Genomic DNA, 115,343 nt, shown 5'->3' on the forward strand with positions numbered 1-115,343 from the left:
TCCGGTGGCGATAGCGAGAAGGTCACACCCGTTCCCATACCGAACACGGAAGTTAAGCTTCTCAGCGCCGATGGTAGTTAGGGGCTGTCCCCTTGTGAGAGTAGGACGTTGCCGGGCAAGATAAAAGAGCACATCATTTATGTGCTCTTTTTTGTCATGCTATAATGAATTCGTTTATTTAAATGGACAAATAACATCTATACAATCTAAACATAATATAAATTTAATGAACGAACCTATATTTCATACGTTTGAGATTTAGAAAAAAAGGGGAAAATTAATAATACTACTTCGTTGCAACATTTCACACAAATCATGTATAATTTATGTCAAATATAGTCAAAGTCAGATAGGGGGAGGCCGGGTGAAAAATATATCAGATATTATTGAAAAATATCTTAAAGAAGTCTTGGAACTTAGCGAAAGGGAAATTGTTGAAATTAAGCGGAGCGAGATCGCTGATAAATTTCAATGTGTCCCATCTCAAATAAATTACGTCATAAATACTCGGTTTACAGTTGAAAAAGGCTATGCTGTCGAAAGCAAACGTGGCGGTGGTGGTTATATAAGAATCACCAAAGTGCAAGCATATGATTATGTTGATTTAATTAATCAATTGATTAGGATTGTACGTGATCGTATTTCACAAAATAGTGCTGAAAATATTATAAACAGATTAGTTGAAGAAGAGATTATTACTACTCGAGAAGCGAAGATTATGTTAAGTGTCATTGATCGTTCAGTTCTTTACTTAGAGTTACCCTATAGGGATGAGTTAAGAGCAAGGATGCTTGTTGCGATGCTAAATACATTGAAATATAAGTAGGTTGTAAAGTATGGAGGGGTGAAACAGATGATATGCCAAGAATGTAATCAGAGACCTGCGACTCTACATTTTACAAAAATTATGAATGGCGAAAAGGCTGAGTTCCATTTATGTGAAAAATGTGCCCAAGAACATGGGGATATGTTTATGTTAAATAATGGATCTGGGTTTTCTATTAATAATCTATTGAGCGGATTATTTAATATAGATACAAGTTATGCAAATAACCAAGCTCAGTTAAATAAACAAACGCAGGTAGTACAGTGTGAGCAATGCTCGATGACCTTTCCTCAATTTGTTAAAGTCGGGAAATTCGGATGTGCCCACTGTTATGATTCTTTCCGAGCACAGTTAAAGCCAATTATTAAAAGGCTTCATAGTGGTAATTGGAATCATAACGGAAAAATCCCTACAAGAATGGGTGGAGATATCCATTTAAAAAAGCAAATTGAGGATTTAAAAATAAACTTGAAAGAACTTATAACTAAAGAGGAGTTTGAGAAAGCAGCAGAGACAAGAGATGCAATACGTGAATTGGAAAAAGAAATGAAAAACCATCTAGAGGGAGGGGAATGAACTTGTCTTTAGAAAGGTTTATCAATCAGGCTGTCAGCTCTTGGATGAGTGCAGAAGGTCCTGATTCTGATATCGTACTTAGTTCTAGAATTCGTTTAGCTCGCAATATTAAACAGGTTAATTTTCCAACCATCTTTTCTCATGATGAAGCTAAACGTGTGATAGATATCATTAAAGCAAGAATGGAAAAATCGACTTTTGATACTTATGGTGACTTTTCGTTATTGCAAATGGATGATTTACAACCATTGCAAAAAAGGGTGCTGATGGAAAAACATTTGATTAGTCCTCATTTAGCAGAAAACGCTAGTCATGGTGCCTGCCTACTTACTGAAAATGAAGAGGTTAGCATTATGTTGAATGAAGAAGATCATATACGTATACAGTGTTTATTTCCAGGCTTCCAATTATCAGAAGCATTAGAAGTTGCAAACCAAATTGATGATTGGTTAGAAACTGAGATTGATTATGCATATGATGAACAGGTAGGGTATTTAACTAGTTGCCCAACAAATGTGGGCACAGGTCTCAGAGCATCTGTCATGATGCATTTACCAGGATTAGTATTAACTCATCAAATGAATAGAATCATTCCAGCAATTAACCAACTTGGATTAGTTGTTAGAGGAATTTATGGAGAAGGTAGCGAAGCATTAGGTAATATCTTTCAAGTTTCTAACCAAATCACATTAGGGAAATCAGAAGAAGATATTGCTGAGGATTTAAAAAGTGTTGTGGAGCAATTAATTTCGCAGGAAAGGTCAGCAAGAGAAGCATTAGCGAAAACCTCTAACATACAATTAGAAGATAGAGTCTTCAGATCCTATGGTATTTTATCTAATAGCCGAATCATTGAATCAAAAGAAGCGGCTAGATGTTTATCGGATGTTCGCCTTGGAATAGACATGGACTATATACAAGGCATATCAAAAAATATATTAAATGAATTAATGGTTTTAACACAACCAGGATTTTTACAGCAATATGCTGGAGGCCCATTACGACCGTTTGAACGGGATATTCGTAGAGCTTCTCTTATTCGAGAAAGATTAAAAATGGAAGATCAAGAGTTGGGAGGATGATGATAGATGATGTTTGGACGTTTTACTGAGAGAGCACAAAAAGTATTAGCATTAGCACAGGAAGAAGCCATTCGCTTAGGACATAACAATATTGGGACTGAGCATATACTTCTAGGGTTAGTAAGTGAAGGTGAAGGAATTGCCGCTAAAGCACTTTATGCCTTAGGTCTGGGTTCAGAAAAAATTCAAACGGAAGTTGAAAATCTAATAGGTAGAGGGCAAGAGGCCTCCCAAACACCGCATTATACACCAAGAGCAAAAAAAGTAATTGAACTATCAATGGATGAAGCAAGAAAATTGGGCCATTCCTATGTGGGAACTGAGCACATTTTACTTGGTTTAATTAGAGAAGGTGAGGGTGTAGCTGCAAGAGTACTTAATAACCTTGGCGTAAGTTTAAATAAGGCAAGACAGCAAGTACTACAATTACTTGGTAGTAGCGAGTCTAACGGGCATCAAGGCAGCTCTTCAGCCAATGCAAATACACCAACATTAGATGGTTTAGCGAGAGATCTAACTGCCATTGCACGTGAAGGAAGCTTAGATCCAGTTATTGGCCGTAGTAAAGAGATTCAACGTGTAATTGAAGTATTAAGCAGAAGAACAAAAAATAACCCAGTATTAATTGGAGAACCTGGTGTGGGTAAAACTGCGATAGCAGAAGGCCTTGCACAACAGATCATAAATAATGAAGTGCCGGAAACGCTACGTGATAAACGTGTAATGACTTTAGATATGGGTACGGTAGTTGCAGGTACAAAATACCGAGGAGAATTTGAGGATCGCTTGAAGAAAGTGATGGACGAAATTCGTCAGGCGGGCAACATTATTTTGTTCATCGATGAATTGCATACATTAATTGGTGCTGGTGGAGCAGAAGGTGCAATTGATGCATCAAATATTTTAAAGCCATCACTTGCGCGTGGAGAGCTACAATGTATTGGAGCGACGACGCTAGATGAGTATCGCAAATATATTGAGAAGGATGCAGCGCTTGAGCGTAGGTTCCAACCAATTACGGTTGATGAGCCTACTGCAGATGAGTCCGTACAAATTTTAAAAGGACTACGTGACCGTTATGAAGCCCATCACCGGGTGACAATTACGGATCAAGCCATTGATGCGGCAGTTAAGTTATCAGATCGTTATATCTCTGATCGTTTCTTACCAGATAAAGCAATTGATTTAATTGATGAAGCAGGTTCAAAAGTTCGCCTACGTTCTTATACAACGCCTCCGAATCTCAAGGAGTTAGAAGTTAAATTAGAAGATGTAAGAAAAGAAAAGGATGCAGCTGTTCAAAGTCAAGAGTTTGAGAAAGCAGCATCTTTAAGAGACAATGAACAAAGATTAAGAGAAAAGTTAGAAGAAACTAAGAAAACGTGGAAAGAAAAGCAAGGGAAAGAAAATACTGAAGTGACTGTAGAGGATATTGCCAATGTCGTTTCTAACTGGACAGGAATTCCAGTTACGAAATTGGCACAAACTGAGACCGAAAAACTATTGAATTTAGAAGAAATCTTACATTCTCGCGTAATTGGCCAAGAGGAAGCAGTAAAGGCGATCTCTAAAGCAGTTAGACGGGCAAGAGCGGGTCTTAAAGATCCGAAGAGACCAATTGGTTCTTTCGTTTTCCTAGGTCCAACAGGTGTGGGTAAGACAGAACTTGCTCGGGCCTTAGCTGAAGCGATGTTCGGTGATGAGGAAGCGATGATTCGCATCGATATGTCTGAGTATATGGAGAAACATTCCACATCTAGATTAGTTGGTTCACCTCCAGGCTATGTTGGATTTGAAGAAGGAGGCCAATTAACTGAGAAAGTACGTAGAAAACCGTATTCAGTTGTCTTATTAGATGAAATTGAGAAAGCCCATCCGGATGTATTTAACATTCTTCTGCAAGTATTGGAAGATGGACGGTTAACAGATTCTAAAGGACGTACAGTCGATTTCCGAAACACGGTGCTCATCATGACGTCAAATGTTGGTGCAGAAGCACTTAAGCGTAATAAATATGTAGGCTTCAATATTCAAGATGATGAACATGATTACAAAGATATGAAAGGAAAGGTTATGGAGGAATTGAAAAAGGCCTTCAGACCTGAATTCTTAAACCGTATCGATGAGATTATTGTCTTCCATGCATTAGAAAGAAAGCATCTGCAAGAGATTGTTACACTCATGTCCGATGCCTTAACGAACCGTTTAAAAGAACAGGATATTACATTATCCCTATCTGAATCTGCTAAGGTAAAAATATCAGAAGAAGGCTACGATCCAGAGTATGGTGCACGGCCGCTTAGAAGAGCGATCCAAAAGCATATTGAAGATCGCTTATCTGAGGAATTATTAAGAGGAAAAGTGCTTACTGGTCAAGAGGTAGTAATCGATGTTGAGGATGGCGAATTTGTCGTAAAAACAGCCGAACCAACTGGCACAGCACAAAAATAATTAGATGTTAGAGAGAAGGTACACGCTAATCAATAGTGTGTACCTTTTTTGATAACAACAAATTTTCTTCCAATTATATGTTAACCTTTGAATACAAACGATTCCATTGATATAGTAAGAAATATAAATGTGTTGTACGAAAGAGAAGGAGAATGAAGATTGGCGAAAAGAAAATCAAAATTCATATGTCAAGAATGTGGTTATGAATCGGCAAAGTGGATGGGGAAGTGTCCCGGATGTGGTGTATGGAATAAAATGACGGAAGAAATTGAGAAACCTGCTAATTCGAGAAGAGGGGCGTTTGCACATACACAAGAGACAACGATTAGAGCAAAAGCGACTCCGATTCCAAAAATTGAAACAGTCAATGAGCCACGTATTTATACGGAAATGAAGGAGTTAAATCGAGTCCTTGGTGGTGGGGTTGTCAGAGGATCTCTCGTTTTAATAGGTGGAGATCCTGGGATTGGAAAATCAACACTACTGTTGCAAGTTTCTTCCCAATTATCTAATAAACAGCATTCTGTACTTTATATTTCTGGAGAAGAGTCGATAAGACAAACGAAGCTACGAGCTGACAGATTAAATATTTCATCAGAACATCTACTTGTTTATGCAGAGACAAGTTTAGAAGAGATTAGTCAAACGATTGATGAGGTGAAGCCGGAGTTTGTTATCATTGACTCCATTCAAACTATTTATCACCCGGAAGTGACCTCGGCTCCTGGTAGTGTTTCGCAGGTAAGAGAGTGTACGGCTGAGCTTATGAGAATCGGGAAAACGAAAGGGATTGCGATCTTTATTGTTGGACATGTAACGAAAGAAGGGTCGATCGCCGGCCCTAGGTTGCTTGAACATATGGTGGATACGGTGCTTTATTTTGAAGGGGAAAGGCATCACACGTATCGAATTTTAAGAGCAGTCAAAAACCGATTTGGTTCTACGAATGAAATGGGTATTTTTGAAATGAAAGAATTAGGTTTAGAAGAAGTGGCAAACCCTTCAGAGATTTTTTTAGAAGAACGATCACAAGGAGCAGCGGGTTCAACTGTTGTGGCTTCAATGGAAGGAACTCGGCCCGTTCTTGTAGAAATACAAGCATTAATATCCCCTACGAGTTTTGGTAATCCAAGAAGAATGGCAACAGGGATTGATCATAACCGTGTGCCGCTATTAATGGCGGTATTGGAGAAACGGGTCGGTATGTTGTTACAAAATCAAGATGCGTATTTGAAGGTTGCTGGAGGGGTAAAACTAGATGAGCCAGCAATTGATTTGGCGGTTGCAGTCAGTATCGCATCAAGCTTTCGAGATAAGCCAACAAGAGCAACAGATTGCATTATCGGTGAGGTGGGCCTTACTGGAGAAATAAGAAGAGTTTCAAGAATTGAACAGCGAGTCCAGGAGGCTGCGAAACTAGGATTTGAGAGAATTATTTTACCAGCGAATAATTTGAGCGGCTGGACAGGTCCTAAAAATGTTCAATTGATTGGCGTTCACTCGGTTAGTGAAGCACTTGAAGCTGCATTAGGAGGGTAAGCATATGGATTCAAAGAAACAAAGTGAAATTACAATCAGCGAATTATTGAAATTTTTAGCACCAGGGACACCCCTACGTGCAGGTATAGATAATGTATTAAGAGCAAACACGGGTGGATTAATTGTTCTTTGTTCTAAGGAGCAGATTGCCAGTTTAGTGGATGGGGGCTTCCAAATTAATTGCCCTTTTTCTCCAAACTATTTATATGAGCTAGCTAAGATGGATGGGGCGATTATTCTCAATCAAGAAGGAAATAAAATTCTTATTGCCAACGCCCAACTCGCACCAGATTCGAGTATTCCTTCCTCTGAGACAGGGATGCGACATCGGACAGCAGAGCGGGTGGCGAAACAAACAGGTGCGCTTGTTATTGCTGTTTCACAACGCCGTAATGTCATTACTTTATATAAAGGGGCTTCTCGTTATTCACTAAAGGATATTGGCGTTATATTAACAAAGGCTAATGTGGCAGTCACAACATTAGAGAAATATAAAGTTGTTCTTGAGCAAAGTATATCTAATTTAGGTATTCTCGAATTTGAAGAACAGGTGACCTATAATGATGTGTTAAATGTTATGCATAATATAGAAATGCTGTTAAGAATTAAAAATGAGTTACTAACTTATTTAAGCGAGTTAGGGACAGAAGGACGTCTCATTCGTTTACAAATGAATGAGTTATTGATTGAAATGGAAAGAGAATCAGAATTCGTTATTATGGATTATGCTAATGACCGTGATATTAGGGCAAAGGAAGCGCTTCAAAAGCTTCAAGAGTTATCAAAAGGTGAGACTTTAGAAGACTCAGTTATCATGAAATTGCTAGGCTTTCATGGCTATATTCATACCGAAGAAGTCATTCATCCTAGAGGGATTCGTGTGCTGCATAAGGTGCCGCGATTACCACCTATTATTATTGATAACCTCGTTGATCGCTTTGAGGAACTGAGGTATATAGCGGCAGCTTCTATTGAAGAATTAGATGAGGTAGAAGGTATAGGAGAGGTACGGGCTAGGAAGATTGATGAAGGCCTCAAGCTTATACAAGACCAATTTTTTTCCGACCGACATTTATAAATACCATTGAACTACTATTCACCTTATGATAGAATAGGTAGTTTATCATTTGACATTCCCTTACTTACGGTGCTAGTCTAAGAGTATTCATAATCGTTTAATCTATCCTTTTATTTAGTTTACTGCAATAATTTTTTGTTTATAATATAAAATTTTCCAATATTGTGCGTTTTTTATTTTTGGAATTTGTTAATAATGAATAAAAGGAGGTGAGGGAATGTTAAAGAGAATTGTACAAGTCTGTTTCCTTATATTTGGGATCACATTAGGAATTTTTGTGATACCAGAATTACTATTTCTAATTAGTTTAGATGACATTCCATTATTAAATAATCCTTATGTTTCCGCCATTTTAGGAGCTATTATTTTCTATCTTTTAACATTTTGGGCGGTTGACCATGTTGTCAATTTCATTAAATGGACAGAAGAATCGATTGTAAAGGTGCCAATTACCGATATTATATTTGGTAGTGTTGGACTGGTGTTTGGTCTTGTTGTTGCGTTTTTACTTGGTTATGGATTGTCGACACTCGAGATACCGGTATTAAATACTGTTGCTCCTATCGTCTTAACACTGTTATTTGGATATTTAGGTTTTCAAGTTGGATTTAAAAAACGAGATGAATTACTCAATCTTTTTACAAACAAAAAGAAAAAGTTAACTGAAGAAGAAGATAGTCAATCTGATGTGAATAAGCTTAAAATATTAGATACAAGTGTTATTATCGATGGTCGAGTAGCTGATATTTGTCAAACAGGATTTTTAGAAGGAACAATCGTTATTCCTCGTTTTGTGTTAGAAGAATTACAGCATATTGCCGATTCATCTGATGTGTTAAAAAGAAATCGTGGCCGCCGCGGTTTAGACATTCTCAATCGTATTCAAAGTGAGCTATCTATAAAGGTAGAAATTTACGAAGGTAATTTTGAAGAAATACAAGAAGTGGATAGTAAGCTAGTGAAATTAGCGAAATTAACTAACGGTGTGGTTGTAACCAATGATTTTAACCTGAATAAGGTATGCGAGCTACAGAAAGTCGCAGTTCTAAATATTAATGATCTGGCGAATGCTGTGAAGCCGGTTGTGCTTCCGGGAGAAGAAATGAAAGTTCAGGTCATTAAGGACGGAAAAGAACAAAATCAAGGGATTGCCTATTTAGACGATGGCACAATGATTGTCGTAGAAGAAGGTAGAAATTATATTGGCAAGCATATTGATGTAGTAGTGACAAGTGTATTGCAAACATCTGCGGGTAGAATGATTTTTGCTAAACCAAAACTTTTAGAAAAAGCATTATAATTATAGTATAGAAGAAGCAGAAGAGGGGGCCGTAAACGGGCTCTTTTCTTCCGCTTTTTATGCTGATTAAGGGAGTTAAAAGAAAATATGGGGTATAGAGTCGTCATCCCTGCAGCGGGGCAAGGGAAGAGAATGGGTGCTTCAAAAAATAAACTGTTGCTAGAACTAAGAGGGGTACCTATTTTTATACATACATTGCGCGTTTTCCAACGAGACTCAGCGTGTGAAGGGATTTATTTAGCTATTAATCCTGCAGAGGAAAAGGAGATACGTGCGTTAATCGCTAAGCATGGGATTGATAAGGTGAAGGCGTATATCGGTGGTGGACAGGAAAGGCAGCATAGCATTAGTCATGTGATTCGTGCGTTAACAGGTGAAGGGATTGTGTTAGTGCATGATGCCGCTCGTCCTTTTGTTGAACAAGAGCATATCGATCAACTTGTATCTCAAGCTCAGTCCAATGATGGCGCCATTTTAGCCGTTCCAGTGAAAGATACGATAAAAAAGGGACGTGATGGATTAGTCGAGGGAACAATTGATCGAACGAGTCTATGGTCTGTGCAAACCCCTCAAGCTTTTAAGCTTAGTATTTTACAAGCGGCATATGAGAAAGCGCAAAAGGACCAATTTGTAGGGACTGATGATGCAAGCTTGGTGGAGAGGGTACATAATAAGATTGCTTTTGTACAAGGGAATTACGATAATATTAAACTAACAACGCCTGAGGACCTATATTTTGCTGAGGCGATTTTAAATAAAAGAGATGACTTTATCTAAAGGAGAAGATAATATGTTTCGCATTGGTCAAGGATTTGATGTACATCAATTAGTTGAAGGGCGACCACTGATTATGGGTGGGGTTACGATTCCATATGAATTAGGATTACTTGGACATTCAGATGCGGATGTTTTATTACATACAGTGTCAGATGCCTGTTTAGGTGCAATTGGTGAAGGTGATATTGGTAAGCACTTCCCTGATACAGACCCAGATTTTAAAGATGCGGATTCAGCTAAACTGATGCAACATGTTTGGCAATTGGTAAAAGAAAAGGGTTATGAGCTTGTGAACGCCGATTGTACTATTATTGCTCAAAAGCCAAAAATGGCTCCTTATATTCCTGCTATAAGAGAAAGAATAGCGGAATTGTTAGAATCAGAAGTAGAGAACATTAACGTGAAAGCCACGACAACGGAAAAACTAGGATTTACAGGTAGAGGCGAAGGAATTGCTGCTCAAGTGGTAGTGTTGTTGAAGAAAAGTGCCTAGTCGGTTATTTACGGACTTTGACAACTTACAGTAGGATGATAAAATAAAGGGTGCTATTCATATTCAATTTTTGATAAAAAGATGGATCGTCAGGTGGCTTATATAGCAATCAGCGGTTTTTCGAAATAGAACCGATTTTGAAGGAGGATCATCATGTCAAGTGATATTCGTGTACGCTATGCACCAAGTCCAACGGGACATTTGCATATTGGTAATGCGCGTACAGCTTTGTTTAATTATTTATTTGCTCGTAGTAAAAATGGTAAATTCATCATTCGTATAGAAGATACAGATAAAAAACGTAATATTGAGGGCGGAGAAGAGAGTCAATTAAAATACTTACAATGGCTTGGTTTAGACTGGGATGAAAGTATTGATAAAGATGGTGGATACGGCCCGTACCGTCAATCAGAAAGAAACGAAATTTACAAAAAGTATTATCAACAGTTACTTGATAGTGGACAAGCTTATAAGTGTTATTGTACTGAAGAAGAGTTAGAAGCTGAACGTGAGGCGCAAATGGCTAAAGGTGAAACGCCGATTTACTCTGGAAAGTGCAGACATTTATCAGACGATGATCGCCAACAACTCGAAGCTGAAGGAAGAAAACCGAGTATTCGTTTTCTTGTCCCACAAGGAAAAGTATATGCATTCAATGATATGGTTAAAGGAGAAGTGTCATTTGAGTCAGATGGCATAGGTGATCATGTAATTGTTAAAAAAGACGGGACACCGACATATAATTTTGCTGTAGCCATAGATGATTATTTAATGAAAATCTCTCATGTATTACGTGGAGATGATCATATTTCAAATACACCCAAACAAATTATGATTTATGAGGCGCTTGGCTTCCAAGTACCTGTATTTGGTCACATGACGCTAATAGTGAATGAAAGTCGTAAAAAATTAAGTAAACGTGATGAGTCAATCATTCAATTCATTGAACAATACGAAGAGCTAGGTTACTTGCCTGAAGCTTTGTTTAACTTTATCGCTTTACTTGGTTGGTCTCCGAGTGGAGAGGAAGAATTATTCTCCAAAGATGAGCTAATTGAAATCTTTGATGAGTCAAGATTATCTAAGTCACCGGCTTTATTCGATATGCAGAAGCTTGCTCATATTAATGCGCAGTACATGAAAAAGTTAGATGGTGACCAGTTACTTGCTTTAACGTTACCTCATTTTAAAAAAGCAGGCAAAGTAGGAGATAATCCTTCTGAGGATGAGTTACAATGGTTAAAGAAATTAGTTGTGTTGCTGCAAGAGAAAATGAGTTATGGTGCGCAAGTCATTGAACTAAGTGAATTATTCTTTGTTCAGGATATCGAAGTTGAATCAGAAGCAAGCGAAGTTTTAGCTGAAGAGCAAGTACCGGAAGTGTTGACTGCTTTCTTACATGAAGTAGAGGCGCTTGAGGTATTTGAAGCTGATCAAATAAAGGCGGCAATGAAGTCAGTACAGAAAGCGACAGGACATAAAGGGAAAAAATTATTTATGCCGATTCGCTCAGCAACAACGGGGCAGACACATGGTCCAGACCTACCGAAAGCAATGGAGTTATTAGGTAGGGAAACTGTAAAAATTCGCCTACAGCGTATTTTAGGTTAACATATCGGTAAAAATATAATATAGTATAGAATATTAACGTATAAATATTTAGAAAATCATTATAGATGCTAAATCATTGAAGAGGAAAAGTAAGAGTAATGACTGTTTATTAGAGAGAACCATCATCGGCTGAAAGTGGTTTAAACCTCTCATTCTCTGAAGTGCCCCTCTGAGTCCTGTTTCGAACCTTTATAGTAGAAATAGGCGGTTACCTTCCCGTTAACGAGGCAGAGTTGGAGCTTTTATTATATGAAAGCTTAAACAGAGTGGAACCGCGTGTAAACGTCTCTGTCTATTTTAGACAGGGGCGTTTTTTATTTATAGATATGTTATTTGTTTTCTGGTGATAAGGACCCACCAAAAGAGAGAATGTAATCACTGTTACTTTTGTTGTTTTTATTATACGAGAAAAATGCTATTTAAAGACTGGAGGGAGAGAGCATGTTTAAAAGAATGAAGGAAGATATAGATGTTGTGTTTGAACAGGATCCTGCCGCAAGAAGTGTTTTTGAAGTAGTGTTAACCTACTCAGGATTACATGCGATTTGGAATCATCGTATTGCACACAGTCTTTATAAAAATAAATTTTTCTTCCTTGCAAGGTTGGTTTCGCAAATTAGTCGTTTTTTTACTGGGATAGAAATTCACCCTGGGGCGAAAATAGGCCGTCGATTTTTTATTGATCACGGGATGGGTGTTGTTATTGGAGAGACATGCGAGATTGGAGATAATGTCACTGTCTATCAAGGTGTAACACTTGGGGGAACAGGGAAAGAAAAAGGCAAAAGACATCCAACGATTAAGGATAATGCTCTTATTGCTACAGGGGCAAAAGTGCTTGGATCCATTACAATTGGGGAAAACTCAAAAATAGGTGCCGGCTCAGTTGTTTTACATGAAGTGCCACCTAATTCAACGGTTGTTGGTATACCTGGTAAGGTAAAAATCCAAGATGGCGTCAAAGTAACGAAAGATTTAAATCATACAGACTTACCAGATCCCATTTCTGATCGCTTTAAAGAGCTAGAAAATGAGTTAGAGCACGTGAAAAAAGAGTTTGAACAACTGAAAGCTGAAAGGAGCCACTCATAATGGCGATTCAATTATATAATACGTTAACAAGAAAAAAAGAGCCGTTTATCCCGTTAGAAGAGGGTAAAGTAAAGATGTATGTTTGTGGACCTACTGTATACAATTATATTCATATAGGAAATGCTCGCCCTGCAATTGTGTTCGATACAGTGAGGAGATATTTGGAGTATCGCGGATATGATGTGAATTTTGTGTCAAATTTCACAGATGTCGATGATAAATTAATCCGCACGGCCAAAGAACTAGGTGAAGAGGTGCCGGAAATTGCGGAGAGATTTATTGAAGCGTATTTTGAAGATGTATCGGCATTAGGCTGCAAAAAAGCAGACACACACCCGAGAGTAACAGAAAATATGGATACGATTATTGATTTTATCCAAGCGCTGATTGATAAAGGTTTTGCCTATGAATCAGAAGGAGATGTGTACTACCATACACGAAAGTTTGAAGAGTATGGCAAGCTTTCTCATCAATCGATTGATGAGTTAAAGTTAGGCAATCGTATTGCTGTTGGTGAGAAGAAGAAAGACGCACTTGATTTCGTCCTTTGGAAAGCGGCGAAGGAAGGTGAAATTAAATGGGATAGTCCTTGGGGGGCGGGTCGCCCAGGGTGGCATATTGAGTGCTCCGCTATGGCTCGTAAATATCTAGGTGACACGATTGATATTCATGCGGGAGGACAAGATTTATCATTTCCTCACCATGAGAATGAAATTGCACAGTCAGAGGCAGTGACAGGTAAAACCTTCGCTCGTTACTGGATGCATAATGGCTATATTAATATTGATAACGAGAAAATGTCTAAATCACTCGGTAATTTCGTCTTGGTACACGATATTATTAAGAAGCACAATCCGCAAGTGTTAAGGTTCTTCATGTTAGCAGTGCATTATCGTAATCAAATTAACTATAATGAAGAATTGCTGGAAAATACAAAAGCGGGTTATGAGCGTATTAAAGCATCGTATGAGAATTTAAAACATCGTAAAGAGGCGAGTAGTGAGTTAACAGAAAATAACCAAGAATGGTTAGAGAAAATTGGTGATTTACAAAAGCAATTCATCACAGATATGGATGATGATTTTAACACGGCAAATGCCATCTCTATTGTATTTGAATTATCAAAACAAGCGAATTATTATTTGATGGAAAAGAATACATCCACTGCTGTAATTGATGCATTTATGACTCAATTCGAGGATTTCTTCGATGTACTTGGACTATCGTTAGAGGATGAGCCAGAACTGCTAGATGAGGAAGTGGATCAATTGATAGCCGATCGGATTCAAGCAAGAAAAGATCGCAATTTCCAATTAGCTGATCAAATTCGTGATCAATTAAAAGAAATGAATATTATTCTTGAGGATACAGCTCAAGGAACAAGATGGAAAAGAGGATAAGAGAGATGCTTTCATACGAAGAAAATCTTAATCCTAAACAATTAAACAGTCTCGCCCTTGCTTATATGGGCGATGCTGTTTATGAACAATACGTACGTCAGGACCTATTACAAAAAGGTAATATAAGGCCACATCAGTTGCATAAGGCAGCAACGAAATATGTATCTGCTAAAGCACAATCAAAAGTGATTCATGCATTTTTGGACGAGGGCGTTTTATCAGAAGAAGAAGAGGCGGTAGTAAGACGGGGGAGAAATGCTAAATCTGGCACCATTCCGAAAAACACCGATGTACAAACTTATCGTTATAGTACTGCGTTCGAAGCATTGATAGGTTTCTTATATTTATCTAAACGAGTAGAGCGGTTAGAAGAGTTAGTAGTAAAAGCATTTAAGTGGACTGAGGATAGGAAGGAGGAGAGCAAGAAATGAGTCATGATTTCATTATTGGTAAAAACGCTGTAATCGAGGCACTTAAGTCAGAGCGTGATATGAATAAAATTATGGTTGCGGAAGGCTCTCAAAAAGGGCAAATGCAGCAAGTGGTTGGAATGGCGAAGGAAGCGGGTGTGCTGGTTCAATTTGTACCGAAAAAGAAATTGGATCAAATGGAGCTAGGGAATCATCAAGGTGTGGTTGCTCAAGTAGCTGCCTATCAATATGCCGAGTTAGATGACCTATTTAAAAAGGCAGAAAACAGTGGACAAGCTCCCTTCTTTCTTCTATTGGATGAGATTGAAGATCCTCATAATCTAGGCTCGATTATGAGAACTGCTGATGCTGTAGGTGCGCATGGGATTATTATTCCAAAAAGGCGTGCGGTTGGTTTAACAGCAACAGTGGCTAAAGCTTCAACGGGAGCGATTGAACATATTCCTGTTGCTCGTGTTACGAACTTAGCAAGAACGATTGATGAATTAAAAGAACGAGGCGTTTGGATTGCGGGTACAGATGCTAGCGGTAAACAGGATTATCGCCAATTGGATGGAGTGATGCCCATCGGATTAGTCATTGGTAGTGAAGGGAAAGGAATGGGAAGACTGATTAGAGATAAATGTGATTTTCTTATCAGCTTACCAATGGCTGGAAAAGTAACATCTTTAAATGCTTCAGTCGCTGCTGCTTTGTTGATGTATGAAGTCTACCGCAAACGCTCTCCGATTGAGCGATAATGATGAATATCCTTCTTGTTGACGGATACAATATCATCGGTGCCTGGCCAGAGCTTCAACTTCTTAAAAATAAGGATTTAGAAGCAGCCAGGGACCTGCTGGTAGAAAAGATGGCTGAATATCAAGGGTATTCCGGTTACCGAGTCATAGTTGTCTTTGATGCCCATTACGTAAAAGGGACAGAAAGAAAATTTAAGAATTATAATGTTGAAGTTATTTTTACACGTACAAACGAAACCGCAGATGAACGTATTGAAAAGCTAGCGATTGTGTTAAATAATATCAAAACACAAATCTATGTAGCTACTTCAGATTTTACAGAGCAGAGAGTCATCTTTGCTCAAGGTGCGTTAAGAAAGTCAGCCCGAGAATTACACAATGAAATGAATCATATCGAAAAACAAATTGACAAAAAAGTAAAGAAAAGCCAGGAAAATAAGCCAGTGTCTAAAATCCCATTAAGTGATGAAATCGTTGAAATTTTCGAAAAATGGCGCAGAGAACGTTAAATGATTGGTTGACGCTGGAAAATACCCTACTGTATAATATTTCTAACCATGCTTGTACGGTCGGAGGGATCAAGATGAGTATCGACTTCAGGACAAAAGCTGAAAAGCATTCTTTATACGTGCAACTCGAAGATGAAGAAGTAATTGAATTAGTGCATAAAGGTGAAAGTGAAGCGCTAGATTATTTGATCCATAAGTATCGAAACTTCGTGCGTGCAAAGGCGAGGTCTTATTTCCTCATTGGCGCCGACAAGGAAGATATTGTGCAGGAGGGAATGATTGGTCTTTATAAGGCCATTCGAGATTTTAAGGAGGACAAGTTGTCTTCCTTCAAAGCATTTGCAGAATTATGTATCACAAGACAAATTATCACTGCAATTAAAACAGCAACAAGACAGAAGCATATCCCATTGAATTCTTATGTATCGCTTGATAAGCCTATTTATGATGAGGAGTCAGATCGTACGTTAATGGATGTCATTTCTGGAGCGAAAGTGATGAACCCAGAAGAGTTAATTATTAATCAGGAAGAGTTTGACCACATCGAAGTAAAAATGTCTGAACTTTTGAGCGATTTGGAAAGAAAGGTGCTTGCCCTTTATTTAGATGGGCAATCATATCAAGAAATATCAGAAGAATTAAATCGTCATGTGAAGTCAATTGATAATGCTTTGCAAAGAGTGAAGAGAAAACTAGAGAGATATTTAGAAATAAGAGAATTCTCTTTATAACTACTATATGTTAATATATTATTTATGGGCATATGAGAACCATTTTCGATTGATAACAGTGGAAGTTTTCCTATTTTTGCTGTTATTGACATGGATTATTGGCCATGGTAGAGTTTTAATGGCATAAATGTCGAAGAGGTGTGAAAAATGCCGAAAAAAGTGATACTAGCTTGTGCCGATTGTGGGACAAGAAATTACACTACCAATAGTAACAAAGGTAATGAGAGATTGGAATTAAAGAAATTTTGCAGTAAATGCAGTGCACATACAGTTCATCGCGAAACAAAATAATAGAGTAAAGAAGAGACAAAAAAGTAATAGAATGGCATTCAGGGGGATGTATTCTTAATCTACGCTTTTTTGTTAAAGGATATATCTCTTTAAAAGTTGGGGGTTAAGAAATGGGACGCATCGTGAAGTTTTTCCGTGAAGTTGGACGTGAGATGAAAAAGGTTAGCTGGCCTACAAAGAAAGAGCTAACGAAATATACGATCACAGTTATTGTCGTTGTTTTATTCTTTACGTTATTCTTTACTGTTGTTGATTTAGGTATTTCTGAATTGATTCGTTTAATTCTTGAATAACCCCTGAGCTTCCATGGTATAATGGATGATAACACAGGAACATTTGCAGGAGCCCGGTAACGGGTTTTTTCATTTGGTCAAGAAAGGCCTAGTCCATTTGCTTAGGATTCGATTGGTTTCGTAATCCGTCAATTTAGACAAACAAGAGATGTCAGTCTTTCAAAAATAAAAATAGATTGCAGGGAGGGAAGGACGTTAAGTCCCCTTTGATATGGAAAAGAATTGGTATGTAGTACATACGTACTCAGGGTATGAGAATAAAGTAAAAGCAAACCTTGAAAAACGTGTGGAATCGATGGGCATGCAGGATAAAATTTTTAGAGTGGTTGTCCCAGAAGAAGAAGAAACAGATTTTAAGAATGGTAAGAAGAAAGTTGTAAAACGGAAGGTGTTCCCAGGTTATGTGTTGGTGGAGATTGTTATGACAGATGACTCTTGGTATGTAGTGCGTAACACACCTGGTGTAACGGGATTTGTTGGTTCAGCGGGTTCTGGCTCCAAACCGACTCCATTGTTGCCTGAAGAAGTGCAGGTCATTCTTAAACGTATGGGTGTTGAAGAAAAACGAATGGATGTAAACTTCGAAGTTGGGGAAACGGTTCAAGTAAACGAAGGTCCATTTGCTAACTTTACTGGTTCTATTGAAGAAATCGATAAAGATAAAGCGAAAATCAAGGTGCTTGTAAATATGTTTGGAAGAGATACTCCGGTTGAATTAGATTTTTCGCAAATCGAAAAAATTTAACGGTCTTTCTCCCTTATATTTAACTAGGGAAAGTTGATTTTTGTATGACTTCGCCGTATCTAGCCATTGTCTTTCGCTTATGAGCTCTCCTATATTTTTGAAAAGAACTTGAAATCGTCTTTGAAAAATGATAATATTTCATAGGTCAGTATGTCTCAGAAGACGAGACCGGACATTGGACATTATTCTTTATGTTAATATAAAGAATTAACAGTTGAGTGGGAGGGGGAAAACCCCTATTACCACATCACGGACTTTAAGGAGGTGTGTCTCGTGGCTAAAAAAGTAATCAAACTTGTTAAATTGCAAATTCCTGCAGGTAAAGCAAATCCAGCACCACCAGTTGGTCCTGCACTAGGTCAAGCCGGTGTTAATATCATGGGATTCTGTAAGGAATTTAATGCACGCACAGCTGAACAAGCTGGTCTAATTATTCCTGTTGAAATCACGGTATTTGAGGACCGTTCATTTACATTTATTACGAAAACTCCACCTGCTGCTGTATTGCTTAAGAAAGCGGCTGGTATTGAGTCTGGTTCTGGTGAACCAAACCGTAATAAAGTAGCAACAGTCAAGCGTGACAAGGTACGCGAGATTGCTGAAACAAAAATGCCTGATCTAAACGCTGCTAGTGTAGAAGCTGCTATGCGTATGGTTGAAGGTACTGCACGCAGCATGGGTATTGTCATCGAAGACTAATACTATTTGCTATGTATGTATGATGATTGTTTCTAAAAAGGTTGCGATGCTGAATTAGGTTCACTCGCAACCTTTATAATGTTCGGACCTTGAGAAATTCTCGAGGGACCGACGTTTTGAGATGAGAGGCAAACGTGCTTTTCGTCGGTGGGAGGTTATTCCGCTAAAACCACATTCAAGGAGGAAATTAAAATGGCTAAAAAAGGTAAGAAGTATGTAGAAGCTGCTAAACTTGTAGATAGCACAAAAGCTTACCCAGTTGCAGAAGCGATTGCTCTTGCAAAGAAAACAAACTTTGCTAAATTTGATGCAACAGTTGAAGTAGCTTTTCGTTTAGGTGTAGATCCTAAGAAAGCTGACCAACAAATTCGTGGAGCTGTCGTGCTTCCGAACGGTACTGGTAAAACTCAACGCGTGCTTGTATTTGCAAAAGGTGAAAAAGCGAAAGAAGCAGAAGCTGCGGGTGCAGACTATGTTGGAGATGCAGAATTCATCAACAAAATCAACCAAGGTTGGTTTGAGTTTGACGTAATCGTTGCTACTCCAGACATGATGGGTGAAGTTGGTAAACTTGGTCGTGTACTTGGACCAAAAGGTTTAATGCCAAACCCTAAAACAGGTACAGTTACATTTGATGTAGAAAAAGCTGTTAATGAAATCAAAGCAGGTAAAGTTGAATACCGTGTAGAAAAAGCTGGTAACATTCACGTGCCTATCGGAAAAGTATCATTTGAAGATGACAAGCTTGTTGAAAACTTCAACACAATCTTCGATACAATGATGAAAGCAAAACCTGCTGCAGCAAAAGGTACTTACATGAAAAACGTTTCTGTAACTACTACTATGGGACCTGGTGTGAAAATCGACCCTTCTACAGCGGCAACAAAATAATTAACCATTATTTGGTTTTTAAATAAAGTTGACATAGCAAAGTCCATTCTGTAGAATGAATCTTGTTATTATCATAACTTAATCATTTATACCGTAGACAGCAGGAGCCGATTGGGGCTTAATAACCTGCCGAGGTAATACGATAGATTTTAATTGCTTGAACGAGCTATTGTATACTTCCTCCATGTCTACCTTTGATATGGAGGTTTTTTAATGAGATGGTGAGTCTCACCTATCTGATTGAACGGTATGAATGCATAATTCAATAGGAGGTGTAAAGATGAGCAGCATTATCGAACAAAAGAAACAAATCGTAGAAGAAATTGCAGACAAATTCAAATCAGCTCAAACAGCAGTTGTTGTTGATTATCGCGGATTAACTGTTTCAGAAGTAACAGAACTTCGTAAACAACTACGTGAAGCGAATGTTGAATTCAAAGTTTACAAAAACTCTATGAGTCGTCGTGCAGCAGAAGCTGCTGAACTTGCAGGCTTAAACGAACATCTTACTGGTCCTAATGCAATTGCATTCAGTACAGAGGATGTTGTCGCACCAGCGAAAATTTTAAACGAGTTTGCTAAAAAGCATGAAGCTCTTGAAATTAAAGCAGGTGTAATTGAAGGTAATATCGCTTCACAAGAAGAAGTGAAAGCTCTTGCTGAACTTCCATCTCGCGAAGGTTTACTTTCTATGCTACTCAGCGTACTTCAAGCTCCAGTTCGCAACCTTGCTCTTGCAACAAAAGCTGTTGCAGATCAAAAAGAAGAACAAGGCGCTTAATTATCGGTTTTAACCAATATAATCTAACAAAAATTAAGGAGGAAATTATATCATGACTAAAGAACAAATCATTGAAGCAGTTAAAAATATGACTGTTTTAGAACTTAACGATCTAGTAAAAGCAATTGAAGAAGAATTCGGAGTAACTGCTGCAGCTCCTGTAGCTGTTGCTGGTGGCGCTGCTGGTGGAGACGCTGCTGCTGAGAAAACAGAATTCGACGTAATTCTTAATTCTGCTGGCGATCAAAAAATTAAAGTTATCAAAGTTGTTCGTGAAATCACAGGTCTTGGCCTTAAAGAAGCGAAAGAAGTTGTTGATAACACTCCTAAAGCTATTAAAGAAGGCGCTTCTAAAGAAGAAGCTGAAGAAATCAAAGCTAAACTTGAAGAAGTTGGAGCTGGCGTAGAAGTTAAGTAATATAGTTTGTTTAAAAGCCCGCTTGTATGAGCGGGCTTTTTTAATATCAGTTATGTGGACTGTTTAGGTAAGTGAATTTAAGGAGAACGTTACAGCAACTAACGAAACGTTTGCTTAATTTACCCTCTACCAAAAAATCCTCGCACATGCAGCTCTAATATCTGGAGGTGACCACTATGTCAGACCATTATTATTCTAAAACGCCTAATGTCGAAAGTAATCCACGTGTTTGGAGTTACAAACTAAAAGACAAAACATTTCAATTTAAAACCGATCATGGTGTATTTTCAAAAAATGAAGTTGACTTTGGATCAAGGTTATTAATAGAGACGTTTATCCCTCCTGAAATATCTGGTGATATATTAGATGTTGGTTGTGGGTACGGCCCAATTGGTTTATCAATGGCGACGATTATGCAAGATCGTCACGTCGTCATGCTCGACGTGAATGAAAGAGCGCTTGAACTAGCACAAACGAACGGCGAGCTAAATGGTATCAACAATATCACTGTAAAAGAAAGTGACAAGTTGACAGTTGTTAAAGACCAACAATTTGCAGCTATTTTAACGAATCCACCAATAAGAGCTGGGAAACAAACTGTTCATAGTATTTTTGAAGAGAGTTTTGAATGTTTATTGCCTGGTGGAGAATTATGGGTAGTCATTCAAAAGAAGCAAGGTGCACCATCTGCTATTGAAAAGCTCTCGGAATTATTTGCTGAAGTAGATACAGTTGTGAAGAAAAAAGGCTATTTTATATTAAGAGCAAAAAAAGATTGACTTGACATTTTCGCTATGTTAGTATTGTAAAATGCCAACATAATATACTACCAATAGGGATAAAAATTTATGCGTTATTGTATAAATTTATCCAGATGTGGGAAGTAATGAAAAGAATAGTCTAATGATGGAAATGTGGTTTTTGCTTGAAAAACCCTTTTTCTTTTTGTCTGATTGAGTTTATGTTTACGGAGGAATCTCGTGTTTTGGGGCTTCCGACGCTCTAGTTTTGGCAAAAATAGAGCGAAATGTGACTCGAGTTTAAGATATGTCAAGCTACCTGGATAATATTTCTCATGTAAAGAGTTTATCTCACTTGTGGGCTGGAATCCACAGGTAAAAAGATAGATTCTATTATTTACATGTGAGATTCACAGGTTGCTTTTCAAATAATAACGCTTGATTTGAGGGGTGAATCAGTTGACAGGTCAACTAGTTCAGTATGGACGACACCGCCAACGTAGAAGTTACGCACGAATCAGTGAAGTTTTAGAATTACCAAATCTAATCGAAATCCAAACCTCTTCTTATCAATGGTTTCTTGATGAGGGTTTAAGAGAGATGTTTCACGACATTTCTCCGATTGAAGACTTTACTGGTAATTTATCGCTTGAATTTATTGATTACAGCCTTGGCGATCCAAAATATTCGGTTGAGGAATCGAAGGAACGAGATGTTACATATTCTGCACCTTTGCGTGTGAAAGTGCGTCTTGTGAACAAAGAAACAGGCGAAGTCAAAGATCAGGATGTCTTTATGGGTGACTTCCCGCTTATGACAGAAACAGGAACATTTGTAATTAATGGCGCAGAACGTGTCATTGTTTCGCAATTGGTGCGTTCTCCGAGCGTATACTTTAGCGGAAAACTCGATAAAAACGGGAAAAAAGGCTTTACTGCCACTGTTATCCCGAACCGCGGCGCTTGGCTTGAGTATGAAACTGATGCCAAAGATGTCGTATACGTTAGAATAGATCGTACGAGGAAGCTACCCGTTACGGTTCTTTTGCGTGCACTAGGGTTCGGATCTGATCAAGAAATCATCGAATTAATTGGTGACAATGAATATATCCGTAATACGCTTGAAAAGGACAACACTGAAGGTACGGACAAAGCATTGCTCGAAATCTATGAGCGTCTTCGTCCTGGTGAACCACCGACTGTTGAGAATGCAAAAAGCTTACTTGTATCAAGATTCTTTGATCCAAAACGCTATGATTTAGCAAATGTTGGACGTTACAAGATTAATAAAAAGCTTCATATAAAAAATAGATTATTTGGCCAAAGATTAGCTGAGAATTTGGTTGATCCTGAAACAGGGGAAATCATTGCTGAAAAAGGTGTTGTACTTGATCGTAGAACACTTGATCGAATTCTTCCTTATCTTGAGAAGAATGTTGGCTTTAAGAAAGTGGACCTTGTCGGCGGCGTTATAGATCAAGAAGTCGATGTCCAATCGATTAAAATTTATGCACCGAATGAAGATGGCGAGAAAGTCATTAATGTAATCGGTAATGCGTATGTAGAAGAAGCTGTGAAGAATATTTCACCGGCTGATATTATTGCTTCTATTAGCTATTTCTTTGATTTATTGCATGGTGTCGGCGATACAGATGATATTGACCACCTTGGTAATAGAAGATTACGTTCTGTTGGTGAGCTATTGCAAAACCAATTCCGTATCGGTTTATCAAGAATGGAGCGTGTAGTTCGTGAGAGAATGTCCATTCAAGACACGAACACAATTACACCACAACAATTAATCAACATTCGTCCTGTTATTGCATCTATTAAAGAATTCTTTGGTAGCTCTCAATTGTCTCAGTTCATGGACCAAACAAATCCATTAGCTGAGTTAACACATAAGCGACGTCTATCAGCCTTAGGACCTGGTGGATTAACACGTGAGCGTGCAGGTTTTGAAGTGCGGGACGTTCACTATTCCCACTATGGTCGTATGTGTCCAATTGAAACGCCAGAGGGACCGAATATCGGATTAATTAACTCTTTATCATCCTTTGCGAAAGTGAATCGTTTCGGATTTATTGAAACACCTTATCGTCGTATTGATCACGAAACAGGTACAGTATCTTCAAGAATCGATTACTTAACAGCTGATGAGGAAGATAATTATGTTGTAGCCCAAGCGAATGCAAGACTAGGTGAAGATGGTTCATTTGTTGACGAGGAAGTTGTTGCTCGTTTTAGAGGGGAAAATACTGTTGTTAAACGTGACCGTGTTGATTACATGGATGTATCACCTAAGCAGGTTGTATCTGCAGCGACTGCATGTATCCCGTTCTTAGAGAATGATGACTCTAACCGTGCCTTAATGGGTGCCAACATGCAACGACAAGCTGTGCCTCTTATGCAGCCAGAAGCACCACGCGTTGGAACAGGAATGGAATATGTTTCTGGTAAAGATTCTGGTGCTGCAGTGATTTGTAAGCACGAAGGTATTGTTGAGCATGTTGAAGCGAAAGAAGTTTGGGTAAGACGTGTGAAAGAAGTAGATGGCCAAGAAGTAAAAGGCGATCTTGATAAATATAGAATGCTTAAGTTCATTCGTTCCAACCAAGGTACATGTTACAACCAAAGACCAATTGTTGCGGTTGGTAACCGTGTAACGAAAGGTGAAATCCTTGCTGACGGACCATCAATGGAACTTGGTGAACTTGCGCTTGGACGTAATGTTCTCGTTGCTTTCATGACATGGGACGGTTATAACTACGAGGATGCGATCATCATGAGTGAGCGCCTTGTAAAAGATGATGTATACACTTCGATTCATATTGAAGAGTATGAGTCAGAGTCTCGTGATACGAAGCTTGGACCTGAAGAAATTACTCGTGACATCCCGAATGTTGGGGAAGATGCCCTACGTAATTTAGATGAGCGCGGTATTATTCGCACAGGTGCTGAAGTGAAAGATGGGGACTTGTTAGTTGGTAAAGTAACGCCTAAAGGTGTAACAGAACTAACTGCAGAGGAAAGACTACTTCATGCTATCTTCGGTGAAAAAGCACGTGAAGTACGTGATACATCCTTGCGTGTACCACATGGTGGAGGCGGTATCGTACTAGATGTCAAAGTCTTCAATCGTGAAGATGGCGATGAACTACCTCCAGGTGTAAACCAACTTGTACGTGTTTATATTGTTCAGAAGCGTAAGATTTCTGAAGGGGACAAAATGGCCGGTCGACATGGTAATAAAGGGGTTATCTCTCGTATTTTACCGGAAGAAGATATGCCGTATTTACCAGATGGCACACCGGTTGATATCATGTTGAACCCATTAGGGGTACCTTCTCGTATGAACATTGGTCAGGTTCTTGAACTACACCTTGGAATGGCGGCAAGATCACTAGGTATTCATGTGGCTTCACCAGTATTTGATGGTGCAAACGAGGAAGATGTTTGGGAAACAATCGAAGAAGCTGGTATGGCTCGTGATGCGAAAACAGTTCTTTATGATGGACGTTCAGGAGAGCCATTTGATAACCGTGTATCTGTTGGTGTCATGTATATGATCAAACTAGCACACATGGTTGATGATAAACTTCACGCTCGTTCTACTGGACCTTACTCACTTGTTACGCAACAACCGCTTGGTGGTAAAGCACAATTCGGTGGACAGCGTTTTGGTGAGATGGAGGTTTGGGCACTTGAAGCCTATGGTGCTGCTTATACACTTCAAGAGATCTTAACAGTTAAATCGGATGATGTCGTTGGACGTGTGAAAACATATGAATCCATCGTTAAGGGTGAAAATGTACCGGAACCTGGTGTCCCTGAATCATTCAAAGTATTAATTAAAGAACTTCAAAGCTTAGGTATGGATGTAAAAATCCTTTCAGGCGATGAAAAAGAGATAGAAATGCGTGATACGGATGATGAAGAGGATATGCAACAGGCTGAATCCTTAACAATCGCTCCAGATACGCAAGAAACAGAAGAAGCAGAAACAGTAGCAACAAAAGAATAAATTTGAACAAGGAGGGCGATCACTGCCCTCCATTCGAGCTAAGTGGAATAGATGACTGGGACCCAAACTTATTGATAAGTTAATGGGAAAAACCTGTAGATCGAAAGGGAGGTAGGCCCCTTGCTAGATGTTAATAATTTCGAGTATATGAAAATAGGTCTCGCTTCACCAGATAAAATCCGCTCATGGTCTCATGGTGAAGTAAAGAAACCTGAAACAATCAATTATCGTACATTAAAACCTGAAAAAGATGGTTTGTTTTGTGAACGTATTTTCGGTCCAACAAAGGACTGGGAGTGTCATTGTGGTAAATACAAACGCGTTCGTTATAAAGGTGTTGTTTGTGATCGTTGTGGTGTTGAAGTTACACGTGCTAAAGTTCGTCGTGAAAGAATGGGGCACATTGAGCTAGCAGCGCCAGTATCACATATTTGGTACTTTAAAGGTATTCCAAGCCGTATGGGTCTTGTTCTTGATATGTCTCCTCGTGCTTTGGAAGAAGTAATTTATTTTGCATCTTATGTTGTAACCGAATCCGGAGATACAGCATTAGAGAAAAAACAATTACTCTCTGAAAAAGAATACCGTGCTTACCGTGAAAAATACGGTAATAAGTTCCAAGCGTCTATGGGTGCGGAGTCAATTAGAAAGTTACTTTCAGATATTGACCTTGATAAAGAAGTAGATACGTTAAAAGAAGAATTAAAAACTGCACAAGGGCAACGTCGTACACGTGCAATTAAACGATTAGAAGTGCTTGAAGCATTCCGTGGTTCAGGAAATGAACCGAGCTGGATGATTCTTGATGTGCTACCAGTTATTCCTCCAGAGCTTCGTCCAATGGTTCAACTAGACGGTGGTCGTTTTGCTACATCAGATTTGAATGATCTTTATCGTCGTGTAATTAACCGTAATAACCGTTTGAAGCGTTTATTAGACCTTGGTGCTCCAAGCATCATCGTTCAAAATGAAAAGCGTATGCTTCAAGAAGCTGTTGACGCTTTAATTGATAACGGTCGTCGTGGACGTCCTGTTACTGGTCCTGGTAATAGACCACTTAAATCACTATCTCATATGTTAAAAGGTAAACAAGGACGTTTCCGTCAAAACTTGCTCGGTAAGCGTGTTGACTACTCTGGCCGTTCTGTTATTGTCGTTGGTCCAAACTTGAAAATGTATCAATGTGGACTACCTAAAGAAATGGCATTGGAGTTATTTAAACCGTTTGTCATGAAAGAGTTAGTTGAAAAGGGCCTAGCACATAACATTAAATCAGCTAAACGTAAAATCGAAAAAGTTCACCCTGAAGTTTGGGATGTACTTGAGAGTGTCATTAAGGAGCATCCGGTATTATTAAACCGTGCCCCTACACTTCATAGATTAGGGATTCAAGCATTTGAACCTACGTTGGTTGAAGGACGTGCCATTCGTTTGCATCCACTTGTTTGTACAGCATATAATGCTGACTTTGATGGTGACCAAATGGCGGTTCACGTACCTTTATCAGCAGAAGCGCAAGCTGAAGCTAGATTGCTTATGTTGGCAGCACAAAACATCCTGAATCCTAAGGATGGTAAACCAGTTGTTACGCCTTCTCAAGATATGGTGTTAGGTAACTATTACTTAACCTTAGAAAGAGAAAATGCTGTTGGTGAAGGAATGGTCTTTAACGACACAAGCGAGGCGTTACTTGCTTACCAAAACGGATATGTTCACTTGCACACTAGAGTAGCTGTCCATGCTGGTTCGTTAAAAAATGAAACATTCACTGAAGAACAAAACAAACAACTATTAATGACAACAGTTGGTAAACTGGTATTCAATGAAATTTTACCGAAAACATTCCCGTATATTAACGAACCAACAAAAGAAAATCTTGAAATTGAAACACCGAAGAAATACTTTATTGATAAAGCTACTGATATTCCTGAAGCGATTCGTACAATGCCAATTGTCGATCCGTTTAAGAAGAAAATTCTTGGAAATATCATTGCTGAAGTATTTAAACGCTTCAAGATTACTGAAACATCAAAAATGCTAGACCGTATGAAGAATTTAGGTTTCAAATATTCAACTAAGGCTGGTATTACCGTTGGTGTGTCAGACATCGTTGTATTAGGTGAAAAAGAAGAAATTCTTCATGAAGCTCAGAATAAAGTTGATAATGTATTAAAACAATTTAGACGTGGTCTTATCACTGAAGAGGAACGTTATGACAGAGTTATCTCTATCTGGAGTGCAGCGAAAGATAATATCCAATCGAAACTAATGAAATCATTGGATAAATCCAACCCAATCTTCATGATGAGTGATTCAGGTGCCCGTGGTAACGCATCTAACTTTACACAGTTAGCTGGTATGCGTGGTCTTATGGCCAACCCGGCTGGTCGTATTATTGAATTACCGATTAAATCAAGTTTCCGTGAAGGATTAACTGTATTAGAGTACTTTATCTCTACTCACGGTGCGCGTAAAGGTCTTGCTGATACAGCCCTTAAAACAGCTGACTCTGGTTACCTTACTCGCCGTCTTGTTGATGTTGCACAGGACGTAATTGTACGTGAAGATGATTGTGGTACAGATCGTGGCTTATTGATTTCTTCCTTGAAGGAAGGAACAGAAGTGATTGAAAGCCTAGAGGAACGTTTAATCGGTCGTCATGTAAGAAAAGCGATTAGACATCCGGAAACAAATGAAATCATTGCACGTGAAAATGAATTGATTACTGAAGATTTATCTGCAGAAATCATCGCTGCAGGCGTTGAAGAAGCATGGATTCGCTCTGCGTTCACATGTAATACTCGCCACGGTGTATGTAAAAAATGTTACGGACGTAACTTGGCTACTGGTCAAGAAGTTGAAGTCGGTGAAGCAGTTGGTATTATTGCCGCACAATCAATTGGTGAACCAGGTACACAGTTAACGATGCGTACATTCCATACAGGTGGGGTTGCAGGAGACGATATTACACAAGGTCTTCCACGTATCCAAGAGATTTTTGAAGCACGTAACCCTAAAGGTCAAGCGGTTATTTCAGAAATCAAAGGTATAGTGGTTGGCATTAATGAAGGTCGCGATCGTCAGCATGAAATCGTTATTCAAGGTGAAGTTGAATCACGCACTTATACTGCACCTTATACTGCGCGCTTAAAAGTAGCAATTAATGATGAAGTGGAACGCGGTCAAGAGCTAACAGAAGGTTCTATCGATCCGAAAGAGTTAATTAAAGTGAGAGATGTTACAGCAGTTCAAGAATACTTGCTACGTGAAGTACAAAAAGTTTATCGTATGCAAGGGGTTGAAATCGGTGATAAACACGTCGAAGTAATGGTACGTCAAATGCTTCGTAAAGTACGTGTTATCGATGCAGCTGAGACAGATGTACTTCCAGGTACATTGCTTGATATCCATCAATTTACTGATGCGAATAGAAAAGCACTTATGGAAGGTAAAATGCCAGCTACTGGACGTCCGGTATTACTTGGTATTACCAAAGCATCTCTTGAAACTGATTCCTTCTTATCCGCTGCCTCATTCCAAGAAACAACTAGAGTTCTTACAGATGCAGCGATTAAAGGAAAACGTGATGAGTTACTCGGCTTGAAAGAAAATGTTATCATTGGTAAACTTGTTCCAGCTGGTACAGGTATGCAACGTTATCGTCAAGCAGAGCCTTATACAAAAGAGACAGTTGAAGAAACAATCACGGTAGAATAATGATAGAAGTAAGGGTGTCGTTCTTTTTAAGAATGGCACCGACCTTCTATATTAAAAAAATATGAATGATTGTTGACATCATTTTCAAATGGTGGTAATATAGCAAAGGTGCTCCTATTACTGGATACTTTGGAGGATGAATTTATGTCTTATGAAAAAGTATTGCAGGCGAAAGAAATTATAGTAGGAACTAAACAAACAGTGAAAGCTCTTAAATCTGGAATTGTATCTGAAGTAGTCATCGCTAGCGATACAAATTTTCAAGTCAAATCTATGATAGAAGAAGCTGCTAAAGATCATAACGTTCCAATCACATATGTTGATTCGATGAAAAAGCTTGGTAAAGCATGTGGGATAGATGTAGGTGCTGCAGCTGTTGCATTAACTATTTAAAAACTGTTTTTGTAGATAGAAATCTGCAAGGACTTTGTTTTTGCCTTTAAATGAACCACCTGGATGTGTGGGCTTACATGAAAAGATGAAGGGAGGAAAAATACATGCCTACTATTAATCAATTAGTACGCAAGCCTCGTAAAACAAAGGAAGAGAAATCAACTTCTCCTGCGTTGAACAAAGGTTATAACAGCTTCAAAAAAGTACAAACGAACATATCTTCACCACAAAAACGCGGTGTATGTACTCGTGTTGGTACAATGACTCCAAAAAAACCAAACTCAGCGTTGCGTAAATATGCACGTGTACGTTTAACTAACGGAATCGAAGTAAATGCTTATATTCCTGGTATTGGTCATAACCTACAAGAGCACAGTGTGGTACTTATCCGTGGCGGTCGTGTAAAAGACTTACCGGGTGTACGTTACCATATCGTTCGTGGTGCACTTGATACTGCTGGTGTTAACAACCGTATGCAAGGTCGTTCTAAATACGGTGCTAAACGTCCTAAAGCAGCTAAGAAATAATTCACAAATAAAAATAACCCTTTCTTGAAAGGAGGAAAAATTACATGCCACGTAAAGGTCCTGTAGCAAAAAGAGACGTATTGCCTGATCCGATTTACAACTCAAAGCTTGTTAGCCGTCTAATCAATAAAATGATGGTAGATGGTAAGAGAGGTAAATCTCAAGCAATTCTATATAATTCATTTGATATCATTAGTGAGCGTACTGGCAAAGAGCCAATGGAAGTATTCGATCAAGCGCTTAAAAACATCATGCCTGTACTTGAAGTAAGAGCACGCCGTGTAGGTGGAGCTAACTACCAAGTACCAGTTGAGGTGCGCCCTGATCGCCGTACAACTCTTGGTCTTCGTTGGTTAGTAAACTACGCTCGCCTTCGCGGTGAGAAAACAATGGAAGAGCGTCTTGCAAACGAAATTCTTGATGCAGCTAACAACACTGGTGCATCAGTGAAGAAACGTGAAGACACTCATAAAATGGCTGAAGCAAACAAAGCATTTGCTCACTATCGCTGGTAAGATTCATTTTTATATTATAAAAACAATTCCCATACTAGGAAGGAGAAAGACACAATGGCAAGAGAGTTCTCCTTAGATAATACGCGTAATATTGGTATCATGGCTCATATTGATGCTGGTAAAACAACAACAACTGAGCGTGTTCTTTATTACACTGGTCGTATCCACAAAATTGGTGAAACACATGAAGGTGCTTCACAAATGGACTGGATGGAGCAAGAGCAAGAACGTGGTATTACAATCACTTCTGCCGCTACTACAGCTCAATGGAAAGGCCACCGTGTTAATATCATTGACACGCCAGGACACGTAGACTTCACAGTTGAAGTTGAACGTTCATTGCGTGTACTTGATGGAGCAGTTGCTGTACTAGATGCTCAATCTGGTGTTGAACCACAGACTGAGACTGTATGGCGTCAAGCGACAACTTACGGCGTACCACGTGTGGTATTCGTAAACAAAATGGATAAAATCGGTGCAGACTTCTTGTACTCTTTAGGTACACTTCATGATCGTCTGCAAGCAAATGCAGCAGCTATCCAATTACCAATTGGTGCTGAAGACGAATTCAAAGGTATCATTGACCTTATCGAAATGAAAGCTACTTTCTACGGTAACGATCTTGGTACTGACATCGAAACACGTGAAATTCCTGAAGAATACATGGATCAAGCTCAAGAGTATCGTGAAAAATTAATCGAAGCTCTAGCAGAACTTGATGAAGAATTAATGGAGAAATATCTTGGTGGAGAAGAAATCTCTAATGAAGAGATTAAAGCTGCAATCCGTCAAGGTACAGTAAACGTTGAATTCTATCCAGTTATTTGTGGATCTGCATTCAAAAACAAAGGTGTTCAAAAAATGCTTGATGCAGTAATCGACTATCTTCCATCTCCATTGGATGTACATGCCATTAAAGGTATCAATCCAGAGACAGAAGAAGAAGTTACTCGTCCATCAAGTGATGAAGAGCCTTTCTCTGCATTAGCATTTAAAGTTATGACTGACCCTTATGTTGGTAAATTAACTTTCTTCCGCGTTTACTCTGGTACGTTAGATTCAGGTTCTTATGTTAAGAACTCTACGAAAGATAAACGTGAACGTGTAGGTCGTATCCTACAAATGCATGCAAACTCTCGTGAAGAGATCTCTACAGTTTATGCAGGGGATATTGCTGCTGCTGTTGGTTTGAAAGATACTTCTACTGGAGATACACTATGTGATGAAAAGAGTCTTGTAATTCTTGAATCTATGGAGTTCCCAGAGCCAGTTATCTCTCTTTCTATCGAACCGAAGTCTAAAGCAGACCAAGATAAGATGACTACAGCACTTCAAAAACTTCAAGAAGAAGATCCAACATTCCGTGCGCATACTGACCAAGAAACTGGTCAAGTAATCATCGCTGGTATGGGTGAGCTTCACCTTGATATCCTTGTAGACCGTATGAAACGTGAATTTAAAGTAGAAGCAAATGTTGGTGCACCACAAGTTGCTTATCGTGAAACTTTCCGTGCATCTGCAAACATCGAAGGTAAATTCGCGCGTCAATCCGGTGGTCGTGGTCAATTTGGTCACGTTTGGATTGAGTTCTCTCCAAATGAAGAAGGTGCAGGATTTGAATTCGTAAACGGCATCGTTGGTGGTGTTGTTCCACGTGAATATATCCCTGCAGTACAATCTGGTCTTGAAGATGCTATGGAGCGTGGTGTATTAGCCGGCTATCCAATGGTTGATATTAAAGCTAGATTATTTGATGGATCATACCATGATGTTGACTCATCTGAAATGGCGTTTAAAATTGCCGCTTCTATGGCACTGAAAAACGCTGCATCAAAATGTAACCCAGTTATCCTTGAACCGGTAATGAAAGTTGAAGTAGTTATTCCGGAAGAGTATATGGGAGACATTATGGGTGATGTTACTTCTCGTCGTGGACGTGTTGAAGGTATGGAAGCACGCGGTAACGCACAAGTAGTTCGTGCTATGGTTCCACTTTCTGAAATGTTTGGTTATGCTACTTCATTGCGTTCTAATACGCAAGGTCGCGGTACATTCTCAATGCACTTTGATCATTATGAAGAAGTTCCAAAATCAATTTCTGAAGAAATCATCAAAAAAAATAAAGGTGAATAATTGATTTTACCTTTTTAATCAAGTATAACTATCATTGTAAGTAACCTGACATTGGAAGGTAGCCACCGACCAATGTCAATCAAATACTTAATTTATTTAAATTTAAAGGAGGATTTTCCTAATGGCTAAAGAAAAATTTGACCGTTCAAAACCCCATGTTAACATCGGAACTATCGGACACGTTGACCATGGTAAAACTACATTAACAGCAGCAATCACAACTGTACTTGCGAAAGCAGGCGGCGGTGAAGCTCGTGGATATGACCAAATCGATGCTGCTCCAGAAGAAAGAGAGCGTGGTATCACAATCTCTACTGCACACGTTGAGTACGAAACTGAAAACCGTCACTATGCACACGTTGACTGCCCAGGTCACGCTGACTATGTTAAAAACATGATCACTGGTGCTGCACAAATGGACGGCGGTATCCTAGTAGTATCTGCTGCTGATGGCCCAATGCCACAAACTCGTGAGCACATCCTTCTTTCTCGTCAAGTAGGTGTACCTTACCTTGTTGTATTCATGAACAAATGTGACATGGTAGACGACGAAGAATTACTTGAATTAGTAGAAATGGAAGTTCGTGACCTTCTTTCTGAATATGAATTCCCTGGTGACGATATTCCTGTAATCAAAGGTTCTGCGCTTAAAGCTCTTGAAGGAGATGCTGCGTGGGAAGAAAAAATCATTGAATTAATGGCTGCAGTTGATGAGTATATCCCAACTCCAACTCGTGACACTGAAAAACCATTCATGATGCCAGTTGAGGATGTATTCTCAATCACTGGTCGTGGTACTGTTGCTACAGGTCGTGTTGAGCGTGGACAAGTTAAAGTCGGTGATACTATTGAAATCATCGGTCTTGCTGAAGAACCAAAATCAACTACTGTAACAGGTGTTGAAATGTTCCGTAAGCTTCTTGATTATGCTGAAGCAGGAGATAACATTGGTGCTCTTCTTCGTGGTGTTGCACGTGAAGATATCCAACGTGGTCAAGTATTAGCTAAACCAGCTTCAATTACTCCACACGTAAAATTCAAAGCTGAAGTTTACGTTTTATCTAAAGAAGAAGGTGGACGTCACACTCCATTCTTCACAAACTACCGTCCTCAGTTCTACTTCCGTACAACTGATGTAACTGGTATTTGTAACCTTCCTGAAGGTGTAGAAATGGTTATGCCTGGAGATAACATCGAAATGAACGTTGAACTTATCTCTCCAATCGCTATCGAAGAAGGTACTAAATTCTCTATCCGTGAGGGTGGACGTACTGTAGGCGCTGGCGTAGTTGCTACAATCGTTGAGTAATAAATTTTGATTTACGATATTTGAAGGGGACGCCTTTCATAGAAAAAGCAGTCGGGACGCCGGCTGCTTTTTCTTTATGCTTTTTTACATCAATCATGAAGAAGAGTGTACATTAAAGTATCTGGCTTCGGGATGTGAAAACACCATAGCCGTAACAGAAGCTTCAGGTTCCATCATATAACCTTCTGTTAATTCGATATCAATATCCTCTGGTTGTATAAGACGAAATAACTTTGCTTGATCTTCTAAATTTGGACAGGCTGGGTAACCGAACGAAAATCGTTGTCCTTGATATTTAGCCGCAAAACGCTCATCCATCGTCATTGTTGGGTGATCTGGGAATCCCCATTTATCCCTAATCTGTCTATGAATATACTCAGCCAGACCTTCAGCTGTTTCTAACGCAATTGCTTGCAATGCGTGACTTTCTAGAAATCTGCCTTCCTCTTTTAATTGTGTAGCTGCCTTTCGTATTCCCTTTCCAGCTGTTACAGCAAAAAAACATACATAGTCTGTTTGCTTTTCTCTTAGATAATCAGCAAGACAAAGGTTTTTTTCTTTTTCTTGTCTAGGGAATGCAAACTCTTCAATAGGAAGTTCGTCTTTATTCATTATTATGACATCATTTCCATTGGCCTTTGCTTTGAAGAATTGGTAAGTAGCCTTTGGTTGTATCCAGTTATTTTTAATTATTTTATGGATCAGTGAGTCTAATAGGTTATTCACCTTATCCAGTTTTTCATTAGTGAGCTCCCTTTTTTGATTTTTAACCCCAAGATGATATAGCAGCATTTTACGGTTAATATATGGTTCAATATGGTGAAAAGAGAGATTTGTAATTAAATGTCTCTTTAAATCTTGCGGTTGAAAAATAGGAGCTTCTTGAACGGTTTTCACGCCAACGGCTGGTTCGGAATATTTTTTTATCAATTGGGTTTCTTCTTTGTTAGTTTTTGCTGCTCTCGAGATTTGTGCTTGAAATAATTCACTATAGCGACTTGGTTCTCGGATTTCATTTGCTAAACTCAGACCGGTCATTGCATCTTTTGCATATAAGACGAGTCCTTGGTAGTTAGGGGCGATTTTATTATTCGTAAATTTGCGAGATAAGGCAGCTCCCCCCACCATAATGGGGGTTTGTATATGGGCATCCTGTAAGTCCTTTGCTGTTAATGCCATTTGTTGTGCTGACTTTACGAGTAAGCCAGAGAGTCCAATGATGTCGGGTTTTTGCTCTCTAATCGCTGCGATAAGATCAGCAGAAGAGACTTTAATTCCAAGATCAATGGTTTCAAACCCATTGTTAGAGAGAATAATATCCACAAGATTCTTGCCGATATCATGGACATCACCTTTGACGGTTGCGAGTAAAACTTTCCCCTTACTTGTAGATGTTTGTTTATCATTTTCCATATAAGGTTCTAAAAAGGCGACTGATGCTTTCATTACTTCTGCACTTTGTAAGACTTCTGCAACAATTAATTGATTATCATTAAACAATCTACCTACTTCTGCCATACCATTCATTAATGGTCCGTTGATAATATCTAATGGATTTGGGTATTTCGCTAATGCTCTTTCTAAATCTGGGAGAAGGCCTTCTTTTGTTCCTTCTATTATATAGCTTGATAAACGTTCTTCTAATGATAGCAAATGGGTTTCTATCCTTTTTTCCTTCTTCTTATCACGATAAAAGTCAGTAAAATCAGCTAAAATGCTATCGCTGGTTTGAAAGAGAAGCTTCTCTGCTAATTCGACTTCATTTTTAGGGATGCTTGGGAAACGCTCTAGCTTTTCTGTATTGACGATTGCATAGTCTAGCCCGGCTTTCGTGCAATGAAAGAGGAAGACGGAATTTAAAATTTCTCTCCCCACACTCGGAAGACCAAAGGACACATTACTAATGCCTAAAATCGTTTTCGCCTCCGGTAGAGCTTCTTTAATAAGTTTAATACCAAGTACAGTTTCTTTAGCAGAACCAATATATTGTTCATCTCCAGTGCCGACAGGAAATACGAGGGGGTCGAAGATAATATCCTCTGGAGGTACTTGATACTGCTCAACGAGGATGTGATAGGCCCGTTTAGCTATAGCTAGCTTGTTTTCAGCTGTGATGGCCATGCCTTCCTCATCAATGGTACCGACAACAATGGCTGCTCCGTACTGATGGATAAGCTTTGCAGCAAAGGCGAATCGATCCTCACCATCTTCTAAGTTAATCGAATTGATTATAGCTTTGCCTTGAGAGTAGGTAAGAGCTTTGGCGATTACTTCATCATCAGTTGAATCAATGACTAGGGGAACTTTGATTTTTTTCGTTACTTCAGCTAAAAAATGGTCCATATCTTCTATTTCATTACGATCAGGATCAGCAAGACATATATCAATGACGCTTGCTCCTTTTTTAACTTGGGCTCTAGCAATTTCCGATGCTTCCTCATACTTTCCTTCATTAATCAACCGTTTGAATTTTTTTGAGCCAATGACATTTGTCCGCTCACCAACCATGATCGGTCTAATAGATTCATCATAGGTAAGGGGTTCAATACCTGATAGTTTATGCTGTCTCTTTTTAGTAATGGGACGGGGCGGTACATGGGCTAATGCTTGACTGATTGCTGTGATATGCGCTGGTGTGGTACCGCAACAACCACCGACGATATTCACCCAGCCCTGTGTGGCAAAATCCAAAAGCTTTGTAGATAGAGATTCTGCTGTTTCGTGATAACAGCCGTCTTCATCTGGTAAGCCTGCATTAGGATAACAGCTAACACCAGTTGAAGAGAGTTGTGCTAGAGAGCGAATATGCTCTTGCATAAATTCCGGTCCAGTTGCGCAGTTGAGCCCAACAGCTATTGGTTTCATGTGCTCTATTGAAATGTAAAATGCTTCGATGTTTTGCCCTGCCAAAGTGGTGCCCATCGGCTCTATTGTCCCTGATATCATAATAGGGAGTTCTTTCTTTGTATGATGAAAGGCTTCTTTAATCCCTAGGAAAGCAGCTTTTACATTAAGGAGATCTTGGCTTGTTTCTATTAATAATAAATCTACACCACCGTCAATGAGTCCTATGGCTTGTGTACGATAATCCAGGACTAATTGTTTAAAAGTTGTTCCACCGGTGACGCTTAATGTCTTAGTAGTTGGTCCCATAGATCCTGCTACATATCGCGGATGATTAGGCTTGTCGTATTTATGCGCTGCTTTTATAGCAATTTCAGCCGCTCTGCGGTTTAACAATTCACTTAAATGCCCAATATTATATTCTTCTAAAACGATACGTGTCGCTCCGAATGTATTTGTTTCAATTATATCTGCCCCTGCCGAAAGATAAGCTTCATGAATGGATTGGATCAATTCAGGTCGCGTAAGTGTGAGGTATTCATTACAACCTTCTAGATCCTCACCACCAAAGTCATCTGCTGTTAGGTGGGCTTCTTGTAGCATGGTGCCCATTGCCCCATCCATGATTAAAATCTTTTCTTTCATTTGTTTAGTGATGGCTACTTTTGACATAATGATGCTCCTTCTTCTGTTGATCTTTTCTTCTAATATGATTGGTCAGTTCGGTTGTGAGTTGATATCTAAGGAAAGGGGTAACAAGGTAGATGCCTTGAAAGAGTTCTAAGGCTGCATCGATCAACTCTTTTGTAATTAATAAGCCTTCTTTCTCAGCAAGAATAGGGTTAACGGCTTTTGCCATTCTGTCGCGGGTCGTTTGAGTAATCTTGATGCCAGGCACTTCGTTATGAAGATACTCTGCATTTTTGCTGCTAATCAGTGGCATCATTCCGATGAAAATAGGTGCGGAAAGATGCTTTGTTGCCTCATGAATCTCTAATAGTTGTGTTATTGAAAACACTGGCTGTGACACGAAATAATCAGCGCCTGCTTTTATTTTCCTTTCAAGTCGGGCAACAGCTTTATCTAATGATTTGACATGAGGATTAAATGCTGCCCCGACAGAAAAGACGGCATTTTCACCAAGTTCAGAACCTGAAGGGGAAATTCCTTCATTAAATTGTTTAATCATTTCTATTAATTCAAAGGAAGATAAATCAAATACAGATGAAGCGCCTGGGAAATTGCCAACTCTTGCCGGATCCCCAGTTATGGCTAAAATATCATGCAACCCTAATGTATGAAGACCCATGAGATGTGATTGTAAGCCGATTAAGTTTCGATCTCTACAGGAGAGGTGGACAAGTGGTCGAACGTTTGTATCCTTGTGGATGATATGTGCTAGGGCTTCATTTGCGATTCGTGGTGTGGCAAGAGAGTTATCTGCGAGTGTAATTGCATCAACACCAGCATCTTTTAAGGCTCTGGCGCCTTCAAAAAATTTAGCAGTTGATAGCTTCTTAGGTGGGTCTAGTTCGACGATGATGGTGCGTTTTTCTTGTACAAGTGTCTCTAACGGCGTATTGGTGCGTTCGATTGTAATTCTCTCTATTTTAGGTTTCCTTTTATTTGTTACTTGTTTTTCAAGAATAGGTACAGCATGCCTAACTTCGTCTGCAAATGCTTTAATATGGCCCGGTGTCGTTCCGCAGCAACCACCAAGCAGTCGAATACCTTGCTTAAGGAAGGACTTCGCTGATTTTCTAAAATAGTCTTCGCCTTCCTTATATTGAATCGTACCATCGATATAGGCAGGTAGACTCGCGTTAGGATAGGCAGATAAAAACGCGTGCTGAGGTAATTCAACGGAGGAGAGTGTCTCTAACATATGATGTGGACCTAAACGGCAGTTTACCCCGACAACATCTGCCCTTTTAGCTTCTAATCTTTTTAAGGCGTCATTAATTAACGTCCCATTTTGTAAAATAGCGACTTCTTGTAAAGACACTTGTGCAATAATAGGTATATCCGTTTCTTTTCGGGCAATAGAGAGAACCGTTTCTAGTTCTTCTAAATCATAATATGTTTCAAGAAGGAGCCCATCTACGCCTTCTAACAATAAGCAGTATAGCTGTTCACGAAAGTTACGTTTAATTTCATCTAGAGGAATAGAGAGGGGATTTAATCCTCGTACACCTCCAATTGTGCCAAGCACATATGCCTGATGATGTTGAATACTAGATCGTGCCAGTTTTACAGCCGCACTATTAATCTCTTTGACTGAATCCTCTAGGCCATACCGTTTCAATTTTAAATAATTCGCAGCATAGGAATTTGTTTGAATTAAATCCGCACCTGCCCCGAGATAAGCTTGATGAATGTGCTGAATTTGTTCCGGTGCTGAGAGGTTCAATTCTTCAAAACATGTATCTGTACCATAAGAATAAAGAAGTGTTCCTATCGCACCGTCAGCAATTAATACATGGTTCTTCATTTTTTCAAGGAAGTTCAAAGGTCTCACTCCTTCAATTCATTATTTTGTTGAATTCAATGGATGAGAAGCCAAAGAGAAAATAAAAAAGGCCCTCAAGAAGAAGGCCTATTATCATCATAGTCATCTTCTCATCTTTCAAGCGTATAGCTTGTAGGAATTAGCACCTTTTCAATAGCGTTCACTATTGATGGTTGCTGAGGTGTCATCGGGCCTATCCCTCAACCTCTCATGATAAGAAATAAAAAATATTTTATTGAGTAAAATTTACATGAATGAGCCTATGTTTGTCAAATAAAAATTTAGAAAATTTTAAAATAAATAATTGTATAAGCGTTTTTTTAGAAAATGATGTAAAGAGGAAGATATACTTGAAAACACTATTCACAGCAGTTATAATGTTAAAAGTGTGCAGAACAGAGAGAAACGCAATCAATAGTTGCATTTGTTATGTCTTTTCTGTATAATAGACAATGTTGGTCTTTGACTGCGATGAAGTGAAAGGTTGCTGACACACCCGGCCGCTTTGCCATGGCGAGTGTGTGGGAAATTTTCACGGAGAATGTCTATATGAAAATAGGCGAAAAGGAGGGAAAATAATGGCAAAACAAAAAATTCGTATTCGTTTAAAAGCTTATGATCACAGAATTCTTGATCAATCTGCTGAAAAAATCGTTGAAACTGCAAAACGCTCTGGTGCGGCTGTATCTGGTCCAATCCCATTGCCAACTGAAAAGTCAGTTTACACAATTCTTCGTGCGGTGCATAAATATAAAGATTCTCGTGAGCAATTCGAAATGCGTACACACAAACGTTTAATCGACATCATTAATCCAACACCACAAACAGTCGATTCATTAATGCGTTTAGACTTACCATCTGGTGTTGATATCGAAATTAAACTTTAATTAATACATTAAAACAATCTAGGAGGTGTGACTGAAATGACCAAAGGAATCTTAGGAAGAAAGATTGGTATGACTCAAGTATTTGCTGAAAACGGTGATCTTATCCCGGTAACAGTGGTTGAAGCTACTCCAAACGTTGTTCTTCAAAAGAAATCAGTTGATACTGATGGATACGAAGCAATCCAAATCGGTTTTGAAGATAAACGCGAAAAGCTTTCAAACAAACCGGAAAAAGGACACGCTGCTAAAGCTGATACTACTCCTAAGCGCTTCGTTCGCGAATTACGCGGAGCTGACTTAGCTGAGTATGAAGTTGGTCAGGAAGTCAAAGTTGATATTTTCGCTGAAGGTGAAAAAATTGATGTAACAGGAATTTCAAAAGGTAAAGGTTTCCAAGGTGCGATTAAACGCCACGGACAATCTCGCGGACCAATGGCACACGGTTCACGTTACCACCGTCGCCCAGGTTCAATGGGTCCTGTTGCTCCAAACCGCGTATTCAAAGGTAAATTATTACCTGGTCGCATGGGCGGAGAACAAATCACAGTACAAAACCTTGAAATCGTAAAAGTAGATGCAGAACGCAATCTTCTATTAGTAAAAGGTAATGTACCTGGCTCTAAAAAAGCGCTTCTAAAACTAGTAAGTGCGGTTAAAGCAAAGTAATAACCCGGAAAGGAGGAAGTAAGAATGCCTAAAGTTGCATTATTAAACCAAAGTGGTTCACAAGTTGGCGATATTGAGCTGAACGACTCAATCTTTGGTATCGAGCCAAACAACCACGTGATGTTTGAAGCTGTTATTATGCAAAGAGCTTCTCTACGTCAAGGAACTCATAAAACTAAAATTCGTTCTGAAGTAGCTGGCGGAGGACGTAAACCATGGCGTCAAAAAGGCACAGGTCGTGCTCGTCAAGGTTCAATTCGTTCACCACAATGGCGCGGAGGCGGTACTGTATTTGGTCCTGTACCACGCAGCTATAGCTACAAATTACCTAAAAAAGTTCGTCGCTTAGCTATCAAATCAGCGTTATCTACTAAAGTTGCGGAAGAGAACATTCTAGTATTAGAAACTCTATCTTTCGAAGCTCCAAAAACAAAAGACTTTAAAGGTGTACTTAAAGGTCTTTCTGTAGATTCTAAAGCATTAATCGTAACTGCAGACATCGATGAAAACGTAGCATTATCTGCTCGTAACATCCCTGGAGTAACAGTTGTTACTGCTAACGGAATCAGCGTATTAGACGTTTTAAATCATGATAAATTGATCATGACGAAGCAAGCGGTCGAAAAAGTAGAGGAGGTGCTTGCATAATGGATGCACGCGATATCATTAAGCGCCCCGTTATCACTGAACGTTCTACTGACATCATGGCTGACAAAAAATATACTTTTGAAGTTGATGTAAGAGCTAATAAAACTCAAGTTAAAGATGCTGTTCAAGAAATCTTTGATGTAAAAGTTGAAAAAGTGAACATCATGAACTACAAAGGTAAATTCAAGCGCATGGGTAAATTCGGTGGTTATACAAACAAACGCCGTAAAGCGATTGTTAAACTAACTGCTGACAGCAAAGAAATCGAAATCTTTGAAGCTTAATTTCTAACAAGAAGAGGAGGGAAATGAAATGGCGATTAAAAAATACAAACCTACCTCTAATGGTCGTCGCGGCATGACGGTATCTGATTTCGCAGAAATCACTACAGACAAACCAGAAAAATCTTTGCTTGCTCCAGTAAAGCGCAAAGGTGGCCGTAACAACCAAGGTAAGTTGACAGTTCGTCATCAAGGCGGCGGTCATAAACGTCAATATCGTATCATCGACTTTAAACGTGACAAAGATGGAATACCAGGTCGCGTTGCTACAGTCGAGTATGATCCAAACCGCTCAGCTAACATTGCACTAATTAATTATGTAGATGGAGAAAAGCGTTACATCCTAGCTCCTAAGACTCTTAAAGTAGGCGCAGAAGTAATGTCTGGTCCTGAAGCAGATATCAAAGTAGGTAATGCATTACCACTTACAAACATTCCTGTGGGTACTGTAATCCACAACATCGAACTTAAACCTGGTAAAGGTGGACAGTTAGTACGTTCTGCTGGAACAAGTGCACAAGTACTTGGTAAAGAAGGTAAATACGTATTAGTACGCTTAAACTCTGGTGAAGTTCGTATGATTCTTGCTACTTGCCGCGCTACTGTAGGTCAAGTTGGTAACGAACAACACGAATTGATTAACATCGGTAAAGCCGGTCGTTCTCGTTGGTTAGGTAAACGCCCAACTGTACGTGGATCTGTTATGAACCCTAACGATCACCCACACGGTGGTGGTGAAGGTAAAGCTCCTATCGGTCGTAAATCACCTATGTCTCCTTGGGGTAAACCAACTCTTGGATACAAAACACGTAAGAAAAACAATCAATCTGATAAATTTATCGTACGTCGTCGTAAAAAATAACGGGATTGAACTACGGTTCCAAAGACGGGCCGTAGAACAATCACGAAGGGAGGTTCAATCATGGGTCGCAGCTTAAAAAAAGGACCTTTTGTTGACGAACATTTAATGACAAAGATCGAAAAGTTAAATGAAACTGATGGCAAGCAAGTAGTGAAGACTTGGTCTCGCCGTTCTACGATCTTCCCACAATTCATCGGACACACTATCGCAGTGTATGATGGTCGCAAACATGTGCCTGTTTATGTTACTGAAGATATGGTAGGCCACAAGCTTGGAGAATTTGCTCCAACACGTGCATACAAAGGCCATGGTAATGATGATAAGAAAACAAGACGTTAATGAGAGGAGGGCATTATAATGCAAGCTAAAGCTGTTGCAAGAACAGTTCGTATTGCTCCTCGTAAAGCTCGTTTAGTCGTAGATTTAATTCGAGGTAAGCAAGTAGGTGAAGCGGTAGCGATTTTAAATTTAACTCCAAAAGCTGCTTCTCCAATCGTAGAAAAAGTATTAAAATCTGCACTAGCTAACGCAGAGCACAACTACGAAATGGATGTTAATAATTTAGTAGTTGAGCAAGCATTTGTTGACGAAGGACCAACTTTAAAACGTTTCCGTCCACGTGCACAAGGTCGTGCTAGCGCAATCAACAAACGCACAAGTCACATCACAATCGTTGTATCAGAAAAGAAGGAGGGATAATCTGTGGGTCAAAAAGTAAATCCAGTCGGTTTGCGTATCGGTGTCATCCGTGATTGGGAGTCAAAATGGTACGCAGGTAAAGACTACGCTGATCTTTTACACGAAGACCTGAAAGTTCGTGAGTACATCACAAAACGCTTAAGCGATGCATCTGTTTCTAAAGTAGAAATCGAACGTGCAGCTAATCGCTTAAATATCACAGTCCATACTGCAAAACCGGGAATGGTTATCGGTAAAGGTGGTACTGAGGTAGAGGCGTTGCGTAAAGCACTTAACGCACTTACTGGCAAACGTGTTCACATCAATATTCTTGAAATCAAAAAAGCTGACATCGACGCGAAATTAGTAGCGGAAAACATTGCTCGTCAATTGGAAAACCGTGTATCATTCCGTCGTGCTCAAAAACAAACTATTCAACGTGCTATGCGCGCAGGAGCTAAAGGTATCAAAACAATGGTATCTGGACGTCTTGGCGGTGCTGATATCGCTCGTTCTGAATCTTATAGCGAAGGAACTGTACCACTTCATACTCTTCGTGCTGACATTGATTATGCTACAGCAGAAGCAGATACGACTTACGGTAAGTTAGGCGTAAAAGTATGGATCTATCGTGGAGAGGTGCTTCCTACAAAGAAGAATAATGGGGAAGGAGGCAAATAATATGCTATTGCCAAAACGCGTAAAATATCGTCGTGTACACCGTGGAAAAATGCGCGGTCAAGCAAAAGGTGGTACTGAAGTAACATTCGGTGAATATGGTCTACAAGCTCAAGATGCTTCTTGGATCACTAACCGTCAAATCGAATCTGCCCGTATTGCAATGACTCGTTACATGAAACGTGGCGGTAAAGTTTGGATTAAAATATTCCCGCATAAGCCATACACTGCTAAGCCTCTTGAAGTCCGAATGGGTTCTGGTAAGGGTGCTCCTGAAGGATGGGTTGCAGTTGTTAAGCCTGGTAAAGTAATGTTCGAAATTGCAGGTGTATCTGAAGAGATCGCTCGTGAAGCTCTACGTCTTGCAGCACACAAACTTCCAGTTAAATGTAAGTTTGTAAAACGAGAAGAAATTGGTGGTGAATCAAATGAAAGCTAATGAAATTCGTGACCTTACCACTGCCGAAATAGAACAAAAAGTTAAATCATTAAAAGAAGAGCTTTTTAATCTACGCTTTCAATTGGCGACTGGACAACTGGAAAACACAGCTCGCATCCGTGAAGTGCGTAAAGCAATTGCTCGTATGAAAACTGTTATCCGTGAAAGAGAAATTGGTTTTAGCAAGTGATATTGAGAGGAGGTTCGCACAATGAGTGAACGTAACCAACGCAAAGTATACTCTGGACGCGTTGTTTCAGACAAAATGGATAAAACTGTTACTGTTTTAGTCGAAACATACAAAAAGCATCCATTATACGGCAAACGCGTAAAGTACTCTAAAAAGTTTAAAGCTCATGATGAGCAAAATGAAGCAAAAATCGGCGATATCGTTCGTATCATGGAAACTCGCCCATTATCTGCGACTAAACGCTTCCGTCTAGTTGAAGTTGTTGAGAAAGCAGTTATTATCTAATTGTTCGGAAATATGTTTGATCCCGAAGGGAGGTTACACAGATGATTCAACAAGAATCACGTTTAAAAGTTGCTGATAACTCTGGTGCTCGTGAAGTACTTACAATTAAAGTTTTAGGTGGTTCAGGCCGTAAAACTGCTAACATCGGTGATGTAATTGTTTGCACAGTGAAACAAGCAACACCAGGTGGCGTTGTTAAAAAAGGTGATGTTGTTAAAGCTGTTGTCGTTCGTACAAAGAGCGGCGTTCGTCGTAAAGATGGCACATACATCCGTTTTGATGAAAACGCATGTGTAATTATTCGTGACGATAAAGGTCCTCGTGGTACACGTATCTTTGGACCAGTTGCTCGTGAACTACGCGAGAACAACTTCATGAAAATCGTATCATTAGCTCCAGAAGTACTATAAAAATTAAACAAAATGCCTTTAAGGAGGTGCACACAGATGCATGTAAAAAAAGGTGATAAAGTAATGGTCATCTCTGGTAAGGATAAAGGCAAATCAGGCGTTATTCTTGCTGCTTACCCAAAACAAGAACGCGTTCTTGTAGAAGGTGTTAATATCGTAAAGAAACACGCTAAACCATCTAACTTGAATCCTCAAGGTGGAATCCTTAGCCAAGAAGCACCTATTCATGTATCAAACGTTATGCCGGTTGACCCAAAATCTGGTGAACCAACTCGCGTAGGCTATCAAACGGTTGATGGGAAAAAAGTGCGTGTAGCAAAAAAATCAGGTGAATCTTTAGATAAATAGATCAATGAAGAAGGGAGGTACAATCGATGAACCGCCTAAAAGAAAAACATGTAAAAGAAATTACTCCTGCTCTTGTGAGCAAGTTTAACTATAAATCAGTAATGCAAGTACCAAAACTTGAAAAAATCGTTATCAACATGGGTGTGGGTGATGCTGTGCAAAACTCTAAAGCATTAGATAATGCTGTTGAGGAATTAACACAAATCGCAGGTCAAAAACCTGTTATCACTCGCGCGAAAAAATCAATCGCTGGCTTCCGTTTACGTGAAGGTATGCCAATCGGAGCGAAAGTTACTTTACGTGGAGAACGCATGTACGAATTCTTCGATAAATTAGTATCTGTTTCTCTTCCACGTGTACGTGACTTCCGTGGTATTTCTAAAAAGTCTTTCGACGGACGCGGAAACTACACACTTGGTGTTAAAGAGCAATTGATCTTCCCTGAGATCGATTACGATAAAGTAAGCAAAGTTCGTGGTATGGATATCGTTATCGTAACAACTGCCAATACTGATGAAGAAGCTCGTGAACTTTTAACACAATTTGGAATGCCATTCCAAAAGTAATCGTTAATTAGAGGGAGGCGAAAACGTGGCTAAAAAGTCAATGATTGCGAAACAAAAACGCACGCCTAAATACAAGGTACAAGAATATACACGTTGCGAACGTTGTGGACGTCCACATTCTGTATACCGTAAATTTAAGCTTTGCCGTATTTGTTTCCGTGAATTAGCATATAAAGGACAAATTCCTGGCGTTAAAAAAGCTAGCTGGTAAACCCAAAGTTAGGGAAGGAGGTAAAAACAATGGTCATGACAGATCCAATTGCAGATTTGCTAACTCGCATCCGTAATGCGAACATGGTTCGTCACGAAAAATTAGAAGTTCCTGCTTCTAATATTAAAAAAGAAGTTGCTGAAATCCTTAAGCGTGAAGGCTTCGTACGTGATGTAGAGTTTATCGAAGATAACAAGCAAGGCATTATCCGCATTTTCTTAAAATACGGTGCAAAAAATGAACGTGTAATCACAGGCTTAAAACGTATCAGTAAACCTGGTCTTCGTGTTTATGCTAAAGCTGATGAGGTACCACGCGTTCTTAACGGTCTTGGTATCGCACTCGTTTCTACTTCTCAAGGCGTTCTTACAGACAAAGAAGCTCGCGCGAAACAAGTAGGCGGAGAAGTACTAGCGTACGTTTGGTAATATAGTTTCAGAAAGAATGGAGGTGCAATAAATGTCCCGTATAGGTAAAAAACCAATTGAAATCCCTAGTGGAGTAACAGTAACGCTTGATGAAAATCATCACGTTATCGTAAAGGGTCCTAAAGGTGAGCTTTCTCACACTTTTAATAAAGATATCGCAATTAACATCGAAGAGAACGTAATCAACATCGTGCGTCCTTCTGATCAAAAAGAGCACCGTGCGCTTCATGGTACAACTCGTGCATTGATCGCTAACATGGTTGAAGGTGTATCTAAAGGCTTCGAAAAAGGCTTAGAACTTATCGGTGTCGGTTACCGTGCCCAAAAACAAGGTAAAAAGCTTGTATTGAACGTTGGATACTCTCACCCAGTTGAAATCGAACCTGAAGAAGGTATCGAAATCGAAGTACCAGCTAATACGAAAGTAGTAGTAAAAGGTGCAAGTAAAGAACGTGTAGGCGCTTTAGCGGCTAACATTCGTGACGTTCGTCCTCCAGAACCTTACAAAGGAAAAGGTATTAGGTATGAAGGAGAATATGTTCGTCGTAAAGAAGGTAAAACAGGTAAGTAATGCTGCATAGCTAAACGAAAGGAGTGACCGAAATGATTACGAAGGCTGATAAAAATGCAGTGCGTAAGAAAAGACACGCTCGCGTAAGATCTAAACTTTCTGGCACTGCGGCTCGTCCTCGTCTAAATGTGTATCGCTCAAATAAACACATTTATGCACAATTAATTGACGATGTGAACGGAGTAACTCTTGCTAGCGCGTCTACACAAGACAAAGAAGCTAGTATTGAAGCTACAGGCAACGTTGATGCGGCTGTTAAAGTCGGCGAATTAATCGCTAAACGTGCGGAAGCAAAAGGATTGAAATCAATCGTATTTGACCGTGGAGGATACTTATATCATGGTCGTGTTAAAGCGTTAGCAGATGCTGCTCGCGAAAACGGGTTAGAATTTTAATAGACAAAGGAGGGACATATAGAATGCGTCGTATTGATCCAAACAAACTTGAACTTGAAGAGCGCGTAGTTACGGTAAACCGTGTAGCTAAGGTTGTTAAAGGTGGACGTCGTTTCAGATTCTCTGCTCTTGTAGTAGTTGGAGATAAAAACGGTAACGTTGGCTTTGGTACAGGTAAAGCTCAAGAGGTACCAGAAGCTATTCGCAAAGCAATTGAAGATGCGAAGAAAAACTTAATTGAAGTTCCTATGGTTGGAACTACAATTCCTCACGAAGTAATCGGTCACTTCGGAGCTGGCGAAATTCTTCTAAAACCTGCATATGAAGGTACAGGAGTTATCGCTGGTGGACCAGTTCGTGCGGTACTAGAGTTAGCGGGTGTAGGCGATATCCTTTCTAAATCATTGGGTACAAACACACCAATTAACATGGTTCGCGCAACACTAGATGGTTTACAACAATTAAAACGTGCTGAAGACGTAGCTAAGTTACGTGGTTTATCAGTAGAAGAACTGTTAGGATAAGGAGGGAAATCAAATGGCGAATAAACTAGAAGTTACCCTCACTCGCAGTGTGATTGGTCGCCCTGAGGACCAACGCCAAACAGTCACAGCTCTTGGATTACGCAAAATGCACCAAACAGTTGAGCACCAAGACAATCCTGCCATCCGTGGTATGATTAAAAAAGTTGCTCATCTTGTAACGGTAACTGAAAAATAATTTTCGATCTTCTACAAAATAAGGAGGTGCCAACATGAAACTTCATGAATTAAAACCTGCAGAAGGTTCACGTCAAGAACGTAAACGCAAAGGTCGCGGTATTGGTTCAGGTAACGGTAAAACTGCTGGTAAGGGACATAAAGGTCAAAATGCTCGTTCTGGCGGCGGCGTACGTCCTGGATTCGAAGGTGGTCAAACACCTTTATTCAGACGCTTACCAAAACGCGGATTCACTAACATTAACCGTAAAGAATATGCGGTAGTTAATCTTGACGCACTTAATCGTTTTGAAGATGGAGCGGAAGTTACTCCAGAGCTTCTTATTGAAACGGGTGTTGTAAGTAACGAAAAAGCAGGAATTAAAGTTCTTGCTAAAGGCAACGTAGAGAAAAAGCTTACAGTTAAAGCTCATAAATTCTCTGCTGCGGCTAAAGAAGCAATCGAAGCTGCCGGCGGTAAAGCCGAGGTGATCTAATGCTTCAGACAATCTCCAATTTTATGCGCGTGGGTGACATAAGAAGAAAGATTATTTTCACCCTATTAATGTTAATTGTATTTCGCATCGGCACATTTATCCCCGTTCCAGGGGTGAATGCACAAATTTTACAATCACAGGATCAAATGAGTGTATTTGGTGTCTTGAATGTATTTGGTGGCGGTGCGTTATTAAACTTCTCAATTCTTGCGATGGGAATCATGCCGTATATTACAGCATCAATCATTGTTCAGTTACTACAAATGGACGTTGTGCCGAAATTTACGGAATGGGCTAAGCAAGGTGAGGCGGGTCGTCGTAAACTAGCTCAGTTTACACGATACTTTACTATCGTGCTTGGTTTTATCCAAGCTCTTGGTATGTCTTACGGGTTTAATAATCTTGCTGGTGGCATGTTAATTGAAAATACGGGTATTGGCTCTTATTTATTAATTGCTACAGTATTAACTGCAGGAACTGCTTTTTTAATGTGGTTAGGGGAGCAAATTACGGAAAAAGGTGTTGGTAATGGTATTTCTATTATTATCTTCGCTGGAATCGTTGCCGGTATTCCTTCCATCGCTAACCAAATTTATGCGCAGCAAATTGAAGGTGCTGGAGATCAATTATTCCTACGTATCGTAACCCTTGTACTTATCGTGCTTGCGGTTATTGCTATTGTAGTTGGAACAATCTTTATCCAACAGGCATTAAGAAAAATTCCAGTACAATATGCAAAACGTGCATCAGCAGGTAAGACGCCAGTAGGTGTTCAAAACACTCATTTACCTTTAAAAGTAAATGCTGCAGGTGTTATCCCTGTTATCTTTGCGATTTCATTTATCATTACACCACGAACGATTGCAGGCTTTTTTGAATCGAATAGTGTAACGAGTTGGATCCAGAAGATATTTGATTATACTGAGCCAATCGGTATGGTCATCTATGCTGCATTAATAATTGCTTTCACATATTTCTATGCATTCATTCAAGTAAACCCAGAGAAAGTCTCTGAGAACTTGAAGAATCAAGGTGGTTATGTACCGGGCATCCGTCCTGGTAAAAACACGCAGGAATATTTAACTAAAGTCTTATATCGTTTAACTTTTGTTGGTGCTCTTTTCTTAACAGCGATTGCAATCATTCCAATGTTCTTCATTAATGTTGCAGGGCTACCAGAAACTGCTCAAATCGGTGGAACGAGCTTACTAATCGTGATTGGTGTTGCTCTTGATACTTACAAACAGTTAGAGTCTCAGCTAGTTAAACGTCATTATAAAGGTTTTATCAAATAGAAAGGTTTAAGGGGACGATTGTTCCCTCAAACCTAATAGAATAGGGGGGAATTCACTTGAATCTTGTATTAATGGGGCTCCCTGGTGCCGGTAAAGGTACACAAGCAGAAAGAATTGTTGAAAAGTACGGTATTCCGCATATCTCTACTGGAGACATGTTCCGTGCAGCGATCAAAGAAGAAACTGCTCTAGGTTTAGAAGCAAAGTCTTTTATGGATAAAGGTGAACTTGTGCCAGACGAAGTAACAATTGGTATTGTTAGAGAACGTCTTGGTAAACCCGATTGTGAAAAAGGTTTTCTTTTAGATGGTTTCCCTAGAACCGTTGCTCAAGCGGATGCTTTAGAAAATATTCTTTCTGATCTATCAAGAAAAATTGATTACGTTATTAACATTGATGTAGATCAAGAGATTTTGATGGAAAGGCTAACTGGCCGCAGAATATGTAAATCTTGTGGGGCAACATATCATCTTGTATTTAATCCTCCAACTAAAGAGGGCGAATGTGACCGCTGTGGTGGAGAATTATATCAACGTGAAGATGATAATGAAGCAACTGTTAAAAATAGACTTGACGTAAACATTAAGCAAACAAAACCTTTGCTTGATTTCTATGAAAATAAAGGCTATTTGCGTAACATTAACGGTCAACAAGAAATTGGTAAAGTATTTACTGATCTAGATAGTCTTTTAAGAGGCTTACAATAATGATCATAAGCAAAACTCAACGTGAAATCGATATTATGCGAGAAGCTGGTAGAATTGTCGCTTTAACACATGAGGAATTACAAAAGCATATCACTCCGGGAATAACGACAAGAGAATTAGATTGTCTTGCTGAGGCTTTTATTCTCAAATGTGGGGCCGTCCCATCTTTTAAAGGTTATAACGGTTTTCCAGGTAGTATATGTACATCTGTGAACGAAAAGCTAGTTCACGGGATTCCTGATGATAACAGCTTAAACGATGGTGATATCATCAGTATTGATATAGGTGCAAAATATAACGGTTATCACGGTGATTCTGCCTGGACCTACGCAGTAGGGGCAATTGATGAACAATCAAAAGCATTGCTTGAAGTTACTGAGCAGTCATTATATGAAGGCTTAAAACAAGCAAAGCCAGGTGTACGCTTATCGAACATCTCTCATGCAATCCAAACATATGCGGAAAGCAAAGGCTTTTCCATTGTACGAGAATATGTCGGACATGGGGTAGGGCAAGACTTACATGAGGAACCACAGATTCCACATTTTGGTCCCCCGAATAAAGGGCCTCTATTAAAACCAGGTATGGTATTAGCTATCGAACCGATGGTAAATATCGGTAGTAGATATGTATCAACGCTATCCGATCAATGGACAGTCGTAACAGTCGATGGTAAGCGTTGTGCCCATTTCGAACATACAATAGCCATTACTGAAACTGGTTATGAAATACTTACTGTAAAATAACAGTAGGCTTTTCTAAAATACTCCGTTTCTAACTCATTTTTCTTTTTACTATAAGGAGACGTCAAACTCTTTTTATGTTATAATCAGAAGGTTGTTGTGTATATGTTTAAAATCATTTGTTTTGAGTAAGATGATTATTAGCTCATAAAGCTTGCATTGATTACGCGACCTATGAGATTATGTATCGGAATGTCCGAATGTGTTATTCTGCGAACCTTTTAGCAAAGAATATCTACATGCTTGGGAAAGCATTTGATGTATTTCGTATATGATTTTATGGAAGGGAGACTTGTTTAGTGGCGAAAGATGATGTAATTGAAGTAGAAGGCACAGTCATAGACACTTTGCCAAATGCAATGTTTAAGGTAGAATTAGAAAACGGTCATACAGTTTTAGCTCATGTTTCCGGTAAAATTCGCATGCACTTCATTCGTATTTTACCAGGGGATAAAGTAACAGTTGAGCTTTCTCCTTATGACTTAACTCGCGGAAGAATCACTTATCGTTTTAAATAATCATTGCACTCCGTACTACTAAGGAGGTTAGGATAATGAAAGTAAGACCATCAGTTAAACCGATCTGCGAAAAGTGCAAAGTCATCCGCAGAAAAGGTAAAGTAATGGTTATCTGTGAAAACCCTAAACATAAACAAAAACAAGGCTAAATTGAAGGAGGTGCGCATATAGTGGCACGTATTGCAGGTGTAGATGTACCACGTGAAAAACGTGTAGTAATCTCATTAACTTATATCTATGGTATTGGTAAAACAACTGCTCAAAAAGTTCTAGCAGAAGCTGGTGTAAACGAGAATACTCGTGTACGCGATCTTACTGAAGATGAATTAAACAAAATTCGTGAGCAAATCGATTCATTAAAAGTTGAAGGTGACCTTCGTCGTGAAGTATCACTTAACATCAAACGTCTAATGGAAATCGGATCCTACCGCGGTCTTCGTCACCGTCGTGGCTTACCTGTTCGCGGACAAAATACTAAAAACAATGCTCGTACACGTAAAGGTCCTCGTAAGACTGTAGCGAACAAAAAGAAATAATCGGTAAAGGAGGGTTCTTAAAATGGCTCGTAAAACTAATACACGTAAACGTCGTGTCAAAAAGAATATTGAAAGCGGAATTGCACATATTCGTTCAACATTCAATAATACAATCGTAACTATCACTGATTCTCATGGTAATGCTCTTTCTTGGTCAAGTGCTGGTGCGCTAGGATTCAGAGGTTCTCGTAAATCGACTCCTTTCGCTGCGCAAATGGCTGCTGAAACAGCTGCGAAAGCATCTATGGAACATGGTATGAAAACTTTAGAAGTAACAGTTAAAGGACCTGGTGCAGGTCGTGAAGCTGCTATTCGTGCATTACAAGCTGCTGGTCTAGAAGTTACTGCTATCAGAGACGTTACTCCAGTACCACATAACGGATGTCGTCCACCAAAACGCCGCCGTGTATAATTAATCTGTATAAACTTTTGAATCCCTGTCTATAATGGGATATGATACAAAGTAAATGAATTATACAGTATTTATTATTCCAGTTGTTGTGCACAAAACGGGAACGTATACATGGGGGAATTTCGGTTAATAAACCGGGGTTTCGACGTTTTGAAGGAGGGTGTATTTTGATGATCGAAATAGAAAAACCAAAAATCGAAACGGTTGAGATCAGCGATGATGCTAAGTATGGTAAGTTCGTCGTAGAACCACTTGAGCGTGGATATGGAACAACTTTGGGTAACTCCTTACGTCGTATCCTATTATCCTCACTCCCAGGTGCCGCTGTCACTTCGATCCAAATTGATGGGGTACTTCATGAGTTCTCAACAATTGAAGGCGTCGTAGAAGATGTAACATCTATCATTTTAAACATTAAAAAGCTCGCATTGAAAATCTATTCTGATGAAGAAAAAACATTAGAAATTGACGTTCAAAGCGAAGGTGTAGTTACTGCTGCAGATGTAACACATGATAGTGATGTAGAGATTCTTAATCCGGATCTTCATATTGCTACTCTTGGTTCAAATGGTCATTTGCATATGCGTCTAACTGCTAAACGTGGTCGTGGTTATACACCAGCTGTTCAAAACAAAAAAGAAGATCAACCAATCGGTGTAATTCCTATTGATTCTATTTATACGCCAGTTTCACGCGTACAATATCAAGTTGAGAATACTCGTGTTGGTCAATTGAGTAATTTTGATAAATTGACTTTTGATGTTTGGACTGACGGAAGTACTGGCCCTCAAGATGCAGTTGCACTTGGAGCGAAGATCTTAACTGAGCATTTGAATATCTTTGTTGGTTTAACTGATGAAGCTCAAAATGCTGAAATTATGGTTGAAAAAGAAGAAGACCAAAAAGAAAAAGTCCTTGAAATGACAATTGAAGAACTAGATTTATCTGTTCGTTCATACAACTGCTTAAAACGTGCAGGCATTAACACTGTTCAGGAGTTAGCTAATAAAACTGAAGAAGATATGATGAAAGTACGTAACTTAGGTAGGAAGTCTCTAGAGGAAGTAAAACATAAACTAGAAGAGCTTGGATTAGGTTTGCGTAAAGACGACTGATTGTCTTTTGAAATCTAGCCTTTAATGACTTCAACAAAGGAGGGAAACTTTCATGGGATACAGAAAGTTAGGACGCACTAGCGCTCAACGTAAAGCGATGCTACGTGACTTATCAACAGATTTAATCATCAATGAGCGTATTGAAACAACTGAAGCTCGTGCTAAAGAACTTCGTTCAGTAGTTGAAAAATTGATCACTCTTGGTAAACGTGGAGATCTTCACGCTCGTCGCCAAGCAGCTGCATATGTTCGTCATGAAGTAGCTGATGCTGAGAAAAACCAAGATGCTGTTCAAAAATTGTTCAGTGATATTGCTCCTCGTTATGAAGAGCGTCAAGGTGGTTACACTCGTATTATGAAAATCGGTCCTCGTCGTGGCGACGCAGCACCAATGGTAATCATCGAATTAGTATAATAAACGTATCTTCTTAGATTAGGATAACCTAACCTTTGGGATTCATGTGCAGATTGAGGGCGCCTGAATGGTTTCATTGGAACTTATTCAATGCCCTCTTTCTTTAAATAGGGATACCCCTAAAGCCAATGAGCAAAACCATTTTGAGTGTTACGATGGACATCCGTAATATTGAGGTGTTACGTCTAGCTCTTTGCATCTTCATCCATTTTCTTTACTCGTCCATACAGGAATGCCTGTATTACTAGGATGAGGATGCAGGCTTTTTTAAAAACAACCATTGCCAAGGCAATTATTATCGAGCCTTTGTTATGGAGATAGTTGCAGATAGGATAGAACTCCATATACATAGTAGCTCGCCATCAATAGTGGCGGCTTTTTTATTATATAAAGAGAAATGTTTGTTTTGCCCCTAAGTTTTAGTTAATAGAATTTTTGTAACTCCTTATTCAATAGCATAATTAGTGGCAGAGTACGTGGGTATGTATGGTCGGTGCGTCATACAGGTAAGGGAAAAAAGAAGAATTACTTATATACGTGAAAACGCGTAAAAGATATGGGGTAAAGTGAAGAACTGCATGCAAAGGTTGAAAGCGCGTAAAAGGTAGGAAAGAAAGGCAAAGTATTGAGCGTAAAAGGTGGAATCGCGCAAAAGGTAGCAAAGAAAGCTAAGGATTTGCGCGTAAACGGTGAAAGCGCGCAAAAAGTAGTAAAGAAAGCTAAGGAATTGCGCGTAAAGGGTGAAAGCGCGCAAAAAGTAGTAAAGAAAGACAAAGAACTGCGCGTAAACGATGGAAACACGCAAAAAGTAGTAAAGAAAGCTAAGGAACTGCGCGTAAACGATGGAAACGCGCAAAAAAGTAGTAAAGAAAGCTAAGGAATTGCGCGTAAAGGGTGGAAACACGCAAAAAGTAGTAAAGAAAGACAAAGAACTGCGCGTAAAAGGTGGAAACGCGCAAAAAGTAGTAAAGAAAGCTAAGGAATTGCGCGTAAAGGGTGAAAGCGCGCAAAAAGTAGTAAAGAAAGACAAAGAACTGCGCGTAAACGATGGAAACGCGCAAAAGGTGGCAAAGAAAATCAAGGAATTGCGTGTAAACATTGGAATTGCGCTAAAACTAGTAAAGAAGCAAGACTTGTGCATAAAGAATCATTAAACGCATGAACCATTCTGAATGCAAGCCAGTGATATTAGTACGATTAAGAATTGGTTTTCTATCACTTCAGAGCCGTGACCTATTGATAGCATTGAAGAATAGCGATGAAGTGAGTCAAAAGTAAGAACGAAGTATAAGAGCAACTAGGTCCCCTGTCGTCGCCTTAAAGGCTTGCCAATCGCCCAGTTTTCTAATAAAATTTAGACGTTAGATTTTTAGGTTTGTTTTTAGTAGAGTTGAGAGCAGCAGAGGTTGGAGAGGAGTAGATGAGTATGAAGAATTCCCTCGTGCAGATAAGGAATCTTTCTTTTAAATATGATGAGAATGCGGATTATGCGTTGAAAGATGTGACGTTTGATATATATGAAGGGGAATGGTTGGCGATTGTTGGTCATAATGGATCAGGCAAGTCAACGATGGCTAAGCTTTTAAATGGCTTAAATTTCCCGAAGGAAGGCAGTATTACGGTAGATGGTTTGCTGCTATCAGAAGAAACGGTTTGGGACATACGAGATAAAATTGGGATGGTTTTTCAAAATCCCGATAACCAGTTTGTTGGTACGACTGTACAGGATGATGTGGCTTTTGGTTTAGAAAATCACGGCATCGAGAGAGAGGAAATGATTAAGCGTGTCCATAACGCGCTGGAGAGTGTGAAAATGGAACAGTTTCTTGATCAAGAGCCGCACCATTTATCAGGTGGCCAAAAGCAGCGTGTGGCCATTGCAGGGGTTCTAGCGCTTAGGCCGAATATCATTGTCTTGGACGAAGCGACCTCTATGTTAGACCCGCGTGGTCGTGAAGAGGTGTTAGAGACGATTAGACAGTTAAAAGCATCGCAAGAAATGACTGTTATTTCCATCACGCATGATTTAGAAGAAGCAGCAAAGGCTGATCGCATGATTGTGATGAATAAAGGACAGCTTTATCGGGAAGGTAGTCCGGAAGATATTTTTCAATTAGATGAAGAGTTGATTTCGTTAGGACTCGATATTCCATTCCCTGTGAAAATGAGCAAAATGTTAAAAGGCTTAAATATCCCAGTATCTAAGCATCATTTATCTGAAGAAGAATTGGTGGAAGAATTATGGACATCTCACTTAAAAATGTAGAATATCGCTATCAGGTCAATACGCCGTTTGAAAGATTAGCGATTCAAGATGTGTCTATAGATATTCCATCTGGCACATTTCTCGCTTTAATAGGACATACTGGTTCTGGGAAATCGACCGTCCTACAACATTTAAATGCATTACTGAAACCTACAGCGGGCGAAGTTGTTATTGGTGAGAGAACGATTACTTCTGAAAAGAAACAGAAAGGCTTAAAAGCGATACGCCAAAAAGTAGCGATTGTGTTTCAATTTCCTGAGCATCAACTATTTGAGGAAACTGTAGAGAAAGATATTTGTTTTGGTCCGATGAATTTCGGTGTGAATGAAGGAGAAGCAAAAAGGCGAGCACATGAAGCAATTAAACAAGTGGGCTTAGATGAGTCGATTTTACAAAAATCACCGTTCGACCTTTCTGGTGGACAAATGCGCCGAGTAGCCATTGCTGGTGTATTAGCGATGCATCCTGATGTCATTGTGCTTGATGAACCAACAGCTGGCCTAGATCCTCGTGGGCGCAAAGAAATTATGGATATGTTTTATCAGCTTCATAAAGAGCGGAATTTATCTACGATTCTTGTAACGCATAGTATGGAGGATGCCTCACGCTATGCAGATAAGATTGCTATTATGCATAAAGGTGAAGTCTATAAAGTGGGTACACCACTCGATATTTTCTCTGACCCAGAGCAATTGATAAAAATGGGCTTAGACGTACCAGAGGTTGTGAAGTTCCAGCAAAAGCTAGAGAAAACATTCGGCTATAAGTTTGCTAAAACATGCTTAACAATAGAGGAAATCAGTCAAGAAATGCCTCGCTTTTTAAAGAGAGGTGAAGCCTAATGATGGAAAAAATGATTTTTGGACGCTATGTTCCAGCTGATTCAGTGATTCACCGAATGGACCCGCGCTCCAAACTCATTATCGTTCTTTTATTCGTATGTGTTGTTTTCATCGCTAATAATGCGATTACGTATGGTGCCCTTGTTGTCTATACCTTATTAATGCTAGCGATGTCGAAAGTGCCGATGCGCTTTGTATTTGGTGGCTTAAAACTCGTCTTCATTTTGATTATTTTTACGTTCTTGATGCATATCTTTTTAACAAGAGAAGGACCGATTATTTTTGAATTAGGATGGTTTAAAGTTTACGAGGAAGGCCTGAGACAAGGGATTTTTATCTCTTTACGCTTTTTCCTATTAATCTTAATCACATCGATCCTAACGTTAACAACAGCCCCTATTGCGATTACAGACGGTTTAGAGAGTTTGTTAGGCCCACTTAAGAAGTTGAAGTTTCCGGTGCATGAGCTCGCCCTAATGATGTCTATCGCCTTAAGGTTTATTCCGACGCTCATGGAGGAAACAGATAAAATTATGAAGGCACAATCAGCAAGAGGCGTGGAGTTCTCCTCAGGCCCTGTAAAAGACCGTGTGATGGCGATTATTCCACTACTGATTCCGCTGTTTGTGAGTTCATTTAAACGAGCAGAGGAGCTTGCCACAGCAATGGAGGCACGTGGTTATCGTGGAGGCGATGGACGGACAAGGTATCGTAAGCTTGTGTGGAGCGGAATTGATACATTGATGTTGTTATTGCTTTTGGCTTTAACGATATTGTTAATTATATTTAGAACATAAAGAGGACAAATCATGAGAATCAAATGTATTATCGCTTACGATGGCACAGGCTTTGCGGGCTATCAAGTACAACCGAATAAACGGACTGTCCAGAGGGAGCTAGAAACAGCACTTACGAAGTTGCATAAGGGCAGTGAAGTGAAAGTTGTTGCTTCTGGCCGCACGGACGCAGGTGTTCATGCGGTGGGTCAAGTAATTCACTTCGATAGTCCTTTGCAGTTGCCTGAGGAGCGGTGGCCAGCTGCATTGAATTCTATTCTGCCGAATGATGTTGTAGTAGAGGAAGCGGCCTATGTAGCAGAGGACTTCCATGCGCGATATCATGCCATAGGTAAGGAGTATCGCTACCGATTAATACGCACGAAGAAAAGCAACCCTTTTTTACGGCATTATGCTTATCAGTATTCCTTTCCAATAGATGTGGAACGTATGCGCGAAGCCATCCCGTATTTATTAGGAGAACATGACTTTACAAGCTTTTGTTCAGCAAGATCTGAAGTGGAAGATCGCGTGCGGAACATTTATGGGATTTATATTGAGGAACATGATGATGAGCTACTGTTCCGTTTTGTTGGTAACGGGTTTCTTTATAATATGATTCGCATCTTAATGGGGACCTTACTTGAGGTTGGTAAGGGCGAGCGAGAGCCACATGAAATAGAGAAGATTTTAGCGAAGAAAAACCGTATCTTTGCTGGGAAAACGGCACCTGGTCATGGCCTGTATTTATGGCAAGTCTATTACGATGAAAATTTTGCTAATGATAAGTAAAAAGCGTCATTTGCTGGATTTGCGAGAAAAAATTCTTAAAACAACTAATCCAGGTGTAACATCGACTTGACAATCAGCTGGTAAAGTTATATTATAGCATATGGTATTATTATTAAAACCACGATAAGCCCCGGAATCTTATTGTGTAAGAATATATGAAACCAAAAATGATTATAATGGATTTAATTTAGGAGGGAAAACCGATGCGTACAACGTTTATGGCGAATGCAAACAATATCGAACGTAAATGGTACGTAGTTGATGCTGAAGGCAAAACTCTTGGACGTCTTGCTAGTGAAGTAGCATCAATTCTACGTGGTAAACATAAACCAACTTATACACCACATGTGGATACTGGTGATCATGTAATTATCTTGAACGCTTCTAAGATCGAATTAACTGGTAAGAAGCTTACTGATAAAATTTACTACCGCCACAGCATGCACCCTGGTGGTTTAAAAACTAGAACTGCTAATGAAATGCGTACAAACTACCCTGAGAGCATGTTAGAGCTTGCTATTAAAGGCATGCTTCCAAAGAACTCTCTTGGTCGTCAAATGTTTAAAAAATTACATGTTTACGCTGGTAGCGAACATGCGCACCAAGCACAACAACCAGAAGTTTACGAACTTCGTGGATAATTAATTAGGGGAGGTTATTAACTTGGCACAGGTTCAATATACTGGTACTGGTCGCCGTAAGAGCTCAGTAGCTCGCGTACGTTTAGTCCCTGGCGACGGTAAAATCGTTATCAATGGTCGTGAAATCAATGAATATATCCCGTTTGCAGCTTTATGTGAAGTTGTTAAACAACCACTAGTAGCTACTGAAACAGTAGGAAGCTACGACATTCTTGTAAATGTTAAAGGTGGTGGATACACTGGTCAAGCTGGCGCAATCCGCCACGGTATCGCTCGTGCGTTACTTCTAGCTGATCCAGAATACCGTCCAACACTAAAACGCGCTGGACTATTAACACGTGACGCTCGTATGAAAGAACGTAAAAAATACGGTCTTAAAGGCGCTCGTCGTGCACCTCAGTTCTCAAAACGTTAATATACTTGGTATATCAATGTCTACCCTCTTTGCTCTTTTGGAGCGAGGAGGGTTTTTTATGTCCAAATTTGGAATTGAATACCCTTTGAATATCCCAAGCTATAATTTCATGTACTGTTGGAACATCTCGGCTGTTTTCTCCTTCGCTTCATCGGTCACATGAGTGTATATCCATCGTGGTTTGAATGTCTGTATGTCCGAGCCGAGTTTGTACATCTTTGATGGGAGCACCAGCAGCAAACAACAAACTGGCATGTGTGTGCCGGAAAGTTTGAACATTTATTTGTGGCCAATCGACAATAACCCATTTCATGTTTTAACTGATTATAGACTGTAAAGATGGGTTGCTTATCATCGGATTGAAAAGGTGCGGCAACTTCTAACTTCAAATAGCGCTGTATTTGCTTGCCGCGCCATTTTTTTAAGATCGCCAGCGTTTTTCATCGTCAACGCTGACGACACGCCGAGATGCCTTTGTTTTCGATGTCTGAAGCTGCTTTTTACCACTAGTGTGAATCAAAGTCTTTTTCAAGCTGATCGTCTTATGGTGGAAGTCCACGTCAGACCAATGAAGTGCGTACAGTTCCCCCTTCCGCGCTCCTGTATAGGCGAGAAGCCAAAACATAGTAAAGCCATGTTGTCCTCCTGAATCGCCTCTAGGAAGCTTCTGAGTTCTTCTCGCGTGTAATAATATTTCTTCTTTTCTATCTCAGCGTTATATTCCATCTCATGTTTTAGTTTCGGTAGCGTGACATAATCCATCGGATTACGCTTAATAATGTCCATTTTCATGGCATATCGGAAGACCTGATTTGCTTGTACCTTATAATCATTGAAAGTTTTAAGCTCTTGGGCCCACGTGTTGATAGCTTTTTGACAACGCGAGCAGGATATGTCTTTCATTTTGTAAGGACCGAATAACGGGAGAATCCTCCTGAATTTACTCTCAAGCGCATACACCGTAGTTGGTTTTACTTCTGTACGATGTTGCTTAAACCATTCCTCAAAAACTTCCTGGAAAGTAATCTGTTCATTATGGCGGAGCCCAAGCTCATCGACTTCCACCAATAATTTTGATAGCGCAATATTTCCTTCTTTTTTTGTTTTGAAGCCCCGTCGTGTGGTTCGTTTCTTTTTTCCAGTGAGGGGGTCCATACCGAGATAGGCATTAAACATATAAGCAGTGGTACCGTCTTTCTTTCTGTACTTTTTAATGTTTGCCATAATTGCTCCTTTCCAATACGCTGGCAGGCTCTATACAGGAAAGGGAAGTGTTATTAAAAAACTAAGTCAAGTATGGTTCTAACTTTATTGCGTTTTTCGTCTGTTAAAGATTCGTTCTTATAGTACAAGTCAATCTCCATATTAAGAAGATCATGAAGGTCAAATAATCTTCTTTTTAATTCTTCATCTGATAATTCTTTAGTAACTTGCTCTTTGTTTTCTGTTATTACTTCTTCAGTACAAGGAAGGTTTACATCTATAGTTCTCATTATATTTAGAGATTTTCCACTCTTAACAGGCTTATTACCCTCATATCTATTAAGACCATTATCAACATCAAGATACGACTCAGAGTAGCCTGCTAATTTCATCAAATATGCATGTGAAATGTCTAACCCTACAGAAAGCTTTCTTATTAGTGCGGGTTTAGGTAAATCTTTATAGCCATTCTCGATTTGAGATAAATATGAATCTGAGTAGCCTGTTCGTTCTTTTAAATCGAGTAATGTTAATTTCTTCTTTTTCCGAATCTCTTTGAGTTTGGCTCCGAATTCTTTGGCATCCAATAAAAATCCCTCCTTTTTTAATCTAATTAGCAATATTATCACACATTTACTTTACTAAGTAAATTTATTTCTAACTAAATATCGCGAATCGCTGGCAGGCGATTTGTATACAAGGAAACTATGGCTCAATGAAGGCTAACGCATCGAAGGATAAGAAAAGTATTTGTTCGGTTATAATCAGACAGAATAGAAAGATCTAGTCCATTATCTAACAAACTGTTGGGAGATAGTGGGCTTTTTTCTAATGAGAAATTCCTCTAAAAATCTTAGGAAGGGAGACTACTAATATTCAACTACTACTTAAAGATTTCCGAACAATAATTGAAGTCACTTGGGATATTTTATATTAAATTTTAACTTAGTCACAGAACAAAACAGCGGTCATTTTAGGAAATCTTTTCCTTTTTAGTAATGCCTCAAACTCGAAAATGTTCCTCCGTTCCTGGTTTTTTCGAGAAAACTTTATATGCGTAACATGCGTATATATAATATTTTTTTATATAGTCTTTCATTATAAAAAAGAGGAACAAAGGAACATAATTGCGTGACCCCTTGGTACGAAAGGATTTAGCTGTTCCTATTTATCCTGTGACTCCAGGGACATTCGAGGAACATTCAGGATTAAAAAGGAACAAACAGGACCAATTCACTTGCATACATGCAAAAACGATATAATTAAAATCCAATTTTGAATGCGTTTACTTATCGAATAATACTTGCACGCATGCAAAAATGAACGCAAAATAGGAACATTTAGGATGACAAAGGAACATTTTGACCCCAAAAAGGAACAAAGCAGGAACAAAAATATCCTCAAGTTAATATATTGATTATGCTCTATTAAACTAATCAAGCAGAGTGATGTTATTTGGATTAAATTGCTTTATCCTGCTCATCATTAGCTAGTAGAATTGTTTTATCTTCAGATGGTTTAACTGTTAGATTTGGCTCAAAACTTTCAATCTTAAGTAGCCCTTTGTCATCTAGAATAAATATTTTCATCTCAATATTTCTAATATTCATCAATGCTTTACTAATTACTTCATCATAGGAAGGTGCTATGGTAATTACTCTTACGTCTTCTTCTATTTGTGATTGATAATAAGCAGACTACCAAATTAAATTTTTATCAATTGTTCTAACTTTTAACTCTAGAATACAGGCCATACCTTTTTTATCTTCAGCCAATATATCACTTCACCTTGACTTGTGTATCAATCAATTTCATATCAGTTTCAACTATTTCAATGTTGTGTACAATGTAGCCCTCTAACACTGTTTCATTACCTTTTAGATTCATGCTCCCACAGTTCAAGCTTGTTGATTATATTCGAATACCATTTGTCAAATTCATCAGCACTCATGCAACTATTACAAATATTAAAATCTATAAAACAAGATGAAGAATTACCCTCAAGATTTTTAACATTTTTCCATGATAAATCAATAATTCCTACAAGGATCTTATTTTGTAATTTTTTCATTAAATTATTTGGTAAACCTCCCCAGGCTCTCCATACCCAGTGTTTGCTTCCTTCTTCTTTTAAAGTTTCTACTTTTTTATGTTTAAAGCAAGTGTTTCAAAGCCATTGATTTTTATAGAAAACAGTAAAGTTCCTCTTAAGCTCCTCTATCTGTTTCTTTTCATCTAGTACCATTAAAAGGTCTCCATTATCAAAATCCCATTCTTCCTCATCTCGCTGATATCCATATACAAAGTACTTTTCTCCTTCGTCTTGCCGATAATCTACCTTAAGAACACTATAGGATTGTTTTATAATCTCAAAATAGAATTCCATCTAATCACCTCCCCAATATTTTTTCCAAACAAATAGAAAAAATCCACTAAGAATAAAGAATAACGGGTTTACTTCAAAGGTGAAAAAAAGAAAATATCTAAGCAAAACGCTTTATTTCACTATAAAATTCACAATGCGTTAATAGTTAATATATAGGTGATGTATAAATTTTGGTCGAAAATTTTATAGAATTCACACCCCAATTTTTAAGTATGGAAATAATTATTTGGGAGTATGTGAATTTAGTGCGATTACTATCTGGTATTATTTGGGGAAATCCATGATTTAGCATTTTACCGATTCAGAATCAGAATTGGTTCGATCTTTTATGAGATTTTATAATGTGTATGGTCAAGGCTTTTCTTTTAGACCTTATACAGAAGGCAATATCCGAAAATTAAATCGCACAAACGACTTGATAAAAGTGTTTGAACAACCATTTGTTCTAATAAACTTAATTGACATGTCAGAGTATGATTTAGACGCAATTATCTATTATTTAAATGCCAATCTAAAGTTTGATGGCTATGAAATCTTCCAATTCAAGGAGATTTATAAATTAAAGAATAGAATGGTTCCATGGTGGAATTGGATGAGAAATAGAAAGAAGTAAGAAATTCTTTAACATTGTGTATGAATGTGGTGAAAAGGGAGACCTTATCAGAGAACCTTTTAGGCTAGGCTGATAAGAGAGGCCTTCAGCCTCAGAACAAACACCAGTTCACACTAGTGGTGATTATTATGATAACATTTGATAAGTAATATCTATCGGAAGTAAGTAGAAGATTGCTTATATTAGAGCAAGATGTGTCCTTACAACATATTATTGGTTGAAATAAGAAATTTTTCGCTTGACTATGCAGTCCATAGATGTAAAGGATAGAGAAGAAATAGTTGAAAGAACAAAGCTGTTCTCTATTTTCTCTAGCAACGATAAATTAGAAGAATCAACAATTTTAGTCGTAATTATTTACCTATATTTGGTTTTTGGGTATAATCTAATATAATATACTTTTTTGAAAGGATGTTTACCTATATGAACCAATAGGCTATTAGATAGGATTTCTATTTATTACGAATACAAAATATTAAGAAATTATTGGGTAGACTATATGGAGAATGTGCATATGAGATAAGTATGAGAGAAGATGTTGGTGAAGATACCAAACTTGAAATAAAAGAGATATACAAAAGTTGAATCTGAATATGAGGTTGATCATGCCTCATCATTTTTAAACACAACATTGTTAGCACTAAGATTGAGAAAAATTTATATAAAATTGAGTTTGACAATATAAATGATAGTGGTTTTACCAAAACAAGTTGAATAAGAGAAGAGTTTTAGAAAAGTACAAGAGATAAGAAGTGAAAATTATAATAATTTACAATATTTTTAAAAAATTATAGATATAGACGTATAAGCCTATAGCCTCCCTTCTGTATTTAATTTAATGTTACTATTATCATATTTTGACTTTGCATAATCCGAATTTGTAAATTTAAGCCAAGGATAAATTTATTTTAGAGATATATTTATATGGCATTCCTCCTTAGTGAAGAGGTGTCTTTTGATGTGCTGTAAATTATAAAAAATTCTTAAAAGGTATTTATTAAAAACCCAAGTGAAAAATAAATTTCCTTTCAACACATGGTAATTTTATGATGACCTAGGGTACTCCTAAAAATTAGTTGATTTTGTTATTATAAGTAACGTAAATGAATTTATCAAAAAGAATATTTTAAAAATGAAAATGGAAAAAGTTCTGATATAGAAATTACTGTACAATCTTTTTAATTAACTTATGATGATTTTATTTCCGTATATAAAAAACTAGAAGAATTAGAGTGTAATATATATGGATAATCAGGTTGAAACCTTCTTGTTTATCATTTATCAGTTTTAAAAAAAACATTGTACATACATGGCTATTCCAATAGGAAATGTATCAATTATAAAAGGAGATCTACTTAATATCGTGTATTAACATCTGATAGCAACATTTTTTCATTATACAGTTCAATGCAGAACCTAAGGTTCCTTTTTTGTTTCCTAGGAGATGATTCATATGATGTTTAATCCGAAATTGTCCTAAGTTATTAGTTTCATATGTATGCTCATCACTCAGTTTTTACAATAGCCAATGAAGGGAAAGATGATATGTTTAAAAATAGTCTGAAGGATGGTAGAAGCGTATGGCTAAATGGAAGACAGGTGGATATTACACAAGATCCACATTTTGTAGGAACACTTCAAACAATAGAATCTTTATTCTATATGCTAGAAAATGACCAGGAACAAAAAGAGATTGGTTATTTTGACAAAGAATATCAGTGTTGGATTCATAAATCGTTTCTTATTCCTCGTAGTAAAGATGATTTGATTGAAAGAAGAAAAACATTTCAATTATGGACAAAAGAGACTGATGGTATGATGAGCAGACTTTCGGATTACGCTCGTTCAAGATTAACAGGTTGGTATGCGAATCGCGAGTTTTACAGACAATATGACCAAGAATTCCCTGAAAAAATATCCTCCTATTTTCATAAAGCTAGAAAAGAAAACCGATTTATTTCCGTTGTACAAAGAGATCTACAAATTGACCGATCTATTAAGAGTATAGGGGACAAAGAGAAATTAGGTTTATTGAGTATCACCAAAAAAACAGATGAAGGGGTGTTCGTTAGTGGTGCAAAAATGATTGGTACAGCTGCTCCTTATTCACATGACTTAATTATTTACCCATTATCTACAATCAAAGAAGAAAATAAATCCTTGGCGCATATGTTGATTGTTGCTGCAGACTCTCCAGGTCTTCATATGGTTTGTAGAGAACCATTCTCTGCTGATAAAGAAAAGGAAGAAGATTACCCACTTAGTTCTAAATTTGATGAGATGGATACAGTGCTTATTTTTGATAATGTTTTTGTTCCTTGGGAAAGAGTCTTATTACATGAAAATACGAAAGCAATAGCAGAAATTAAAGTCGATCTAATTTCTAATAGCCTAGCTTATCATCAATCAATTATTAGGTTATATACAAAGCTTGACTTTGTTGCAGCTATTGCTAATGAGATAGCTGAGACAATAGGTGCTGAAGGTTTTCTACATGTACAGGAAAAGCTTGGTGAATTAATAATTCAGTTAAGAACTATTTCAGCTATGATTATCGCTGCTGAGCAGAATGGAAAGTATTTGAATAATGTATACATACCAGAATTTGATTATATCCAAACAGCAAGAATATTGGGAACGAAATATTATCCGCGTGCTATTGAGATTATTCAATTAATTGGTTCAGGTGGATTTATTCAAATTCCATCATCAGTAAACGACTTTGACAGTTCAATAGGCACATTGTTACAAAAATATTTTCATGGAAAGAACACCTCTGCTTTAGAGAGAACAAAATTATTTAAATTGGCTTGGGACTTAATTGGTTCTCCTTTTGGTTCCCGTCACGAACTATATGAACGTTTTTATTCCGGAGATCCAATACTACAAACAGCTGATCAGTGGAAGAGATATGATAAAAAACATTGGAAGGAATATTTAGCTTCTTATCTAAATAGAGAATAAAATAATTAAATTTTATCAGAATTTTTTAAATATATAAAATGATAGATTTCCCTCATGCAAGCATCTCAAACTTTAAAGGCAAGATATTGTCAAATAAATATAAAGGAGGAAACCATATGGAGATATTATCACATCTAGATCAATTAGAGGCCGAAGCAATTTACATTATTCGGGAGGTAGCTGCAGAGTGTGAAAACCCTGTAATGCTCTATTCGATTGGTAAAGATAGCTCTGTCATGTTGCACTTAGCAATGAAAGCTTTTTATCCGGATAAACCACCTTTTCCTTTTATGCATATAGATACTACATGGAAATTTAAAGAAATGATTAAATTTAGAGATAGAATTACTAGGGAATTAGGAATTGACATGATAGTTTATTCGAATCAAGAAGGGATTAAAAAAGGAATAAATCCCTTCGATCATGGTCCTAGTTATACTGATTTAATGAAAACTCAAGCTTTAATAAAAGGTTTGGACAAGTATGGTTTTACAGCAGCTTTTGGTGGAGGAAGACGTGATGAAGAAAAGTCTCGGGCAAAAGAAAGAGTATTTTCCTTTCGTAATAGTAAACATGCTTGGGATCCAAAAAATCAAAAACCTGAAATGTGGAAATTATATAATACTAGAGTAAATAAAGGTGAAGGCATTCGTATTTTCCCACTTTCTAATTGGACAGAAAAAGATATCTGGCAGTATATCAAACGAGAGAATATTGATATAGTTCCCTTATATTTTGCAAAAGAAAGACCCGTAATTTATAGGGATGGCAATATCATAATGAAAGATGATGAACGACTGAAAATCCATCCATCTGAGAAAGTAATAATGAAGAATATAAGGTTTCGTACATTAGGGTGTTACCCCCTAACTGGTGCTATTGAGTCTAAAGCTAATACACTTGATGACATAATTAAAGAGACTCTTGGAGCAATTTCTTCAGAACGAACAACCAGAGTTATTGATTACGAGGTTGTTGGGAGTATGGAAAGACGGAAGCGGGAGGGGTATTTCTAATAATGAAGCGTTTGTTAAGGTTTATTACTTGTGGAAGTGTTGATGATGGAAAATCTACTTTAATTGGACATATGCTTTATAAAGCAAAGCTATTATATACTGATGAAGAAAAAGCTCTAAGACTAGATAGTAAAGTTGGTAATAATGCAGGGAAAATCGATTACTCACTACTTCTAGACGGTTTGATTGCCGAAAGAGAACAGGGCATTACAATTGATGTAGCGTATAGGTACTTTACTACTGAGAAAAGATCTTTTATTGTTGCAGATACTCCAGGTCATGAAGAATATACTCATAATATGGCAGTAGGGGCATCCTACGCTGATCTAGCTATCATACTTGTAGACGCTACAAAAGGTGTGGTTACTCAGACAAAACGTCACTTAAGAATATGTTCTCTAATGGGTATTGAAAATTTAGTATTAGTTGTGAATAAAATGGATTTAATTGAATTTGACCAAAATAAATTTACAAAAATCACACAAGACTTTATGAAGGAAATATACAATTTTAATCTAGAAAATCTTCAAGCTATCCCTATTTCAGCTACTGAAGGGGATAACATTATACATAGATCTAAAAATACGCTATGGTATGATGGTCCATCTTTACTACAATACATAGAAACTGTGGATATTAAATTAGACTATCAACAAGATAACTTTATCATGCCTGTCCAGCGTGTTAGCAGACCAAATCATACTTTTCGCGGTTATCAAGGGCAAGTTGAAGCTGGCAATATTTCTTTAGGAGAAGAGGTTATTTCTCTACCTAATAATGAAAGAGCTAAGATAAAACATATTCTAGTGACTAATAAAGAAGAAAATTCAGCCTCTGTTGGCAATCCTGTTACTATACAATTAGACCGTGAAGTTGATGTTTCTCGAGGAAGTGTCTTAACTACCTCTGAGAATCTTTATATATCTGATATGTTTACAGGTACAATATTTTGGATGGATAGTAATAATTTCACTCCTAATTCGAGTTATCTAATTAAAGTCGGAACCAAAATTATCCCAGCAAAAATAACTTCAATAAAACATAAAATTGATATAAATACCGGAAATAGATTACTAGTAAATGAAATCATGAAAAATGAATTAGTAGAATGTAATATATTATTGTCTGAGAAAATAGTATTTTATTCTTTTAAAAAGAATAAATCCCTTGGTAGTTTTATATTAATAGATAGGTTAACAAATCTAACTTCAGCTTGCGGTGTAATTAGCCAATCTATAAATAAGTCCTCTAATGTTTACTGGGGCGATACTTTTATATCTCGAGAAACTAGAGCAAGTCAAAAAGGCCAAACCCCTTTAACGTTATGGTTTACAGGTTTATCTGGTTCTGGTAAAACCACACTTGCAAACGAGGTTGACAAACGTTTGGTAACTCTTGGCTATCATACTATGATATTAGATGGGGATAATATTAGGCATGGTCTAAGTAAAGATTTAGGTTTTTCAAGAACTGATAGAATTGAGAATATTCGTCGAATATCAGAAGTAGCTAATTTAATGAATGATTCAGGTTTAATCACGATAATTGCTACCATATCTCCCTATGAAAATGACAGAGAAAATGCTAGGAAGATAATCGGAGAAGGTTTTATTGAAATTTATTTAAATACATCACTAGAAGAATGTGAGAAAAGAGATGTAAAAGGACTTTATAAGAAAGCTAGAAATGGAAAAATTTCAAACTTTACAGGAATCTCTAGCCCTTATCAAGAACCGAAAAAGCCAGAAATTAAATTAGATACAAGTAAATATTCTATTGAAGAAGCTACTAATATTATTGTAAAAAAAATTATTAAATTCGAATTAAATCAATAATCGCTTTATTAAGTATAAGGCTATTTAATCATGAAAGTACCAACATAGTAAGGGTCAGGTGATTATTTTATTTCTGAAAGGCAAAAAAATATGGTGTTTATTAATGTATCACTTTAAGCGAATTATTTTCAAATTAATGATCGAAAGGAAATTTCAAATGATACAATACGTAATTATCAATGGACCAAATTTAAATTTACTTGGTGACAGAGAGCCAGGTGTTTATGGTAATAAAACCTTAAAGGAAATTGAAAAAATTATAAATTTTCATTTTCAGGCCGAGTGTAAAATTGATTTTTATCAATCAAATCATGAAGGAGAAATAATAGATTTTTTACACATGACTTCAAACGTATACAATGGAATTGTTTTTAATCCTGGTGCCTTCATGTCATATAGTTATGCTATTAGAGATGCAATTGCTTCAATTTCAATACCAGTAATTGAAGTACATATGAGTAATATTTTTAATAGGGATTCATTTAGGCAACAGTCAGTAATTGCTCCTGTAACCAAAGGTTTTATAAGTGGATTAGGAGAAAGAAGCTACATACTTGGTATAGAGTCATTGCTATTACAAAATAAGTTAGGAAGTAAAGTAGAATGATAGATATGATTTTAGATATAGGAGGAACAAGTATAAAAATTGTGTCTCTTACTTATGGAAAAAAAGAAATTTCTAATATTCGCTATACAGAAACCCCTTTTCCTAATACTAAGGATTTCTCAGAGGATATTTTTCAAATAAAAAAAAGTTTGACTTTATTCCTTAATGAGGAAATAAGAAGGTTAGTTATATGTTTTCCAGGCGTTTTACGAAATAACAAAATATTTAAATGGCCAAATAAGACTTACTGGGAAGGTAATAATTTTTATAATTTTGTAAAAATATTAAATCCAAAAGAATGGTTAGTATTTGATGATTGTACTCTGGGAGTACTATCAAATCTTTTGTTATATCCTAATAAACAAAATTCTTTGTTTATAAATGTAGGCTCAGGTATTGGGTGTGGTTTAATTATTAATGGTCAATTATTTGTAGGAGATAATGGGAACGCTGGTGAATTAGGACATATTACTGTTTTTCCAGAGTCAACTATAACTTGCCCATGTGGTAATAGAGGTTGCTTACAGCTTTTTTCATCAGGTAAAGGAATTCTTGAAAGGGCTAAGATGGTAGATAATTCACTAAGTGAATATAAACTTCTCCAGGAATGTCTTGGTAATAATATCGTAAAGAAAAAAATTAAGGAAGGGGCGGAACTTCTAGGACAATATATATCAAATATGATTAATTTTTTAGATGTGACTACAATACATATTAACGGAGGAGTAACAAACATTAATGAATATAATGAAACATTTATAGATTCTTTATATAAACAAGAGAAAAAATACCTTGATAGAGAATTAACTATTAACATTAGACCCTATTTCAATGCTTCTTTAGTTGGGGGGGTAATTAAAATGTTAGGAAAAGAAAAACTAGAACAAGTGAGTAATATAATTAATAATATAGAAAATAAAATGGAAAAGGTGGAGTGAAATTGAGTATAGGAATAGGAATAATCGGTTTAGGGTGGATAAGTCAAAAGATTCACCTTCCATTTTTCACAAATAATAGTGACATTGATTTTGTAGGTGTTTTTGATATTGATGATTTTAAGGTGAATGAGGTTAAAAAAAACTTTAAAATAAATCAAGTATTTAATACTTATGATAGTTTAATAAAGTGTAAAAAAATTAATATTGTTGTAATCGCCACACCTAATCACCTCCATCAAACTCAAATTAATGAGGCAATTATAAATAATAAATATGTTTTTTCCGAAAAACCATTATGTATAAATGGTTTAGAGTTAGAAAATCTAAAGGCGTTGGAATCGCATTTAGGAAATCTTTTCCCTTTGCTCCCTAGTAGATATACTCAAGAAGTAAATAAGGTAAAGGAATTAATAGGAACTATTGGAGATATCTATAAAGTTAAAGGAACTTGGAATAGAGGGAATGGAATTCCTACTTCAAGTTGGTTCACTAACAAAAATAAGTCAGGTGGAGGAGTACTCATAGACCTAGGATCCCACATTATTGATGTAATATTTTATCTATTAGATTTCCCCGATATTTTAAATTCAAATTCTTTTCTTTCGAACAACTTTTTAAATCAAAATGAAAAAAAAGCAAATTGGCACGAGAGCAACACAGATAAAAAGAATACACGGATAAGTGATTCTGTTGAAGATAATGCTCAAGTTTTTTTAAAAAGTAGAGATATGTCTATTTATATAGATTTGAGTTGGGCGAGTGTTAGAAAGTATGATGAAAGCACATTTGAAATTCACGGTACTAAAGGTTCTATTATAATGAAAACATTATTTGGATTTAGTAGAAATAGGTACTTAGACAACTCTACAATTGTATACGAAGTAGATCAAAAAGAAGAGATAGTCATTCAAATGAAAAATAATAATCCCTCTTCTTATTATTTTGAAATGTTAGAAAATAACTTAGCTAAAGTAAAAAGAAAAGAATCTAATATTGATTATGTTAAGAATGCATTCAAAACTATTGATATAATAGATCGTTTGTATACAAACCAAAACTTAGGAATTAATGAGGAAGTGTATTATGTTTAAAATCAACATTCAAACAATCTATAAAAACTATCCATTTTATTTAGGACATGGAATAACTGAAAATTTCCATAGCATATTATCTGAGAATAATATAGATAAAAGTGGAAGAGCAATTTTAATAATTACGGATGATGTGGTTGCTCCATTATACCTTGTTAAATTAAAGAAAATTTTACAAACAACGGAGGACAAGGTTTATATAAAAGTTTTACGTTCTGGAGAAACTTCAAAAAGTTTATCAAATTATCAAGAGATAATTAATTTTTGCATAGAACACAGACTGGATCGTAATTCATTATTAATTGGTTTGGGAGGTGGAGTTATTGGTGATATAACTGGATTTGTTGCTTCCACATATATGAGAGGAATTGAATTTTTGTTAATACCTACCACCATTCTATCCCACGATAGTTGTATAGGTGGAAAGAATGGTCTGAACTTTGGTAAATCGAAAAATATATGCGGTACAATTTATCAACCTGAGTTAATAATCTTCGATACAAAGTATATAGAAACTCTATCTAAAAGGCAGCTTCTTAGTGGTATGGTGGAAATAATACTACATGGGGTGATAAAAGACCCGATATTCTTACAATGGTTAGATGATAACCAAAAAAAACTAATGAGTAAAGATCAAAAAACCATGCAAGAAGCGATTAAAATATCTGCGGAAATAAAAGCAGATATAATACGTCAGGATACCCTTGAGCATGGTAAAAGAAACTTATTAAATTTTGGTCACACCTTTGGTCATGCATTAGAAAGTATTACTGATTTTAAACAATATACCCATGGAGAAGCAGTAGGAGTTGGGATGTTGTTAGCTACACTTTATTCTTATTTTAGTGGATTTTGTTCTTTTGATTTATACATTAAACTTAGAAATTTATTAAATAAATTTGAGGTTCCTATAACTATCGATAAAAAAATCAATAGTCTTGATATTTTAAATTCTATGTACCTAGATAAAAAAATTAAAAAAAATAAATTAAGATTAATCTTAATCAGAAATATTGGTGAAGTATTTATAAAGGATGATATTAAGGAAGAACATATACTAAAGGCAATGGACTATTTAAGAGAATAATTATTCTAATGATAATAAAATTTTTGCAGCTAATAATTCATCAATAAATTCTATAAACTCTTTTTTATCATAATTGGGGCTATAAATTGATTTAATATGAATAAAATCACCTTGAGCTGCCATTATAACTAAGAATGATTCATCATCAAGGAATACACCTTCGCCGGACTGAGGTTCAATTATTATTTTTCCATTATCTATGTCATCAATAATAAGTTCAGGATTTAATTTAATTTTCAATAGTTTCTCCTTTCTAATGTTTTAAAATTTATATATTATATCCATTTTAATAATTTCAATACATTCAGTCAAATATCAATTATCGGAAGGAATGATTAATTTGGGCTCTGGAAATTGTTTTTATAATGGTACAATGAGATTTTTTAATATTCAAGACATAAAACTAAGAGAATCAGATTTAATGCATTTATTTGGAGGTTATAGTTTGTTCATCAAAAAATTTCCAAATGATTTGATTCCGACATATGGAGTATATGGAAGTCTTATTAGAGAATATAAATTTAAAGAATCAACTGGGGTAGATTTAATGGTGTTTTATGAAAACAATCAGGAATCAGCTTTTAGAAGAACAGATTCAATATTGGCAAAGGACCAACAGCAACTTGTTTTTGCAAACTGTTATCACTTGCCGTTTGATCAAAAAAATTACAAAAAAAATATAGACAACCATCTCCTTATTATTCATAGTTTTAATAATATATCAGATAGTTATACAGTATCAGATGATAACGGTACATATAGTATAGCAAAAAAAGACCTGGCTATTGCAAGAAAAACAACAAATGATGGGGAGTTTAAAACAATTCAGTTTAATAAAATTGACTCACTTAAACAATTGGATGTAAACTCTAAACTTAAATCTATAATTCCAATTCAAGCTGCGATATTTTTAAATAATTCCCTTAATGAGATAAAAGAAATGAAGGAAATCATTATAAAAATAAATAATTTAGAAAGCATTTATAAAAAATTAGCTTTAAAAAGTATTTATAATACAATAAGTCATCCCAATGGCCCTGTAATTACAAGAAAGCTCATGGCTACAAGCTTTAATCACAAGGTTTATATAGATAATTATATGAAATTAAGTTCTCAATGGAAAGCTCTCTCAAACAATCTAATTAGGTTAGCTTCCGATATTGTCGATATAGAGGATATAATTGAAAATCTAGATGAAATCTATAAAAATGAAAAGAGTTTTAATGAAGAAGTAGCACAAACAAAGAATCTAATATTAAATTAAGTTCAATGTTAATTATCTTTCGGTTCATCATCTAATAAACTAATATGTTATTAATGAAACATTTAATATTTTGACATTTTTTTGAATTATGTATATAGTAAAAATATCCATAATTGTAATGGGGGTGAGAAAATGAAAAAAAAGAAATTGAAAGTGAAGAAACTTGGGCAATTAACAACATATGCTGTTAAGGTTGCATAAAAATTAAGATCTCTAGCAAGTTTGCTTGAGGTTATTTGCAGGCAAACTTGCTTGAACAACTTCTTATTTATTTGAATATTTAAACTATATAAAAATAAATCATTAGAAACGGGTGCTGAATATGTACAAAGAAGAAATTAAGGACGAATTAAAAAAAATTTTAATTGAAAGCCTTCAATTAAGTCAAACCCCCGATGAAATCCCCAATGAAAATCTAATACAGAACTATAATATTAATTCTGTTAATGCACTAGAAATTCTGGTATGGGTTGAAAGTAAATTTGAAATTGAGATAGCTGACGAAGACTTAAGTGCCAATTTAATAGACTCTATTGATGTTCTTTCAAATTATATACACAAGTTAAAGGCGACAGTTGTCTAAGGACATTCTTATGATTAGTTTGATTATACCTACTTACAATAAAGCCCCAAGATTAGAGTTAATGTTATTGTCTTTGACCAAATTATTAATTCCAAAAAATATTAGTTTAGAAGTTATTATTATTAATGATTTTTCTACGGACAATACCCAAGGAGTAGTAAAGGATTTTTTACTTAATTATAAAAAAAGAACTAAATTTGATTTATTTCTAATTAATAGTGATCAAAGTAGAGGTAGATCAGGTGCAAGAAATCTAGGAGTGTCCCATTCCAGGGGTGATTTAATAATATTTACAGATGATGATGTGATTTTAGAAGAGAGATTTATCCTGGATCATTTTATCTTACATAAAGACAGAGAGAATCTTTTATTGCATGGTAGTATCTTTGAGTTGCCATACTTAAAATTTATTTGCGAACCTAAATATAATAAGAATTCAAAAAAAATAAATAATAAGGTCTTATTAGAAAAACTAATAGATACCCAAGATATCATTGGGTCAAAAATAAAAATAAAAGAACAAGCTAGGAAATCAAAATTTGAGAAGGATATAATTCAGTTTTTTAATTATTCGGAAATAGATAATTCTTTTAAATGGGTTTGTTGTATTGGAGCAAACTTTTCGATTGCTAAAGATCTATTTTTAGAAATAGGTGGATTTGATGAACAGATGGGGATTAAATGGGGGTGTGAGGACCTAGAATTCGGATATAGAGCTAATAAAAAAGGAGTTCTTTTCAAGAATAGTAGAGAAAACGAATGTGTAAACTATCATATGAGTCATTTTAGAGAGAATGTAGAAAATGATCATAAAATAGCTTTTTCTTATTTCTATAGAAAACATAATGATGAAAAAATTAAACTCTTGTGGGATTATTTTGATAAAAATTTTAATGATTTATTGGAGTGGTGGGAAAAGTGTATACCTTAAAAAGGAACAATTTGATGGAAATCTTCATAAATAATTTTAAAGAAAGGATGGAAGAAATTGTTTTAAAAGATGAATATAATAGCCTTTCCTTCATTACATTAATTAGGAATATTATCTATTACAAACATTATTATAAAAATTTAGGTTTAACTGGAAAAAATGTAATTTTATCTCTTGAAAATTCAGTTGAATGGATTGTATCCTTTTTAAGTTTAGCTAGTATTAATGCAAAAATTATTCCTATGTCATCAAGTTTGAATATTCAACATATAGAAGAAGTATTACCAGATATAAAGGTAGTACCAACTTTAAGTAAAGGTATAATTAGATCCTTTTCTAATTCTTCAATTGATTGGAACCTTATAAATAAAAATTTAAAAATTGATAAAGATAATGTGATTATTCATATAACATCAGGAAGTACTGGAGAACCAAAACTTTGTGAGAGAACATACAAAAGTCTTATTAACGAAGGTTTTAATTACAAGAGCTACTTATATATAACTGAAAAGGATCATATTCTAAATCCACTTCCATTATCCCACTCATTTGCTTTCGGATTTTCTCTAATAGCTTCAATGGTATCCGGTGCAAAATTAACTATAATGAATTCTTATAATACTAGGAAACTAGTTTCTATGATTGATAGTGAAAAACCGACCTTAGTACCCTGTGTCCCTTTCATAGCTGAAAATTTAGTTAATTTATTTCTAAAGGAAACTAAAAATGTTTCATCTGTACGGACACTTTTAATTGGAGCTGGGAAAGTAAAATATGAAACCAGAGTATCTTTATTAAGTAAATATGGTTTCCATACATCTTTAAACTATGGAAGTACTGAAACAGGTGGAATTGTAACTAATACCAATATGACACCTAAAAATTCAATAGGAAAACCAATGAATAATGTAAAAATTAAAATACTTAATGAAGATACTCTTGAAGAAGTGGAGCCTCGAGTTAGAGGAGAAATTTGGGTGAAATCTCCTTCCATTTTTAACGGATATATCAATGAAAAATCTACAATGTTTAATCAAGATGGTTATTTTCCGATGGGAGATTTAGGTTATAAAGACAAAGATGGGAATCTGTTTTTAATAAAAAGAAAAGATAAAACTATTAAAATAAGTGGTCAAAATATCAACTTAACATATATAGAACATAAATTAAGTAATATTGAAGGCGTTCTAGATTGCAAGGTTTTTGTTAAAACTAGCCCAAGTAATGAATTTATTATTAAAGCATTAATTCAAAGTGTGAAAAATAATGAAAAAAGTAAAATGTCAATCAAAAAACTTGTTAAAAGAGAATTACCAGCATATATGATACCTCATCTTTTATTCGTTGACAAAATACCTAAAAATGAATTAGGAAAAAAAGCAGTTAATGTAGGGGGATATGAATGAATTTTGAGGCAATAGTTTTTGACTTTGATGGAGTAATCATCGATTCAAAGTATGTCCAACAACTAGCCTTTTCTCAAGGTTATTTTCGAGTATATAAAAAGCAACCACCTTACTTATTATTTGAAGAGTTCTTAGGGTATGCAGGAGATTCATTAGAAAATATTTTTGATAAAATGTCTTTATCTTCTGAAATGATAAATCCTTATAGGTCAATTAGTAGCAAAAATATAAGTTCTATTGTTTTAAATGAAGAGTTAATAAATTTAATAAAAACGTTAAAAAAAGAAAAAATAAAAATAGGCTTATGTACTGGTAAAGATAGATTAAGAACCGTAGAGATTTTGCATTACTTTAGTATAAAAAATCTATTTGATGAAATAATTTGTTCAGATGATATAGAAAACCCTAAACCTCATCCACAACCGTTACAAACTTTGTTGATTAGGCTTAGAGTGGATAGAAAAAAAGCTTTTATGGTAGGGGATGCTGTAAATGATATTCTTTGTGCTAAGAGTGTTGGTACTTTTTCAGTTGGTGTTTTGTGGGGAGAAGGCTCAAAAGAAATACTCATGAATGTACAACCTAATTTTCTTTGTTCTACTGTAAAAGAGTTAACAGATTTATTTTTACATAGTGGTGAATTAATTTAATGATATACGGATTAGGTGTTGATATTGAAAACATATCGAATATAGATAAAGCATATAAAAACACAGGTGAAATGTTTTTGAAGAAGATTTTAACTAAACAAGAAGCGACATGTAATAAAACCATAGAAGATTTAACCTGTTATTTTTCTGGGAAGGAAGCATTTTTCAAAGCGATTGGAACTGGAATTCTAAATGGATATTCATTTACAGATGTTGAGATAAAAAAAGGGAAAGGATATACGTTAAACTATAATGGTGGTCTAAAAAACTTTATGAAAAGTAACCACCTTTATGCTTTACTCGACATAACTTGCTTTAATGACATCGTAATAAGTAAAGTAATAGTATATAAGAAATGAGTGGTATGTATCTATGGACAATCCTCCTTTAATTATTTATAAACCGAAAGGCACAAAAATTTTAGTATTTGCTCCACATCAAGATGATGAAATACTTGGATGCGGGGGGATTCTAAGAAAACACATACTCTCTGGTGACAAAGTATATGTAATTTATATGACTGATGGAAGAAAGGGTTGTCCCTCACATATTGAAACTAAGGACATTTCTGCTGTTAGAAAAAATGAAGCAATGGCTTCCTGCGAAAAAATCGGTATTGATGAGATGGAGTTTGCTCCATTTAGAGATGGAGGATTAAGACTTACCAAAGAAGCGAGAACATATGTAATGAAACAAATAATTAAAATCAATCCAGATATTATTTATACGCCTCATCCTAATGAACCTCATCCTGATCATAAGGAATGTACTAACATTGTTGTTGATGCTGTTGACCTAACTGGTATAACTACTAATATATATTTTTATGAGGTATGGAATTTTTTGAAACCTACACATTTAGTTAATATAACTGATGTAATCAAAGATAAAATAGAAGCATTGAGAGAATATTCTAGCCAACTATTTAATCATGATTATGAAACCATGATTAAATCTCTAAACTCATACAGAATGCAACAAATTTATAATAAAAAATTATTATTTAAAAAAATTAAAGCTGAACAAAAAGAAAGAAAAAAAATAAATATGGATATAAAATTGCCCTGGCAATATGCTGAGGCGATACAGTATAAATCAATGAGGTGTACTAGTGAAGAGCAAATTTAACAAAGTCTTGATTATAGGATTAGACTCTGCTGAACCATCATTGATATATAATGAATGGTTAAAGGAACTTCCAGCCTTTAGAGAAATTCTTCAAAAAGGAATATATTCAAAATTAAAAAGTACTATCCCTCCTATTACAGTTCCTGCATGGATGTCAATGATGACTGGAAAAACTCCCGGAGAATTAGGTGTTTATGGTTTTAGAAATAAAGTAGATAGGGGAGAAGGGATTTTAAAAACAATAGACTCCTATGATGTTCAACATAGAAAAATATGGGATATCATTGCGCTGGAAGGTAAAAAGTCTATAATCAACGGTGTTCCCCTTACATTTCCAATTAAAAAAATTAATGGTAATATAGTAAGCTGTTTTATGACACCTAGTCAAGAGAGTAATTTTACACACCCTAAATTACTTAAAGATGAATTGATTAGTAATTTTGGAAACATACAGTTTGATATAAAAGGATTTAGAAGATTAGAAAAAGACGAATTGATTGATGAAATTAGAAGTTATACAGAACAACAGTTTGATATTACAGATTATCTTACAAATAATAAGGAATGGGATTTTGCAGCAATGGTTGAAATGGGCACGGATAGAATACAGCATGCGTTTTGGAATTACATGGATGAAAATCATGTATTGTTCGAACCTAATTCTCCTCATAAGAATGTTATTTTTAATCATTATAAATATCTTGATAGTAGAGTAGCAAAATTAATTAATAACGTTCCTGATAATACACTAATTATGATTGTTTCTGATCACGGAGCAAAGAGAATGGAGGGGGGGTTTTGTTTTAATGAATGGCTAATTGAGAAGGAATATTTAGTATTAAAGAATTACCCAAAAGAAATTACCCCTTTTGAAGAACTTAATATTGATTGGGTGAAGACCAGGGCTTATTCTTTTGGTGGTTACTATGGCAGACTATTTATTAACAAAAGTTACTTAACAAAAGAACAGCAAACTTCTTTAATGCTAGAAATAAAAAGTGAAATTGAAAAGATAAAGTTCACTGAAAACAAAGAATGTATGAATAATAAAGTATATCTTCCCTCTCATATATATCCTAAAGTAAATAATTATCCTCCCGAGGGTATTGTTTATTTTAATAATTTATATTGGCGTGCAATCAGTAGTGTTGGACATCGTGGAAATTTTATACGAAATAATGATACAGGTCCAGATGGTAGTAATCATAGCCAAGAAGGTATTTTTATGTGCATTCATAAAAAAAATAACAAACTAATAAAACCACAAGCCATTCAAGATCATATAAAGGAGATTAGTATTTATGATATAGTACCAACTTTAATAGATGTATTTGATATAAAATACTCGGATAATTTTATTGGCAAATCAATATTTAGGAAGGTGTAAAATATGAATAGTTCTTTTAGATTAACCTTCATTTGTTTGATGGATGGAGACTTAGTTATGAATCCTGAACACGTTGGGGTTGGATATTTACTGGCAGTCTTAAGAAGAGAGGGATATGAATGTAATGTCCTAGAATTATCTAGAAATAATCACGAATACATTTTAGATAGAATTGAAGAATTTAATCCTGGATTTATAGGTTTTAGCCTTATGTCTGTTAATAAAAAACATGCAGCTGAATTTGGTAGAAAAATAAAAGCAAGGTTTAAAAACACTCATATTTGTGCCGGTGGTCCAATAGCCACATATGGGGCAGACAAATTATTAAACTCAGAAAGTGGAGACTATATTGATTCAGCAGTTATTGGGGAAGGCGAAGAAACTATTGTTCATTTAGTAAGAGCACTTGAAAAACGAATGCCACTTAAAGGTATTCATGGGGTCTGTTACAGAGATAGTGAAGGAATTCATGTAAACCCAAGAAGAGGGCCTGTACATGATCTTGACAGTTTACCTTTTCCAGATAGGGATCAATTTGAAAATGCTGGTGGAAACCTTGAATACATAAGAATTTCTACTTCCCGAGGATGCACTTCTAGATGCACTTTCTGTAGTGCACCAAATGTAACTAATCGATACTCTAAAGGAATGAAGGTTTGGAGAGGCCGTTCTTCGGAAAATATTGTTAAAGAGATAAAGTATTTAGTTGATAAGTTTAACTTTAATACATTTGATTTTGTAGATTCTACATATGAAGATCCAGGGCACATAGGAAAAAAAAGAATAAAGGAAATAGCTGAGGGAATCTTAGAAAATGACTTAAGAATCTACTATAATTGCTGTATGCAAGCTATGAATTGGAAAAATGAAGATAAAGAATTACTTAAATTACTCGCAAAATCAGGTTTAGAAAAAGTACTAGTTGGAATAGAGTCTGGAAGTGATGCGGGACTTAAGCATTGGGATAAAAGGTCAGATACTGAAGACAACAGAAGAGTTATCCGTTTACTTAGAGAACAAAACATATATGTAGCTTTTGGGTTTATAATGTTTCATCCCCATTCTACATTAATTGAACTAAGAGAGAACACTCAATTTCTACGAGAAAATCTTGGTCATAACTTGAGAAGATTTGGGACAAGATTAGAAATATATCCTGGAACAGTAATTGAAGGTGTACTAAGACAGGAAGGTCTATTACATTCATCTTATGAAGATACTCTTGATTGTTTAGCTTATGATTATGTAAATGATGATATTAAAACTTTTGCCAATGCTTTTGCGAGTATGTTTGGGGAAGAATACGAAAAAGATCTTGTAATTAACCAAGAACCTCCAGTATTTCAATTCGAAACTTTTGATATAGTAATTCATACATACCTTTCAAGATTATTGAGATTTTATGGAGAAGATTCAAATGCTCTAGAAGTCCTTGAGGAATTTAAAAGTTATGTTAAAGAAGTATATGAAGAATTGACAGAATTTAATTTTCAATTAATGAATACAGGCTTAGATTTATTAGAAAAAGGCACGTTTACTAAAGAATATTTCGTAAATCAGGGTAGTTATATAAATAAATTATATAAAGAAAAAATGGACTCTATACAAAGAAAACAAATGATTACTAGTAGGAAACTAATGAAAATGGGTTTTGATGTTTCAATAATAAATTCAAAAAAACATGATAAAAAAATAGGAGTTAAAGGGTGATAGGATGAGTAATAAAAAGCTTTGGCTTGTAAATGATTTGGTAATATCAGAAGAGAACTGTAATATGACTTGTACATACTGTTTAACTGATGCAAGTGAATTTAAAGTCAAACACTTAAATCATCCATTGAGAAATCCACCAGTAAAATTAACTTATGATGGTAAATTTAAGCAACAAATTGATCAAGTTACAGAAGAAACTGTCAATAATTTTGATATTTCAATACTTAAAGTTAGTGGCGGAGAGGTAATGTTAATCGATAAAGTTTTAGAATTTTTAAAAAGAGAATCTCCTAAATATAAAGTTCTTCAAATATTAACAAACGGGATGAATTTAAATGAAAGAATCCTCGATGAATTCAAAAAAATGGGAAATGTTGTAATGCAAATATCAATAGATCATCATACTCTAGAGGGAAATTCACATAGATTTAGTAGTCAAAGGCTACAGGATATATTACTAAATAGAATAGACTTAGTGGTCAAAAAAGGTATACCACTAGAACTATATTGTGTATTAAATAATAAAAGTACAGCTGTACTTGATTCTTTCTTAGATTATTTATTGAAGTATAAAGATGATGATCTTACAGTATGCCCTTTTCCAGTTCGTGGACCATTAAAAGATTTATATTATCCAGAAAAAGAGCAGATACAGACTGTTGAAAAAGTAATTAATAACTTCCAAAAATATAAATATATCTTACCTCCTCTTCCATATATGGAAAGATTATATAATTTCCTAATAGAAGGAGAGCGAACATTTGGTTGTTATCTTTCAAGAATGGTTTTTGGATCTTTTAATGATGGCTCTGTAACAGCATGTCCCAATATATGGTTCAATCACTTAGGAAATCTAATACATGATGAACCTAAAAGGGTTTTAAACAAGGTAGAAAATACAAGGTTTTATAGTCTTCTAAACGCCTCTAAACCACGGTTAGAAGCATGTAAATCCTGTTACACTCCATGGGATTTGCTTAGTTTATATGTTGAAGACCAAATAACCATTGATGAACTTGCTGAAAGCCCTATGTATAGAAACAATGATGTTAGAGACAGGTTGGTAGAATTGAAGAACAAGATTAAAAAGGGACCTATTAAGATAAAGGAAGAGCTTTGTGAAAATATCTAATATAGTAACGAGTTACAAAAAAAGTGTTTTAGTATTTAAAAGTATAGAGTTAAAAATATTCGACTATTTAAAAGAACCTGTTAACTCTCAAGAAATTTCTATGAGATTAGCTCTAAATCCAATTAAAGTTAGTATGTTATTAGACTCTTTGTACTGCATCGGCCTTCTGAATAGGTGTAATAATTATTATTTTTATAATACTGAGGAAACTAATAAATACTTAGTATCTAATTCTACTTCTTTTCTTGGATCACTAGTGAATTTAGAAAAAGATATATATAGAAATTTTGTGAATGTAAATAACTTATATCTGAGTCTAAAAGAAGATTATGTGATAAGGGAAAATTTAATTAATAGTACTTTTAAGCAGGATTACCAAAATGTTGTTTATACAAAAGAGCAATATTTAAAGCTTATTAGGAAATTTAAGAAATTAGGAGATATTCCATCAACTACTTATATAACTAAAAATACACCAGTGGAAATATTAAAATTATTTTCTAAACACACTAGTCAATTAATTCATGCTATTAATATTCAGGATTTATTAACTAAACAATGGGATAACTGTAATATTATTATTCCGAATTGCATCCATTATTTAGACAACATTCAATTAAATGAATTTCTTTCTAATTGTACAACAAATGTTATTATCACAATAATAGATTTTTTTGGTGATCACTTAGAAGAGCAGTATATGTATGATCGCAAATTAGAATTATATTTAGATTGGATGACTCATGGAGGTATTGAGAATCTTAATTACAGTGATTTAGTAGATTATTTTTCTAAATTTAATTTTAGGAATATATGTAATATTAAGGATAAAAGAAACGGTTCTACTTTAATATTTAGAAAAAAATAATATATGGGGGGTTTTACTATTGAATAAAGTTAATTTAGCAGATTGGCCATATTTTAGTGAAGCTGAACTTATGCAATTAACGGAGGTTCTTAATAGTGGAAATTGGTGGAGGGGAAATGGTGATAAGGTAATTGAATTTGAAAATAAATTTGCTAATTTCCATAAAGCAACCTATGGATTAGGAGTAACAAATGGGACTCATGCGATACTTTTAGCGTTAAAAGCTTTAGGTTTAAAACCAGGTGACGAAGTTATAGTTCCTTCATTCACCTTCATATCAACTATTTTACCAATTATGGAATTAGGTGGTATACCAATACCGGTAGATGTTGAACCAAATACATTTTGCATTTCCCCCTCTGAAATCAAAAAGGCAATAACCAATAAAACAGTAGGAATTATTCCTGTGCACATGGCAGGAAATATTTGCCGAATGAAAGAGATTTGTGAGATATCGAAAAAAAATAATTTGTTTATTATAGAAGATGCCTGTCATGCACATGGTGCAGAATATAATTACAAAAAAGCCGGTAGTTTTGGAGACTTTGGAGTATTTAGCTTTCAAGCTCTAAAATTAATGACATCTGGAGAAGGGGGTTGTTTAATAACTAGTGATAAAGATTTATATAATAAAGTGCAGGTACTACATAACGTTGGCAGACCCCTCGGAGATACAAATTATCAACATGTGAACATGGGCTCAAATTTTCGGATGAGTGAATTTCAAGCAGCAGTTTTGATACCACAACTAGAAAGAATTAGTTCACAAAATAAAATAAGGTTAGAAAATGGAAAATCTTTAACAAAAAGTTTGTCTTCTTATTCTGAATTTATACCTCAGACAATAGATCCCTTATGTAACTTACATTCTTATTATATGTATATGTTTTATTACAATGCACACAAGTTGGAATTATCGAGAGAAGAGCTTATCAATGAATTAAATAATAGAGGAATTCCTGCATACAGAGCCTATTCTCAAGTAAACGAAACTGAAGTATTCAAGAGATATATAGCAGGATTAGGTAAAGAATATTCATCTCTTTTAAAAAATAATTACCCTAATTCACAAAATATTTCAAATAATGTAGTTTGGATTCATCATCGAATCTTATTAGATAAAAGTGAGGACATTAGCAACGTTTTAATAGAATTAATTTCGCAAAAATCAGTGATTCAAAAATAAAGGTAGGTAATTAGTTTGAAAACATTTGTATTCGGGATTGATGGAGCAACATTTAGACTCATAGAAAAGTGGAAAGAAAAACTACCAAACTTCAATAAATTATTAAGATCAAGTGTGGTTGGAGATTTGAAGTCAACTACTCCACCTCACACTGCATTGGCATGGCCATCGTTATTAACAGGTGTAAATCCAGGGAAACACGGAATTTTCCAATTTTGGAAGCCGCAAATTGCTAATTATGGTCAAGAGTACTATCAAAGTAGTGATATTAGATATAAAACAATAGACCAACTTTTTAATGAACAAGGAAAAAAAGCAGGCATGGTAAATATTCCAATGACCCATCCTCCAGAATCAATAGATGGATTTCGTATTACATGGCCATTGTTTAACACATTAAATTATACCTATCCCAAAAATCTTGGAAAAGATTTATTATTTAACAAAGTTGGATTTCCAAATGACTTGGTAACTATGTATAAAGGTGAGGATAATTATGATGAAAAAGCAAAAAAATATCTATCCAACCGGTCAAAATCCTTAGAATACCTCTATAAAAATTATGAATGGGACTTATTCTTTTGTGTAATAACTGAAATTGATCGAATATCTCATAATTATTGGAGATACATGGAAGACAAAGAACAATTAGAAAGTAAAAAAAATGCTGTGTTCGATGTTTATAAAGAAGTTGATAATATAATAGGGGATATTATAAAGAACCTAGATTCAAATACAATCTTTGCTATTGTTTCTGATCATGGTTTTATTGCATCAAAGTCCAATTTTTACATTCATAAATTTCTGATTGATAATAATTATATGAAGATAGATAATTCTCATGATAATGAGGGTAATGGATGGTACCTAGATAGAGTAGATTGGGGATCTACCAAAGCATATATGCCAGCTCCAGGTTGTTATGGATTGAATATAAATTTAAAAGGGAGACAGGATCATGGTATTGTTTCACGTAATGAATTTGACCAATTATGTGAAGAGATTTGCGAGTTATTAATGAGAGTTAAAGATGATAATAATAATAATATTTTTAAAGCAGTACTTCCAAATGAGGTAGTTTATTTAGGTGAGGAATCTAACCAAGCTCCAGACCTTATTCTAATACCGAATTCCTATGAATTGATGGTTCATCATTCCATTGGTACAAATGAACTTTTTGGAATACCTGATCAAAGTGGTTTTCATGATATGGATGGTATCTTGATTTTAAATGGGCCAATGTTTAAAGAGGGGATTATTACTGACTGTTTTGCTGTTGAGGATTTTTTACCTACAATTCTTTATGCACTAAACTTAGAAATACCCAATGATATTGATGGTAGGATAATCGAACACATTTTTAAGGATAATTTTCTTAAAAATAGTGTTCCGAAATATGGATATTCTTCCAAAAAGAAAAACAATTATACTCTATCGTCAACTTATTCAAAAGAGGATAAAAAAAACATTGAGGACCAGTTAAAAGTACTGGGATATTTATAATAAAAGATGGAAGGAAGAGCTTTATGAATATTATTGGGGTTGGGGGTTCTGGTCACGATTGGTCAACATGTTTAATTAAGGATAATAGTAAAGTGATAGCTATAGATGAAGAAAGGGTTATTGGCTCAAAATATGGTATCGGAGCAGATTTACTTCAAGCTGAAAGTAGAAAATATTGCATGGATGCTGAGAATCTTAATATTAATCAGATAGATCACTTAATAGCATGTGATATAACTCCAAAAAGCTTTTACTTCCCCTTCAAGAATAATACTACAATAATTGGACATCATTTAGCACATGCATATAGTTCATATTGTCTCTCTCCCTTTGAGGAATCTGCTATTTTTATTGCAGATAATTCAGGAGGGATTGTAGAAGATAATAAAGTCGAAACAATAAGCTATTACTATGGTGATTTAAAAGGAATACACTTAATAAAAAAAGTGTTTGGTAATCATAGTATAGAAAAAAATCAAAACAACTACTATAAAAGTGCAGGAAGAACCGATAATTCATTAGGTGATTTTTATAGAACGGTTTCTATTGAATTGGGCTTTAGTTATGACCCAAAACATGGAGAAGTAATTAGTGAAGATGGAAAAACGATGGGATTATCTAGTTATGGAAAATCTGTATACTATGAAAGGTTTTGTGATTTTATCAAACTCCTACCAAATGGTGAGATTTCAATAATAGCAGACAATAGACTTAGTGATTATATAAGAACTCTATTATCAAACTCTAATGATCTTTTTCAAACAAAAGCAAATATAGCATATGCTGCCCAAAAAGTATTGGAAGATTCTGTGATTCATTGCTGTAAGTACCTACATAAAATTACCAATAGTCGGAACCTTTGTATTGCTGGGGGCATCGGATTAAATAGTGTCTCAAATTCTCGAATTATTGAAGAAACTCCATTTGAATATTTATTTGTTCAACCAGCGTCAGGGGATAATGGAATTTCACTTGGATGTGCAATTTATGGGTATCATAATATCGCAGGTTTCGCATTTGAAAAAAATAAAAGATTGAAACTTAATCTACCTTACCTGGGGAAGGAATACTCTGAGGAAGAAATATATAACACTCTATCTAATTATAATAATATCTCTTGGAATAAATGGAATGATTATAGAGAAGTAGCAAATTTAATTAAAGAGGGACACATAATAGGATGGTTTCAAGGGAAAAGTGAGTTTGGTCCTAGATCACTAGGTAATAGGAGTATTTTAGCAGATCCTAGAGTTGCTGAGATAAAAGATAAGGTAAACTTGAAAGTTAAACATAGAGAATCTTTTAGACCATTTGCACCAGCGATATTAGAAGAATACAAGTCTGAATATTTCTTCTTAGATCATAGTTCCCCATATATGTTAGAAGTATATCAGGTGAAAAAAACTAATAAAATACCTGCAGTAACTCATGTTGATAATACTGCAAGAATTCAAACAGTAAGTCTATCTAAAAATAAAAAATTTTATAAGTTAATAAATGCCTTTTATGAATTGACTGATATACCAGTTTTATTGAATACCTCATTTAATATTGCAGGAAAGCCCATAGTCGAAACACCAGATAATGCACTCGAGTGTTTTATGAATACTGAAATAGACTTTTTGGTTATTGGAAATTATATTGTTTCAAAAAGGTTCGATTAAGTAGTGGAAATGTGGTGATTAAAATAAAAAGGGAAAGTAATATTCAAGAAGTAGCCGTTACAGGCATTGGAATAGTTAGCTCAATTGGGTTTAACACTGAAGATTTTTTTTTGAATTTGTGTGAAGGCAAGGAAGGTACAAATCTAATATCAGGATTTGACACTTCTCAATATAGACGTAAAATCGCAGCGCAAATTTTAGGTCCTTTACCCAATAAAAAATGGGCAAATTATAATCGAGTAAATCAGATGTTATTATCTGCAGTGGAAGAAGCATTAATCGATTCTGGATTAAATATCGAATCCTCATCTCCAATATCACTAAGTTTTGGGACCATGATTGGTGGAGTCAGTGAACTAGAAGATATTGTTTTTAATGATAAAAATTTTCAATTAAATAATTACGTTGATAAATTGAAATATTATCCCATAAATGCGCCAGTCGATATATTAGCTAATGAATTTAATTTAAAAGGTGGATTAAAAAGTACAGTTATGACTGCATGTGCTTCTGGTACTACTGCTCTTGGAGTAGGGTTTAATTGGATAAGGTATAAGAGGGCTGACATTGTAATATGTGGAGGCTATGACATCTTTAGGCCATTGACCCATTTAGGGTTATCTTCTTTAAGAATTATTAGTCCAGACAAAGTTAGACCTTTCGATTTAAATAGAAAAGGAATACTAATCGGAGAAGGTGCTGGAGTTATTATTCTTGAATCGGTTGAACATGCAATGATGAGAAAAGCAAAAACTTATACCAACGTTTTGGGGTATGGAAGTTCTTGTGACGCAAATGATTTGGCCCATCCAGATGGAGATGGAATGCAAGTATCTATGGAAAAAGCAATATTAGAGTCTGGATTATCCTTAAGAGATATAAATTATATCAATGCTCATGGAACTGGAACACTTCAAAATGATCTGGCTGAAGCTAGAGCTATTACGAAAATTTTTAATAAGGAAGGCATATTTCCTTATGTAAGTTCTATTAAAGGTGCAATTGGTCATACAATTGGAGCAGCTGGAGCTATTGAAGCTATAGCAACAATATTATCAATATATCACTCAAAGATACCACCAAATTTAAATGTAAAACAACAAGACGATAATTGTAAAATTAATCTAGTAAAAAATAAATATATAAAAAAGGATATAAAAGCAGCATTATCCAATTCCTTTGGGTTTGGTGGAAATAACGCCAGTATAATCTTTGGAGGTTTAAATGAATAGAGTATATGTAAACAGCATAGGGATGGTAACGCCGAAAGGTCACTCTATTATGGAAATTGTGAATAGTTTAATTTTTGAAAAAAAAATGACCTCCTCAGAAGAAAATTACTTAATAAAAGACTATTCTTTAGAATATAAAAACCTCAACTTTTGTGCCAATTTAGGTGTTAATGCAGCAGATCAAGTAATGATAAAACATGAGATAAATAGGGATACCCAACGAAATAATTTTGGAACTTTTGTTGGGACAGCCTATGGAGGCTTTACTGATACACAATATCATCAAACTTCTGCATTAATTAATGAGGGACCCTTAGGAGTTTCACCAGGTTTATCTATTCATAGTGGTTTTCATTTAACGGGGGATATTATTGCCATTAAAAATAAATTTGAGGGACCAAATATAACATTTACTTCGGGAGAAAATTCATCTGGTCTAGCATTTATGGAAGCTTTCGATCAGATTAAATACCAGAATTTAGAGGGAGCTATCGTAGTAGGAACGGAATTCATAGATAAGTTTATTAGTGAAGGGTATAAATTGATTAACAATCAAAATGTAGAAATTCTGTCGAGTGGAGCAGGAAGTGTATTTCTCTCTAATCAACAAAATAATCTATTTAATATTGAAGTGGTGACCATTCAGTTCGTTTCTAATTTTGGAAAAATCGGTTCTTATTCATCTCAAACTTATAAATCTATTAGTTCTGCTATATTAAAAGCTCTTAAGGATTCAAATATTAATAAACAAGATATAGATATTGTTATTTCGATGTTAGGACCAACCCCCACCGAAGAGATACATTTTTTGAAGGGAATGAAAATGTCATTAGGAAAAGAATTTAAGAAACCTGTTATTTATCCAAAGAAAATACTTGGGGATATGCTAGGTGCCAATTTTATTATAGGAGCTATTATAGGAGCTGAAGTGTTGTTATCTAATAAAGTAATGTTGGCTGAAATTGGCGATTTAAAAAATGTATTAATAGTGTCTAGTGACTCATTTGGTAATGTAGTTTGTACTATACTACAGAAAGGAGCAGAGAAATGATTTCACTTGAAGGGAAAGCAGCCCTTGTAACTGGTGCATCAAAAGGAATTGGTAAAGAGATTGCTATTACTTTAGCTAGACAGGGTGCAGATGTAATTATTCACTATAATAAAAACCCAGATATGGCTGATGAAACTGCCCAGATAGTGAGAGGATTTGGTAGAAAAGCCTATTTAGTTTCTGGTGATATGTCAAACGTAGATAATATTGATAAGATGTTTAAATATATATTTAAACATGTAAAAAAGATAGACATATTAGTAAATAATGCTGGTACAGTGAATATGAATTTTGTTCGTTTTATGAATGAGTATGAATGGAACTCAGTAATAGATACAAATTTAAAAGGGGCATTTTTTTGTTCAAAATTTGCAAGTAAGAGTATGATGAAAAATCAATCAGGTTGTATTATTAATATTTCCTCTATTTCTTCAAATAAAGGCGGTGTGAAACAGGCAAACTATTCTGCTTCAAAAGCTGGCTTAGAAGGGTTGACAAGATCAATGGCAAAAGAATTAGGACCATTTGGAATCAGAATAAACTGTGTTGCCCCTGGTCCAGTAAAAACTGATATGAACCAAATGGAAATTACTGAAGAGCAAAGAGTTGCTAAATTAATACCACTAAAAAGAATTGCAGAACCCAGGGATGTTGCGAATGTTGTTCTATTTTTATGTAGCCCATTTTCTAGTTATATAACTGGGCAAACAATAACAGTAGATGGTGGCTTAACGATCTAAGATATTGGAGGAATGTAAATTGAATAAAGAAAACTTATACACACAGTTAAAATCTCTTCTTATTGCAATGTTAGAATTAGATGAAGAAAAAGCAAAAGAAATTAATGAAAAAACTAAATTAATTGATAATTTAGGTATGAGTTCTGTAGAAGCTCTAGAGTTTCTGGTTCTTATTGAAAAAGAATACTCTATTATAATTGAAGATGAGGATTTGGACTCAGATTTATTTAAGGATATAAAAACTCTTGGTGAGTATTTGGAAAAAAGGTTATTTTAAATGCAAGAAGTATTTATAAATGAAATTAAAGAGTTAATCCCTCATAGACACCCTACTTTATTTATTGAGTATGTACAGGTTTTTCCTGAGAAAAAAACAGCAATTTCTAGATGTAATCCTAAAGTTAAAGAAGTGATAAAAGGTTATAAAAGAGAACAAATATCAATATTTTACTTTATTGAAGGGATTTTCCAAACTGCAGGAGTATTATTTAATATATTATATGGTTTTGAAGAGAAGCTTAAGAAGAAAAAATTTCTTTCAAGGCTAGATGAAGTTAGAGTTTTAGGAGAACTATGCAATCAAAAAGAATTAATTTTTAAGGTTGAAGTTAGAAATTCAAATAGATTTAATGATAAATTTTATGGTGAAATTCTGTCGAATAATAAAATTGTACTAAGTTGTAATGTAACTTCTAGCATACAAATAAATTAGTTTTTTTTATAAATAAATACATATATGAAGGAGGTTAAGAGTTGGAGTTTTGTTGGAATTTACCGGTATTCCCATTAGGTGGCTTCTGTGAAATATATAACAGAAATATAAATCATTCTTTACTTGCAGAAAATAATGGTTTTGATTCGGTTCTAGTTTCAAGTTTACCAAAGTCTCTTGACCCTTGGATATTGGCAACTAAAGTAGCTGAGAAGACTAAAAAATGCAGAATTCTTGTTGCTCAAAATACAAATTCAATCACCCCAATTAGTTCTGCAAAAGCATCGAATACTTTAAGCTTGTTATCGAATGGGCGTATTGATTTAAATATTGTAACAGGAAGCTCGAAATATGAAATAGCGCAAGAAACAAAGTACTTTAACCATAACGATCGTTATAAACGAACAGAAGAATTTATGCGAATTTATAGAGAAGTACAAAAAAACATCACAAGTTATGAAGGGCAATATTACAATATTGAAAAAACAGATTTATTTCCAAGAGTAAAGAAACAACCAAGACTCTTTATAGCGGGAAGTTCTGATGAGGCTATTTTAGCTGCAGCTGAGTTAGGGGACTACTATATTACTTATGCTACTGATTTTGAACAATTAAAAGAAAAAGTTCAATTGCTAAGATCTATAACTAATCGAAATGTTCCTTGTGGAATATTTATTGATATTATTGCTAGAGAAAGTAGTGAAGAAGCATGGATAGTTGCTGAGAACTTGCAGAATAATTTCTCTTCGGTAAATAAAAAATTAGCCACAATGTATCAAAATATATCTGATTCCGTAGGTATTTTACAGGCTAAATCTATAAAAAAATCTGCTATCCCTTTATCGCCAAATTTATGGGGAGGATTAAGTAAAGTAAGTACAGCTGTATCAATTTCAATTGTTGGAAGTTATAAGGAAGTGATTGAATGTTTAAAAAAATTTCAAGCAATTGGGATTGAATATTTTCTCTTAATGGGATCACCTGGAGATAATGAAATAGAAAGAATAGGGCAAAATATTATTAGTTATATGAAATAATACTTAAAAGAAAAGATTATAATGAAACCTACTTTAATGCAAGTTCTTACTAATGTTTTTTGCTTTGAAGATCTACTTAGATGTGATTAATTTTTCATATAGGCTATCAATATCGAAGTGTATATGTTCAGTTTGAAACTGAGGGATGAGAAGTATCCCATTTCCCAAAGTAAAAGTACATTATATTTTTATCAAAATATTGTTAAAATTCTTGCGTGAGTATAAAATTAACTATTTTAAATAGCTGAATCTGAACTTTGATTGACTAATAAAGCTTAATAAATACTCCTGAAATTTCTCATAATAAAAGGATAGTGGGTGAATTTGTGTCGTCAATTATTAAGGTAAATAATCTATATCATGAATATACAATTAAAAACAATGGGAAAAAAGAAAAAAAAGTTGCATTAAAGGGGATTAATTTTGAAGTAAAACAAGGAGAAGTGTTTGGATTACTAGGACCTAATGGTGCTGGTAAAACAACTACAATAAAAATCCTTACTACTTTATTAATACCTAAGAATGGAAATGTAACTTTATTAGATAAAGATATTTTAAAAAGTCCAGGTTATATAAGGAAGAATATAAATTTTATGTTAGGAGGAGAAAGAGGTATTTATAATCGCCTCACACCTATTGAATACCTCAAATACTTTTCATTATTATATAAAATAAAAATACCAGATAATAAACTCATGGAATTACTAGAATTGGTAGGTTTAGAGAAAAATGCTAATGAAGAAACTATAGGGTTTTCAAAAGGAATGAAGCAGCGCCTTCATATTGCAAGAGTGTTAATAAATAATCCTAAAATAGTATTTCTTGATGAACCAACAATTGGTTTAGATCCAGTAATTTCTGAGGAAGTGAGACTAATAATCAGCAGGCTTTCTAAGAAAAACATAACTGTTATTTTAACAACACATTATATGCAAGAAGCAGACGATTTATGTGATCGAATTGCAATTATAGATGAAGGAGAAATAAAAATTATTGGCACCCCAACCTTTATTAAAAGTACTCATTCAGATGTAAAATTTTACGAAGTGACTTGTAGTAATCTTGATGAAGTTGGTATTTTTAGCGTAGAAGAAATACGGAATCTGGCAATCAAGACTATTGAAGGAGGGTTAAAGCTTATAAGATTTGAATATCCAGTAACTTCAACTATTAAAGAGGTTCAAAAAGAAATAAACCAATTCTGCAGTATTATTAAAATAAATATTAGGGATGTTACTTTAGAGGATGCGTATATTAAACTTGTGAGGTGATAAAAATGATTGCTCTTAGATTATTATTTTTTAATTTAATTAAATTCACAGATTTAAGAAATAAGTTTTATCAATGGATAATATTTTGTCAGCCATTAATCTTTCTTACAATCTTGTATTTTATGTTAAAAGTAAATCCAGCAATAAATATAGATAAGTATATATTCGCAGTAGGTATAATAAGTGCATGGAGTTTTATATTATATGCTTCTGGGACAGCTTTGATTTCTGAAAAATGGGGGGGGACTTTCGAATTAATTCTAGGATCAAATACTTCTTTATTCAGGATTGTGTTAACAAAATCTGTATGTAATTCATTAATCGGACTATTAAACATTTGTTTGACAATACTCTATGCCCAGATAATATATGGATTTGAAATACATACTAGTAATCTTATACTTTCAATTTCTTCCTTAATTGTATTAATATATTCATTAATTAGTTTAGGTATGGTTTTAGCTGTTTTATGTAGTTTATTTAATAATGTATTTGAGTACCAAAATTTAATGGTTTTTCCTTTCTTAATTTTAAGTGGTCTATTTATTCCAGTAAATGACTTACCTTTAATATTCCAACCAATCTCTTATGTTATTCCAATGACTTGGTCAATAAAAAGCCTCTATGACTCTCTTATTGGAATTGAGTTCTCCTACTTTTATTTATTAGGAGGAATACTTATAAGTAGTTTTTATTTTGTATTGACTTATATATTTATCTCTAAAATAGAGTTAATTTTTAGAAAAACCAATAAGATAGGGGTATTTTAATATGAGTACGAATTTTTTTACTCTATCTTATAAAGCCTTATATTCATATCAGAATGTAAAAACGTACCTTACTTTTCGAGTTCTCGAACCACTATTTCATTATTTATTCTTTGCTTCTATGGCGTATTATATTATGGGGAGTGAATACTTAAATTTTATTGTTATTGGTAATGTTATTTATATGATGGTACATACATTGATTATTAATATAACAGTAATGCTTAGGTTTGATAAAATATATGGAACCTTACCATACAATATTGGTTCCCCGACATCTACATTGGCTATTATGTTTAAAAGGTTACTAATACCCATTATTGATACAATACTAACTTTTATAATAAGTTCTTTAACTGTGTTCTTTATTTTTAATATAAAAATTGAATTTGAAATGATATTTCCTTTATTGTTGTTGATTATAACTATAATTTTTTCATTATGTGGAATTGGAATAATTATTAGTGGCTTAGGAGTCGTTTTTAAGAATGTAAATCTTTTTCTAAATTTATCATTAGGATTGTTCCAGATTTTTTGTGGAGTGAATTTTCCACTCTCAGTTTTACCTAATGGAATAGAAACCATTGCTAGGTGTATTCCCTTTACAAATGGCTTACTCGGGATAAGAGAAGTGATTACAAATAGTGCAGAAATGAACACAGTACTACCTTATATATATTTTGAAATTTCAATAGGTGTAGTTACCTTTATAATATCTATTTTCGTAATCAAAACATTAGAAATTTTATCCAGAAAAAAAGGGGTTCTGTTCTTTGATTGATGTCTAGTAAATTTAATCTTTATTATAAGTATTAAAGGATGAGTATAAATGACAAAGTCTTTGAAATTACCATTAGAAAAATTCGAAAAAAGGGAACTTAGAAGAAATAAAATAAAATTAAGCCAGATTCCTGAAATATCTGAGATGCATTTATCAGAAATTCTAAAAACTTCAGTAAAACGCTCTAAAAAAATTATTGCTCATGCAAAAATTCAACAAATTCCTTCTATTGGACCTAAACTCGCATCGAATATTATTAAGCTAGGTTTTTATTCCTTAGAAGATATAAAAGACCAAGATGGGGCACACCTTACAGATCTATTGGAGAAAAGATGTGGGTGTTGGATAGATCCTTGTGTAGAAGATCAATTAAGGTTAGTTATAAATTATGCTAATAATGGTGATTTAGGTAAGAAATGGTGGGAATTTACAAAAGAAAGGAAAATATATAGGGAGAAAAATGGATACCCTACTGATAGACCAACTAAAGCTTGTGAAAAATTGTTTTAAAATTTTTATGAAGAATAAAGGAGGTGAAATAGTTGAATATTTTTCATAAAGAGTGGAATTCAAATAGGATAATGAATTTGACGAATTTATATAAAGTTTCTGAATTAATGTTTGTTTCAATAAAGATTGACCTATTTTCAAAATTACATGAACCTAAAACAAGTAGCGAGTTATCAAAAGAGCTTACATTTGATAATGATTTTTTGGAGATAATACTAAAAGCTCTTGTGGCCATTAATCTGTTACAAATTGATAAAAATAATAGATACCATGTCACTCCTAGTGCTTTTCCATATTTAAATAAGGAATCAAAAAACTCGATCAATAGTCTAATTGAACTTGAAAGAACAATGAGAAATAAAAGAAATTTAAATGAAGTAATCCTAGATTTATTAACTGGAGAATCACCTAAAAGAATTGATTTTCCTGAGAAAAATATTTATACCAATGCAATGAGTTCTGGAACTTATTATCCAGCTCTTAAAATGGGCAGAGTACTATTGAAATATTTCGATAAGAATAGACCTATTAATTTTCTGGATTTAGGTTGCGGTCCTGGCGATTATGCACTAACTTTTAAGAAACTTTTCAGTAATTTAGTAGGGACACTGATTGATAGAGAAGAAATTATTAATATTACAAGGCAGCGGCTAATGGAAAAGAATGTACTGAATGATTTTAAACTTATTCATAATGATTTTATGAGTGATCCAATTTCAGGAAAATATGAATTAGTACTTCTTTCTAATATTTGCCATTTCTATTCTTTAGAAGAAATATCACATCTATTAAATAAGATACCATTCAATCCAAAAGAAGAAAGTTTTGTGATAATTCATGACTTTTTTTTAGATGAAGAATTAAATGAAGAAACATTTTTACCTATCTTTGCATCGTTAGATTGGATGGGAAACCACTCCAACAGGTTTAATTACACACTTAATGAAATAGGAAGTTGGCTAGAATCCTTAGGATGGATGGTAGTTGAACAAGAAGCCATTAAGGGATTACCTACTTCTTATATTCTGATAAAAAAAGAAAAAAAAGGAGAAGGAGAGATTGAATAAAATATTATATCCTTGTGATATCTGTAACAATGAAGAATTTATATTATTCAAGGAAAAAAAAGGTTTTTTTGGGGATGTTACATCAATTGTTACATGCTCAAATTGTTCCCTAACATTTTTAAATCCTAGAGTAAATAAAACCATTGAGACACTTTACGAACATAGAAAATTCAAACCGCTCCAAGGTAAAAATAAGAACTCTAGATTAAACCTTTTCGCTTTTGGAATGAGTTTATTAAAGAGTCATGTTACAAAAGGTACAATATTAGATGTTGCAATGAATGACGGGACCTTCTTGAATACACTTTCATCAAGTGATTGGAATAGATATGGAATTGAAGATTCAAAGTTAGCATATGAATATTGTTCAGATAAATTCGACTTTAAATCTTTTCATACAAATGTGCATGAATGTAATTTTCCTAATAACTTCTTTGATGTTATTTCACTATGGGATGTTTTAAATCGTTCCCCTTTACCAAGCCGAAATATTACAAGTATGAACAGACTTTTAAAAGAAGATGGATATTTTCTGGTTTCTTTTGAAGCTCCAACTAGAGTATTATTTAGAGGGGTAAATCATTATTTCACTCCTTTTACATTCAATAAGCTTCTTACCAGAGAAGGTTATAAAAGTGTAGAGTTTTACTATATTGAAGATACTGGAGATGAGATATATCATAAACAAAAAGTAAATCTGAATGAAAATAATCTCAAAGAAAGTAAAATCGGACACTACATTGCTATCTTCCAAAAAATCAAAAATTAGATAAATGAATCGAGTTCATAGAAAAAAACCTGAACGATTGATAATTTAACAAGGAATTAATTAAGATATTTTATTAGTCGTTCTTTTTATTATATTTAAAATGAGTTGTTGTGAAATTGACTAAAATTAGTTTTATAATAAAAATTTATTAAAGAGGTGTTTTATAATGAAATTCTCAGGACAAATCCTAGCGGTTAAAAATATGAAAGAAATGATATCATTTTATTGCGATTTTTTAAATTTTGAAGTAATCACAGCAGTGCCTAATAAAGATAATCCCGAATTCACTATTTTACAAAACGAGAATGTTCAAATTATGTTAGAAACTTTAGAAAGTCTATCTAAAAACAATCCTAATATGAATAATTATTTCAAACTAACTGAAAAATTCGGAGTTGGATCTATTAACTATATTAAAACAACAGATATTGAGGATTTATATAAAACTGTCAAAGAAAACTCAGTTCCAATTCTAAAAGAATTACACGAGACATGGTACGGAGCCAAAGAATTTATTATCGAGGATCCTGAAGGTTATCTAATAATGTTTTCTCAATAATTACTTTAAACTATAATTAATAAATTTGTTTTTTAGTATAAAATTTTCCAAAAAGGACTTTTCTTTAAAAATAATTTGAACGTGAGGGGATATAGTGTGGAATAACAATATTCCGGTAATTAAAAAACTAAGCATTGCTGATTATCATTGTATAATGGTTAGTTGTTATAAACAAGATATGGACAGGGGATACATAATAATTTTACATAAACTACTTGAAAGGAAAGAATACGAGTTACAAACTGCATTTCTATTAGCACAACAAGGTTTTAAGTGTATTTTAGTGGATTTATATGGACATGGTGAAGATGGAAATAAAATACCTCTTAAATTGGATGAGTTAGTGTATTTATCTGTAGAAAAAATCAGTGAAATTATTAACAAAATATCAAATAAAGGTTCAACAATAAGTTTAATCGGTGTTTCATTAGGAGCATTAGTATGTTTGTGCCTAGCTTCATATAACAGTAAAGTTAGCAATATAGTTTCCTTATTAGGTAGTGGGAGAATAAAAGAGTTATCAAAAAGAAATTCTTTTAACAAATTTCAAAAAGGATTTGGAGAGCAGTACTTTCAAAAAACAGGTTTATTATGTTCGGAATTTTTCACTAAATATGACCCTTATGATAACCCTGAATTTTTACAATCTTCTAGACTCTTAATGATAAATGGAAATATGGATTTTACAATACCAATTAGTTTGGTAAGAGATACTGTTTCTAGCTTAAAAACTTATTCAAATAATAATAGTAAACAGCTTAATTTTAAATACCTTGAATTACCTTATAGGGGGCATCAGTGTACCCCTGATATTTATGAACAAAGTGTGAGATGGTTAATAGATAATACAAATTTTATCAATTCATAAGAGTGGTATATTAGAACAAATGGATGTATTTTCAGGTATCAACAAGAACAAATTAATTAGGTTTAATTGGTATAAAATATCATAGCCCAAAAACAGTGTGAATTTGAAGGTTCAAATTATTTAGAGATATACTCAAACAAAACGTTACAGGACGCTTAATCCTAATATGGTTTGACATGGAGCTTCGGCGGAGTTGACTCCCCTGCTAAGGGGAAAGGTTTTAAAAAACTTGACTATGCCAATTGTGGTTATCATGCCTACGGCTCCATATCAAGCCGTGAAAGAAAGGGTAAAGGAATTTCGAATGACTCAAGGGATTCATCATGACAAACACTAATAGTGCAGAATCGGAGTTTATTTTCTTCATACGGGCTTGTGACCAATCATATGAGCTTATCCGGCCTCCGCTTCATGGATACGTTGAACGAAGGAATTGGAGGATTTCCAATCGGTGAGACATGGGAGGGTTAGCGCCCGTAGGCTCTCTTTGAAGATGTATAAGCACAGTTAAATTAACAAAATATACTAATTTTGTGGTTAGAATAGTATTTGATACGTTAGAAAATGCAAAAAATAAATCTCTGTCCATTTCCAAGGTGTATTTACTAATTGCGTGTAAATAAAATTTTAAGAATTAGGGAGTATTCGGAAGAAAATTAAACTTTATTGAGGGAGGTAATATAATGAAAACGAAATTAACTCACGTAAGAGTAAATGTGAAAAATTTGAGAGAATCATTAGACTGGTATAAAAATAAGTTGGGGTTCATAGTTGCTGGGACCTGGCCACCTGAAGAACCCAACTATGCTCATTTTGAATCATTAGACGGTGCTGTTTTTGCTATTATGGAAGACATGAATTATCCTTCTCCAGGAAGATTTAATTTCGATGTTGAGAATGTGGAAATTTTATGGAACAAGATCAAGGATGAAGTAATTGTAACTGAAGAACTTTTTTCAACACCCTGGGGTTCAAAGAAATTTACAATATGTGATTTAGATGGGAATGAGTTAGGCTTTGTACAAGAAAAATAATTTCCTTAATTTAAACTACCCTGAAAATTAAATTCTGTAATTGGAAAAAAAGGCAATACTGAAGTAGACGAAGCTCATTCATTTTAAAGAAAGGGGAGAGCACCTTATTCGATAATCTATTGTAGGAATTTAGACTGGGTCATGAAGCTTCTGATTATTGTAACTTAACAGGTCTTCGTAGTGATTGTCGCACAATGGATTGCTGTCTCTTTTTTCAAAGTAGTCTTAGCCTATGTCTACATATATTTCTTTAAGAGTTAAAAGATATTAAACTTGTCATTAAAGGTGAACTTCATGAAGAATCGATGGAGAAATGAATAATAAGGAACTCGAATGTTGAATTATCATTTGTGGTGTAGAGAATGAATGATTTAAACTCCACCTTGATGATAGAAGCTCTCTTGTCTGCTGAAACTTGAACGAGACGGGTATTTTTTATCGGACAAAGGTGATAAAAACTTTATCTAGAGCTAAACGATGTAGGATCTTAGGGGAAGCTAGCAATTCTAAGCTTCCCATTAGGACTAAAACCATTGTCATTTAAAATTCTACGCAGTTTTTTATTTTGAACTTTAATGTACGCTGTTATTGCCATCCCAAAATGGCCGAAAGTTGACGGTATTGCCTGTCCAGGATTAGACGATTATAATGTCCGTATATAATTCGGAACATTTCGGCATTTGCAATTCTGGAGAAAGGAAAAGGACGCCTCCCATAATGTATATCTACGCCAACAGATATACGGGAATATTTCCGTCAGATTACGGACAAAGGGTTCCGTCAATTTCTGGTCAATATAGGGTGTCAGTAACAGTACGCATTTAGATTCTAATTTTTGTTTTTCTCTTCATCTTGTGATTTTGAATAACAAGTTCCGAATGGAATGGATTCGAAACCTCTGAACCAATGATTTGAGGTTAATTTGTCAAAAATTCAAAAAATAATAAGGGTTCTTAAATATGTTTTCGTAATAAAAGTATGAGTCACATTTAGAAGTCTGTTTCTAAGTTTGAAATTTTTATCTGAAAATTTCTTGATTCTTGGGATACGAACTTAAATTGTGAGTGAGGTAGAAAAAATACATATAAGTGACTACTAAATTAGATTGGAATATGGACTTAGTAGAGAACTTAGTCTAAAAGATTCTTATACTTCAACTAATCGGGGCGTTAGTTGAAAAAAGTTCTAAAAAATCCTGTATTTATGATTACTTGGTAATTTGCCACACAGACTTTTTCTATACGTAATTGATTCATTTGCATTTCAAAATTCTTAACCTCATACATATATAATTCTAGATACATCATTTTAATTAAAAAATGAAGGGGAGATTGGGCATGTAGAATTACATATCATAGAAGGTAGGAAAGAAGGGGTTATTTCAAGCTTTTTATCCTTCATCAATTGTTGGAGCAATTTTTAGCACATCCACCATCTTTTGAAAACAAATATCACATAAATCGAACGAATATGTATTACCATCTCTTTTGCTGCTGTATCCGAAGGTGATTGAGAAGGATGAAAATTCTTCTTCCTGTTCATTTCGTTCAAATTCAGTTCTAGTATGATTAACAGTGTCTCCACATTTATTGCAAATCGTTTTTTCCACTACTTCTTTTTCTATCGTTTCTTTTATTATCCTATATTTTTTCATATTTTCATTTTCCCTTCTTCTGTTTGTCATTCTACTTTGTGAAGTGTGCTAGAAGCATGATTATGGAATCATCGAAGATAAGTAATTACTGTCCGTCCTCTCAGATAGCTGTACGTACAGATTTTCTTTTCATTTATATACGACAAAGCCGCTAGTGCTTGGCGGGAATGCATAGCGGGCGAAGCCCATTGGTCTTCCCGAAATGAAGCAGCAATCTTCGAGTAACTAGGAATCTTCGGAGGAAGATGACGGTCGACGCAGTAAGGGGGACGGTCAGCTATGCTGACTAACAAGCGTAGCTTGTCATACGTCCCCCTTATGCTCTTTCCCCTACTCCGCACCGTAATTCCGCGTATCTCATAGATCACTCAATCCATTGCGGCGACTGGCGTTGCGGCCTCCTGGGGAGTTCCCGAGGAACCCGACTAGCGATAAACCGCGCCACTATAGCGTTCGCCGATGACCCTCGGCCATCTAACCGACAATACGGCGTATGACAAGTTCCAGGGCGGTTTCCGGCGCGGTTTCTGCCCCGATAGCGGACAGCCGAGGGGCAGAATTCGGGCCGTGCTGCGGGGCGGGATTTTAGCTCACAAGCGTCCAGGGAGCTGTCACGAAATGGAGTAGGCAAAGCTGCCAAACAAATAAGGTCTTGTTGATAGAAACGCGTACCGAACGGGGAGCGGATCGTCAGGAAATGATACTCGGGAGATTGACCCGGCGTCCGACAGCGTGGACGACGCGAGGCGGTTGTATGTCATAAAATCGTTCTTTGTACGCACAAAGTGCGCGCTAAAGAAGGCAGGAACGACCACCGAGCGGAGGAAGGCTCCGCGCTCGTCGGATGTAGGTTCTTTCAGGGCTTTCCGAGTGGGAAGGAGGGAGCGGTTATACGAGCATAGCGAGAGAAGGCAAGAAGGACCATCGACCGACGCGGGACCCCGCTGAGAAGGCACGAATTGGCTCTGTTTCCTCCCAAAAATTCATGATTTGCTGGTAAAAAAAGAACCGACAAAGCCTCAAAAGGCTGTCGGTTCAAGTTTTTTAGATAATAACATGTTCTTCAGCAATTACAGAGCGTAAAATCATCTCACCAGCGTCTCCAAAGACCTTAGATTAGCTATTTTTACGCAAATTGACGTCTTCCATAAGGCACGGCCAAAAAGGTTCTGTAACACGGGATACAGGGCTTTATAGATAAATGTTTCTATCTTACCATTATCCTTGGCTACAGCCGGAACATAAAGCTTTATCAAAGGGTTTTCCTTAATTTTTTTGCCAATAGCTTGTACATGTTGATAGGCATAAGGCGTATGTATTGGTAATTCTAAATCATCTGTGTAACAAACGGATTCATTGTCGTACAAAAATCTAAACAACACTGGGCTATAGTTTTCATAAGGCACTCCGACGCGTTTGGAGGCTTTCTAGCCCCGTTGTCAGGTATTTTAATTTGTCTCCAAAGTCTCCTTTTATATAAATATACGCTGTCAATCCAATATATTGATAATCTGCCATAATACTATCTCTCTTAATTACAAGTTCATGTTTTACTATGTAGATCGTTTGCGATTTCGCAACACTCCTTCGGTTTTTCACATCATGTCGCATATCATTCCATATACAATGTGACATGGTATACCAGATATCATGTCGTACCGTATAAAATATTGATTATTTAAAATGACCCTATGCACGATATGTCGCATGGCATTTTACACACCATCTGAAACGTCATGCGCACGAGACTTTCATTACGATATACCGAATCGTATTTCACACAACATATCACACACCATGCGATATACCATAAACAGGGATCTCCATGTGTATTTCGTGCGTATCTGATTTCACATGATATTTCATACGCTACGCGTTACGTCATATGTTACGGTATTTCACATGATGTACTTTAAGCCAAAAAAAGACCCATACCACATGAAACGGTATGTGCAAGGTAAAACAAGAGGTCAAATTTCAGAATTATTAGTAAATGCAGCAATTAATCAAGCGTGTGCTAATTTAGAAAATATCATTGATGATGATATTTACAGAAATTATATCCTTTATTTTCAATGGTTTAACTATGATATTTCGCGTGCGGGGTCGGAGGGTTCAGCACAGCTAATCTGAACCTAGATAAATTCGAAGTATTTCTGTACCACTTCCGGCACTGAAAGAAACAAAAAGGATTATAGAAAAGATTGGGGAGCTACTAAGCTTGAGTATACAATTAGATAAATAGAATGACAAAGTAGCCTAATGATAAGTTTTATTTCTACACTTTTTACGTCAGGTCATTACGAGATAATCGATAATTTAATAGTGATATGTCTCTCCTGAAAAATGCCAAAAGTCACATATCCTTATAAACATTGATATTAAAGGGTTTATAGAGGTTATATGGCTTTTTTATTTCACCAAATGTTTACTAATATAGACCCTAAGTGAAGCTGTAGAAATAGAACCGTTTATGAATTTTCATATAGTTATGGTTTGAGAGAACTCTTACAAGTAGAGAAAAAATACATGACGAGAGCAGGGCAATTGTCTAGGTCATAAGGAAAAAATTGTAAAAATAATCTTTTTTATTGGTAATGATGTTAGAATAAGGATATATGAACAATGCGGATAATTTGATATTTATATTATTGTAAAGGAGAGTAAAATGGAAGAATATATTATAACTGAATCTGATGTCAGAGAAGTATTAGCTCTTCATGGGCTAACCGCAATATCCTTTAGTAAACTACCTAAAAGTGGTCAACGGCAAGTGTTTGAGGTGGCTTTTGACCCAAGAAAGAATGGAATACTTAAATTTGTTGATGTGTCTCCTTATCAAGCGCATCAAAGATATGCTTGGAATGAATTATCGGATTCTGAATTAGAGCAGGAAAAGGCATATGAAATTGATGCTAATTCCAAAAGGGTTATTAGGGAGCTAAAGGCTTCAAAAAAATGTGCAATTTTACCCAAATTAGAAATTATGGATGATTATCAGATATACACAAAGCAGTATAATCACTTTATATACTATTTTGAAACCAAATTTGAGGGGCAAACTTTAGATAAAAGTGAGCTATACCATAAAGAACAGGGTATCGATATAGTTTTGCAGTTTTTATTCCAAATGGTTAATCAAATAAAGGTTATGCACGATGCAGGTTATGTACATAGAGATCTTACGCCTCGAAATATCATCTATCATCAAGGCCAATTTAAAATAATCGATGCAGGTCTTGTAAAATCAAACGAAGAAGAGAAGTTAACAGCTACAAGAGCAGTGATAGGAACACCTTATTATATGGCACCAGAACAATCTAAAAGAACATCTGATTATACATGGGATTTTAGAACTGATTTATTTGCAGTGGGTTTAATAGCTACAGAAATATTTCTGCCACAAACAAGGTATCTTGATAGAGAAAATAAAAGGGATATACATTATATTTTTCAGATATGGAAAAGTAAAGACCCGAGTTCTAGGTCATTAAATTTATTTGGTAAAATAATTGCTAGGCTTGCTGTTGAACAGCGTTCTAGAAGATGGGCAGATTTAGACAATTTGTTACATGAATTAGAGGCTTTAATAGGTAAGGAGGATGAATAAATGATTTTTGCTCAGCATGGTCCATCATGGAAGCCAAAGTTAGAACGCTTGTTATTAAGTCAATTAATAGATGGAGTAATTTGGGATCCGCGTGAAGAAAGAGTAGAAAGAATTAAAGAAATACGTAGTAATGATGAAAATTATTCTTCAGTTAAGCATATGGTAGATCTGAAAGTATATTATAAACAGTTTGCATCTTCTATTCCTAAAAGGTTAAATGATTTAGAGTACTTTCCGGAGAAAGACATAGATAGAGCTTATTTGAGAAGTACAGATAACCTAGAGACCTTAGTCGAAAAGTCTATAGATTTTCAATTAGGCTTTGAAGTGGATGTAATAATGGCGCCATCCCTCTATCTATATAGTTTTAATGACAGGATAGTTGATAAGCTTTTAGATACATGGGAAATCTTTTATGAACAACTTGAAGAAAAAGAAGTAGATAAAGGTAAGTTTGTTTCAATTATATTTAATGAAACAGCACTTGAGAATAAATCGTATATCACGGATTTTTTAGATGACTTTAGTGATATTGCAAATAAATTTGATGGGATTTATATTACGATAGATCGAGAAAAAAATAATAATCACAGACATGATTTTAATCCAACTCGTTTAAATGGTATGTTGCAATTGATTTATGACCTAAAGAACTTGGGTTTAAAAGTAGTAATAGGTTACTCTGGAATTGAAAGTATAGTGTATTTTGCAGTAGGCGCGGATGCAGTTGGTACAGGCTGGTTTTATTCCTTGAGAAATTTTAATAAAGAACAAAAGGGATTAGAGCCAGTTGACGGTATGGGAAGGCAAAAAAAGAGATACACCTCAATGAAAATGTTGTTTGAACTTGCCATTGAAGAAGAAATTTTAAGTGTCCCTGATCATCTTCAAGAGGAGTTATATGGAAAGATTCTTACTGGATGTGAATTAGACGAAAAAATTTTAGTAGGAAATATAGAAGACATAAGCTTTAATGAAATATACGAACAATATTTTGAATCATTAAAACAAGTTGTAGATGCTATTACAGAAAAAGGTAGCATTGAGGAGAAAATTAGTTTTGTAGAACAACTTCTCAATACAGCAGATTCAAATATAAAACACTATAATGAATCGGAAACGTTGCAAAGAATTAATAATAGACACATTCGAAATTATCTTAATTCTTTGAGTCGATTTAAGAATGATAATTTTATCTTTATTTAATATAAAAAGGAGCTATTAATATATAATTTAATAGCTCCTTCACCCTGTTTCAATTGAAAAAATAGAAGTCTCAATTTGATATTTAGCAACACTACTGATAAAGGAAGGGTTTATATTTATTTTTACTCGATCTTTATTCGGTTTATAAATATAGTCTATCCTATCTTTGGAAACCCCAATTAACCCTACATTTTGATTTTTGAAATAATGAATTTGGTTTTTTTGTAATTTTATTGCTAATTCGAAGGGTAAAACAACATAGGAGTATGAAGAAAATTTCTTATTTATTGTTGCTTGAATTATTGCTTTTTTCCAATTGGTTAATTTAGCTTCAAATGAAATGAACTGTAAGACTGGAAATTGAAATTCATGTGAAATAATATACCTTTTGGGTGTGACTTCTTTGATGATATTGGCTTTTGCTAATTTAGATAACAAATATGACAGGACCTTACCATCATAATCAGTGCGTTTTGCGATATAATCAAAAGTTCTAACACCTTTTTTGTGTAGATATCCAATAACTTTTGCAAATTGATAATTGGAAAGTAAATTTGCTTGTTCATAATTCATTAGATGAGCATCATCGACAATCACTTGAACTATATCTACATTGCCGAACCTAGCGTTAAATTCAGATAAAAATTTTTCATTTTCTTTTAATTCATCTCTTTTAAGTTCAATAAATTTTTCTTGTAAACATAATTCACTTGTAAACATTTTTAGGCACCTCTTCTTTATGATAACCTAAATTTCAAAAAAACTTAAGTGGAAAATCCTACACCATAATACTCTATAGTAAGAAGTACTATATTCCGATTATTCACAAGGAGTGAGTTGAAGCTGAGGAAGGTGTGGGAGTATTTGTTAAAAAGTAATGGATAGTTATAGACTAAGAGTTTAAGGAGCCACGGTAATGGAAACGTCGTAAAAAGGAATATCATCACATTTTAATCAAATTATTCGTCTATAAGTATTGTGTAATTTGGTAGGTTTCTGCTGAAGCATTGATGAACCATAAATAATATAATTAAATCATCTTCCTTTACATAGCCTGCCAGCGTATATGTTTTTTAAAGTTCTTTTTGAATACCCCTTGAATACCCTTTACGAAAAATCGGTTACAATCCCTCGATACAAAAAAGAGGGGAAATGTTGATTTAATGCGGTTTATTAAATTCCATATAATGGTAATTATGTTTACTGTTGAAAGAACGTAAAAAATACGGTCTTAAAGGCGCTCGTCGTGCACCTCAGTTCTCAAAACGTTAATAAACCTTATATACCAAGGTTTTGCCCTCTATGCTCTTATGAGCAGGGAGGGATTTTTTATGTCCAAATTTGGAGTTGAATACGAATATCCCAAGCTAAAATTTCATGTACTTTTGGAACATCTCGGCTGTTTTCTCCTTCGCTTCATCGGTCACATGAGTGTATATATCCATCGTGGTTTGAATATCTATATGTCCGAGCCGAGCTTGTACATCTTTGATGGAAGCACCAGCAGCAAACAACAAACTGGCATGTGTGTGCCGGAAGGCGTGAACATTTATTTGAGGCAGCTCCGGGTTCTTTAGATAAAATCCTCTCTAGCTTTTCATTTAAGTAAGCCAATCGACAATAATCCATTTCATGTTTTAACTGATTATAGACTGTAAAGATGGGTTTCTCGCCTTCAGAAAGTTCCTTTAAAACGGTTTAACTTATTATCAAATACACTTTTTCCCCTCTTATATCATCAATTAATTCAAATAAATCCTCCGTACTACGAGTAATCCGAGTTAAGTTAAGTCTGTAACATAAATAATGTCGCTTTCTGTAAATCCTCAAACAATTTTTTTGAAGTTGCTCACGATCATTTGTTGCTCCAGAAATTTTTTCTTCAAAAATAATATCGATTTCGATTTCGTTCAGTTGCTGAAATTACCGTGAAGGATTTTGCCTAGTCGAACTGACACGTATTTTACTGTCCATCTTGAGCGCACGTAATATCGCTTTGAATACTTAGTGTCTATGGATTATCCAATTTAGTTTAAAGAAATAATTGGAAATAGTATCCAAAAATGTATTGACATTTATATTTAACAATTGTATTGTGTTCTTAAATTAATTTACAAATCCAAATATTCTTACTTTTAAAAATAATTAGAGGTGACCATAATGAAAATTAATTGGAAGCAACAAAAGGCCATTTCCAATCCATTACGTTCAAGGATCATTGCATTACTATATGAAAAGCCTATGACACCGAAACAAACAGCCGATCTGTTAAAGAAGAACCCAGGTACCATTTATTATCACATCCAGCAACTTGTAAAACATGAAATTCTAGAAGTAGACAGTGTCAATACTGATAAGGGGATAGTAGAAAAATATTATAAGTCTAAGGCCGTAACTTTCACAAACCCAGAGCAGGAAACACCTCCAGAACATGTTGAGCAAAAAATGGCAACTGTTTATCTTTCTCAAAAGCTTGTTAACGAATTAAGCAAAGATATAGAAAAGCTTTTTTATAAATATGGACACTTGTCTTTCAAAGAAAGGGATGAAGAAGAACAATTATCATATTCTATTGAGTATCTAATTAAAAAACATATTAATGAGGGGGAAAAAAGTGAAGAATAAATTAAAGCCATTTATGTTAGAAAGAAATTTTCTTATTCTAATAATAGGTGTTTTAATAAACGGAGTAGGAAGTGGTATATACTCTGTTGCGGGCATGTTGCTTGTTTTACATTTGAGTGGAAGCGTTCTTTATTCTGGATTCGCATTTTTTGCCATATCTTTTGCAGGCACATTGGCATTTTTAATTGCTCCATTAGCGAATTATGCTAAGTATAAAAATGGTTTAGTTTACAGTAACCTTATAAAAGCGATTTTACTAGTTACGATCCCAGTTTTACACTATACGATTGGAATAAACGTTTGGTATGTAATTAGTATGTTATTTATTACTGCCTTATTTACTCAATTTACGTATCCTATTGAATCAACCATATTGCCGATCATCGTAGGACAGGACAATATTATTGAAGCCAATTCTTATTTACAAACGATTCGGGAAGCGATGGACATTGCATTTTTAGCACTGGCAGGGATTATCATAACATTTGTTGGAACAATACCGGCCATTTCGATCACTGCAACCTGTATATTATTAGTTTCTATCTCTTACGCCTTCTTCAATTTCGATCAACCATCGGTTAACAAGGAAAAATCAAGCTCTATAAAAGCGGCTTCTAGTGTCTATTTTCTGGACTTAAAAGCAGGTTTTAATTACATTAAAGACTCATTGATTCCGAAAATGATTTTTTCTATTATCTTCATAAACATTGCGATGGTTATTATGACAACAAATTTACCCGCATTCTCTCTTCTAAAAAGTAATGGTGTTGAAGCTGCGTATGGTTTTTATTTAGCTTCCATGTCTATTGGGATAATGATTGGAACTATCATTACTCCAAGATTAAAACAAATTAATTTTGGGAAATTAATTATAGTGGCATTTATTGGCTCAGGAATCATGTGGATGGGTACAGCAACATTGCCACTTATACCATCGACCATTTTATTTAGTGCAGGTGCTATATCAATAGGGATACTGAATTTGCTAATATTTTCTGCTATACAGAAACAGGTTGAAACTGCGTACATTGGTAGGGTAGTGACCTTGATAACTAGTGCATCAGCTTTGGGAATGCCTTTAGGTTCACTTATAGGAGGGTTTCTAGGTGAAACATTTACACCAGCACTTGCTATTATGATCTGTAGTATTTCTATGATAATTTTTAGCGTTTACTGGTTAAGTAGTTCTGTGTTACGTAAATTACCTAAGATTGATAGTGTAAATCTTTTCAAAGATAAAATTGAGGCCTAAGTTTAAAAGGGTTCTGGTCATCGAAAAACGATGCTCGGGATCCTTTTTTACAAGTTTCCTTTTTTAAAACTTTGCTTGAGATTCGGTCATGAAAAGTAATATAACAAAAAAGTCTCGCAACGTGTACCTTTAAAAACTATGTTTGATCCAAAAGGGGAAACTATGCCTAAGCTAATGCAGTCAATAATTGATTCCTTTGGCAAAATCTATGGTCATAATAATTACTAATAGTTGGCTAAACGTTTTTTTGTAATTCTTTATTTTGAAAATGAACGATTCTTCCCAGTTAATCGTATTACATATAGATTATTATTGTATGGAGTAGATCTCATGGATGAAAAGGACTTAATTCGAAAGGCGAAAAAAGGAGATACATTGGCGCTTTCGAAGCTGCTACAACAGAATTATTCGTTCCTCGTAAAGTATTTAATGAAAGTTACCCTTCATCCACAAGTCGCAGAAGATTTAACACAAGAGACGATGATGAAGTGTATTGAAAAAATCCAACTGTATAATGGTGAATCAAAGTTTTCCTCATGGCTCATCACAATCGCAACGAACCTTTTCATCGATCAAAAGCGGAGAAAGAAGCTGGAGAATAACTGGCTAGAGCAGGAACAAGTGCTCCGAAAAATGAAATGGAATGCAGCAAATATGAATGAAGATTGGGCAGATGTACTTGATATACTTGCCCAAATTGATGAGGGAATACGTATGCCAATCGTATTAAAGCATTATTACGGATATTCATATGGGGAAATTGGGAAAATGATGGGTCTAGCAGAAGGAACAGTAAAATCTCGAGTTTCAAATGGTCTAAAAAATGTACGAAAGGAGTTGGCTGATCTTGAAGGATTATGATTCTAAAAATAGTAATTCTATGTTGGATGATGAAGAGGAATTAACGGTTAAGCAATTAACAGATGGTTTAGAAAAACTGGATCAATGGAATCCAGTATCTACTCCAAACTTACAATGGTTTCAACAGAATGTTGAATTAGAGAAAAAAAGAATACGAAAAAAACAATGGAAAGACCTCCTCACGTTTATCTCTGTTGCAGTATTAGTGCTTTCAGTTGTGATTGCTGTCGTTTATCGCCAGCCAATTCTTTTTCTTTATTTTCAGCTTGTGGGGATTATCTTACTGCCCGTCGCTCTTAACAAAACTAGAAAGAAGGTCAGTAATGAATGAACTCAAATGAACTAGGTAGCATATCACTTTGGTTATGGCTTGTGATTGCGTTCATTCTGATTTGCCAGAGCTCATGGATGTTTTGGGATGCGCGAAAAAGAGGACACAATGCTTGGCTATGGGGCTTCTTAGGTCTTATTCAATTTCCAACGTATCTTATTATCTATCTTATTTTTGCAAGAAAAATATTTAAAAGAAAGGTCTCAGGATCAAATTCCTGAGATTTTTTTTTCGTGAGTGAACGAATAGGCAAACGTAATCGTATTAAGGATAAATAAACAGTTTGGAGGAGAAAAAATGAATGAACTGTTAAATGGAATCCCATGGGGAGCGTTTGCGCCAATCATTGTCTTACAATTAATTCTTATGTTTATCGCATTAGTTTCTTGTATTAAAGAAGAAAAAACAAACGGACCAAAATGGTTGTGGGTTCTTGTTATTCTCATTATCGGCATAATAGGGCCAGTGCTTTATTTGGTTGTTGGAAGGAGAAATGATTAATGGAATTATTAAAGGCAAGCGATTTAGTAAAAAGTTTTGGAAATACGAATGCTGCTGTTAAAGGAATCAATTTTCATATTGAAGAAGGCAGGTGCGTTTCATTACTTGGACCAAATGGAGCAGGAAAGACAACGACATTAAAAATGCTATCCGGATTGTTGGCACCGACTTCCGGCAGTATTAATTTTAAAGGGGAAAAACCAAAGGATTTAAGGCCGTATATTGGGTATTTACCTCAATATCCTGCTTTCTATAATTGGATGAGCGGAAAGGAGTTTCTTGTTTTCGCAGGACAATTGGCAAAAATGAATCGTAAGGAAGCAGAAAAACGGAGTGAGGAATTACTTGAAAGAGTGGGTCTAACGAATGCAAAAAAAAGAAAAATAGGAGGTTATTCTGGTGGAATGAAGCAGCGCCTCGGATTGGCGCAGGCACTCATTCATCGTCCGAAATTACTTATTTTAGATGAGCCTGTTTCTGCACTCGACCCACTTGGGAGACGGGAAGTGTTGGACATGATGAGAGAGATTAAAGAGGAAACAACCATTCTTTTCTCAACTCATGTCCTTCACGATGCAGAAGAAATAAGTGATGACATTCTTATCATGCATGCTGGGGAAATTGCGATATCAGGTAGCCTGGGAAGTGTCATGGAGGAGTATCGGCAACCTATTTTACAAATCGAATTCGAATCACCAGCTGTTGATTGGTTAAAGAGCATAGCGAGTTATAGCTTTGTATCTGAAGTAAACATTCAAGGTAATAAAACCAGCATCGTATTAAAAGATATGGTAAATGGAAAGCAGACATTATTAAAAGATATTGTGGATAGAAAACTTCCGATTCGTAAGTTCGAGATTTCTCAAACAACATTAGAAGATTTATTTGTCAAGGTGGTGAAGGCATGACGCAATGGACTGTTCTTTATCAAAAAGAAATAACGGAAATGGTGCGGAATTATAAAATTTTATGGATTCCAATTGTGTTTATTTTGCTAGGTGTTATGCAGCCGGTTAGTTCGTATTATATGCCGGAAATTTTGGACACTTTTGGCGGTCTTCCAGAAGGTACAATC

The 115,343-nt window shown here is 35.6% G+C and carries 125 protein-coding genes, 1 rRNA gene, 3 pseudogenes, 1 riboswitch and 2 other annotated features (1 of these 132 running past the window's edge); of the genes and pseudogenes, 118 read left to right on the top strand and 11 right to left on the bottom strand.

Going from position 1 to position 115,343, the window contains the following annotated elements:
• From rrf to tuf, 32 genes are all read left to right on the top strand, one after another.
• Positions 1-117, top strand: a 5S ribosomal RNA gene (gene rrf, locus LCM23_RS20955).
• Positions 118-364: 247 nt separating this feature from the next.
• A complete protein-coding gene (locus LCM23_RS20960; RefSeq protein WP_095371254.1) occupies positions 365-826 on the top strand; it encodes a CtsR family transcriptional regulator in 462 nt (153 codons plus the stop codon).
• Between the two features lie 27 nt (positions 827-853).
• Entirely contained in the window at positions 854-1,402 is a 549-nt protein-coding gene (locus LCM23_RS20965; protein ID WP_224938655.1) for a UvrB/UvrC motif-containing protein, read from the top strand.
• Between the two features lie 2 nt (positions 1,403-1,404).
• Positions 1,405-2,484, top strand: a complete 1,080-nt coding sequence (locus tag LCM23_RS20970) for a protein arginine kinase (protein WP_224938656.1) — start codon at positions 1,405-1,407, stop codon at positions 2,482-2,484.
• A 6-nt stretch (positions 2,485-2,490) separates the two neighbouring features.
• Entirely contained in the window at positions 2,491-4,935 is a 2,445-nt protein-coding gene (clpC, locus tag LCM23_RS20975) for an ATP-dependent protease ATP-binding subunit ClpC (RefSeq protein WP_224938657.1), read from the top strand.
• A 159-nt stretch (positions 4,936-5,094) separates the two neighbouring features.
• Positions 5,095-6,474, top strand: coding sequence for a DNA repair protein RadA (gene radA / locus LCM23_RS20980; protein ID WP_095371250.1), 1,380 nt, complete (start codon positions 5,095-5,097; stop codon positions 6,472-6,474).
• Positions 6,475-6,478: 4 nt separating this feature from the next.
• Positions 6,479-7,552 carry a DNA integrity scanning diadenylate cyclase DisA gene (gene disA, locus LCM23_RS20985; protein ID WP_095371249.1) on the top strand — a complete coding sequence of 358 codons (1,074 nt, stop codon included), beginning with the start codon at positions 6,479-6,481 and terminating at the stop codon, positions 7,550-7,552.
• A 217-nt stretch (positions 7,553-7,769) separates the two neighbouring features.
• The gene (locus tag LCM23_RS20990) at positions 7,770-8,852 is read left to right on the top strand and encodes a PIN/TRAM domain-containing protein (RefSeq protein ID WP_224938658.1); all 1,083 of its coding nucleotides are present in this window, start codon (positions 7,770-7,772) and stop codon (positions 8,850-8,852) included.
• Between the two features lie 87 nt (positions 8,853-8,939).
• The gene (gene ispD / locus LCM23_RS20995; RefSeq protein ID WP_224938659.1) at positions 8,940-9,629 is read left to right on the top strand and encodes a 2-C-methyl-D-erythritol 4-phosphate cytidylyltransferase; all 690 of its coding nucleotides are present in this window, start codon (positions 8,940-8,942) and stop codon (positions 9,627-9,629) included.
• A gap of 13 nt (positions 9,630-9,642) precedes the next feature.
• Positions 9,643-10,122 carry a 2-C-methyl-D-erythritol 2,4-cyclodiphosphate synthase gene (gene ispF, locus LCM23_RS21000; protein ID WP_095371246.1) on the top strand — a complete coding sequence of 160 codons (480 nt, stop codon included), beginning with the start codon at positions 9,643-9,645 and terminating at the stop codon, positions 10,120-10,122.
• Between the two features lie 153 nt (positions 10,123-10,275).
• Positions 10,276-11,733 carry a glutamate--tRNA ligase gene (gltX, locus tag LCM23_RS21005; protein ID WP_224938660.1) on the top strand — a complete coding sequence of 486 codons (1,458 nt, stop codon included), beginning with the start codon at positions 10,276-10,278 and terminating at the stop codon, positions 11,731-11,733.
• A gap of 67 nt (positions 11,734-11,800) precedes the next feature.
• Positions 11,801-12,026 (top strand) — a binding site (T-box leader).
• A gap of 148 nt (positions 12,027-12,174) precedes the next feature.
• The gene (cysE, locus tag LCM23_RS21010) at positions 12,175-12,825 is read left to right on the top strand and encodes a serine O-acetyltransferase (RefSeq protein ID WP_224938661.1); all 651 of its coding nucleotides are present in this window, start codon (positions 12,175-12,177) and stop codon (positions 12,823-12,825) included.
• A complete protein-coding gene (gene cysS, locus LCM23_RS21015; protein WP_224938662.1) occupies positions 12,825-14,225 on the top strand; it encodes a cysteine--tRNA ligase in 1,401 nt (466 codons plus the stop codon). Before cysE ends, cysS begins: the two co-directional genes overlap by 1 nt.
• A 5-nt stretch (positions 14,226-14,230) precedes the next feature.
• A complete protein-coding gene (locus LCM23_RS21020; protein WP_095373563.1) occupies positions 14,231-14,656 on the top strand; it encodes a Mini-ribonuclease 3 in 426 nt (141 codons plus the stop codon).
• Positions 14,653-15,396, top strand: a complete 744-nt coding sequence (rlmB, locus tag LCM23_RS21025) for a 23S rRNA (guanosine(2251)-2'-O)-methyltransferase RlmB (RefSeq protein ID WP_095371242.1) — start codon at positions 14,653-14,655, stop codon at positions 15,394-15,396. Before LCM23_RS21020 ends, rlmB begins: the two co-directional genes overlap by 4 nt.
• A gap of 2 nt (positions 15,397-15,398) precedes the next feature.
• Entirely contained in the window at positions 15,399-15,905 is a 507-nt protein-coding gene (locus tag LCM23_RS21030; protein WP_224938663.1) for an NYN domain-containing protein, read from the top strand.
• Between the two features lie 74 nt (positions 15,906-15,979).
• Complete coding sequence (sigH, locus tag LCM23_RS21035) at positions 15,980-16,636, top strand: RNA polymerase sporulation sigma factor SigH (RefSeq protein WP_095371240.1); 657 nt, start codon at positions 15,980-15,982, stop codon at positions 16,634-16,636.
• 147 nt (positions 16,637-16,783) lie between these two features.
• Complete coding sequence (gene rpmG / locus LCM23_RS21040; RefSeq protein ID WP_191816903.1) at positions 16,784-16,927, top strand: 50S ribosomal protein L33; 144 nt, start codon at positions 16,784-16,786, stop codon at positions 16,925-16,927.
• Positions 16,928-17,037: 110 nt separating this feature from the next.
• Positions 17,038-17,220, top strand: a complete 183-nt coding sequence (gene secE, locus LCM23_RS21045) for a preprotein translocase subunit SecE (protein WP_095371238.1) — start codon at positions 17,038-17,040, stop codon at positions 17,218-17,220.
• A 211-nt stretch (positions 17,221-17,431) separates the two neighbouring features.
• On the top strand, positions 17,432-17,965 hold the full coding sequence (gene nusG / locus LCM23_RS21050) for a transcription termination/antitermination protein NusG (protein WP_224938664.1): 534 nt from the start codon (positions 17,432-17,434) through the stop codon (positions 17,963-17,965).
• A gap of 273 nt (positions 17,966-18,238) precedes the next feature.
• Positions 18,239-18,664 carry a 50S ribosomal protein L11 gene (rplK, locus tag LCM23_RS21055; RefSeq protein WP_009336545.1) on the top strand — a complete coding sequence of 142 codons (426 nt, stop codon included), beginning with the start codon at positions 18,239-18,241 and terminating at the stop codon, positions 18,662-18,664.
• A 192-nt stretch (positions 18,665-18,856) separates the two neighbouring features.
• The gene (gene rplA / locus LCM23_RS21060) at positions 18,857-19,555 is read left to right on the top strand and encodes a 50S ribosomal protein L1 (protein ID WP_095371236.1); all 699 of its coding nucleotides are present in this window, start codon (positions 18,857-18,859) and stop codon (positions 19,553-19,555) included.
• A 73-nt stretch (positions 19,556-19,628) separates the two neighbouring features.
• Positions 19,629-19,776: a sequence feature (ribosomal protein L10 leader region), on the top strand.
• A 59-nt stretch (positions 19,777-19,835) separates the two neighbouring features.
• Complete coding sequence (gene rplJ / locus LCM23_RS21065; protein WP_224938665.1) at positions 19,836-20,336, top strand: 50S ribosomal protein L10; 501 nt, start codon at positions 19,836-19,838, stop codon at positions 20,334-20,336.
• 52 nt (positions 20,337-20,388) lie between these two features.
• Positions 20,389-20,754, top strand: coding sequence for a 50S ribosomal protein L7/L12 (gene rplL / locus LCM23_RS21070; protein WP_191816898.1), 366 nt, complete (start codon positions 20,389-20,391; stop codon positions 20,752-20,754).
• A 176-nt stretch (positions 20,755-20,930) separates the two neighbouring features.
• A complete protein-coding gene (locus tag LCM23_RS21075; protein ID WP_224938666.1) occupies positions 20,931-21,533 on the top strand; it encodes a class I SAM-dependent methyltransferase in 603 nt (200 codons plus the stop codon).
• Between the two features lie 420 nt (positions 21,534-21,953).
• On the top strand, positions 21,954-25,517 hold the full coding sequence (gene rpoB / locus LCM23_RS21080; RefSeq protein WP_224938667.1) for a DNA-directed RNA polymerase subunit beta: 3,564 nt from the start codon (positions 21,954-21,956) through the stop codon (positions 25,515-25,517).
• A 120-nt stretch (positions 25,518-25,637) separates the two neighbouring features.
• Complete coding sequence (rpoC, locus tag LCM23_RS21085; protein ID WP_224938668.1) at positions 25,638-29,234, top strand: DNA-directed RNA polymerase subunit beta'; 3,597 nt, start codon at positions 25,638-25,640, stop codon at positions 29,232-29,234.
• Between the two features lie 144 nt (positions 29,235-29,378).
• The gene (locus LCM23_RS21090; RefSeq protein ID WP_095371230.1) at positions 29,379-29,627 is read left to right on the top strand and encodes a 50S ribosomal protein L7ae-like protein; all 249 of its coding nucleotides are present in this window, start codon (positions 29,379-29,381) and stop codon (positions 29,625-29,627) included.
• Positions 29,628-29,731: 104 nt separating this feature from the next.
• Positions 29,732-30,154 carry a 30S ribosomal protein S12 gene (rpsL, locus tag LCM23_RS21095; protein WP_095371229.1) on the top strand — a complete coding sequence of 141 codons (423 nt, stop codon included), beginning with the start codon at positions 29,732-29,734 and terminating at the stop codon, positions 30,152-30,154.
• A gap of 44 nt (positions 30,155-30,198) precedes the next feature.
• A complete protein-coding gene (gene rpsG, locus LCM23_RS21100; RefSeq protein ID WP_224938669.1) occupies positions 30,199-30,669 on the top strand; it encodes a 30S ribosomal protein S7 in 471 nt (156 codons plus the stop codon).
• A gap of 54 nt (positions 30,670-30,723) precedes the next feature.
• Positions 30,724-32,802: an elongation factor G gene (gene fusA / locus LCM23_RS21105; protein WP_224938670.1), complete on the top strand. Its 2,079-nt coding sequence runs from the start codon at positions 30,724-30,726 to the stop codon at positions 32,800-32,802.
• A 121-nt stretch (positions 32,803-32,923) separates the two neighbouring features.
• Positions 32,924-34,111: an elongation factor Tu gene (gene tuf, locus LCM23_RS21110; protein WP_095371226.1), complete on the top strand. Its 1,188-nt coding sequence runs from the start codon at positions 32,924-32,926 to the stop codon at positions 34,109-34,111.
• Positions 34,112-34,204: 93 nt separating this feature from the next.
• On the opposite strand, the gene metH is transcribed toward tuf, so the two are convergent.
• Both metH and LCM23_RS21120 read right to left on the bottom strand, forming a co-directional pair.
• Positions 34,205-37,627: a methionine synthase gene (gene metH, locus LCM23_RS21115; RefSeq protein WP_224938671.1), complete on the bottom strand. Its 3,423-nt coding sequence runs from the start codon at positions 37,625-37,627 to the stop codon at positions 34,205-34,207.
• Entirely contained in the window at positions 37,605-39,464 is a 1,860-nt protein-coding gene (locus tag LCM23_RS21120; protein WP_224938672.1) for a bifunctional homocysteine S-methyltransferase/methylenetetrahydrofolate reductase, read from the bottom strand. The genes metH and LCM23_RS21120 overlap by 23 nt, the downstream gene beginning before the upstream one ends.
• A 107-nt stretch (positions 39,465-39,571) precedes the next feature.
• Positions 39,572-39,684: riboswitch (SAM riboswitch) on the bottom strand.
• A gap of 358 nt (positions 39,685-40,042) precedes the next feature.
• Here LCM23_RS21120 and rpsJ point away from each other — a divergent pair.
• The 38 genes from rpsJ to rpsI (LCM23_RS21310) all read left to right on the top strand — a co-directional run bounded on the left by rpsJ (position 40,043) and on the right by rpsI (LCM23_RS21310) (position 60,675).
• The gene (rpsJ, locus tag LCM23_RS21125; protein WP_003348621.1) at positions 40,043-40,351 is read left to right on the top strand and encodes a 30S ribosomal protein S10; all 309 of its coding nucleotides are present in this window, start codon (positions 40,043-40,045) and stop codon (positions 40,349-40,351) included.
• A 36-nt stretch (positions 40,352-40,387) separates the two neighbouring features.
• Positions 40,388-41,017: a 50S ribosomal protein L3 gene (rplC, locus tag LCM23_RS21130; RefSeq protein ID WP_095371223.1), complete on the top strand. Its 630-nt coding sequence runs from the start codon at positions 40,388-40,390 to the stop codon at positions 41,015-41,017.
• Positions 41,018-41,041: 24 nt separating this feature from the next.
• Positions 41,042-41,665, top strand: coding sequence for a 50S ribosomal protein L4 (rplD, locus tag LCM23_RS21135; protein ID WP_224938673.1), 624 nt, complete (start codon positions 41,042-41,044; stop codon positions 41,663-41,665).
• The gene (gene rplW, locus LCM23_RS21140) at positions 41,665-41,949 is read left to right on the top strand and encodes a 50S ribosomal protein L23 (RefSeq protein WP_095371221.1); all 285 of its coding nucleotides are present in this window, start codon (positions 41,665-41,667) and stop codon (positions 41,947-41,949) included. The genes rplD and rplW overlap by 1 nt, the downstream gene beginning before the upstream one ends.
• Positions 41,950-41,977: 28 nt before the next feature.
• Complete coding sequence (rplB, locus tag LCM23_RS21145; protein ID WP_095371220.1) at positions 41,978-42,808, top strand: 50S ribosomal protein L2; 831 nt, start codon at positions 41,978-41,980, stop codon at positions 42,806-42,808.
• Positions 42,809-42,868: 60 nt separating this feature from the next.
• Positions 42,869-43,147 carry a 30S ribosomal protein S19 gene (gene rpsS / locus LCM23_RS21150; RefSeq protein WP_095371219.1) on the top strand — a complete coding sequence of 93 codons (279 nt, stop codon included), beginning with the start codon at positions 42,869-42,871 and terminating at the stop codon, positions 43,145-43,147.
• A gap of 18 nt (positions 43,148-43,165) precedes the next feature.
• Positions 43,166-43,507: a 50S ribosomal protein L22 gene (gene rplV, locus LCM23_RS21155; RefSeq protein WP_095371218.1), complete on the top strand. Its 342-nt coding sequence runs from the start codon at positions 43,166-43,168 to the stop codon at positions 43,505-43,507.
• A 3-nt stretch (positions 43,508-43,510) separates the two neighbouring features.
• Positions 43,511-44,167, top strand: a complete 657-nt coding sequence (gene rpsC, locus LCM23_RS21160) for a 30S ribosomal protein S3 (protein WP_095371217.1) — start codon at positions 43,511-43,513, stop codon at positions 44,165-44,167.
• Position 44,168: 1 nt separating this feature from the next.
• A complete protein-coding gene (gene rplP, locus LCM23_RS21165) occupies positions 44,169-44,603 on the top strand; it encodes a 50S ribosomal protein L16 (RefSeq protein ID WP_095371216.1) in 435 nt (144 codons plus the stop codon).
• Positions 44,593-44,793 (top strand): 50S ribosomal protein L29, encoded by a 201-nt coding sequence (gene rpmC, locus LCM23_RS21170; RefSeq protein WP_009336588.1) that lies wholly within the window; start codon positions 44,593-44,595, stop codon positions 44,791-44,793. Before rplP ends, rpmC begins: the two co-directional genes overlap by 11 nt.
• Positions 44,794-44,814: 21 nt before the next feature.
• Positions 44,815-45,078 (top strand): 30S ribosomal protein S17, encoded by a 264-nt coding sequence (gene rpsQ, locus LCM23_RS21175; RefSeq protein ID WP_095371215.1) that lies wholly within the window; start codon positions 44,815-44,817, stop codon positions 45,076-45,078.
• 41 nt (positions 45,079-45,119) lie between these two features.
• Positions 45,120-45,488, top strand: a complete 369-nt coding sequence (rplN, locus tag LCM23_RS21180; RefSeq protein ID WP_095371214.1) for a 50S ribosomal protein L14 — start codon at positions 45,120-45,122, stop codon at positions 45,486-45,488.
• Between the two features lie 36 nt (positions 45,489-45,524).
• Positions 45,525-45,836 carry a 50S ribosomal protein L24 gene (rplX, locus tag LCM23_RS21185; protein WP_095371213.1) on the top strand — a complete coding sequence of 104 codons (312 nt, stop codon included), beginning with the start codon at positions 45,525-45,527 and terminating at the stop codon, positions 45,834-45,836.
• A gap of 26 nt (positions 45,837-45,862) precedes the next feature.
• Positions 45,863-46,402 (top strand): 50S ribosomal protein L5, encoded by a 540-nt coding sequence (gene rplE, locus LCM23_RS21190; protein WP_224938674.1) that lies wholly within the window; start codon positions 45,863-45,865, stop codon positions 46,400-46,402.
• Between the two features lie 25 nt (positions 46,403-46,427).
• Positions 46,428-46,613 (top strand): 30S ribosomal protein S14, encoded by a 186-nt coding sequence (rpsN, locus tag LCM23_RS21195; RefSeq protein ID WP_009499044.1) that lies wholly within the window; start codon positions 46,428-46,430, stop codon positions 46,611-46,613.
• 29 nt (positions 46,614-46,642) lie between these two features.
• A complete protein-coding gene (gene rpsH / locus LCM23_RS21200; RefSeq protein WP_095371211.1) occupies positions 46,643-47,041 on the top strand; it encodes a 30S ribosomal protein S8 in 399 nt (132 codons plus the stop codon).
• A 31-nt stretch (positions 47,042-47,072) separates the two neighbouring features.
• Positions 47,073-47,612 carry a 50S ribosomal protein L6 gene (rplF, locus tag LCM23_RS21205; protein WP_095371210.1) on the top strand — a complete coding sequence of 180 codons (540 nt, stop codon included), beginning with the start codon at positions 47,073-47,075 and terminating at the stop codon, positions 47,610-47,612.
• A gap of 32 nt (positions 47,613-47,644) precedes the next feature.
• Positions 47,645-48,007 (top strand): 50S ribosomal protein L18, encoded by a 363-nt coding sequence (gene rplR, locus LCM23_RS21210; protein ID WP_095371209.1) that lies wholly within the window; start codon positions 47,645-47,647, stop codon positions 48,005-48,007.
• A 23-nt stretch (positions 48,008-48,030) separates the two neighbouring features.
• Positions 48,031-48,531: a 30S ribosomal protein S5 gene (gene rpsE, locus LCM23_RS21215; RefSeq protein ID WP_095371208.1), complete on the top strand. Its 501-nt coding sequence runs from the start codon at positions 48,031-48,033 to the stop codon at positions 48,529-48,531.
• Between the two features lie 13 nt (positions 48,532-48,544).
• Complete coding sequence (gene rpmD / locus LCM23_RS21220; protein ID WP_224938675.1) at positions 48,545-48,727, top strand: 50S ribosomal protein L30; 183 nt, start codon at positions 48,545-48,547, stop codon at positions 48,725-48,727.
• 34 nt (positions 48,728-48,761) lie between these two features.
• Positions 48,762-49,202, top strand: a complete 441-nt coding sequence (rplO, locus tag LCM23_RS21225) for a 50S ribosomal protein L15 (RefSeq protein WP_095371206.1) — start codon at positions 48,762-48,764, stop codon at positions 49,200-49,202.
• Positions 49,202-50,497: a preprotein translocase subunit SecY gene (secY, locus tag LCM23_RS21230; RefSeq protein WP_095371205.1), complete on the top strand. Its 1,296-nt coding sequence runs from the start codon at positions 49,202-49,204 to the stop codon at positions 50,495-50,497. The genes rplO and secY overlap by 1 nt, the downstream gene beginning before the upstream one ends.
• Before the next feature lie 56 nt (positions 50,498-50,553).
• Positions 50,554-51,204 carry an adenylate kinase gene (locus LCM23_RS21235; RefSeq protein WP_095371204.1) on the top strand — a complete coding sequence of 217 codons (651 nt, stop codon included), beginning with the start codon at positions 50,554-50,556 and terminating at the stop codon, positions 51,202-51,204.
• Positions 51,204-51,950: a type I methionyl aminopeptidase gene (map, locus tag LCM23_RS21240; protein ID WP_224938676.1), complete on the top strand. Its 747-nt coding sequence runs from the start codon at positions 51,204-51,206 to the stop codon at positions 51,948-51,950. Before LCM23_RS21235 ends, map begins: the two co-directional genes overlap by 1 nt.
• 296 nt (positions 51,951-52,246) lie before the next feature.
• Positions 52,247-52,465: a translation initiation factor IF-1 gene (gene infA / locus LCM23_RS21245; RefSeq protein ID WP_095371202.1), complete on the top strand. Its 219-nt coding sequence runs from the start codon at positions 52,247-52,249 to the stop codon at positions 52,463-52,465.
• Between the two features lie 35 nt (positions 52,466-52,500).
• Positions 52,501-52,614, top strand: a complete 114-nt coding sequence (gene rpmJ, locus LCM23_RS21250; protein ID WP_003156543.1) for a 50S ribosomal protein L36 — start codon at positions 52,501-52,503, stop codon at positions 52,612-52,614.
• Positions 52,615-52,635: 21 nt separating this feature from the next.
• The gene (gene rpsM, locus LCM23_RS21255) at positions 52,636-53,001 is read left to right on the top strand and encodes a 30S ribosomal protein S13 (protein ID WP_095371201.1); all 366 of its coding nucleotides are present in this window, start codon (positions 52,636-52,638) and stop codon (positions 52,999-53,001) included.
• Positions 53,002-53,023: 22 nt separating this feature from the next.
• Positions 53,024-53,413 carry a 30S ribosomal protein S11 gene (gene rpsK, locus LCM23_RS21260; protein WP_095371200.1) on the top strand — a complete coding sequence of 130 codons (390 nt, stop codon included), beginning with the start codon at positions 53,024-53,026 and terminating at the stop codon, positions 53,411-53,413.
• 170 nt (positions 53,414-53,583) lie between these two features.
• A complete protein-coding gene (locus LCM23_RS21265) occupies positions 53,584-54,528 on the top strand; it encodes a DNA-directed RNA polymerase subunit alpha (protein WP_095371199.1) in 945 nt (314 codons plus the stop codon).
• A gap of 52 nt (positions 54,529-54,580) precedes the next feature.
• The gene (gene rplQ, locus LCM23_RS21270; RefSeq protein ID WP_095371198.1) at positions 54,581-54,943 is read left to right on the top strand and encodes a 50S ribosomal protein L17; all 363 of its coding nucleotides are present in this window, start codon (positions 54,581-54,583) and stop codon (positions 54,941-54,943) included.
• A gap of 625 nt (positions 54,944-55,568) precedes the next feature.
• Positions 55,569-55,820: a hypothetical protein gene (locus LCM23_RS21275; protein WP_224938677.1), complete on the top strand. Its 252-nt coding sequence runs from the start codon at positions 55,569-55,571 to the stop codon at positions 55,818-55,820.
• On the top strand, positions 55,786-56,097 hold the full coding sequence (locus LCM23_RS21280) for a hypothetical protein (RefSeq protein ID WP_224938678.1): 312 nt from the start codon (positions 55,786-55,788) through the stop codon (positions 56,095-56,097). Before LCM23_RS21275 ends, LCM23_RS21280 begins: the two co-directional genes overlap by 35 nt.
• Before the next feature lie 272 nt (positions 56,098-56,369).
• Positions 56,370-57,209: an energy-coupling factor ABC transporter ATP-binding protein gene (locus LCM23_RS21285; RefSeq protein ID WP_224938752.1), complete on the top strand. Its 840-nt coding sequence runs from the start codon at positions 56,370-56,372 to the stop codon at positions 57,207-57,209.
• Entirely contained in the window at positions 57,185-58,051 is an 867-nt protein-coding gene (locus LCM23_RS21290) for an energy-coupling factor ABC transporter ATP-binding protein (protein WP_224938679.1), read from the top strand. Before LCM23_RS21285 ends, LCM23_RS21290 begins: the two co-directional genes overlap by 25 nt.
• Entirely contained in the window at positions 58,051-58,848 is a 798-nt protein-coding gene (locus LCM23_RS21295) for an energy-coupling factor transporter transmembrane component T family protein (protein ID WP_095371194.1), read from the top strand. The genes LCM23_RS21290 and LCM23_RS21295 overlap by 1 nt, the downstream gene beginning before the upstream one ends.
• Before the next feature lie 9 nt (positions 58,849-58,857).
• Positions 58,858-59,619, top strand: coding sequence for a tRNA pseudouridine(38-40) synthase TruA (gene truA, locus LCM23_RS21300; RefSeq protein ID WP_224938753.1), 762 nt, complete (start codon positions 58,858-58,860; stop codon positions 59,617-59,619).
• Positions 59,620-59,822: 203 nt separating this feature from the next.
• Positions 59,823-60,260 (top strand): 50S ribosomal protein L13, encoded by a 438-nt coding sequence (gene rplM, locus LCM23_RS21305; RefSeq protein ID WP_095371192.1) that lies wholly within the window; start codon positions 59,823-59,825, stop codon positions 60,258-60,260.
• Positions 60,261-60,282: 22 nt separating this feature from the next.
• Complete coding sequence (gene rpsI, locus LCM23_RS21310) at positions 60,283-60,675, top strand: 30S ribosomal protein S9 (RefSeq protein WP_224938680.1); 393 nt, start codon at positions 60,283-60,285, stop codon at positions 60,673-60,675.
• Between the two features lie 148 nt (positions 60,676-60,823).
• Here the strand turns inward: rpsI (LCM23_RS21310) and LCM23_RS26110 are convergent, their stop codons facing one another.
• The 4 genes from LCM23_RS26110 to LCM23_RS21325 form a co-directional block, all read right to left on the bottom strand.
• On the bottom strand, positions 60,824-60,988 hold the full coding sequence (locus LCM23_RS26110; protein WP_318247545.1) for a tyrosine-type recombinase/integrase: 165 nt from the start codon (positions 60,986-60,988) through the stop codon (positions 60,824-60,826).
• Between the two features lie 215 nt (positions 60,989-61,203).
• Positions 61,204-61,899, bottom strand: coding sequence for a tyrosine-type recombinase/integrase (locus LCM23_RS26120; RefSeq protein ID WP_318247547.1), 696 nt, complete (start codon positions 61,897-61,899; stop codon positions 61,204-61,206).
• A gap of 53 nt (positions 61,900-61,952) precedes the next feature.
• Positions 61,953-62,465, bottom strand: a complete 513-nt coding sequence (locus LCM23_RS21320) for a helix-turn-helix domain-containing protein (protein ID WP_224938681.1) — start codon at positions 62,463-62,465, stop codon at positions 61,953-61,955.
• Positions 62,466-64,045: 1,580 nt separating this feature from the next.
• A complete protein-coding gene (locus tag LCM23_RS21325) occupies positions 64,046-64,264 on the bottom strand; it encodes a hypothetical protein (RefSeq protein WP_224938682.1) in 219 nt (72 codons plus the stop codon).
• A 328-nt stretch (positions 64,265-64,592) separates the two neighbouring features.
• Here LCM23_RS21325 and LCM23_RS21330 point away from each other — a divergent pair, with 328 nt between their 5' ends.
• The 8 genes from LCM23_RS21330 (at position 64,593) to aroB (ending at position 74,415) form a co-directional block, all read left to right on the top strand.
• Positions 64,593-64,877, top strand: a complete 285-nt coding sequence (locus LCM23_RS21330) for a hypothetical protein (protein ID WP_224938683.1) — start codon at positions 64,593-64,595, stop codon at positions 64,875-64,877.
• A 1,545-nt stretch (positions 64,878-66,422) separates the two neighbouring features.
• Entirely contained in the window at positions 66,423-67,841 is a 1,419-nt protein-coding gene (locus tag LCM23_RS21335; RefSeq protein WP_224938684.1) for a 4-hydroxyphenylacetate 3-hydroxylase family protein, read from the top strand.
• A gap of 116 nt (positions 67,842-67,957) precedes the next feature.
• Entirely contained in the window at positions 67,958-68,857 is a 900-nt protein-coding gene (gene cysD / locus LCM23_RS21340) for a sulfate adenylyltransferase subunit CysD (protein WP_224938685.1), read from the top strand.
• A gap of 2 nt (positions 68,858-68,859) precedes the next feature.
• Positions 68,860-70,692: an adenylyl-sulfate kinase gene (gene cysC, locus LCM23_RS21345; RefSeq protein WP_224938686.1), complete on the top strand. Its 1,833-nt coding sequence runs from the start codon at positions 68,860-68,862 to the stop codon at positions 70,690-70,692.
• A gap of 157 nt (positions 70,693-70,849) precedes the next feature.
• The gene (gene aroQ, locus LCM23_RS21350) at positions 70,850-71,299 is read left to right on the top strand and encodes a type II 3-dehydroquinate dehydratase (RefSeq protein ID WP_224938687.1); all 450 of its coding nucleotides are present in this window, start codon (positions 70,850-70,852) and stop codon (positions 71,297-71,299) included.
• The gene (locus LCM23_RS21355; RefSeq protein WP_224938688.1) at positions 71,296-72,237 is read left to right on the top strand and encodes an ROK family protein; all 942 of its coding nucleotides are present in this window, start codon (positions 71,296-71,298) and stop codon (positions 72,235-72,237) included. The genes aroQ and LCM23_RS21355 overlap by 4 nt, the downstream gene beginning before the upstream one ends.
• 2 nt (positions 72,238-72,239) lie before the next feature.
• Positions 72,240-73,328 carry a Gfo/Idh/MocA family protein gene (locus LCM23_RS21360; RefSeq protein ID WP_224938689.1) on the top strand — a complete coding sequence of 363 codons (1,089 nt, stop codon included), beginning with the start codon at positions 72,240-72,242 and terminating at the stop codon, positions 73,326-73,328.
• Complete coding sequence (aroB, locus tag LCM23_RS21365) at positions 73,321-74,415, top strand: 3-dehydroquinate synthase (protein ID WP_224938690.1); 1,095 nt, start codon at positions 73,321-73,323, stop codon at positions 74,413-74,415. The genes LCM23_RS21360 and aroB overlap by 8 nt, the downstream gene beginning before the upstream one ends.
• On the opposite strand, the gene LCM23_RS21370 is transcribed toward aroB, so the two are convergent.
• Positions 74,416-74,655 (bottom strand): hypothetical protein, encoded by a 240-nt coding sequence (locus LCM23_RS21370; RefSeq protein ID WP_224938691.1) that lies wholly within the window; start codon positions 74,653-74,655, stop codon positions 74,416-74,418.
• 100 nt (positions 74,656-74,755) lie between these two features.
• Here LCM23_RS21370 and LCM23_RS21375 point away from each other — a divergent pair, with 100 nt between their 5' ends.
• The 29 genes from LCM23_RS21375 (at position 74,756) to LCM23_RS21515 (ending at position 102,228) form a co-directional block, all read left to right on the top strand.
• The gene (locus LCM23_RS21375; protein ID WP_224938692.1) at positions 74,756-75,679 is read left to right on the top strand and encodes a BtrH N-terminal domain-containing protein; all 924 of its coding nucleotides are present in this window, start codon (positions 74,756-74,758) and stop codon (positions 75,677-75,679) included.
• A gap of 322 nt (positions 75,680-76,001) precedes the next feature.
• The gene (locus tag LCM23_RS21380) at positions 76,002-76,262 is read left to right on the top strand and encodes an acyl carrier protein (RefSeq protein WP_224938693.1); all 261 of its coding nucleotides are present in this window, start codon (positions 76,002-76,004) and stop codon (positions 76,260-76,262) included.
• Between the two features lie 10 nt (positions 76,263-76,272).
• Positions 76,273-77,193: a glycosyltransferase family 2 protein gene (locus LCM23_RS21385; protein ID WP_224938694.1), complete on the top strand. Its 921-nt coding sequence runs from the start codon at positions 76,273-76,275 to the stop codon at positions 77,191-77,193.
• Between the two features lie 14 nt (positions 77,194-77,207).
• On the top strand, positions 77,208-78,599 hold the full coding sequence (locus LCM23_RS21390) for a class I adenylate-forming enzyme family protein (protein WP_224938695.1): 1,392 nt from the start codon (positions 77,208-77,210) through the stop codon (positions 78,597-78,599).
• Positions 78,596-79,249, top strand: coding sequence for an HAD family hydrolase (locus tag LCM23_RS21395; protein ID WP_224938696.1), 654 nt, complete (start codon positions 78,596-78,598; stop codon positions 79,247-79,249). The genes LCM23_RS21390 and LCM23_RS21395 overlap by 4 nt, the downstream gene beginning before the upstream one ends.
• On the top strand, positions 79,249-79,608 hold the full coding sequence (locus LCM23_RS21400; RefSeq protein ID WP_224938697.1) for a 4'-phosphopantetheinyl transferase superfamily protein: 360 nt from the start codon (positions 79,249-79,251) through the stop codon (positions 79,606-79,608). The genes LCM23_RS21395 and LCM23_RS21400 overlap by 1 nt, the downstream gene beginning before the upstream one ends.
• A 13-nt stretch (positions 79,609-79,621) precedes the next feature.
• Positions 79,622-80,377, top strand: coding sequence for a PIG-L deacetylase family protein (locus tag LCM23_RS21405; RefSeq protein ID WP_224938698.1), 756 nt, complete (start codon positions 79,622-79,624; stop codon positions 80,375-80,377).
• Entirely contained in the window at positions 80,361-81,764 is a 1,404-nt protein-coding gene (locus LCM23_RS21410; RefSeq protein ID WP_224938699.1) for an alkaline phosphatase family protein, read from the top strand. The genes LCM23_RS21405 and LCM23_RS21410 overlap by 17 nt, the downstream gene beginning before the upstream one ends.
• A 57-nt stretch (positions 81,765-81,821) precedes the next feature.
• The gene (locus tag LCM23_RS21415) at positions 81,822-83,474 is read left to right on the top strand and encodes a B12-binding domain-containing radical SAM protein (RefSeq protein WP_224938700.1); all 1,653 of its coding nucleotides are present in this window, start codon (positions 81,822-81,824) and stop codon (positions 83,472-83,474) included.
• A 4-nt stretch (positions 83,475-83,478) separates the two neighbouring features.
• On the top strand, positions 83,479-84,609 hold the full coding sequence (locus LCM23_RS21420; protein ID WP_224938701.1) for a radical SAM protein: 1,131 nt from the start codon (positions 83,479-83,481) through the stop codon (positions 84,607-84,609).
• The gene (locus LCM23_RS21425; RefSeq protein WP_224938702.1) at positions 84,596-85,477 is read left to right on the top strand and encodes a methyltransferase family protein; all 882 of its coding nucleotides are present in this window, start codon (positions 84,596-84,598) and stop codon (positions 85,475-85,477) included. Before LCM23_RS21420 ends, LCM23_RS21425 begins: the two co-directional genes overlap by 14 nt.
• A gap of 19 nt (positions 85,478-85,496) precedes the next feature.
• Positions 85,497-86,663 (top strand): DegT/DnrJ/EryC1/StrS family aminotransferase, encoded by a 1,167-nt coding sequence (locus LCM23_RS21430; protein WP_224938703.1) that lies wholly within the window; start codon positions 85,497-85,499, stop codon positions 86,661-86,663.
• Between the two features lie 15 nt (positions 86,664-86,678).
• Complete coding sequence (locus LCM23_RS21435) at positions 86,679-88,166, top strand: alkaline phosphatase family protein (protein WP_224938704.1); 1,488 nt, start codon at positions 86,679-86,681, stop codon at positions 88,164-88,166.
• A 23-nt stretch (positions 88,167-88,189) separates the two neighbouring features.
• Entirely contained in the window at positions 88,190-89,830 is a 1,641-nt protein-coding gene (locus LCM23_RS21440; RefSeq protein ID WP_224938705.1) for a carbamoyltransferase family protein, read from the top strand.
• Between the two features lie 14 nt (positions 89,831-89,844).
• Entirely contained in the window at positions 89,845-91,062 is a 1,218-nt protein-coding gene (locus LCM23_RS26125; RefSeq protein ID WP_224938706.1) for a beta-ketoacyl-[acyl-carrier-protein] synthase family protein, read from the top strand.
• Positions 91,055-92,113 carry a beta-ketoacyl synthase N-terminal-like domain-containing protein gene (locus tag LCM23_RS21450; protein ID WP_224938707.1) on the top strand — a complete coding sequence of 353 codons (1,059 nt, stop codon included), beginning with the start codon at positions 91,055-91,057 and terminating at the stop codon, positions 92,111-92,113. The genes LCM23_RS26125 and LCM23_RS21450 overlap by 8 nt, the downstream gene beginning before the upstream one ends.
• Complete coding sequence (locus LCM23_RS21455; protein ID WP_224938708.1) at positions 92,110-92,853, top strand: 3-oxoacyl-ACP reductase family protein; 744 nt, start codon at positions 92,110-92,112, stop codon at positions 92,851-92,853. The genes LCM23_RS21450 and LCM23_RS21455 overlap by 4 nt, the downstream gene beginning before the upstream one ends.
• A 19-nt stretch (positions 92,854-92,872) precedes the next feature.
• Complete coding sequence (locus tag LCM23_RS21460) at positions 92,873-93,130, top strand: acyl carrier protein (protein ID WP_224938709.1); 258 nt, start codon at positions 92,873-92,875, stop codon at positions 93,128-93,130.
• Positions 93,131-93,565, top strand: a complete 435-nt coding sequence (locus LCM23_RS21465; protein WP_224938710.1) for a hypothetical protein — start codon at positions 93,131-93,133, stop codon at positions 93,563-93,565.
• A 41-nt stretch (positions 93,566-93,606) separates the two neighbouring features.
• Entirely contained in the window at positions 93,607-94,602 is a 996-nt protein-coding gene (locus tag LCM23_RS21470; RefSeq protein WP_224938711.1) for an LLM class flavin-dependent oxidoreductase, read from the top strand.
• Positions 94,603-94,928: 326 nt separating this feature from the next.
• Complete coding sequence (locus LCM23_RS26130; protein WP_224938712.1) at positions 94,929-95,873, top strand: ABC transporter ATP-binding protein; 945 nt, start codon at positions 94,929-94,931, stop codon at positions 95,871-95,873.
• Positions 95,874-95,878: 5 nt separating this feature from the next.
• Positions 95,879-96,643 (top strand): ABC transporter permease, encoded by a 765-nt coding sequence (locus tag LCM23_RS21480; protein WP_224938713.1) that lies wholly within the window; start codon positions 95,879-95,881, stop codon positions 96,641-96,643.
• 1 nt (position 96,644) lies between these two features.
• A complete protein-coding gene (locus LCM23_RS26260) occupies positions 96,645-97,421 on the top strand; it encodes an ABC transporter permease (protein WP_224938714.1) in 777 nt (258 codons plus the stop codon).
• A 48-nt stretch (positions 97,422-97,469) separates the two neighbouring features.
• Entirely contained in the window at positions 97,470-97,931 is a 462-nt protein-coding gene (locus tag LCM23_RS21490; protein ID WP_224938715.1) for a helix-hairpin-helix domain-containing protein, read from the top strand.
• A 32-nt stretch (positions 97,932-97,963) separates the two neighbouring features.
• Positions 97,964-98,998: a class I SAM-dependent methyltransferase gene (locus LCM23_RS21495; RefSeq protein ID WP_224938716.1), complete on the top strand. Its 1,035-nt coding sequence runs from the start codon at positions 97,964-97,966 to the stop codon at positions 98,996-98,998.
• Positions 98,991-99,767: a methyltransferase domain-containing protein gene (locus LCM23_RS21500; protein WP_224938717.1), complete on the top strand. Its 777-nt coding sequence runs from the start codon at positions 98,991-98,993 to the stop codon at positions 99,765-99,767. The genes LCM23_RS21495 and LCM23_RS21500 overlap by 8 nt, the downstream gene beginning before the upstream one ends.
• Positions 99,768-99,933: 166 nt before the next feature.
• On the top strand, positions 99,934-100,326 hold the full coding sequence (locus tag LCM23_RS21505; RefSeq protein WP_224938718.1) for a VOC family protein: 393 nt from the start codon (positions 99,934-99,936) through the stop codon (positions 100,324-100,326).
• A 94-nt stretch (positions 100,327-100,420) separates the two neighbouring features.
• On the top strand, positions 100,421-101,194 hold the full coding sequence (locus LCM23_RS21510) for an alpha/beta fold hydrolase (RefSeq protein ID WP_224938719.1): 774 nt from the start codon (positions 100,421-100,423) through the stop codon (positions 101,192-101,194).
• Positions 101,195-101,877: 683 nt separating this feature from the next.
• Positions 101,878-102,228 (top strand): VOC family protein, encoded by a 351-nt coding sequence (locus tag LCM23_RS21515; protein WP_224938720.1) that lies wholly within the window; start codon positions 101,878-101,880, stop codon positions 102,226-102,228.
• Positions 102,229-103,618: 1,390 nt separating this feature from the next.
• On the opposite strand, the gene LCM23_RS21520 is transcribed toward LCM23_RS21515, so the two are convergent.
• Positions 103,619-103,882, bottom strand: coding sequence for a hypothetical protein (locus LCM23_RS21520; protein WP_224938721.1), 264 nt, complete (start codon positions 103,880-103,882; stop codon positions 103,619-103,621).
• Positions 103,883-105,820: 1,938 nt separating this feature from the next.
• On the opposite strand from LCM23_RS21520, the gene LCM23_RS21525 reads away from it, so the two are divergent.
• The 3 genes from LCM23_RS21525 to LCM23_RS21535 all read left to right on the top strand — a co-directional run bounded on the left by LCM23_RS21525 (position 105,821) and on the right by LCM23_RS21535 (position 108,698).
• A complete protein-coding gene (locus LCM23_RS21525) occupies positions 105,821-106,015 on the top strand; it encodes a restriction endonuclease subunit S domain-containing protein (RefSeq protein ID WP_224938722.1) in 195 nt (64 codons plus the stop codon).
• A gap of 535 nt (positions 106,016-106,550) precedes the next feature.
• Positions 106,551-107,492, top strand: a complete 942-nt coding sequence (locus LCM23_RS21530; protein WP_224938723.1) for a protein kinase domain-containing protein — start codon at positions 106,551-106,553, stop codon at positions 107,490-107,492.
• Positions 107,493-108,698 carry a hypothetical protein gene (locus LCM23_RS21535; RefSeq protein WP_224938724.1) on the top strand — a complete coding sequence of 402 codons (1,206 nt, stop codon included), beginning with the start codon at positions 107,493-107,495 and terminating at the stop codon, positions 108,696-108,698.
• Positions 108,699-108,737: 39 nt separating this feature from the next.
• Here the strand turns inward: LCM23_RS21535 and LCM23_RS21540 are convergent, their stop codons facing one another.
• Positions 108,738-109,418, bottom strand: coding sequence for a hypothetical protein (locus tag LCM23_RS21540; RefSeq protein ID WP_224938725.1), 681 nt, complete (start codon positions 109,416-109,418; stop codon positions 108,738-108,740).
• 486 nt (positions 109,419-109,904) lie between these two features.
• Between LCM23_RS21540 and rpsI (LCM23_RS21545) the strand changes: the two are divergent.
• Positions 109,905-109,970 (top strand): annotated as a pseudogene (gene rpsI, locus LCM23_RS21545) (30S ribosomal protein S9); the annotation flags it as partial.
• Positions 109,971-110,065: 95 nt separating this feature from the next.
• Here rpsI (LCM23_RS21545) and LCM23_RS21550 read toward each other — a convergent pair.
• Both LCM23_RS21550 and LCM23_RS21555 read right to left on the bottom strand, forming a co-directional pair.
• Positions 110,066-110,378 (bottom strand): annotated as a pseudogene (locus LCM23_RS21550) (tyrosine-type recombinase/integrase); the annotation flags it as partial.
• Between the two features lie 30 nt (positions 110,379-110,408).
• Positions 110,409-110,672, bottom strand: a pseudogene (locus LCM23_RS21555) (recombinase family protein); the annotation flags it as partial.
• Positions 110,673-110,858: 186 nt separating this feature from the next.
• Between LCM23_RS21555 and LCM23_RS21560 the strand changes: the two are divergent.
• From LCM23_RS21560 to LCM23_RS21595, 7 genes are all read left to right on the top strand, one after another.
• Complete coding sequence (locus LCM23_RS21560) at positions 110,859-111,323, top strand: ArsR/SmtB family transcription factor (protein ID WP_224938726.1); 465 nt, start codon at positions 110,859-110,861, stop codon at positions 111,321-111,323.
• Positions 111,313-112,575, top strand: a complete 1,263-nt coding sequence (locus LCM23_RS21565) for an MFS transporter (protein ID WP_224938727.1) — start codon at positions 111,313-111,315, stop codon at positions 112,573-112,575. Before LCM23_RS21560 ends, LCM23_RS21565 begins: the two co-directional genes overlap by 11 nt.
• Before the next feature lie 330 nt (positions 112,576-112,905).
• On the top strand, positions 112,906-113,436 hold the full coding sequence (gene sigY / locus LCM23_RS21570; RefSeq protein WP_224938728.1) for an RNA polymerase sigma factor SigY: 531 nt from the start codon (positions 112,906-112,908) through the stop codon (positions 113,434-113,436).
• A complete protein-coding gene (locus tag LCM23_RS21575) occupies positions 113,423-113,767 on the top strand; it encodes a YxlC family protein (protein WP_224938729.1) in 345 nt (114 codons plus the stop codon). Before sigY ends, LCM23_RS21575 begins: the two co-directional genes overlap by 14 nt.
• 297 nt (positions 113,768-114,064) lie before the next feature.
• Positions 114,065-114,268: a PLDc N-terminal domain-containing protein gene (locus tag LCM23_RS21585; RefSeq protein WP_224938731.1), complete on the top strand. Its 204-nt coding sequence runs from the start codon at positions 114,065-114,067 to the stop codon at positions 114,266-114,268.
• Positions 114,268-115,176 carry an ABC transporter ATP-binding protein gene (locus tag LCM23_RS21590; RefSeq protein WP_224938732.1) on the top strand — a complete coding sequence of 303 codons (909 nt, stop codon included), beginning with the start codon at positions 114,268-114,270 and terminating at the stop codon, positions 115,174-115,176. The genes LCM23_RS21585 and LCM23_RS21590 overlap by 1 nt, the downstream gene beginning before the upstream one ends.
• Positions 115,173-115,343 carry the start of an ABC transporter permease gene (locus tag LCM23_RS21595; RefSeq protein ID WP_224938733.1) on the top strand. The gene runs 609 nt beyond the window's last position, so 171 of the gene's 780 nt are visible here — the first part of the coding sequence; it begins with the start codon at positions 115,173-115,175; the stop codon falls past the right edge of the window. The genes LCM23_RS21590 and LCM23_RS21595 overlap by 4 nt, the downstream gene beginning before the upstream one ends.

This window comes from Cytobacillus kochii (assembly GCF_020171845.1).
GTDB lineage: Bacteria > Bacillota > Bacilli > Bacillales > Cytobacillaceae > Cytobacillus > Cytobacillus kochii.

Excerpts from the sequence above, each read along its gene's own strand:
- rpsE (WP_095371208.1), top strand. The coding sequence starts at position 48,031 with ATGCGTCGTATTGATCCAAACAAACTTGAACTTGAAGAGCGCGTAGTT.
- LCM23_RS21520 (WP_224938721.1), bottom strand. The coding sequence starts at position 103,882 with ATGAAAAAATATAGGATAATAAAAGAAACGATAGAAAAAGAAGTAGTG.
- rplO (WP_095371206.1), top strand. The coding sequence starts at position 48,762 with ATGAAACTTCATGAATTAAAACCTGCAGAAGGTTCACGTCAAGAACGT.
- cysD (WP_224938685.1), top strand. The coding sequence starts at position 67,958 with ATGGAGATATTATCACATCTAGATCAATTAGAGGCCGAAGCAATTTAC.
- sigY (WP_224938728.1), top strand. The coding sequence starts at position 112,906 with ATGGATGAAAAGGACTTAATTCGAAAGGCGAAAAAAGGAGATACATTG.
- rpsJ (WP_003348621.1), top strand. The coding sequence starts at position 40,043 with ATGGCAAAACAAAAAATTCGTATTCGTTTAAAAGCTTATGATCACAGA.
- LCM23_RS21585 (WP_224938731.1), top strand. The coding sequence starts at position 114,065 with ATGAATGAACTGTTAAATGGAATCCCATGGGGAGCGTTTGCGCCAATC.
- LCM23_RS21285 (WP_224938752.1), top strand. The coding sequence starts at position 56,370 with ATGAAGAATTCCCTCGTGCAGATAAGGAATCTTTCTTTTAAATATGAT.
- LCM23_RS21390 (WP_224938695.1), top strand. The coding sequence starts at position 77,208 with ATGGAAATCTTCATAAATAATTTTAAAGAAAGGATGGAAGAAATTGTT.
- LCM23_RS21465 (WP_224938710.1), top strand. The coding sequence starts at position 93,131 with ATGCAAGAAGTATTTATAAATGAAATTAAAGAGTTAATCCCTCATAGA.
- map (WP_224938676.1), top strand. The coding sequence starts at position 51,204 with ATGATCATAAGCAAAACTCAACGTGAAATCGATATTATGCGAGAAGCT.
- rpsK (WP_095371200.1), top strand. The coding sequence starts at position 53,024 with ATGGCTCGTAAAACTAATACACGTAAACGTCGTGTCAAAAAGAATATT.
- rplA (WP_095371236.1), top strand. The coding sequence starts at position 18,857 with ATGGCTAAAAAAGGTAAGAAGTATGTAGAAGCTGCTAAACTTGTAGAT.
- rplQ (WP_095371198.1), top strand. The coding sequence starts at position 54,581 with ATGGGATACAGAAAGTTAGGACGCACTAGCGCTCAACGTAAAGCGATG.
- rplP (WP_095371216.1), top strand. The coding sequence starts at position 44,169 with ATGCTATTGCCAAAACGCGTAAAATATCGTCGTGTACACCGTGGAAAA.
- LCM23_RS21450 (WP_224938707.1), top strand. The coding sequence starts at position 91,055 with ATGAATAGAGTATATGTAAACAGCATAGGGATGGTAACGCCGAAAGGT.
- LCM23_RS21440 (WP_224938705.1), top strand. The coding sequence starts at position 88,190 with ATGAATATTATTGGGGTTGGGGGTTCTGGTCACGATTGGTCAACATGT.
- LCM23_RS21075 (WP_224938666.1), top strand. The coding sequence starts at position 20,931 with ATGTCAGACCATTATTATTCTAAAACGCCTAATGTCGAAAGTAATCCA.
- LCM23_RS21290 (WP_224938679.1), top strand. The coding sequence starts at position 57,185 with ATGGACATCTCACTTAAAAATGTAGAATATCGCTATCAGGTCAATACG.
- LCM23_RS21400 (WP_224938697.1), top strand. The coding sequence starts at position 79,249 with ATGATATACGGATTAGGTGTTGATATTGAAAACATATCGAATATAGAT.
- LCM23_RS21395 (WP_224938696.1), top strand. The coding sequence starts at position 78,596 with ATGAATTTTGAGGCAATAGTTTTTGACTTTGATGGAGTAATCATCGAT.
- secY (WP_095371205.1), top strand. The coding sequence starts at position 49,202 with ATGCTTCAGACAATCTCCAATTTTATGCGCGTGGGTGACATAAGAAGA.
- LCM23_RS21505 (WP_224938718.1), top strand. The coding sequence starts at position 99,934 with ATGAAATTCTCAGGACAAATCCTAGCGGTTAAAAATATGAAAGAAATG.
- rpsS (WP_095371219.1), top strand. The coding sequence starts at position 42,869 with ATGGGTCGCAGCTTAAAAAAAGGACCTTTTGTTGACGAACATTTAATG.
- LCM23_RS21560 (WP_224938726.1), top strand. The coding sequence starts at position 110,859 with ATGAAAATTAATTGGAAGCAACAAAAGGCCATTTCCAATCCATTACGT.
- LCM23_RS21590 (WP_224938732.1), top strand. The coding sequence starts at position 114,268 with ATGGAATTATTAAAGGCAAGCGATTTAGTAAAAAGTTTTGGAAATACG.
- rpmJ (WP_003156543.1), top strand. The coding sequence starts at position 52,501 with ATGAAAGTAAGACCATCAGTTAAACCGATCTGCGAAAAGTGCAAAGTC.
- rplM (WP_095371192.1), top strand. The coding sequence starts at position 59,823 with ATGCGTACAACGTTTATGGCGAATGCAAACAATATCGAACGTAAATGG.
- metH (WP_224938671.1), bottom strand. The coding sequence starts at position 37,627 with ATGTCAAAAGTAGCCATCACTAAACAAATGAAAGAAAAGATTTTAATC.
- LCM23_RS20965 (WP_224938655.1), top strand. The coding sequence starts at position 854 with ATGATATGCCAAGAATGTAATCAGAGACCTGCGACTCTACATTTTACA.
- cysS (WP_224938662.1), top strand. The coding sequence starts at position 12,825 with ATGGCGATTCAATTATATAATACGTTAACAAGAAAAAAAGAGCCGTTT.
- LCM23_RS21020 (WP_095373563.1), top strand. The coding sequence starts at position 14,231 with ATGCTTTCATACGAAGAAAATCTTAATCCTAAACAATTAAACAGTCTC.
- tuf (WP_095371226.1), top strand. The coding sequence starts at position 32,924 with ATGGCTAAAGAAAAATTTGACCGTTCAAAACCCCATGTTAACATCGGA.
- rplX (WP_095371213.1), top strand. The coding sequence starts at position 45,525 with ATGCATGTAAAAAAAGGTGATAAAGTAATGGTCATCTCTGGTAAGGAT.
- clpC (WP_224938657.1), top strand. The coding sequence starts at position 2,491 with ATGATGTTTGGACGTTTTACTGAGAGAGCACAAAAAGTATTAGCATTA.
- LCM23_RS26260 (WP_224938714.1), top strand. The coding sequence starts at position 96,645 with ATGAGTACGAATTTTTTTACTCTATCTTATAAAGCCTTATATTCATAT.
- rpmD (WP_224938675.1), top strand. The coding sequence starts at position 48,545 with ATGGCGAATAAACTAGAAGTTACCCTCACTCGCAGTGTGATTGGTCGC.
- LCM23_RS20990 (WP_224938658.1), top strand. The coding sequence starts at position 7,770 with ATGTTAAAGAGAATTGTACAAGTCTGTTTCCTTATATTTGGGATCACA.
- LCM23_RS21280 (WP_224938678.1), top strand. The coding sequence starts at position 55,786 with ATGGAAACGCGCAAAAAAGTAGTAAAGAAAGCTAAGGAATTGCGCGTA.
- rplL (WP_191816898.1), top strand. The coding sequence starts at position 20,389 with ATGACTAAAGAACAAATCATTGAAGCAGTTAAAAATATGACTGTTTTA.
- LCM23_RS21535 (WP_224938724.1), top strand. The coding sequence starts at position 107,493 with ATGATTTTTGCTCAGCATGGTCCATCATGGAAGCCAAAGTTAGAACGC.
- cysE (WP_224938661.1), top strand. The coding sequence starts at position 12,175 with ATGTTTAAAAGAATGAAGGAAGATATAGATGTTGTGTTTGAACAGGAT.
- nusG (WP_224938664.1), top strand. The coding sequence starts at position 17,432 with ATGGAAAAGAATTGGTATGTAGTACATACGTACTCAGGGTATGAGAAT.
- LCM23_RS21380 (WP_224938693.1), top strand. The coding sequence starts at position 76,002 with ATGTACAAAGAAGAAATTAAGGACGAATTAAAAAAAATTTTAATTGAA.
- rplN (WP_095371214.1), top strand. The coding sequence starts at position 45,120 with ATGATTCAACAAGAATCACGTTTAAAAGTTGCTGATAACTCTGGTGCT.
- LCM23_RS21530 (WP_224938723.1), top strand. The coding sequence starts at position 106,551 with ATGGAAGAATATATTATAACTGAATCTGATGTCAGAGAAGTATTAGCT.
- LCM23_RS21480 (WP_224938713.1), top strand. The coding sequence starts at position 95,879 with ATGATTGCTCTTAGATTATTATTTTTTAATTTAATTAAATTCACAGAT.
- LCM23_RS21030 (WP_224938663.1), top strand. The coding sequence starts at position 15,399 with ATGAATATCCTTCTTGTTGACGGATACAATATCATCGGTGCCTGGCCA.
- rpmC (WP_009336588.1), top strand. The coding sequence starts at position 44,593 with ATGAAAGCTAATGAAATTCGTGACCTTACCACTGCCGAAATAGAACAA.
- rpsL (WP_095371229.1), top strand. The coding sequence starts at position 29,732 with ATGCCTACTATTAATCAATTAGTACGCAAGCCTCGTAAAACAAAGGAA.
- secE (WP_095371238.1), top strand. The coding sequence starts at position 17,038 with ATGGGACGCATCGTGAAGTTTTTCCGTGAAGTTGGACGTGAGATGAAA.
- rplD (WP_224938673.1), top strand. The coding sequence starts at position 41,042 with ATGCCTAAAGTTGCATTATTAAACCAAAGTGGTTCACAAGTTGGCGAT.
- rlmB (WP_095371242.1), top strand. The coding sequence starts at position 14,653 with ATGAGTCATGATTTCATTATTGGTAAAAACGCTGTAATCGAGGCACTT.
- LCM23_RS21265 (WP_095371199.1), top strand. The coding sequence starts at position 53,584 with ATGATCGAAATAGAAAAACCAAAAATCGAAACGGTTGAGATCAGCGAT.
- rplR (WP_095371209.1), top strand. The coding sequence starts at position 47,645 with ATGATTACGAAGGCTGATAAAAATGCAGTGCGTAAGAAAAGACACGCT.
- sigH (WP_095371240.1), top strand. The coding sequence starts at position 15,980 with ATGAGTATCGACTTCAGGACAAAAGCTGAAAAGCATTCTTTATACGTG.
- LCM23_RS26120 (WP_318247547.1), bottom strand. The coding sequence starts at position 61,899 with ATGGCAAACATTAAAAAGTACAGAAAGAAAGACGGTACCACTGCTTAT.
- disA (WP_095371249.1), top strand. The coding sequence starts at position 6,479 with ATGGATTCAAAGAAACAAAGTGAAATTACAATCAGCGAATTATTGAAA.
- rplE (WP_224938674.1), top strand. The coding sequence starts at position 45,863 with ATGAACCGCCTAAAAGAAAAACATGTAAAAGAAATTACTCCTGCTCTT.
- rplJ (WP_224938665.1), top strand. The coding sequence starts at position 19,836 with ATGAGCAGCATTATCGAACAAAAGAAACAAATCGTAGAAGAAATTGCA.
- LCM23_RS21330 (WP_224938683.1), top strand. The coding sequence starts at position 64,593 with ATGAGATTTTATAATGTGTATGGTCAAGGCTTTTCTTTTAGACCTTAT.
- aroB (WP_224938690.1), top strand. The coding sequence starts at position 73,321 with ATGTTTAAAATCAACATTCAAACAATCTATAAAAACTATCCATTTTAT.
- ispF (WP_095371246.1), top strand. The coding sequence starts at position 9,643 with ATGTTTCGCATTGGTCAAGGATTTGATGTACATCAATTAGTTGAAGGG.
- aroQ (WP_224938687.1), top strand. The coding sequence starts at position 70,850 with ATGATACAATACGTAATTATCAATGGACCAAATTTAAATTTACTTGGT.
- LCM23_RS21405 (WP_224938698.1), top strand. The coding sequence starts at position 79,622 with ATGGACAATCCTCCTTTAATTATTTATAAACCGAAAGGCACAAAAATT.
- rplC (WP_095371223.1), top strand. The coding sequence starts at position 40,388 with ATGACCAAAGGAATCTTAGGAAGAAAGATTGGTATGACTCAAGTATTT.
- LCM23_RS21090 (WP_095371230.1), top strand. The coding sequence starts at position 29,379 with ATGTCTTATGAAAAAGTATTGCAGGCGAAAGAAATTATAGTAGGAACT.
- LCM23_RS21335 (WP_224938684.1), top strand. The coding sequence starts at position 66,423 with ATGTTTAAAAATAGTCTGAAGGATGGTAGAAGCGTATGGCTAAATGGA.
- LCM23_RS21515 (WP_224938720.1), top strand. The coding sequence starts at position 101,878 with ATGAAAACGAAATTAACTCACGTAAGAGTAAATGTGAAAAATTTGAGA.
- LCM23_RS21420 (WP_224938701.1), top strand. The coding sequence starts at position 83,479 with ATGAGTAATAAAAAGCTTTGGCTTGTAAATGATTTGGTAATATCAGAA.
- LCM23_RS21355 (WP_224938688.1), top strand. The coding sequence starts at position 71,296 with ATGATAGATATGATTTTAGATATAGGAGGAACAAGTATAAAAATTGTG.
- rpsG (WP_224938669.1), top strand. The coding sequence starts at position 30,199 with ATGCCACGTAAAGGTCCTGTAGCAAAAAGAGACGTATTGCCTGATCCG.
- LCM23_RS21540 (WP_224938725.1), bottom strand. The coding sequence starts at position 109,418 with ATGTTTACAAGTGAATTATGTTTACAAGAAAAATTTATTGAACTTAAA.
- cysC (WP_224938686.1), top strand. The coding sequence starts at position 68,860 with ATGAAGCGTTTGTTAAGGTTTATTACTTGTGGAAGTGTTGATGATGGA.
- LCM23_RS21385 (WP_224938694.1), top strand. The coding sequence starts at position 76,273 with ATGATTAGTTTGATTATACCTACTTACAATAAAGCCCCAAGATTAGAG.
- gltX (WP_224938660.1), top strand. The coding sequence starts at position 10,276 with ATGTCAAGTGATATTCGTGTACGCTATGCACCAAGTCCAACGGGACAT.
- LCM23_RS21295 (WP_095371194.1), top strand. The coding sequence starts at position 58,051 with ATGATGGAAAAAATGATTTTTGGACGCTATGTTCCAGCTGATTCAGTG.
- rplW (WP_095371221.1), top strand. The coding sequence starts at position 41,665 with ATGGATGCACGCGATATCATTAAGCGCCCCGTTATCACTGAACGTTCT.
- rplB (WP_095371220.1), top strand. The coding sequence starts at position 41,978 with ATGGCGATTAAAAAATACAAACCTACCTCTAATGGTCGTCGCGGCATG.
- LCM23_RS21415 (WP_224938700.1), top strand. The coding sequence starts at position 81,822 with ATGAATCCTGAACACGTTGGGGTTGGATATTTACTGGCAGTCTTAAGA.
- LCM23_RS26110 (WP_318247545.1), bottom strand. The coding sequence starts at position 60,988 with ATGAAATGGGTTATTGTCGATTGGCCACAAATAAATGTTCAAACTTTC.
- rplV (WP_095371218.1), top strand. The coding sequence starts at position 43,166 with ATGCAAGCTAAAGCTGTTGCAAGAACAGTTCGTATTGCTCCTCGTAAA.
- fusA (WP_224938670.1), top strand. The coding sequence starts at position 30,724 with ATGGCAAGAGAGTTCTCCTTAGATAATACGCGTAATATTGGTATCATG.
- LCM23_RS21325 (WP_224938682.1), bottom strand. The coding sequence starts at position 64,264 with ATGGAATTCTATTTTGAGATTATAAAACAATCCTATAGTGTTCTTAAG.
- rpsQ (WP_095371215.1), top strand. The coding sequence starts at position 44,815 with ATGAGTGAACGTAACCAACGCAAAGTATACTCTGGACGCGTTGTTTCA.
- LCM23_RS21490 (WP_224938715.1), top strand. The coding sequence starts at position 97,470 with ATGACAAAGTCTTTGAAATTACCATTAGAAAAATTCGAAAAAAGGGAA.
- rpmG (WP_191816903.1), top strand. The coding sequence starts at position 16,784 with ATGCCGAAAAAAGTGATACTAGCTTGTGCCGATTGTGGGACAAGAAAT.
- rplF (WP_095371210.1), top strand. The coding sequence starts at position 47,073 with ATGTCCCGTATAGGTAAAAAACCAATTGAAATCCCTAGTGGAGTAACA.
- ispD (WP_224938659.1), top strand. The coding sequence starts at position 8,940 with ATGGGGTATAGAGTCGTCATCCCTGCAGCGGGGCAAGGGAAGAGAATG.
- LCM23_RS21455 (WP_224938708.1), top strand. The coding sequence starts at position 92,110 with ATGATTTCACTTGAAGGGAAAGCAGCCCTTGTAACTGGTGCATCAAAA.
- rpsH (WP_095371211.1), top strand. The coding sequence starts at position 46,643 with ATGGTCATGACAGATCCAATTGCAGATTTGCTAACTCGCATCCGTAAT.
- LCM23_RS21525 (WP_224938722.1), top strand. The coding sequence starts at position 105,821 with ATGAAACGGTATGTGCAAGGTAAAACAAGAGGTCAAATTTCAGAATTA.